Below are 112,726 nucleotides of genomic sequence, written 5' to 3'. Positions count from 1 at the left end.
CGCCATCTCGGCAAGACCGCGCCCTCGCTCTACGACATGCGCAATCTGTTCCAGGTGAACGTCGAGGAAGGCCGCCATCTCTGGGCGATGGTCTATTTGCTGCAGAAGTATTTTGGCCGCGACGGCCGCGAAGAGGCTGACGATCTGTTGCGCCGCCGTTCCGGCGACGCCGACGCGCCGCGCATGCTCGGCGCTTTCAACGAGGCGACGCCGGACTGGCTGTCCTTCTTCATGTTCACCTACTTCACCGACCGCGACGGCAAGATGCAGCTGCACTCGCTGGCGCAATCGGGCTTCGATCCGCTATCGCGCACCTGCCGCTTCATGCTGACGGAAGAAGCTCACCACATGTTCGTCGGCGAGACCGGTATCACTCGCGTCGTGCAGCGCACTTGTGATGCGATGAAGGAAGCCGGCATCACCGATCCCTCTGACATCGCCAAGGTCCGCGCGCTCGGCGTCATCGATCTTCCGACCATCCAGAAGAAGCTGAACCTGCACTACACGCTGTCTCTTGATCTTTTCGGCTCGGAGGTCTCGACCAACGCGGCCAATGCCTTCAACACCGGCATCAAAGGCCGCTATCACGAGACCCAGATCGACGACGATCACCAGCTCAAGAACGCGACCTATCCCGTGCTCAAGTTCGTCGACGGCGAGATCAAGCTGGTCGACGAGCCGGCACTGACCGCGCTCAACATGCGTCTGCGTGATGATTACAGCCAGGATTGCATCAAGGGCATGCTGCGCTGGAACAAAGTGATCTCGACCGCAGGCTACGACTTCCAGCTGACGCTGCCCAACGTCGCCTTCCACCGTCACATTGGCGAATTCAAGAGCATCCATGCCACGCCGGATGGTCTTTTGATCGACGGTGCGACCTGGGCGAAGCGCAAGGATGATTGGTTGCCCTCGACCGCAGACGGCGACTTCATCACCTCGCTGATGCAGCCCGTCACCGAAAGCGGCAAGTTCGCCTCCTGGATCTCGCCGCCGAAAGTCGGCATCGACAACAAGCCGGGTGATTTCGAGTACGTGAAGATCGAGTCGTAAACGTCAGGATCTGACACTTGCGCACCACGAATGCTGTCATCACCCGCGAAGGCGGGTGATCCAGTATTCCAGAGACGGCGGTGATCGAACGAGAGGCCTCGGCGTGCTGGATGCCCCGGTCGAGCCGGGGCATGACAGCGGAGTGTGGGGTGCGGTCTTTACCGAACCGCGCCTCTTAACCCGCAATCTCCAATCCCGCATTCGCGTACACCACGCCACCATCGACCGCGATGGTGTTGCCGACCACATAGTCGCCCGCGCGCGAGGCGAGGTAGATCGCAACGCCTGCCATGTCCTCGTCGGTGCCGATGCGACGCGCCGGAATGCGCTTGGCGACGTCGTCCGAATGGTCGCGCGCGGCGCGGTTCATGTCGGACTTGAAGGCGCCCGGCGCGATCGCGGTGACGTTGATGTTGTCCTTGATCAGCTTCGTCGCCATGCGCCGCGTCAGGTGGATCACCGCAGCCTTGCTCGCAGCGTAGGAATAGGTCTCGCTCGGATTGACGAAGATGCCGTCGACGGAGGCGATGTTGATGACCTTGGCGGGCCGCTCGTGCGAGGCCGCCGCGCGCAGCGGCTTTGCCAGCGCCTTGGTCAGGAAGAACAGCGATTTGACGTTGAGGTCCATCACCTTGTCCCAGCCGCTTTCGGGGAATTCGTCGAACTCCGCGCCCCAGGCCGCACCTGCGTTGTTGACGAGGATGTCGAGCTTCGGCTCGAGCTTGATGATTTCGGAAGCCAGCTTATCGCAGCCTTCGACGGTCGAGATGTCGATCGGCAGCGCGATGCATTCGCCGTCATATTGCGCCGAGAGTTCTTTGGCGGTTGCTTCGCAGGGACCTGCCTTGCGCGCGGTGATGTAGACCTTCGCAGCTCCTGCACCGAGATAACCGGCGGCGATCATCTTGCCGATGCCGCGCGAGCCGCCGGTCACGAGTGCGATGCGGCCTTTGAGCGAAAACAGATCGTTGGACATGATGCCTCCCTTGGGTTGGCGTCGTTTTGAGCGCCGCGGGGAGGGGAGTCAACTCAGTGTTGTTCCGGCGAAGGCCGGGACAACACTCAAGCCGCAGCCAACCGGCGAAAGCCGTTCCACATCGCGGTCGCGGCGCCCGATGTCAGCACCGGCAGAATGCGCGCGTCCTGGTAGTTGCCGTTGAGCGAGACGCGCGGCAGCGCGGTCATGTGGCCGGCGTTTACGGCGAACAGCATGCCGGGCCGTGTCGTTACCGCGGTCTTGAAGCCGGCGGAAGCGGCGAGCGCGAATTCGCGATCGCCCGCCGCTTCGCGATCGCCATAAGGATAGGCGAGATGTAGTGCCGGGCGTTCCAGCGCGTTCTCGATCCGCGCCCGGCTTACGGCCAGCTCCTGCGCGGCGATCTCCTCGCTCTGCTTGGCGAGATTGCAATGGCTGATGGTGTGAGCGCCGATCGTGACCAGTGGATCGGCCGCGAGCCGTTTCACCTCGTCCCAGGACAGGCAGAGGCTGCGGCACAACGCTTCCATGTCGACACCATGCGCCGTGCAGAGCGCTTCGATCTCGCGCTTCAAATCGTGCTCGCCCGGCAATGCGCGCAGCCAATCGTGTACGCGATCGAACGCCGCCTGTTTTGCGGCTGGCGTGCTCGCATCGAGCCGAATCGCGGAATGGCCGATCTGCACGTCGATCTGCTCGGCCTTGGCGATGACGGCCTCCAGCGCGGCCCACCACAGCCGTCCCGTGCCATCGGCGAAGTCGCTGGCGACATAGATGGTCGCGGGCGCGTCAAATTCGCGCAGCACCGGCAGGGCATGGTCCTGGTTGTCGCGGTAACCGTCGTCGAGGGTGAAGGCGGCAAAGCGGCGGTCGAACCGGCCCTGGACCAGCCGTTCGTGCAGTTCGTCCATGCTGACGATGTCGATCTCGCGCGAGCGCAGATGGCACAGGGTCGCGCGCAGGAAATCGGGGGTGACCTCGAGATGCCGGTTCGGCTGGAACGCACCCTTATGGGCCGGCCGCACATGATGCAGCATGAAAATGGCGCCGACGCCCGACAGCAGCGGGCGCAGTAGATGGTGCGCCCCGCTGAAATAGAGTGCTCCCAGCCCGGCGCGAATGACACTATTACGGAGTTGTTTCATGACCGGCTGGCCGCCCCCTGGGCATTCCGCCTTCAACTTAGGGCGTGACCCTTGAAGAAAAAGTTATTTCAATTGTCCACGTGCGGCCCCTGAAAGAGCCCCATTTCCGGTTTGACAGCCTGCCAAGGGTTTGTTTTGTCTCCGGTTCCAGAGTTCGGGTCGTCGAATGCAGATGCTTTTCAGGTGGGCCAGCAAATGGTGGCCGGGGCTGATTCCCCTGGCCGTCATGTGGGGATTTGCGGCCTGGAATAACACTTTGCCGGTCGAGGCCGACCTGTCGGCCCGCAGCACGGCCGCGCTCAAGGATACCGTCCTGGACAAGACCCGGATCGCGGTCGACGGCCGTGACGTCAGCCTGGCCGCGGATGCCTTCTCCGAGGAGGGGCGCCGCGACGCCGTGGCGACGGTCGAGACGGTTCCCGGCGTCCGGCTGGTCGATGACCAGACCCGCTTGGCTCCCGAAGCCAAACCCTTCGTCTGGAACGCCGAACGTGACGTGGTGCGGGTGACCCTGTCGGGCTCCGCGCCGCTACCGTCGATGAAGGCGCGCCTGACGGAAGCCGCGCGCAAGGAGGCCAGCGGGACCGAGGTCGCCGATCAGATGGGGCTGGCCCGCGGCGCGCCGGCGCGGTTCGAAGCGGCCGCGATGCTGCTGCTCGACCAGATCGGCAAGCTGAAGGACGGCAAGATCACGATAACAGACACCAAGGTCAATCTGTCGGGCATGGCGCGCGACCTCGGCGGCCGCGAGGCGATCGCGGCTGCGTTGAAAAACCTGCCCGAAGGTTTCTCGATCGCCGCCAACGAGATCAAGGCACCGCCTTACATTTTCCAGGCCTACAAGGATCCGGTCGCCGCTACCGTGACGCTGACCGGCTACGTGCCCGACAACAACGTTCACGCCGCGATCGCGACCAGCGCGTCGCGAAAATTCTTCACCGAGAAGGTCGTCGACAATCTCAAGGCCAGCGTCGGTGCGCCCAGCTCCTTCAACACCGCGGTGGTCGCTGCGCTCGGTGCGCTGTCGCGGCTGTCGACCGGCACGCTGGTCGTGTCCGACCGCGAGGTGAAGCTGTCGGGTGATGCGCTGTACGAAGGTGCGGCCAACGACATCCGCGCCGGCCTCGGCAAGGACTTTCCAAAGAACTGGCAGTACAAGCCCGAAATCACCGTGAAGCCCGCGGCGGGGCCGGTCGACGGCACCGTCTGCCAGCAATTGTTCTCGGAGCTCCTGGCCAAGGGCAAGATCCGTTTCGAGTCCAAGCGCGCCGACATCGATCCTGATTCCGCCGGCATTCTTGATCATCTGATCGAGACGGCGCTGCGCTGCCCGACCACCAATATCGAGGTCGCCGGCCACACCGATGCCGACGGCGAGGATGGTTTCAACCAGGCGCTCTCTGAGAAGCGAGCGCGGGCGGTGATCGACTATCTGGTCAAGGCTGGCCTGCCCGCCGACCGCTTCACCGCGGTCGGTTACGGCAGCTCGCAGCCGGTCGCCGGCAACGACACCGACGACGGCAAGGCGCAAAACCGCCGCATCGAATTTCTGGTGAGGTGACGATGCCCTATCTCGTCTCGTTCCATATGGGCTGGCTGATTGGCTCGCTGCTGCTGGGCTTCTGCATGGGCTGGATCTCGGTGGTCCAGCGCGGCAACGGCACCTCGAAAGTCACGGCGCGCTGGCTCGCGGCGCTGGTCACCGGCCTGGTCGCGGCCTCGTTCGCGCATGTGGTCCCGGGTCGCTTCGGCTACTGGCTCGACCTCGGCCTGCTCATGTTCGCCTGCTACCTCGTCGGCTGCACCATCGGTGCATGGCTGCGCTATTGGGTGGTCTCGCGCAGCCAGCCTGCGGCCTGATCTGTCGTCAAAAGGTTCGGTAACCGGCTGACCGGCAAGGAGATTGCCGAGGCAACAAACTGACGCTTGATAATAATACGTACGTACGTATTATTATCGTATGCCAAAGCCCTCACTCAAAGATGCCATCCTCGATGCCGGCCTGAAGGTCATGTTCAGGACCGGCTATCACGGCACCAGTGTGCGCGACGTCACCGCTGCGGCGGGCGCGCCGCAGGGGTCCTTCACCAATCATTTCCGCTCCAAGGAGGCGTTCGCCTCCGAGGTGCTCGACCGCTATTTCGAGGTCACCAGAGGACTGGTCGCCGAGGCCCTCGACGACGCCTCGCTGACGCCGCGGGCGCGACTCAGGCGCTATCTCGACATCATCACCGGCCGACTCGAGGCCGACGGCTACGGCCGCGGCTGCCTGATCGGCGATCTCAGCCTGGAGGCGAGCGGAAGCAGCGAGCTGCTGCGCGCGCGTCTCGCGCAGATCTTTGCCGAATGGCGCACACCGTTCGCCGCCTGCATCAGGGATGCCCAGACGAGCGGCGAGATCGCATCCGACTTCGCGCCAGAGGAGCTTGCCGACTTCCTCCTCGCGTCCTGGCAGGGCGCGATCCTGCGCATGAAGGTCGATCGCAATCCCAAGGCACTCGAGCGTTTCAAGACCATCGCATTCCAAACCGTGTTCAAGGAGCTGACATGACCAAGCAGATTGAGATCCGCAAAGCGTCCGTCCTCGGAAGCAGCATGGCCTATCGCGAGACAGGCGCGGAGGACGCGCCCGTCGCGCTCTTCCTGCACGGCAATCCCACCTCGTCGCACATCTGGCGCAACATATTGCCGCTGGTGTCGCCGGTCGCGCATTGCATCGCGCCCGACCTCATCGGCTTCGGTCAGTCCGACAAGCCCGACATCGCCTATCGCTTTGTCGATCACGTCCGCTATCTCGATGCCTTCATCGAACAGCGCGGCATTACGAGCGCCTATCTCGTCGCGCAAGATTGGGGCACGGCGCTCGCGTTTCATCTTGCCGCGCGGCGGCCGAACCTCGTGCGCGGTCTGGCCTTCATGGAATTCATCCGTCCGATGCCGACCTGGCAGGATTTCCATCACACCGAACGCGCGGAGGAGCAGGACCATGCCGAGGCGGCGCGGGCGGTGTTTCGCAAGTTCAGGACGCCGGGTGAGGGCGAAGCCATGATCCTCGATGCCAATGCGTTCGTTGAACGCGTGCTGCCGGGCGGCATCGTCCGCAAGCTCAGCGACGAGGAGATGGCGCCCTATCGCGCGCCGTTCCCGACACCGGAGAGCCGCCGTCCCGTTCTCATCTTTCCGCGCGAACTGCCGATCGCGAACGAACCCGCTGATGTCTGTGAGGCGCTTCAATTCGCTCAGGCCGCATTGGCCGCATCGTCCTATCCAAAGCTGCTGTTCTCGGGCGAGCCCGGTGCGCTCGTCGCACCGGAGTTTGCAGAGACGTTCGCGGCTTCGTTGAAGCATTGCGCGCACGTTCGGCTTGGGGCGGGATTGCACTTTCTCCAGGAGGATCACCCCGAGGCGATCGGCCGCTCTGTCGCCGGCTGGATCGCCGGCATCGAGGCGATGCGTCCGCAGCTTGCGGCCTGAGCCGGTCGCCCCTCTGACCAGCACGGCCGCCGCCGGCCCAGCGCCGGCGGACGGCCGCGACAGCACCTCTCTGTGATGTCGCGTTGCAACCAACTGTCAAGGCAAATGCCTCAGCCGCGCGATTGCCGCGCGGCTATTTGTGCTGCAGCCCGCCGGCGCGGATCACCCCCCTCTTTCAACAGGCGGGCGCGGCCCATAGATTGATTTCGACTTAAGGCGTGGCGGAACATTGTCCGGTCGAAATCATCAAAACTTCACGGCCCCTGCGCAGGATTGCCATGGAGATTCGCCTCTAGCTTGCCGCCGAAAGCGCCAAACCGTGCATCCTGAACCCGCAAACCTGCCTAAAATATTGAAGGCACGTGATTTTGTTTACATTGGCGAATTCCACTCCGCCCCGAAACGCGCTAGTGGAGGAGTGGGGGGCATGCGCGAGGCCGGAGCCGGCGGTGAGGGTTCGTTGAGTGCCTGTGCGTCGTCCGCCTGTTCGTCGGCCACCCTGGCCGCTGAAGCGTTGTTCGAGGTCTAGATGCTGGAAGCCATACGCAGGGCGATGACGTTGCTGCGCCAGAAGCAAATCCTGCATAAGCTTGGAGTTGTGATCAGCGTCGCGGTCATCGGCATCGCTTGCTATGTGCTCTACCACATGCTGCGCGGCATCGACATGAACGAGGTGATCGAGGCGATCAAGAGCACCGAGCCGCGCCAGATTGCGATGGCAGGGCTGTTCGTCGCCGCGGGCTATTTCACCCTGACCTTCTACGACCTGTTCGCCGTGCGCGCGATCGGCCATTCCCACGTGCCCTATCGCATCAACGCGCTCGCAGCCTTCACCAGCTATTCGATCGGCCACAATGTCGGCGCCAGCGTCTTCACCGGTGGCGCAGTGCGTTACCGCATCTATTCGGCACATGGCCTGAACGCGATCGACGTCGCCAAGATATGCTTCCTCGCCGGCCTTACCTTCTGGCTCGGCAATGCCGCCGTTCTGGGTCTCGGCATCTCCTATCATCCGGAGGCGGCCGCCGCGATCGACCAGCTTCCGCCCTGGCTGAACCGGACGCTGGCGATGATGATCCTCGCGGCTCTCGTCGGTTACGTGGTCTGGGTCTGGACCCAGCCACGGGTGGTCGGACGCGGCCCCTGGACCGTGGTGCTGCCGGGCGGCCCGCTGACCTTGCTCCAGATCGCGATCGGCATCATCGATCTCGGCTTCTGCGCGCTGGCGATGTATGTGCTGGTCCCCGACGAGCCCAATCTCGGCTTCGTCGTCGTTGCGGTCATCTTCGTCTCGGCGACGCTGCTCGGCTTCGCCAGCCATTCGCCCGGCGGGCTCGGGGTGTTCGATGCCGCCATGCTGGTCGGCCTCTGGCAGATGGACCGCGAGGAACTTTTGGGCGGCATGCTGCTGTTCCGGGTCCTCTATTATCTGTCGCCCTTCGTGATCTCTGTAATCTTGCTGACGTTTCGCGAAGTTATCATCGGCGCGCGATCGAAGCGACTGCAGCAGGCGGCGCTCAAGCTCGACCCCGGACCCGCGCCCAAGGCCGCCTATGTGAGAGAGCGCCGCGATAGCAGCGGCGCCTGACTGGCGTAAAACGGCAATAAGGAGAAGCCCGCCCCGATGGCGATCGACGCTCCCTCGTCTCCCACGGTGCAGCCCTGGTCCGACCGGCTGCGGCACTCGACCGTCATCTTGATCGCCGCCGCATTGGCGCTGTCGGTCGTGGTCTCGCTCGGCGAATTGTCGGTGGTGCGGGCGGTGACGGTGTTCCTCTGCATCGCCGCGGCCGCACTGATCCCCTGGCGGCTGCATGATACCGCTGCCTCGCGCGAGGACACTCGCCGCGTCAATCCGGTCGAGAGCGCGGCGGTGGCCGCGGTCGTCGCCGGCATGCCGGATCCGGCTGTGCTGCTCGATCGCGCGGGCCGCGTCATCCATCTCAATGCCGCCGCCGCCCAGCTCGCACCGGCGCTGCGCAAGAACGAGCTCGCCCAGTTCGCGCTGCGCTCGCCGGAGATCATCACGGCGCTGCGCGAGTCCATCGCGACCACCGAGCCGCGGCGCGCGACCTATCTCGACCATGTCCCGGTCGACCGCTGGATGGAGCTGATCATCACCCCGGTGCCGGTGCCGACCAATTTCGGCGGCGCCGACAAATGCATGCTGATGACCTTCCACGACCAGACGCCGCTGCGCCGGGTCGAGGAGATGCGCGCCGACTTCGTCGCCAATGCCAGCCATGAATTGCGCACGCCGCTGGCCGCGCTCTCCGGCTTCATCGACACGCTGCAGGGCCAGGCCAAGGACGATCCCAAGGCGCGCGAGCGCTTCCTCGGCATCATGCACAACCAGGCGACCCGCATGGCGCGCCTGATCGACGATCTCTTGTCGCTGTCGCGGGTGGAACTGTCGGCCCATGTGCGGCCGGACACCCTGGTCGACCTGCTGCCGATCATCCTCCAGGTCGCCGACGGGCTCGAGCCACTGGCGCGCGAGCGCCAGGTCGAGGTCGAGACCCATCTGCCGGAAACGCCGGTCATGATCGCCGGCGATCGCGAGGAACTGCTCCGTCTGTTCGAAAACCTGATCGAGAACGCGCTCAAATATGGCGCCTCCGGCGGGCGCGTCATCGTGTCGCTGACCGCGGCGACGGCCACTGATGGAACTCAGGAAATCCGGGTCCTGGTGCGGGATTTCGGGCCCGGCATCGCGCCCGAGCATCTCCCCCGCCTGACCGAGCGGTTCTATCGAGTTGACGTCGGCGACAGTCGCTCGCAGGGCGGGACGGGGCTGGGATTATCGCTGGTGAAACATATTCTTAACCGTCACCGCGGCCGTCTTTTGATCGAAAGCGTGCCCAAGCAGGGCGCCACTTTCACCGCCTGTTTTCCCCAGGCCAAGACTTTAGTTTAAGCAGGAAAATCGAGCGATTTCAATCGCTTGATTGTGTCATCCGACTGTCACTAAACCTTCGTAAAAGCACAGCCGATCGCTCCTAAAGGGGCGGCGCGGGGAGCGCGATCGGGCGCTGATGGCGCTTCGTTCCCCTGTATGGAGACCAGCATGAATTTCATCAAAATGATCGTCGCTGCCGGCTTGGTCGCCGCATCGACGACGGCGGCATTCGCTGCCGACATCACGGGCGCAGGCGCGACGTTCCCCTTCCCGATCTATTCGAAGTGGGCTGACGCCTACAAGAAGGAGACGGGCAACGGCCTGAACTACCAGTCGATCGGTTCCGGCGGCGGCATCAAGCAGATCCAGGCCAAGACCGTGACCTTCGGCGCCAGCGACGCGCCGCTCAAGGCCGAGCAGCTCGAGAAGGACGGCCTTGCCCAGTGGCCGATGGTGATGGGCGCCATCGTTCCCGTCGTCAACATCGAGGGCGTCAAGGCCGGTGAGATGGTGTTCGACGGCGAGACCCTCGCCAGCATCTATCTCGGCAAGATCACAAAGTGGGACGACGCCGCGATCAAGAAGCTCAATCCGAACGTGAAACTGCCGTCGGACGCGATCACCGTGGTTCGCCGTTCGGATGGTTCGGGCACCACCTTCAACTTCACCAACTATCTCTCCAAGGCCAGCGCGGACTGGAAGAGCAAGGTCGGTGAAGGTACCGCCGTCGAGTGGCCGGTTGGCGTTGGCGCCAAGGGCAACGAAGGCGTCTCGGGCAACATCAGCCAGACCAAGAACTCGATCGGATATGTCGAATACGCCTATGCCAAGCAGAACAAGCTGACCTACACTGGCCTCGTCAACAAGGCCGGCAAGACGGTGCAGCCGACGGTCGAGGCTTTCCAGGCGGCCGCTTCCAACGCCGACTGGGCCAAGGCTCCCGGCTACTACGTCATCCTGACCGACCAGCCCGGTGAAAAGTCCTGGCCGATCACGGCAGCGACCTTCATCCTGATGCACAAGGAGCCGACCGATAAGGCGGCGTCGAAGGAAGCCCTCAAGTTCTTCGCCTGGGCATTCAAGAACGGCGACAAGATGGCTGAGGAACTCGACTATATCCCGATGCCCGAGTCCGTCGTGAAGCTGATCGAGAAGACCTGGTCTGCGGACATCAAGAGCTAAGCTCTTTTCGCCCGACGCAGTGCGGCACCGACTGGCCGCATTGCAGGCCACACGATTTCGGCCCCGGATCAGCGCAACGCTGCATCCGGGGCGCGAGACTGGTGACACAGAACAAGTATCGTTTGTATAGGGGATCGGCGTGGCAGAGATGGCAGTCGAGAGCAATGTAGTTGACGCCGCCGGACCGTATGATCGCGCCAAGGCTTTGAGCGCCTTCAAGCTCGGCGATCTCACCTTCTACTGGATCACGCGTCTCAGCGCGATCTCCGTGCTGCTGATCCTCGGCGGCATCATCATTTCGCTGATCGTCGGTGCCTTCCCGGCGATGAAGGAATACGGCTTTGCGTTCCTGTGGACGCAGCGCTGGGCACCGTCGGCCGATCCGCCCGTGCTCGGCGCGCTCGGGCCGATGTACGGCACGCTCGTCACCTCCTTCATCGCGATGCTGATCGCCATTCCGGTCGGTCTCGGTATTGCGATCTTCCTCACCGAGCTCTGCCCGCAATGGCTGCGCCGCCCGATCGGCATGGCGATCGAGCTGCTCGCCGGCATTCCCTCGATCATCTACGGCATGTGGGGCTTCTTCGTGCTGGGCCCGTTCCTGGCCAACACCTTCCAGCCCTTCATGATCAAGATTTTCGACGGCGTCCCCGTGCTGGGCGCGATCTTTGCCGGCCCGCCGTCCTATCTCAGCCTGTTCAACGCGGCGCTGATCCTCGCGATCATGGTGCTGCCCTTCATCACCTCGATCTCGGTCGACGTGTTCAAGACGGTGCCGCCGGTGCTGAAGGAGGCCGCCTATGGCGTCGGCTGCACCACCTGGGAAGTCGTGCGCAGCGTGGTGATCCCCTACACCCGCGTCGGCATCATCGGCGGCGTCATGCTGGCGCTGGGCCGTGCGCTCGGCGAGACCATGGCGGTGACCTTCATCATCGGCAACTCGTTCCGCATCTCGTCATCGATCTTCGCGCCGGGCACCACCATCTCGGCGGCGATCGCCTCCGAATTCGCCGAGAGCGACGGCCTGCATCAGTCCGGCCTGATCCTGCTCGGCCTGTTGCTGTTCGTGCTGACGTTCTTCGTGCTCGCCGGCGCGCGGCTGATGCTGATGCGGCTGGAAAAGAAGGCGGGGAACTGACATGAACCCGATTTACGCACGCCGCCGCCGCAAGGACATCGTGATCCGCGGGCTTTGCTTCGGTGCCGCCGCCTTCGGCGTCACCTGGCTCGCGCTGATCCTGATCACGCTGCTCTACAACGGCATCGCCGGCCTCAACCTCGATCTGTTCGTCGCGGACACGCCGCCTCCGGGCTCGACTGAAGGCGGCCTGCGCAACGCCATCGTCGGCTCGCTGATCATGACCGTGATCGGCGTCGGCATCGGCGCGCCACTCGGCATGTTCGCTGGCACCTATCTCGCCGAGTACGGCCGCAACGACAAGCTGACCTCGGTGATCCGCTTCATCAATGACATCCTGCTGTCGGCGCCCTCGATCATCATCGGCCTGTTCATCTACGGCGCGGTGGTGGTGCCGATGCGCGGCTTCTCGGCAATCGCAGGCGCGCTCGCGCTCGCCGTCATCGTGATCCCGGTGGTGCTGCGCACGACCGAGGACATGCTGCTGCTGGTGCCGAACGCGCTGCGCGAGGCGGCTTCTGCCCTCGGCCTGCCGCGCTCGCTGGTGATCAAGCGGATCGCCTACCGTGCCGCACGCTCCGGTCTCATCACCGGCGTGCTGCTCGCTACCGCCCGCGTCGCCGGCGAAACCGCGCCGCTGCTCTTCACCGCGCTGTCGAACCAGTTCTTCAGCCTCAGCCTGAACAAGACGATGGCGAACCTGCCGGTCACCATTAACAACTTCGTCCAGAGCCCTTACGCCTACTGGAAGCAGCTCGCCTGGAGCGGCGCGCTGCTGATTACCCTGACCGTGCTTGCCCTGAACATTGGCGCGCGCATTCTTGGCGCCGAGAGGACCGCAAAATGAGTGATCTTTCCGTATCGATGAGCGCAGCCGGTGGACTGCCGCAGGCGCCGGTGCTGCCGGAAGCGCCCGCCAAGGTGACGGTGCGCAACCTCAACTTCTATTACGGCGAGCACCACGCGCTGAAGAACATCAATCTGGTGCTCGGCGCCAACCGCGTCACGGCCTTCATCGGCCCGTCGGGCTGCGGCAAGTCGACCCTGCTGCGCATCTTCAACCGGATGTACGACCTCTATCCGGGCCAGCGCGTCACCGGTCAGCTCATGCTCGACCAGACCAACGTCCTCGACCCCAAGCTCGACCTCAACCTGCTGCGTGCCCGCGTCGGCATGGTGTTCCAGAAGCCGACGCCGTTCCCGATGACGATCTACGAGAACATCGCCTTCGGCATCCGTCTCTATGAGAAGATCTCGAAGTCCGAGATGGACGACCGCGTCGAGAAGGCGCTGCGCGGCGGCGCGCTGTGGAACGAGGTCAAGGACAAGCTCAACGCCTCCGGCCTCTCACTCTCCGGCGGCCAGCAGCAGCGCCTCTGCATCGCCCGCACCGTCGCGGTGCGGCCCGAGGTGATCCTGTTCGACGAGCCCTGCTCGGCGCTCGATCCGATCTCGACCGCGAAGGTCGAGGAGCTGATCCAGGAATTGTCCGAGAACTACACGATCGCGATCGTCACCCACAACATGCAGCAGGCGGCGCGCGTCTCCGACAAGACCGCCTTCATGTATCTCGGCGAGCTGATCGAGTTCGACGACACCAGCAAGATCTTCACGTCGCCGACCGACCGGCGTACGCAGGATTACATCACCGGCCGGTTCGGCTGAGGAGACGGGATATGGGTTCTGAACATACTGCAAAGGCCTTCGACGCCGACCTCCAGGAACTCACCCGGTCGGTCGCGGAAATGGGCGGCCTCGCCGAGCGCATGATCGTCGATTCCGTCGACGCCCTGATCCGTCGCGATGTCGCGCTCGGCCAGCGTGTCGTCACCACCGACGCCGAGATCGACGCGCTCCAAAAGAAAATCGAGGAGCGCGCCGTGCTCACCATCGCGCGCCGCCAGCCGATGGCGGTGGACTTGCGCGAAATCGTCGGCGCCATGCGCGTCGCGACAGATCTCGAGCGGATCGGCGACCTCGCCAAGAACATGGGAAAGCGCGTCGCGGCGCTGGAGACGGATTTCCATCCGTTGAAACTGTTCCGCGGCCTCGAGCACATGACCGACCTCGTGCAGCAGCAGGTCAAGTCGGTGCTGGACGCCTATGCCGCGCATGATCTGCCTGCGGCGATGGCGGTGTGGAAGGGCGACGAGGAAGTTGACGCCATCTGCACCTCGCTGTTCCGCGAGCTCCTCACCTACATGATGGAGGATCCGCGCAACATCTCGTTCTGCATCCATCTGATGTTCTGCGCCAAGAACATCGAGCGGATCGGCGACCACGCCACCAACATTGCCGAGACCGTGTTCTACATGATCGAAGGCCAGGCCATCACCGACAAGCGGCCGAAGGGCGACATGACGACCTTCGCCACGACGGTCCCCAATACCTGAAATATTTGAATCCTTAAGGAGCCACGACCCCATGGGCGCACGCATTATGGTGGTTGAAGACGAGGAAGCTCTGACCGAGCTGCTTCGCTACAACCTCGAAGGCGACGGCTATGACGTCGAGACGGTGATGCGCGGCGACGACGCCGACACCCGCCTCAAGGAGCACATCCCCGATCTGATTGTGCTCGACTGGATGCTGCCCGGCCTGTCCGGTATCGAGCTGTGCCGTCGGCTGCGTGCGCGCTCCGACACCAAGCAGCTGCCGATCATCATGCTCACCGCGCGCGGCGAGGAGAGCGAGCGGGTGAGGGGCCTGGCGACCGGCGCCGACGATTACATCGTCAAGCCGTTCTCGGTGCCCGAGCTCCTGGCGCGGGTGAAGGGTCTGCTCCGGCGCGCAAGCCCCGAACGGCTCGCAACCGTGCTGGCCTTCGGCGACATCGAGCTCGACCGGGAAAAGCGCCGCGTGGCGCGCTCGGGCCGGCCGATCGATCTCGGCCCGACCGAATATCGCCTGCTGGAGTTCTTCCTGGAGCATCCCGGCCGCGTGTTCTCGCGCGAGCAGCTGCTCGACAGCGTCTGGGGCCGCGACATCTACATCGACGAACGTACCGTCGACGTGCATATCGGCCGCCTGCGCAAGCTGCTCAATCTCGGCCGCGAGCAGGACCCGATCCGCACCGTCCGCGGCGCGGGTTACGCGCTTGATGACCGGTTCGCGAAGGCCGAGCAGGCGTAGTTGGTTTAGCGAGCTATTGCTGCAACATCGGTGTCGTCCCGGACAAGCGTAAGCGTAGATCCGGGACCCATAACCACAGGACTTGGTTGTTGTGTGAAAAAGGTAACTCCGAGTCCCCGTAACCACATCTTGCGGTGGTTATGGGTCCCGGATCTGCGCGCGCTTTTGGCGCGCTTGTCCGGGACGACATCGGACGTGTTGAGCCGTCATCATGTAACGGCTGCAATCAGCCAGATCAGCTAACTCACCGCGGTCCCGGCTTTGGTGCCGCACGGCGACGATCCGCTGCCGGCTGATACGCCACCCGCGAGTGCTGCGCGCAGTAGGGCAGCCCGGAGAGCGCCTTGCCGCCGCAGAAGAAGAAATCCGGGCTCGAGGGATCGCCGACCGGCCAATGGCAGGTTGCCTCGTTCAATTCGAGCAGCGACAGCCGCTGGCTCATCGGCACCACGTTGTCGTAGGTGACCGGTTCAGCCTCGACCTCGACCTCGAAGGCCTGCGCCAGCGCAGTGTTGCCGCGCGCGATGGGCCTGCTCACCCGCATCATGTGCTGCGCGGGACGTGCCTTGCGCGGCCGCGGAGCTGCCGAAGACGGGCTCTTGGCGCGGCCGGACAGGCCGAGCCTGTGCACCTTGCCGATCACGGCGTTGCGGGTGACATTTCCAAGCTCAGCGGCGATCTGGCTGGCCGACAGTCCGGCCTCCCAGAGCTTTTTCAGCTGCTCGACGCGATCATCCGACCAGGTCAAAACGGTCATTGCACCCTTTCCTTCGTCGCGCGCCTACCATCCTGGGGCCGCACGACGAATGCCTAAGCCTCGAAAAACCCGTGCCGCCAGAATCCCTTAAGGCTCGCCGGGCGCAATGAGACGCCCGAACGTTTACGCCGGTACATGAGGACTCTTGGGATCAGAACCGCTGCACGAGATGTCGTATCTGACAAACCAAACGCTACAATATGGCGTGACTCACGCGCAAGAGTCCGCCGAGTCGCTTCCACATGTTCCGTGGCGGAAAATCTCGCAAATTCGCCACCGCAAGACTACGGATTCAGCATTTCGCGAGGCTTTCGGGCGGCATTGACACCCGTTTCACCAGGCCTAAGATAGTCATGCGTGCCGCCCTTAAAAGGCGGCACGTTTCGTTTTCAGGCCGGTCAATGGTGCGTTGCGCAATGCACGCTCACACCGTCCGCAACATTCAAGTGACCGTCATGACTAACAGCGCAGCGCCGCATTTGCTCCCCGTTTTCGCCAGGGCCGACATCGGTTTTGAGCGCGGTGAAGGCGTCTGGTTGATCGCGACCAATGGCGATCGCTATCTCGATTTCACCTCGGGTGTGGCGGTGAATGCGCTCGGCCATGCCCATCCCGCGCTGGTCAAGGCGCTGCAGGAGCAGGCGACCAAGCTCTGGCACATGTCGAACCTGTTCCAGAGCCCGGATGGCGAGAAGCTTGCGAACCGGCTCTGCAACGAGAGCTTTGCCGACTTCGTCTTCTTCTGCAATTCCGGCGCTGAAGCGCTGGAGGGCGTGATCAAGCTGGTCCGCCATCATCACTTCTCCAAGGGACATCCGGAGCGCTACCGCATCATCACCTTCGAAGGCGCCTTCCACGGCCGCACGCTGGCGACGCTGGCTGCGACGGGGTCTGCAAAATATCTCGAAGGGTTCGGTCCGCCGATGGACGGTTTCGACCAGATTCCGCATGGCGACATCGAGGCCGTGAAGAAGGCGATCGGTCCGCAGACCGCCGGCATCCTGATCGAGCCGATCCAGGGCGAGGGCGGCGTGCGTTCGGCGACGCCGTCTTTTCTCAAGGCGTTGCGCCAGCTCTGCGACGAGAAGGGTCTGCTGCTTGCGTTCGACGAAGTGCAGACCGGCATGGGCCGCACCGGCGATCTCTTCGCTCATCGACGTACCGGCGTCACGCCTGATGTGATGTCGCTGGCCAAGGCGCTCGGCGGCGGCTTCCCGATCGGCGCAGTGCTCGCGACCGCGGATGCGGCCTCCGGCATGGGGCCCGGCTCGCACGGCTCGACCTTCGGCGGCAATCCGCTGGCGATCTCGGCCGCAAACGCCGTGCTCGATGTCATGCTCAAGCCCGGCTTCTTCGACCACGTGCAGAAGATGTCGCTGCTGCTCAAGCAGAAACTTGCTTCCGTGATCGACCGCCATCCCGATGTCGTCAGCGAAGTCCGCGGCGAGGGACTGCTGATCGGCATCAAGGCCGTGGTGCCGTCGGGTGACCTGGTCGCAGCGCTCCGCAACGAAAAATTGCTCACCGTCGGCGCCGGCGACAATGTCGTGCGCTTCCTGCCGCCCTTGATCGTCACCGAAGCCGAGATCGAGGACAGCGTTGGGCGGCTCGAGCGCGCCTGCACTGCGCTGTCCGGCAACAAGCGGGCGGCAAGCTGATGAGCAAGACGCCAAAACACTTCCTGGACATCAACGAGCTGCCGCTGTCGGAGCTCAAGAGCATGCTCGCGGCGTCCTCCGCCATGAAGGCGAAGCAGAAGGCGCATCAGCCGGTCAGGCCGCTCGAGGGCAAGACGCTGGCGATGATCTTTGAGCGCCCGTCGACCCGCACGCGCGTCTCGTTCGACGTTGCCATGCGCCAGCTCGGCGGCGAGCCCATCATGCTCACCGGTGCTGAGATGCAGCTCGGCCGCGGCGAGACCATTGCCGACACCGCGCGCGTGCTGTCGCGCTATGTCGACGCCATCATGATCCGGATCCTCAATCACGAGGCGCTGCTGGAGCTTGCGGCCTACGCCACCGTGCCCGTGATCAACGGCCTGACGCGGCGCTCGCATCCCTGCCAGGTGATGGCCGACCTCATGACTTACGAAGAGCATCGCGGCCCGATCGAGGGCCGGACGGTGGCCTGGACCGGCGACGACAACAACGTGCTGGCGTCCTGGGCTCATGCGGCCGAGCGCTTCAAGTTCAAGCTGAATGTCGCAACCCCGCCGGAGCTCGCCCCGAAGAAGGTGATGCGCGACTGGATCAAGGCGACCAACGCGCCGATCGTGCTCGGCACCGATGCGGAAGCCGCCGTGAAGGGTGCCGATTGCGTCGTCACCGACACCTGGGTGTCGATGGGCGACAAGGAAGGCGAGCACCGCCACAACGTGCTCAAGACCTATCAGGTCAATTCCAAGCTGATGTCATTGGCCAAACCCGATGCGCTGTTCATGCACTGCCTGCCCGCCCATCGCGGCGAGGAGGTCACCGACGAGGTGATCGACGGCCCGCAATCGGTCGTGTTCGACGAGGCCGAGAACCGCCTCCACGCGCAGAAGGGCATTTTGGCCTGGTGTTTTGACGCGGTGAAGTAGCGGGGCGCGGTGTTGGTGTCGTCCTGGCGAAAGCCAGGACCCATTACCACCGGCTTGCGTTTGGTGAAGATTGGCGATTGCCGGCGTGCGCCACAATTCCTCGCTGGGGTTATGGGTCCTGGCTTTCGCCAGGACGACACTGAGTTTGTGCTTCATTCGTGCGGTCTACGCACGTCCGAGGGGCCCTCGTACCCCCTTCCATTTCCACTCTCCGACCCCAGATAAAGCGCCATGGTTTCCCAATCCCCTGACATGAAAACCGGGCCAGAGGGCCCGGTTCGCGCGCCATCCGCGGTTCCCATTGATGACGCCGTGCTGCCCTACGAGGTCGACGCGCTCGATGTGCGTGGGCGGCTGGTGCGGCTTGGCCCCGCGCTCGACGAGATCCTGACCAAGCACGATTATCCGGCGCCGGTCGGCAAGCTGCTCGGCGAGGCCATCGTGCTGACGACGCTGCTCGGCTCGGCGCTGAAATTCGAAGGCCGCTTCATCCTCCAGGCCCAGACCGACGGTCCGGTGTCGTTTCTGGTGGTGGACTACCAGGCGCCGGATCGCCTGCGTGCCTATGCGCGCTTCGATGCCGAGCGGCTCGGTGATGCCAAGGATTCCGGCACGCTGCTCGGCCGCGGTCATCTCGCCATGACCATCGACCAGGGGCCTGACATGAGCCGCTACCAGGGTCTTGTCGCGCTCGATGGCGGCAGCCTGGAAGATGCCGCCCACGAATATTTCCTGCGCTCCGAGCAGATCCCGACGCGCGTGCGGCTCGCGGTCGGCGAGGAGTGGCGGAGTAGCGACGGCGGCAAGCATCGTTGGCGTGCGGGCGGCATGCTGATGCAATTCCTGCCGAAGGCGCCCGAGCGCGCGCGGCAGGCGGATCTCCATCCCGGTGACGCGCCCGATGGCGTCGAGGTACACAGCGTCGCGGAAGACGACGCCTGGGTCGAGGCGCGCTCGCTGATCGAAACCGTCGAGGATGTCGAGCTGATCGATCCCGATCTCTCTGGCGAGCGGTTGCTCTACCGACTCTTCCACGAGCGCGGCGTGCGCGTGTTCAAACCGCTCGTCCTGAAGGCGCAATGCTCCTGCTCGCGCAACGCGGTCGCCTCGATGCTGAAAAGCTTCTCGCCGGACGACCGTTCCGCGATGGTTAAGGACGACAAGGTCGTCGTGACCTGCGAGTTCTGCTCATCGGTGTACGAGTTCACGCCGGATGAGGCGGGCGTCGAGGACGCGTAGCACCGCCACCCGCGCTAATTCAAAACCCGCTTGTTATCCGGGCTGTCCAACGAAAACGTCGGGACGTCGATTTCAAAACGTTCGCCGGTTTCGCTGACCATCTGGTAGCGGCCGGTCATGAAGCCGGAGGCGGTCGATAAGGGTACGCCGGAGGTGTATTCGAAGCGCTCGCCGGGGGCCAGAGTCGGCTGCTCGCCGACCACGCCTTCGCCCTTGACCTCCTGCTGCCGGCCGGAGGCGTCGGTGATGATCCAGTGCCGCGTCTTGAGCTGCACGGTCTCGTCGCCGGAATTGGTGATGACGATGGTATAGGCCCAGAAATAGCGGGAGCGGTCGGCCGACGACTGCTCCGGAACAAAGTTCGGCTCGACGGTCACTTCGATCTGGCGGGTCACGGCGCGGTACATGGCCGTCATCATAACGAAAACCCCGCCGGGAACCAAACGCCGCAGGCGGCCCTGCCGACATCGTCCCGCCAGAATTCACGAAGAAGTAGACCCCAATGTGATCCGGCCGCTTTGCGAGGCGGCGACCGGACCGGTACACTCCTTTGAACGTCGCGATTTGCGGAAGGGTTTTTGGGCCCCGATGACCATTGCCGATCAAGTGACGGGATCGACGATCGCGGGAACCGCGGGGACGGCCAGGCCCGCGGCAGCAAAGCTGCGTGCGCCGGCGATCACACTGCCCGCCATCGGCGAGCGCGAGCTCAGGCTCGACCTGTTCCGGGGCCTGGCGCTGTGGCTGATCTTCATCGACCATCTGCCGCCGAATCTCTTGACCTGGTTCACGATCCGCAATTACGGCTTCAGCGACGCCACCGAGATCTTCATCTTCATCTCCGGCTACACCGCCGCCTTCGTCTACGGCCGCGCGATGCTGGAAAACGGATTCGTCGTCGGCACCGCGCGCATCCTGCGCCGGGTCTGGCAGATCTATGTCGCCCACGTCTTCCTGTTCACGATCTTCCTCGCCGAGATCTCCTACGTCGCGACCAGCTTCGAGAACCCGCTCTACACCGAAGAGATGGGCATCATGGATTTCCTCAAGCAGCCCGACGTCACCATCGTGCAGGCGCTGCTGCTGCGTTTCCGTCCCGTCAACATGGACGTGCTACCGCTCTACATCGTGCTGATGCTGGCGCTGCCGCTGATCCTGTGGTCGATGAAGTGGCGGCCCGACGTCACGCTCGCGCTCTCGTCCGTGCTCTATGCGGTGACCTGGGAATTCGACCTCTACTTCTCCGCCTACCCGAACGGATTCTGGGCGTTCAATCCGCTGGCCTGGCAATTGCTTTTCGTGTTCGGGGCCTGGTGCGCGCTCGGAGGTGCGCGACGCATGTCGCGCATTCTGGCGTCGCCCGTGACGATGTGGATTTCGATCGCCTATATCGTGGCGGCGTTCTACGTGACGCTGACCTGGTACGTGCCGCAGCTCTCGCAATTCATGCCGAAGCGGCTCGAGCAGTGGATGTATCCGATCGACAAGACCGACCTCGACGTATTGCGCTTCACGCATTTCCTGGCGCTGGCCGCGCTCACCGTGCGCTTCCTGCCGCGGGAATGGCCGGGCCTGAAATCGCCATGGTTGCGGCCGCTGATCCTGTGCGGCCAGCATTCCCTGGAGATCTTCTGCCTCGGCATCTTCCTGGCCTTTGCCGGCCATTTCATCCTGGCCGAGGTCTCCGGTGGACCGGCCATGCATGCGCTGATTAGTCTCTCCGGAATCCTGATCATGTGGGCGGTGGCCTGGGTGATTTCGTGGTACAAGCGTGTGGCCGACAAGAGCGGTACGAAAACCAAAGCCGCCGCCGGCAACGCCGATCTGGCGGGAGGGGGCTGATGAAGGCGAGGGTTCTCCTGAGCCTGATCCTGCTGTGCGGTGGTCTCGCCGCGCCCTTGGCGCGCGCGGGCGATGCCGTGCCTGCTGCGCCCGCAGCCTGCGAATTGCCGCCTTATCTGCTTGCCACCGACAGCCAGCTCCACAAGGTCGCTGAGACCGTCAAATCGGGCAAGCCGCTCGAGATCCTGGTGATCGGCAGCCGTTCCACCACCATTCCCGCTTCCGAGGACAGCTCCTATCCGGCGCGGATGCAGACCATTTTGAAGGACAAGCTGCCGCCCACGGAGACCGTGCACGTATCCGTAGAAATACAGAGCAAGAAGACGGCGGAGGAAGCTGCCGGCACCTTCGTTAAGCTGATGGAAGCAAAAACACCTACTTTGGTTATCTGGCAGACCGGGACCGTGGATGCTATCCGATCCATCGATCCTGATGATTTCCGCGGCGCCGTGACCGAAGGGGTCGCTGCGTTGCAAAATGCAGGGGCTGACGTCGTCTTGATGAATTTGCAGTACAGCCCGCGTACCGAAACCATGATCTCGGCGCCGCCTTATCTCGATAATATGCGGGTGGTGGCGCAGGAGCATGATGTCCCGCTGTTCGACCGTTTCGCGATGATGCGGCAGTGGAATGATCAGGGTCAGTTCGACCTGTTCAGCCCCTCCCGCGGCCCTGAGCTGGCGAAGCAGGTCCATGATTGCATTGGCCGGGCGTTGGCGCAGTTCGTGATCGACGCTGCCCATCTGGGGCCGGGCCAGCAGCAAAATTGAGGTCTAGCGTTAATGAGTTCTTTCCGCCCTTTTGGTCTGTCGACATGGCTGGCCGCGCCCGCAGCGGCGGCGCTGCTGACGTTGACGCCTATGGTGCAGGCACCTGCTTACGCTCAGGCTGCCCAGGCGACGCCCGCGCCGCAGCAGGCCGCTAATCCCGCACCGGCATCACCGTCCCAAACGACCGTCGCCGTGACCAGCCAGCCGGGCGCCGAGCAGCGCGGCCTTACCTCGCGCGCCATCGACAAGGTGAAGCAGGTCGCGAAATCCGCCGGCGATATTTTCAGCCGCGTGCCATGTCTGTCGCCGAAGGGCGGCTCAAAGGCGATGGGCTCGCTGCCGCATGTCGCGAACAAGCTCGTCGCCGGCAAGCCCGTCGTGATCGTGGCGTTCGGCTCGTCGTCGACTGCCGGCTATGGTGCGAGCTCGCCCGATTTCAATTATCCGAACCGTCTCGCCGCGCAGTTGCGCCGCAAATATCCGACGGCTGACATCACCGTCATTAATGCCGGCGTCGGCGGCGAGGACGCGCCCGAGATGATGAAGCGCCTCCAGACGGAGGTGATCGACGTGCATCCGGATCTCGTGATCTGGCAGGTCGGCACCAACGCCGTGCTGCGCAATCTCGATCCCGGCGAGACCGCCAAGATAGTCGAGGACGGCATCACCCGCATCCAGGCCGCAGGCGATGCCGACATCGTGCTGGTCGACCCGCAATATTCACCGCGCGTCACCGAGCGTCCCGAAAGCGCAAGCAAGATGGTGAAGCTGCTCGGCAAGGTCGCCGAGCTTCGTCACGTCGGCATCTTCCCGCGCTTCGAGGTGATGCGCGACTGGCACGAGAAGCAGGCGCTTCCGGTCGAGAGCTTTGTCATCGCCGACGGCCTGCACATGAACGATTGGGGCTATGCCTGCTTCGCCCAGCTGCTCGGCGACGACATCATCCACTCCGTCGGCCAGATCAAGCTGGGGGTGAACGTGCCGGCGGACGTGCGGACCTATCGGCCGATGTAGACATCGGTGCCGTAGGGTGGGCAAAGGCGCAAAGCGCCGTGCCCACCAGCTATCGGCACCGAGATCGTGAATGGTGGGCACGCTTTCGCTTTGCCCACCCTACGAAACCGAGCCCTTGGCTCGCCTCACGCCTTCTCCAGCGCCGCCGTCAGATCCTCGATCAGATCATCGGCATGCTCGAGCCCCGCGGAGAAGCGAATGAAGCCCTCGCTGATGCCGAGCGCGGCACGGTCCTCCGGCTTCAGCCGCTGATGCGTCGTCGTGGCCGGATGCGTCACCAGGCTCTTGGCATCGCCGAGATTGTTCGAGATCTTCGCAAGCTTGAGCTCGTTGAGCACGCGGAACGCCGCCTGCTTGCCGCCCTTCACTTCGAAGCCGACCAGCGTCGAGCCGCCGCGCATCTGCTTCTTCACCAGCGCCGCCTGCGGATGATCGGCGCGGCCCGGATAGACCAGCCGCGCAATCTTGGGATGGCTCGCCAGCACGTCGGCGATGCGCGCCGCGGTGTCGGTCTGCGCGCGCACGCGCACGCCGAGCGTCTCCAGGCCCTTGAGCAGGACCCAGGCGTTGAACGGCGAGATCGACGGGCCGGTCTGGCGCATGAAATTGTGGATGTGCTCGGCGATGAAGGCTTCCGAGGACAGGATGATGCCGCCGAGACAGCGGCCCTGGCCGTCGATGTGCTTGGTCGCGGAGTAGACGACAACATCGGCGCCGAGCGCGAGCGGACTCTGCCAGATCGGGGTTGCGAACACGTTGTCGACGACGAGCCGCGCGCCGCCACTATGCGCGATCTCGGCGATTGAGGGAATGTCGAGCACGTCGAGCGTCGGATTGGTCGGGCTCTCCAGGAAGAACGTCTTGGTGTTGGGCTTCAGCGCACGCTGCCACTGGTCGAGATCGAAGCCGTCGACCAGCGTGGTCTCGATGCCGTAGCGCGGCAGCAGGTCCTGAATGACGTAGAGGCACGAGCCGAACAGCGCCTTCGAGGCGACGACGTGATCGCCGGCTTTCAGCGGCGCCAGGATCGCGGTCGTCACCGCCGCCATGCCGGTCGCAGCCGAGCGCGCGGCTTCGGCGCCTTCGAGCTCGATCATGCGGCGCTCGAACATCGCGATGGTCGGATTGGAGTAGCGCGAATAGATGAAGCCGGGGTCCTCGCCCTTGAACCGCGCCTCGCACTCCTCGGCGCTGTTGTAGACATAGCCCTGGGTCAGAAACAGCGCCTCCGACGTCTCGCCATATTGCGAGCGCAGGGTGCCGGAATGGACCAGGCGGGTTTCGGGACGGTAGTGCGTGGCGGACGCCGGGGACTTCGACATAGGATCTCCTCTGCGTGACCATCGGAAATGGTCACAAAAAAACCGGCCTGGATATCTCCACGGGCCGGGATCACAGAGGTCCCCGGCCTGTTTAGCGACTTATTTAACGTGGCTGCAAGCCGGCCGGCTCAAATCACCACGGGATAAGTGATGCTCATATTCCGCAATGGCCTTTCCGTCAAGGCGTCCATCGGATAGCCGTAAAAGGCTAGTATTTCCCGCATGTCCGGATGCATTTGACCCCTGATGAGGACCCCCCGGTTGACGTTCACGGTTGCTGCCGACGCCAATGGTATCCTGCCCGACCGCATGATCGCGGCGATGGCGGAAGCGGGCCTCATCCTGCCCGCATACGATTTCGTCGAAAGCCAGATCCAGCCGGCGAGCCTCGATTTGCGCCTCGGCGATATCGCCTATCGCGTGCGCGCGAGCTTCCTGCCCGGCCCCGGCGCCACCGTCGCCGAGCGCATCGACCAGTTGAAGCTGCACGAATTCAGCCTCGCCGACGGCGCGGTGCTGGAGACCAACTGCGTCTACATCGTGCCGCTGCTGGAAAGCCTCGCGCTGCCGCCGGAGATCGTCGCGGCCGCGAATCCCAAAAGCTCGACTGGCCGGCTCGACGTCTTCACTCGCGTGATCGCCGACGGTACCCGCCGCTTCGACATGATCGGCGCCGGGTATCACGGCCCGCTCTATGCTGAGATCAGCCCGAAGACGTTCCCGGTGCTGGTGCGCGAGGGCTCGCGCCTGTCGCAGGTGCGCTTCCGCACCGGTGATGCCATCCTCAATGCCGACGAACTCGATGCGCTGCATGGCGCCGAGCGTCTCGTCGACATCGACGATGCCGATCTCGCCGGCGGCGTCGCCGTCTCTGTCGATCTCTCCGGCGAGAAGGGCACGGGCTTCGTCGGCTACCGCGCCAAGCGCCACACCGGCGTCGTCGATGTCGATCGTCGCTCGGGCTATTCAGTCGAGGATTTCTGGGAGCCGATCTCGGCCCGTCCCGACGGCAGCCTGATCCTCGATCCCGGCGAGTTCTATATCCTCGCCTCGAAAGAGGCGGTGCAGGTACCGCCCGATTACGCCGCGGAGATGGTGCCGTTCGATCCGCTGGTCGGCGAGTTCCGCGTGCACTATGCCGGATTCTTCGATCCCGGCTTCGGCTATGCCGGTGCCGGCGGCCAAGGCGCGCGCGCCGTGCTGGAAGTGCGTTCGCGCGAAGTGCCGTTCATCCTCGAGCACGGCCAGATCGTCGGCCGTCTCGTCTATGAGAGGATGCTCGCACGCCCCGACGCCATGTACGGCCAGCGCATCGGCTCCAACTACCAGGCGCAGGGCCTGAAGCTGAGCAAGCATTTCCGGGTGTAGGTAACCACACTCTCGCCTGTCGTCCCGGCGAAGACCGGGACCCATAACCACAGGACGTGGTTTGGCGAAGACTCGGAGTTATATCTTCGCGCCACAACTTCTCCTTGGGGGTATGGGTCCCGGCCTTCGCCGGGGCGACGGAGCGAGAATGTGGCGAGACCAACTATAATAACAACGAGGAGACTTAACATGACCGCAGCAGACGCCGCGCAGGACGCGCAATGGAAACGCTGGCGCGCGGTCGCCGACCTCTACCACGCCTATTTCACCGGCCTCATCCTCACCGTGGTCACGCGGCGCGGCACGGCGGATGCCGCCGAATTCGTCTTCCGCGTATTCCGTCGCCAGCAGCAGGAGCGCTTTCTGCCGGGCTTGCAAAAGCTCGGGCTCAGCCATCTGCCGCCGGCAGTCGCGGCTGCGCAATATCACTACCTCTCCAACTGGATCGGCGGCGTGCATGTCGAATACATGTATGAGAGCGACACCAAGGCCTGGATCCGCTATCCGCCGCCGCGCTGGATCTGGAAGGGCACCGCGATCTGCGGCGTGCCGGGCGAGGTCTCGCGCGCGATGCTGCGCGGCTGGCACGCCAACAACGGCGTCGCGCTCGGCGATACCAGACTAGGCTTCGTCTGCACCAAGCAGAGCGTCGACGGCCAGGACGGCCTCGAAGGCTATTACCACCAATACGACCATCCGCTCGAGCTCGACCAGCGCCTGGTGTTCGCGCGGCATCAGGAAGCACCGCTGTTCGACGCGAAGACCGCGCCGGCGTTGCCAGTGTCGAGCTGGCCGAAGCCGCGGTTGGAAAAGGCCTATCGCAACTACGCGATGGAATATGTCCGCACCGCCGCGCCGGTGATGGTGCAATTGTTCGGGCCGGAAGACGCTGGCTATCTGCTGCACCTCACCGGCAAGCTGATCGGCATGCAGTATTTCGATGAGGTCGCGGCCGCGCTGTCGATGACGCGCGGTGGCGCGAGCGAATTTGCATCCTTCCTCAACGCGCTGTTCGCCGCGCAGGACGATACGGCCGAGACCACGCGATCCGAAGGCACGTTCGAAATCCATCAGCAGAGCTGGAAGCTGATGGACGACGTCGCCGACTCTCACCGGGCTTGCGCCAAGGTGCTGGAGGGGCTGTTCGAAGGGCTCGCTGCCGGATGCGGCCGGCATATCGGTGTGCACCTGCGCCCGACCGCAGGTGACCGGTCGCCTCTGGTCTGGACGGTTGGGTAATTCCACCGCTTGAAATGCGCTGCCGCAGGGCACGCCTGCAGCTAGCGCAGGAGGAAACGGCGGCCGCCGTGCTAACAAGGCTCACCGCGCTTTCCGCGCGAGGAAATTGATTGACACACCTATGCATTGCCGCGCCGCAAATGGCGCTTGTGCCCGGGAGAGGAAATGACTGATATCGCCGAGATCCCGGTCGATGAGCAGGAACGACCGCTGCCGCCGCCACCGCGCCCCGTGCGGAGCGCGCTGATCGACGGGCCGATCCTGCGCACGCTGTTGGGACTCGCCTGGCCGAACGTGGTCGCGCTGTCCGCCGGTACCTGCGTGGTGATCGCGGAGACCTCCTATATCGGGCGTCTCGGCGTCGAAGCACTTGCCGCGATGGCGCTGGTATTTCCGACAGTGATCCTGACCATGACCATGTCGGGTGGTGCCATGGGCGGCGCTGTGGCCTCGGCCATCGCACGCGCGCTCGGCGCCGGCGATCGCGAGCGCGCCGGAACGCTCGCCGCGCATGCGCTCCTGATCGGCATCACCTTCGGCCTCGTCTTCATGCTGGGCATGCTGATCTTCGGGCCCCAGGTGCTCACGATGCTCGGCGGCCGTGGCAATGTGCTGACGCATGCGATCGCCTACACGCAGGTGTTTTTCGGCGGTGCCGTGCTGCCCTGGCTGCTCAACACCATGGCCGGCGTGCTGCGCGGTACCGGCAACATGAAGCTGCCATCGCTTCTGATCCTCAACTCGGCGGTCTGGCAGATCGTGCTCGGTGGCACGCTGGGTCTGGGGCTCGGACCCTTCCCGCAGCTTGGCATGCGTGGCGTCGCGGCCGGCGCGCTGATCGCCTACTCCATGAACATCTGCGTGATGGGCTGGTATCTGTTCTCGGGTCGCGCACGCGTCGTTCCAAAACTGCGCGGCCTGCGCATCCGATGGGCGATGTTTTTCGACATCCTGAAGGTCGGGGCGATCGCCTGCTTCTCGCCGCTGCAATCGGTGCTGACGATCTCGATCTTCACCCACATGCTGGCCAAATTTGGCACCGCGATCCTCGCCGGCTATGGCATTGGCGCGCGGCTCGAATTCTTGCTGACCTCGATCGCGTTCTCGTTCGGCATCGCGTCGGTGCCGATGATCGGCATGGCGGTCGGTGCCGGCCGCATCGGGCGGGCGCGGCGCATTGCCTGGATCGCGGGCGCGAGCGCTTTCGTTGCCGTCGGCGCGCCGGCCTGCCTCGTCGCGCTGTTCCCCGACCTCTGGGTCAACATTTTCACCGACAGCGCCACGGTGCGCGCGACCAGCCATCAATATCTGTCGACAGTGGCACCGTTCTACGCCTTCTTCGGTCTTGCCACGACGATGTACTTCTCGTCGCAAGGCGCTGCGATAGTGATTGGGCCGGTGCTGGCCCAGACCGCGCGCCTCATCTACATCGCGACCTGCGGCTGGTGGCTGTCGACCCATGACGCCGCCGCGCAAAACTTCTTCTGGCTCGCCGCGAACTCGATGGTCGTGCTCGGCCTGCTCTCATGCTCCAGCGTGGTGCTGACCCGCTGGGGGCCGCGGGAGACGAAGCCGGCCGTTCGGCCTTTGCTGTCGGTTGTGGACTAGCGATGCTTGTGGCGGCGATGGCCACCGCCGCCGACATTGGCGAGCCGCATCAATTGCGGGATCATCGCCATCATGTCGCCGCCGCCGGCGCCGCCGAGCATGCCCATGATATCGCCGCCGCCCATGCCGCCGATCCCGGTCGGGATGGTGCCACCGCCCATCGGCGCGTAGCCGCCGTAATTGGGCGCACTGAGTCCGCCGCCGAAATTGCCGCCCGCGAACCCGCCCATCATGCCGCCGAGTCCGCCGCCGCCACTTTCCATCATGCGGCTCATCATCGGGCCCATGGTTTGCATCAGCATGGCGAAGCGGCGCTTGCCCATCTTCGCCTTCATCATCTCCAGCATCGGCGCCATCTGGGTCATCATGTCCTCGCCACCGGCACCTCCGAGGCCTGCGAACTGCGCCTTGGCCGGTGCGCTCGAAATCGAAAACAGCAGCAGCACGGCAGCTGCCTGGCAGATCACCTTGTCCGCACCTCTCATGGCATGCTCCTCGCGTGCGTGGCGCCGCCGGGAGAGCGGGGCCAACCGGACGCACGCGGCCATCGTTACGGCCGATGAGGGCAGGGCTCTGTGAGAAGGATCACGTAGAAGGAGGCGGGAAGGCCCTGTGCAGCGCAATCACGGCCGACTTCGTCTGCTCTTGCACATAAGCCGCAAGCTCGTTTGGCAGCATGTCGATGATCCAGACCAGGCGGCATTTCGCTTCGCCGTCGGCGATCACCTGCACCGAGGCGCTGTAATGCTTCAGCCGTTCGTTGTTGATCGCGTAGACCAGCCGTTGCCGCGCATCGTCGCAATCGACCAGCACCTCGCGCGCGACCGAGCCATTGGCGAAGGTGACGATGCGCGCGTCGCCGTCGAGCTGGCACGCGGTGACAAAGCCCGGCACCAGCCGCTGATGCAGCGCGCCGAAATCGCGCACCGCGTCCCAGACGTCGTGGGCCGGGGCGGGGAGGAAGACGCCGTTTTGGATGGAGGCCATGGGAGTTTCCTCAAATGCGATATTGGTAGGGTGGGCAAAGGCGCATCGCGCCGTGCCCACCATTCATCGGCATTGTCGCGCGCAATTGGTGGGCACGCTTCGCTTTGCCCACCCTACGAGATTTCCGACGGCTCACGTACAAACCGCCTCGACATTGTTGCCATCAGGATCGATCAAGAACGCCGCAAAATACGTCGGGCTGTAATCCTTCCGCGGTCCGGCGCCGCCATTGTCATGGCCGCCGCTCTTCAGGCCCTCGCTGTGAAACCCCTTCACCGCGTCATGGTCCTTGGCGCGAAACGCGATATGGGCGCCATCGGCCTTGCGGCCCTTGTTGAGATGCAGCCAGAGCGCTGGCTCGCCCTTCGGGCCGAAGCCGGCATAGCCGTCGCCGCTCGAACACAGGACGTAACCGAGCGGCGCCAGCGCCGCGGTATAGAAACGCGTGGCGGCGTCGAGGTCGGCAACGCGCAGTCCGATATGGTCATACATGGTCGTCTCCATTGCAAAGCGCGCCGCTCGTGGCGCACGCCGGAGAGGACCCTAGTCAGTTGAGGGCAAGCTGCTCTTGGAGAATCTTGCGCTTCCCCTTCGAGGCCTGCCGGAACCTGGTCGGCGACATGCCGGCGGCGCGGTGGAAGGTGCGGACGAAGTTGGAGAGGTCGCCGAAGCCGACGTCATAGGCGATGTCGGTGACCGCGATGTCGTCGTCCGTGAGCAGACGCGCCGCGTGCCGCAGCCGCGACCGCACCAGATATTGATGCGGGCTCACGCCTAGCACGTTGGAAAACAGCCGCAGGAAATGGAACGGGCTCAAATTCGCCAGGCGCGCGGCCTGCTCGAGGTCGATCTCGGCATGCGAATTGTCGTCGATCCACAACGCGGCCTCGACCGCGCGGCGGCGGTCGCGCGCCGTCGGTGTGGCCGGCTTGCGCGGCTTGCCCGAGACCAATTCGACGAAGCGGCTCGCAAAAATCTGGCCGACCTCGTCGAGGCCCAGATCGCTGTTGCCATCTGCCGCTGTCTGGGCGAGCTCGCCCAGCACCATCAGTTCGGGCAGCGGCGGCGTCGCGCCGACCTGCCACGTCTCGCGCCGCCCGCCGAGCGCCTCGACCAGGTCCTCGCTGAAGAAGAACGACAGGCAGACGTCGCCGCAGACGTGTTCATGCGTGCAGGTGTATTCGTCGCCGGGCGCGCCGACCAGCAGCGAGCCCGCCACCAGCTCGAAGAAGCCGGCGCGGCAATGGCAGCCAAAGCTCCCCGAGCGGACATAGGCGATGGAATGACCGGTGCGGCACTCGGCAAACGGCTTGTCGCCCGGTCCCGCGTCGCAGCGAAACTCGGAGACCGTCATCGTCTGTGACGTCAGCAGCGTGGTCGCATCCATCCAGGATATTTAGGAGCTCGAGCGCGGCGGGGCAACGGGCAGCAGCACCTCGAACAGCGTCTTGCTCGCGATCGGATGGGCGCCTTCGAGCGCCAGCAGCCGCCGCTTGGAGATCACCCCGCCGTAAGGCGAGATCCGGTCGGCATAGCCGCCGGCTTCCAGCACCCGGTGGCAGGGCACGATGATCATGTAGGGATTCCTCGCGATCGCCTGCGCCACCGAATGCGCGGCGCCGGACGCGCCCAGCGCCTTGGCGATCTCGTGATAGGTGCGCGTCTCGCCGCGCGGGATGGTGCAGGCATATTCATAGACCCGCCGGTTGAAGGCCGGCACGTCGCCGGCATCGAGGCTGACGTCGGAAAAATCGGCGTCGCTGCCTTGCAGCAGGGTCAAGATGCCCTCGATCGCAAGCTCGGTGTTGAGCGGCACCGCCTGCTCGCGCGCCTCGGGATCGACCTGGAAAATCCGGCGGCGGGTGTCGATCTCCCGCGCCTCTGGCAATTGCACGGCCACTACGCCGGTGCTGCTCCAGATGATGCCGCAGCGCCCTATCGTCGTGTCGAATATCGCGTAGCCACGCCCCACCATGCACACGCCCCACTCAGTGCACGTCTCTCCCCAGACACGGGATCATAACACCGCCACAATTCGGCGCACCTGGAATCTTACCGAGACGTTAATAACCGTCCGGCCTGACGCGCCAAACCGCTTGGCGCCGGACACCGTCTCGGCTAATCAGGACGGGCGCAGGACACGCGCTCCGCGGGCGTAGTTCAATGGTAGAACGGCAGCTTCCCAAGCTGCATACGAGGGTTCGATTCCCTTCGCCCGCTCCAAAACCCTGGGACTGCGAATGGCGGAGAACGACGAGAGCACGCGCTTGGTCGCGATTGCCTGCGATCACGGCGGCTTTGCCCTCAAGGAAGCCCTGAAAGCCGCACTGCCCGGTGTGAATTGGCTGGACCTGGGCACCGATAGCGCCGAGTCCGTCGACTATCCCGATTTCGCGGATAAGCTGGCTGATGCCATCGGGGACGGTAAGGCCGCGCGCGGCATTCTGATCTGCGGATCGGGCATCGGCATTTCGATCGCCGCCAACCGCCATGCGCACATCCGTTGCGCGCTCGTACACGATGTCACCGGCGCGCGGCTGTGCCGCCAGCACAATAATGCGAATGTTCTGGCGATGGGCGGGCGATTGATCGGCGAGGCGGTCGCGAAGGAATGCGTCGAAGCGTTCCTCAGCACGGCATTCGACGGCGGTCGTCATCAAAAGCGCATCGACAAGCTGGGGTCCCGATAGGACTCCAGAGTTCGGGGTGTCAAACTGCTACCCTTTTCACTCGCGAGCTATCTGGGCTAGGCGGAGTCGTTGTTCTTCCGAGGTTGGACAGGCTTTTTTGGCGCTGGTAGGTTTATCCGGATCGGAACAATGAGATCATCTTCGAGGTCGGGACTCTGTGGCGTGGAGAACACCCAATATTTGTATGGGCTCCTCTTTCGTCGGTACATTACCACCAGCTTGTTGATGTTCTCTTGGTATCCATATGCACAAATGAAGTTATGGATAGTTGGTTCGCTTTGAATCTTTGCGATCCATAGCCGACCTCTTCCATATCTGCGACTGCAAAGAGCTTGCGATTGAAGCTACTTGCAACAAGGTTAAACCACGACAGAAACGAATCCATCGAAGTTCTATAGATTTGGACGCGGGGGTCGTCGTCTAGCTCACCAATCTGTAGATCGGGGCGCAAGGCATGTGCAAAAATCAACCGATCGTGCTGAATGCTTTTTTCGCCGTCCGCCAGGTACGGACGTAAACTCTCTGGGACAATTAGCTTGCCACCGCTCCAATCGAGGCAACGGCAAGCGAACATCAGTTCAGGATTGCTATTGAAGTCCTTGAGATAGCTGTTTGCGAGCTCCGCTCGCTTCCATGCTACCGCCATTCGGCTGTTGAAAAGCGCGACGCAGCCGCCGACCAATCCAACGAACGCACCGACGTAAGCTATCGCTGTTGCGGCATCGCTGGGCACCAGCGCCTCCCCCTGGTTGATGCATCATCATAGAGTTCCGGTGTTTGCCGTGCAAAACCGCAAAAGGAAAGGGCTAGCAAAAGAGTGAAGCTTAAGCTGCGCCACAGGTCTAAGATTCCAATATATTAGCCCCTCGCTCCCGGCACGCACCGCTCCTCCGGCCTAAGTTCTTCCCGCCGGGCGGATGCGGTCCATGTGCCGGGCGATGTTCGGATCAGAGGCCATGGACCAGCAAAAACTCGACAGGGCGATCGGTCGCCGCTTGAAGATTCTGAGGACGCAGGCCGGCATGACCTTGAACGAACTCGCTAGCCGCTCCGGTGTCAGCCGGGCCATGATCGGACGGGTCGAGCGGGCGCAGAGCAGTGCCACCGCCGCGCTGCTCAACAAGCTCTGCGCGGCGCTCGATGTGTCGCTGAGCGACGTCGTCGCGCTCTCGGAGAAGCCGCCGGAGCGGCTGACGCGGCTCGCCGACCAGCCGCAATGGCGCGATCCCGACAGCGGCTACCGGCGGCGCCATGCCTCGCCGGCCGATGCGGCGAGCGGCATCGAGATCATCGTCGTCGATTTGCCGGCGGGCGCGCGCGTGTCCTACAGCCCCTGGGGCCGCAACGCCTTCACCCAGCAACTGCTGATGCTGGAGGGAGCGGTCTGCGTGCATATCGACGCCAAGATTGTGCGCCTGCGCGACGGCGACTGCCTCGACTTCGACGTCATGCGCGCGGTGACCTTCGAGAACGAAACCAGACAGGATGCCCGCTACGTCATCATCACGCGGCGCGGCACCTCTTACGGGAAGATGTGATGTCGCTGATCGTACGGGACGCAAGCGGCGTGAGGGCATGACGATGCAGATCCGTACCGGCGACACCTTCGATCCGCGCGTGGTCGCGCTGCTCGATCACCACGTCACCGCGGCGCGGGCGCAGACCGCCCCGGGCAGCGCGCATGCGCTCGATCTCGCAGGCCTTCGCGCCAGCGATGTTGCGTTCTGGACCGGCTGGGACGGCGAGACGCTGGTCGCGACCGGCGCGCTGAAGACGCTCTCGGCCGACCACGGCGAGGTCAAGTCGATGCACACGCTGCAGACCACGCGCCGGCGCGGCTTTGGTGGTCTGATGCTCCGCCACATCATTGCCGAGGCGCGCAAGCGCGGCCTCAAGCGCCTGAGCCTCGAGACCGGATCATGGGATTATTTCAAGCCGGCGCACGCGCTCTATCAGGCGCACGGCTTCGTGCCGTGCGGCCCGTTCGAGGGTTATGTCGAGGACCCCAACAGCCTGTTTCTGGCACTCGATCTGAGCGGCCGCTAAGGCCCGGCGCAACCGGGACTCGAAAATATCGTCTTGCCCCTCAAAATGAGTTGCGTACCTCAAAATACCTCTGCTAGCCTTCAGGCATGGCCGAGGAGACCGTTTCTGCTGCGCTGACGCTGAAGGACATCGCCCGCGAGGCCGGTGTCAGCCTCGCCACGGTCGATCGCGTCCTGCACAACCGCCCCGGCGTGCGGCCGGATACGGTCCGGCGCGTCCAGGAGACGATCGCGCGCAACGCCTTCCAGCCGCATGTGGCCGCCGCCGAGCTCGCCCGCGGCCGCGCCCGCCGCTTCGCCTTCGTGATGCCGTCAGGGCCGAACCCGTTCATGCAGCAGATCGAGGCCTATCTCGGCGAGATGTCGGCGTGGCTCTTGGCCCGGCGTCTCAGCGTGGAGATGGTCGCAACGGATGTGTTCGATCCGTCGGTGCTCGCCGCTTCGCTCGATGCACTGTCGGGCGATTACGACGGCATCGCCGTAGTGGCGCTGGATCATCCCGGCGTTCGCGTTGCGATCAACGATCTCGTCGAGGCCGGCACCAAGGTGGTGACGCTGGTCTCGGACGTACCGTCGTCGCGCCGCCACCACTATGTCGGCATCGATAATATCGCCGCGGGCCGCACTGCGGGTGCGCTGGTCGGGCGCCTGGTCGGCCAAAAGTCCGGCAAGATCGCCATCATCGCGGGATCGCAGGGCCTGCGCGACCACGCCGAGCGCATTTTTGGCTTCAATCAGGTGATGGCGTCGGAATTTTCGCACCTCGACATCCTGCCTCTGCTCGAGGGCCGCGACGAGGACGGCCGCTCCGAGCAGCTGATATCGCGGCTGCTGGGCAAGCATCCGGACATCATCGGCCTCTACAATGTCGGCGCTGGCACGCAAGGCGTGGCCAAGGCCCTGACCGAGGCCGGCCGGGAGAAGCAGATCGTGTTCATCGCCCACGATCTCACGGCGATGACGCGGAAACTGCTGCTGCAGGGCACGCTGGATGTCGCGATCTCGCAGAATCCGGGCCACGAGGCGCGCGCCGCCGTGCGCGTGCTGCTATCGCTTGCGCGTAACGAGCCGATCTTGAGTGAACAGGAGAAGATCCGCATCGACATCTTGATGCGGGACAATCTGCCGTAGCCGAAGGGCGCGGTGCTTTGTGTTTTGAAGTGAGTGATTGCGGAAAGCGCGGCGTCAGTTCGTGCACCGCGGCAGCGTGATCCGGAAAAATGTGCAGCGTTTTCCGAACAGATCATGCTCAAACGAAGAGGGAGGGACGAGTTTGTATCTTGGAATAGACATCGGCACGTCCGGTGTGAAAGCGGTGCTCGTGAGCGAAGCCGGCGCGGTCGTCGCGACGGCGTCGCGCGAGCTTGCGCTGTCACACCCCGCGCCGTTGTGGTCCGAGCAGGATCCCGACACCTGGGTCGATGCGGCGATCGGCGCGGTCGATGACCTCGCGCGCCAGCACCCGCGCGATGTCGCGCAAGTGCGCGGCATCGGGCTCTCCGGCCAGATGCATGGCGCGACGCTGCTTGGTGCGGACGCCCGCCCGCTGCGGCCGGCAATCCTGTGGAACGATGGCCGCTCGCATGCCGAATGCGTCGAGCTCGAGCGCCGCTGCCCCTCGCTGCACGCCATCGCCGGCAATCTGGCGATGCCCGGCTTCACCGCACCGAAGCTGCTCTGGGTCGCGCAGCACGAGCCAGGCGTCTTCGAACGCGTCGCAAAGGTGCTGCTGCCAAAAGCCTATGTGCGCTATCGGCTCACCGGCGAGATGGTCGAGGACATGTCGGACGCCGCGGGCACGCTGTGGCTCGATGTCGGCCGGCGCAGCTGGTCGGCGGAGCTGCTGCATGCGACCGGGCTTGATCTGCATCATATGCCGCGGCTCGTCGAGGGCAGCGAGGTGAGCGCAGTGCTTGCGCCCGAATTCGCGCAGCGCTGGGGCATGGCGAAGGAGGTCGTGGTCGCCGGCGGCGCCGGTGACAACGCCGCGAGCGCGATCGGGCTCGGTGCGATTGCGCCCGGCGATGCGTTTCTGTCATTGGGAACCTCAGGTGTGGTGTTTCGCGTCACCGATCGCTTTGCGCCGGCGCCGGCCTCGGCGGTTCATGCGTTCTGCCACGCGCTGCCCGGTCTCTGGCACCAGATGAGCGTGATGCTGTCGGCGGCCGCCTCGCTCGCCTGGCTTGCCGGCGTGATGGAGGTGCCTGCCGCGGCGCTGCTGGCGCCGCTGGGCGAGCGCGTCGACGGGCCGAGCCCGGTCAAATTCCTGCCCTATCTCGACGGCGAGCGCACACCGCACAACGATGCTTCCGCGAGCGGCGCCTTCGCCGGCCTGCGCGGCGCGACCGGTCGTAGCCAGATCGTTCAGGCCGTGCTCGAAGGCGTCGCCTTCGCCGCGCGCGACAATCTGGCGGCGCTGAGCGCGGCGAGCGGACCGATCGCCGAGCTTGATCTCGTCGGCGGTGGCTCGCGCTCGCCGCTGTGGGCGCAGATCTGCGCCGACGTGCTCGGCATTGCCGTGCACCGTGTCGAAGAGGGCGAGGTCGGTGCGGCGCTCGGCGCCGCGCGGCTCGGCCGGCTTGCGGCCACCGGCGAAGATCCGGCGCAAATCTGCACCCGTCCACGACGGCTCGCCAGTTTCGTGCCCCGCGCCGCCGCGGCATCCGCCTATGACGAGGCCTATCGCCGCTGGCGCAATCTCTATCCCGCATTGAAGGAGACGATTTAAGTGAACGCGTCAGCCAAATTCTTCGAGGCAAACACGCCCGTCGCCTTTGCCGGCAAGAATGCAGGAAATGCACTCGCCTTCCGCTGGTACGACAAGGACCGCATGGTTCACGGCCGCAGGCTGGAGGATCATCTGCGCTTCGCGGTCTGCTACTGGCATTCCCTGTGCTGGCCCGGCGCGGATCCCTTCGGCGGCGAGACGTTTCTGCGGCCCTGGCACCACGGCTCCGATCCGATGGCGATGGCGCGCGCCAAGGCCGATGTCGCCTTCGAGCTGTTCCGCCTGCTGGATGTGCCCTTCTTCACCTTCCACGACGTCGATGCGGCGCCCGAAGGCGCCTCGCTCGGCGAATCGGTCGCCAACCTCAATGCCATCGCCGATCTGTTCGAAGCGAAGATGGCATCAAGCAAGGTCCGCCTGCTCTGGGGTACCGCAAACCTGTTCACGCATCGCCGCTACATGGCGGGTGCCGCGACCAATCCGGACCCCGAGATCTTCACCTATGCCGCCGGCCAGGTCCGCGCCGCGCTGGAGGTGACGCACCGGCTTGGCGGCCAGAACTATGTGCTGTGGGGTGGCCGCGAGGGCTACGAGACGCTGCTTAACACCGATCTCAAGCGCGAGCTCGACCAGCTCGGCCGCTTCGTCTCGCTGGTGGTCGAGCACAAGCACAAGATCGGCTTCAAGGGCCCGATCCTGATCGAGCCGAAGCCGAAGGAGCCGACCAAGCACCAATATGATTTCGACGTCGCCACCTGCTACGGCTTCCTCGCGCGCTACGATCTGCTCAAGGACGTCAAGCTTAACATCGAGCAGAACCACGCCATCCTCGCCGGACACTCCTTCCATCACGAGGTCGCGCTGGCCGAGGCACTCGGCGTGTTCGGCTCGCTCGACATCAACCGCGGCGATGATCTGCTCGGCTGGGACACCGACCAGTTCGCGATGAATGTGGGCGAGCTGACGCTCGTGTTCCACGATATCCTGAACCGCGGCGGCTTCACCTCGGGCGGGCTCAATTTCGATGCCAAGATCCGCCGTCAGTCGATCGACCCTGATGACCTCATCCACGCCCATGTCGGCTCGATGGATGCCTGCGCGCGGGCGTTCCTCGCCGCTGCCGACATGCTCGATGCCGGCACCCTCACGACGCCGCTCGCCGATCGCTACGGTGGATGGGCGGGAGCCGAGGGCCGTGCCATTCTCGGCGGCCAGCGTTCGCTCGCCGATCTCTCCGATCGCGCGCTGGGTGCGGGCTTCGACCCGCAGCCGCGCTCGGGACGGCAGGAATATCTGGAATCTCTCGTCAACCGTTACGTCTGAGGTCGCTGATGGCAAGTGCTGACACAACCCCGGTCCTCGAGCTGACCGGCATCGGCAAGGAGTTCGGCGCCATCCGCGCGCTGCATGATGTCGATATGCATGTCCACCCGGGCGAAGTGGTCGGCCTGATGGGCGACAACGGTGCCGGCAAGTCGACGCTGGTCAAGATCATCGCCGGCAATTTCCGCCCCAGCCATGGCGAGATCTGCTTTGGCGGCAGTGCAGTCCACTTTAGCCGCCCGGTCGATGCCCGCGCGGTCGGGATCGAGGTCGTCTATCAGGACCTCGCGCTCGCCGACAACCTGACTGCTGCCGCCAACGTGTTTCTCGGCCGCGAGCTCAAGCGCAAGTTCGGCCCCATCGCTTTGCTCGACCACAAGGCGATGGCATCGCGTGCGCTGGAGCTGTTCGGCGAGCTGCGCTCGGAGACGCGCCCCGACGATCTCGTCAAGCAGATGTCGGGCGGCCAGCGCCAGGCGGTCGCGATCGCGCGGACGCGGCTCTCCAACGCGCGGCTCGTCATGATGGACGAGCCGACGGCCGCGATCTCGGTCCGCCAGGTCGAGCAGGTGCTGGGCCTGATCCACCGGTTGAAGGAGCAGGGCGTCGCCGTGATGCTGATCTCGCACCGCATGCCCGACGTGTTCGCGGTGTGCGACCGCGTCATTGTCATGCGCCGCGGCGAGAAACGGGCCGACAAGCCGATCCACGAAACCTCCCCCGAGGAAGTCACCGCCCTCATCACCGGCGCGAAGGAGGCGGCGTGATGGCCATGCCCCTGGAATCTCCCGTCACGTTCTCGAACGTCGGCAAGGTCAAATGGTGGCGGCGCGGCATCTTCGCCTCCCAGACCGGCTACGTCATCCTGGCGCTTCTGGCGCTGATGGTCGTGATGCATTTTGCCAGCCCGTATTTCTTCACGGAGGGCAATATGCAGAACGTGGCGAAGAACTTCTCCTTCATCGCCATTGCCACGCTCGGAATCACCTTCGTCATCATCACCGGCGGCATTGATCTCTCCGTCGGCTCGATGATGTGTTTTTCTGCGATGATCACCTCGATGGTCATGGTCGAGCTGTCGGCGCCGGGATCGGCGTTCGTCCATCTGGCCGCCGACGGCAAGACCGTCGTCGCCAATGTGCCCGGGTTGATCTTTCTAATCTCGGTGCTTGCAGGACTGTGCGCCGCGTTGATCGTCGGGCTCATCAACGGCTTCTGCATTGCGGTGCTCGGGCTGTCGCCCTTCGTCACGACGCTCGGCATGCTCTCGATCGTGCGTGGGCTCGCTTATGTCGTCTCCAACGGCCGCGGCAGCTTTCCCGGCGGGCCAGACGCCGATTATTTCTATGCGCTGACATCGGGTGACGTGCTCGGCGTGCCCGCGCCGTTCATCTATCTCGTGATCCTCGCTCTCGCCATGGCCGTGGTCCTGCACCACAGCGCCTTCGGCCGCCACGTCTTCGCGCTCGGCGGCAACGAGAAGGCGGCGGAGCTGACGGGCATCCCTGTCGTGCGGGTGAAGATCGAGGTCTACGTGATCTGCGCGCTCGCCGCGGGGCTCCAGGGCATCATCATCTCCGGTTGGCTGGGCTCGGCGCCGGCCAACATGGCGACCTCCTACGAGCTCAACGTGATTGCGGCCGCCGTGATCGGTGGCGCCAATCTGGCCGGCGGCATCGGCGGTCCGCTCGGGGCCATCGTCGGCTGTGTGTTGCTCGAGGTGATCCGTAACGGCCTCGTGCTCGCGCAGGTCAACTCCTACTGGCAGCAGACGCTGGTGGGTGTGATCATCATCCTTGCCGTGCTGGTCGACCGTATCCGCTCGCGCATGACTTAACCAGTTACTCCGGAAGGACAACAAAAGATCGTCTATCCGCCTGCCGGGGCATCACATTCATAAATGGATAGGCAACAAAGTGTGGAGGGAAGAAATGAAGAAGCTTCTGTTGGCCGGTTTGACCATCGCAATGATGGCAACCCCGGCATTTGCCCAGACCTACAAATTCGCGGTCGTGCCCAAGGCGATGAACAATCCGTTCTTCGACGTGGCCCGCGACGGCTGCATGAAGCGCGCCAAGGAGCTCGGCAATGTCGAGTGCATCTACAAGGGGCCGATCGAGCACGAACCGGCGACGCAGGCGCAGATCATCCAGGACTTCATCACCCAGAAGGTGGATGGGTTGGCAATCTCGGTTGCCGACGTCGCAGCGATGACCAAGTCGATCGACGCAGCGACTGCAGCCGGCATCCCCGTCATCACGTTTGACGCGGATGCGCCGGGTTCCAAGCGGCTTGCCTATATCGGCACCAACAACAAGGACTTCGGCCTCGCGCTCGGCAAGCAATTGCTCCAGCTCCGGCCCAATGGCGGCAAGTATGCCATGGTTTCCGGCGGCCCGGGTGCGAAGAACCTTGCCGAACGTGTCGATGGTGTCCGCGAAGCGCTCAAGGGCTCGAAATGGGTCGAGGTGCAGGGTTCGCCGACCTTCTGCAATGACGATTCTGCGCTTGCGATCCAGCAGATGTCGGACCTGCGTACCGCAACGCCGGATCTCGGCGCCATCGTGCCGGTCGGCGGCTGGCCGATGTTCGCGCCCGAAGGCTACAAGGCCTTCGTCAACAAGAACAAGAAGGATATCGACGCCGGCAAGTTCACGCTCGTCGTCGCCGATACGCTGAAGATGCAGCTCGAACTGCTGCGCGACGGCTATTCCAACGCGCTCACCGGCCAGCGTCCGTTCGAAATGGGCGAGAAATCGATGGACACGTTGCTTGCGATCAAGAAGGGCCAGAAGGTTCCGGAAGTGATCTACACCGGTCTCGATCTGGTGACGAAGGATAACGTCGCTCAACTCTTGAAGTAGGGACGTCAAGCAGGAACGTCTCCCAGCCCCGACGTTCCTGCGCTACACTCCCTCTCCCGTCCGCGGGGGAGGGAGTGCTGCTTTGGAAGGAAATTGCAATGAAGCGTACCCGGCTTGCTGACGGCCTCGACGTCACTTCGATTGGCCTTGGATCGGCGCCGCTCGGCGGATTGTTCTCGGCGGTCAGTGATGCGGATGCGGAGGCGACTCTCGCGGCCGGGTGGTCCGCCGGCATCCGTTTCTACGACACCGCGCCGCTCTACGGCTTTGGCCTGGCCGAGCGCCGTGTCGGCAGCTTCCTGCGACAGCAGAAGCGCGACTCGTTCGCGATCTCGACCAAGGTCGGCCGGTTGCTGCGCCCCGAGGCCAATTCGGCTGAGGACGATCATTACAAGGGCGCGCCTGCACTACGGCCGCAATTCGATTTCAGTTATGACGGCGTGATGCGCTCGGTCGAGGAGAGCCTTGTCCGCCTCGGGCTCGACCGCGTCGACGTCCTGCTCGTGCATGATCCTGACGATCATTATGACGACGCTGTCTCCGGCGCCTTCCGCGCGCTGCAGCGCCTGCGCGCAGACGGCACGGTCAAGGCGATCGGCTCCGGCATGAACCAGTCGGAAATGCTGGTTCGTTTTGCCGAAGCCGTTCCGGTCGACTGCTTCCTGCTCGCTGGCCGCTACACACTGCTCGACCAGGGCGCGCTGGATGCGCTATTTCCGGTCTGCGCTGCCAGGAACATTGGCATCCTGCTCGGTGGCATCTACAACAGCGGCATCCTGGCCAATCCGCACACCGGCGCGAAGTTCAACTATCAGGACGCTGACGCCGCGCTCGTGGCGCGTTCGCTCGCGCTCGACGAGCTCTGCCGCAAGCACGGCACCGAACTGAAGGCCGCCGCGCTTCAGTTCTGCATGGCCCATCCGGCCGTGACGGTCGCCGTGCTGGGCGCACGCAACGCCGCAGAGGTCGCCGACAACATCGCGATGTCGGAGCGCGTGGTGCCGCAAGCCTTCTGGCAGGAGCTGCGCGCTAAAAACCTCGTGGACGCGCGGGCGCCGCTGCCCGGCGGAGTCTGAGGCATGGTCATCGACGCCCACCAGCATTTCTGGGATCCGGCGCGCGCCGATTATCCCTGGATGGACGCGGCTGAGCTGACGCCGATCCGTCGTGCCTTTGGTCCTGCCGATCTCGAGCCGCTGCTGAAGGCGAACGGCATCGACGCAAGCATCGTGGTGCAATGCCGCTCCGCGCTCGCGGAGACCGAGGGATTTTTGCGGATCGCGCATGCCACCCCCTCCGTCATCGGTGTCGTCGGCTGGGCCGATCTGACCGATGCTGCGCTCGGCGACACGCTCGACCGCCTGCGCGCCTTGCCGGGCGGCGCCAGGCTGGTCGGCATCCGCCACCAGGTCCACGACGAGGCCGATCCCGACTGGCTGCTGCGCGCCGACGTCCAGCGCGGACTTACGGCCGTGTTCGCCCGCGATCTCGCCTACGACTTCCTCGTCCGCACCCGCGAGCTCCCCGCCGCGATCGCAACTGCAAAAGCCTTTCCGCAAGCTCACTTCGTGCTCGATCACGCGGCAAAACCTCCGATCGCCGATGGCAACAGCGCCGAATGGTCCGACCGTATCGCGTCGCTCGCGGGCTGCGGCAATGTCTGGTGCAAGGTCTCGGGCCTCGCGACGGAAGCGAAGTGGGATGATTGGGACGCGGAGCGGCTGTTTCCATTCGTCCAGCACGTCGCGCATTGTTTTGGCGAGGACCGCCTGATCTTCGGCTCCGACTGGCCGGTGTGCCTGCTGGCGGGCAGCTACGGCGAGATCAAGAGTGCGCTGGAGGCGTGCCTGGCGAAGCTTGGAGCGAGCGTGCGCGAGAAAGCGTTTGGGGCGAATGCGAAGGCCGCGTATCGGCTGCGCTGATTGGAGAGCGCAAGCCTTTCTTACCCTCCCCCTCCAGGGGAGGGTAAGAGACCTCACGCGCCGGCAGGCACTTGATCCAGAAATCCCGTGATGCTCCTGATCCGCCCGTCCTTCAGCACGGCGAAATCAGTCCCCTTGATCGGGCTGTCGACGCTATCGGGACCGAGGCCCCAGCTGAAGCGGACATGGTCGCCGTAGCCGTTGGGCTCGCCGATCAGCTTGAACCTGAAGTCGGGAAAGCGTTCCTGCACGCCGGCGATCAGCGCGTCGATGCCATCCTGGCCGTCGCCCTTCATCAGGGGATCGACATAGCTCGCATCGGCCGTCCAGTTCTCGCTGAGCAATTCGCGCCGGCGGCTTTGCGTACGCTCGTTCCAGAGGTCGATGTAGCGGCGGGCGATGGTGACATGGTCGGTCATGAGACTCTCCTTCGATAGCGCCGTGTGGTTCGGCTGTCACAACTATCGAAGGTTCGCGCGCGAGGATCGATTACCTCGGAGATCATGCGTCCGCAAAAAAAGAGCGCGATGATGGTCTCATCGCGCTCCTGTCGCATGTTGGTTCCGCGCGAATTACTTCGCAGCGACCACCATGATCTCGACGGTGTACTGGGGCGCGGCCAGCTTGGCTTCGACGGTGGCGCGGGCCGGGGTGTTGCCGGGCGACACCCAGCTGTCCCACACGGCGTTCATTTCCTGGAACGTTTTCATGTCGGTGATGTAGATGGTGGCTGACAGCAGCTTCGACTTGTCGGTGCCGGCCTTGGCGAGATGGCCGTCGATGGTTGCCAGGATGTCCTGGGTCTGCTTCGTCACGCTTTCGCCGGCTGCATTGTTGGCGACGACACCGGCGAGATAGACGGTGTTGCCGTGTGCGACGACCTGGCTCATGCGCGGGCCGGTTTCAAAACGCTGAATGCTCATTTACGGGGGTCTCCTGGTGGGAATGGCGGCCCTGTCTAGCGCAGAGACATGGCTCGTGCCACCCCAGGCACGCATGCGTGCCCGGGCATGCATGCGTTCGTTCAGCGAAACTGGCTGAAAAACGTCCAGCAGCTTGCCGATGAAGGCGATGTCATCGGTGCCTGCAGGTGGACCGCGCAGTTCGGGTCTTGCCTTCGTCCGCGCATCGACCCATGCGGGAGAGAACCGGCAGATCACCGCCAGCCAGAACGGGTAATGCGCGGGTCGTATCATCCAGGCCATGGTCGGCACCATCACCCATGGCCTTTTGCCGCTTCTATGCACGTAACCAAGTTCAAGAACTCGGCGCGACCATGAACGGCATGTACATACCTGCTGGATTGCACATATATTTTGCAGCAATCGGGAATTGAGCTGCGTCAACGAGCGGAACTAAGATAGGCTGCAATTGGGAGTTGAGACTGATTTCACGATGGGGGCTGAATTGCGCCACCTGGAAAAATACCTCGACCCTTCGGACATACTTCGTTTTTTTGAAGAAAAAATTTGGACTGGCGTCTGGCGCTGCGATGCCGAAGGGCAGATGCAGTGGTCGCGTGGCTTCTACAGTCTGCTGGGCCTCGATCCTCATGCCGTCGCGCCCAGCTATGCGGAGATCGAGAAACGAATTCATCCGGAGGATCGCCGGCCGCAGCGCGATCCGCGCGAATTGGCCTTCGACCGATCTTTGCTCGACGGCGAGTTTCGTATCATCCGCCCGAATCGCGCACTGCGCTGGGTCCGTATCCAGTCCGAAACATTTCTGAACTCCGCCGGCGAGCCGGAATACGTGCTCGGCGTCGCGATCGACATCACCGAACAACGCAGATCGCTGCAGCCTCTCAAGATAGAGGCTGGTCGCTACGCGGCGCTGACGCAGGTCGCAGGCGGATTGTTGTGGGTCGGCAGTCAGGACGGCCGGATCACCGCGCTCTTGAATGAAAAGAACAACCCGGACGCGCACCGTTTCTTCGGCAGGGGCTGGGTCGATCTTCTCCCCGAAGAGGAGCGCGAAGCGGCCTTGCGGATCTGGGCGGCTGCGGCCGAAACGGGACAGCCCTACGACGTCGAGCATCGGCTGCGCCAGTCCGACGGCTCTTACCGCTGGTATCATTGCAAGGCTGTGCCGGTCACGGACGCGGATGGCAGCATTAGGGAGTGGTTGGGAATCTCCACGGACGTGCACCAAGAGCGACTCGCGGTCCAACACGCCGCGACCTCGAGATTGACGGGTGCGCAATTGCGCGCGGCCCGCGGCATGCTGAACTGGTCGGTGAAACAGCTCGCCGCGCGAACCGGGATTTCTGCTGCCGTGATTCGCCGGCTTGAGGAGCAGAACGGTTTCTTGCGACTGCCCGACGAAACATTGACGCTTCTTTGCGACACGCTCTCGTCTGCGGGCATCGAGTTCATCTTCGGAGCCGGGAAACCTGGCGTGAGGCCAAGATAATTATCGAGAGGCCAATCGCGGTCGTCATCGATTTTTTGCGCAGATCGAAATCCGGTCGGGTCCGCTTCGCACCAGTTTTGCTGTTGGCGCATCGTTCTGTCGTTTGAGAGAAAAAAATCCCCGCAAGGCCTCGCACTTTGATTCCGGTTGCAAAGGTGGCGAGCAATTCTTGCGCGTTGAGAGAGCCTCGCGGACAAATTTCTCTTAATGTCGCAATAACCAATTTTGGCCATCGTGAGAGCACACGTCAAAGTCTGAATCGCGATGGCGTGAAACTGACGGTAGTAGCTGGGGTAGTGGGACGCTGCATCATCGCGGCGATTGCTGAAGCGGCGCGCGCTTCGATCTATCCGGGATTGTTGCCAGCCGTGCGCGCCAATGCTGCCGCGATCGGAATGGTGGGGTATCGCCTGATTTCGTCATGTCAAAGGATCGCATCCGTCTGCGGCATCGTCCGCGCGGGAATTTCATGCGACGTCTTAGGCCATTGGGGCCATAGCTTCGGGGTGTTTGCCAATGTCGTCCTATTTCAAACTTCGTACCGGTGGTCGGTTGATCGCCGGATTTGCTGCAGTCTGCGCCATCATCGCTCTTTCTGCTGGCTACACCATGCTCGAGGTCGGGCGCATTTCAACGACGGTCAACCGTATGACGAACCTGCGCACGCCGGTCGCGCTGGCGAGCACCGAGCTGGTCGGCAATCTCTATTCCACGCTCGCGACCCTGCGCGGCTATTTGCTGAGCGGGAATCCGCAAGGCAAGCTCGATCGCATGTCGATGTGGAAGGAGATGGATAGGACGGCAGCTGCATTCGACGAGCAGGCGGCGCATTTCACCAATCCCGAGAACAGGCAAAGGTGGGAGCAAGCCAAGCTGCTGCTCGCCGAGTTTCGCGCTGCGCAGGATAAAGCGGAAGCGATCGCTTTCACCCCCGATGCCTATCCCGCGACCAAGCTCATGGTCAGCGAGGCCGGCCCGCGCGCAGACGTGATCTTCTCCGAGATCACGAAGATGATCGATCAGGAGGAGACACAGGAAGCTACGCTGGAACGGAAGAAATTGCTCAAGGCGATGGCCGATACGCGGGGTCATTTTGCCGCTGCCACGGCCCTGCTCCGGATGTACCTGCTCTCGGGCGAAAAGACCGACAAGGAAAAATTCGTCAAGCCGTGGGAGGCCTTTGAGAAAGGCTATGCCGGGGTCAATGCGCGAAAGGACCTGCTCACGGCCACGCAACAGGCCTCCTTCGACAAGATCGCAAAGGCGAAAAGCGAGTTCGCGCCGCTCTATGAAAAGATCTTCGCGCTTCGCGAGTCCCAGGACTGGAACGTGCCGGTTTACCTGCTGGTGACCGAAGCCGCGCCGCGCGCGGCAAGGATTCTCGACTTGCTCGACGGACCCAAGGGCGTCGATGGCACTCGCTCGGGAGGTATCAAGTCCAATCAGAAGAGAATGCTCGTCGAGGAGACCCGCGAGGTGCAGGAGAGCATCTCGCTGCTGAAGCTGGTCCTGTGGACCCTGTTGGCCGCCGGAGTCGGCCTCGGCGGAACAATCGCATTGTTTACGTCCCGCTCTATCGCCGCCCCGATCCGGGGAATGACCTCTGCTATGGGCAGTCTAGCCGGTGGCGACACCTCGACGGCAATCCCCTGCGTGGGCCGTACCGATGAGATCGGCGAGATGGCCAATGCCGTCCAGGTGTTCAAAGAAAGCATGATCGAGGCCGATCGTCTACGCGCCGAGCAGGCACAGATGGAGGTTCGTGCGGCCGCCCAGCGCAAGGCCGACATGAACAGGCTCGCGGGTCAGTTCGAGGACGCGATCGGCGACATCGTGAAGACGCTGTCGTCCTCATCGACCGAGCTTGAAGCTGCGGCTCGGACCCTGAGCAAGACCGCGGAGAACACCCAGGAGCTATCGAGCGTCGTCTCTGCCGCCTCCGAGGAAGCCTCGACCAACGTTCAATCGGTGGCCTCCGCCACCGAAGAGATGAGTTCGTCGGTAACCGAAATCAGCCGCCAGGTGCAGGACGCAGCCAGAATTGCCGCCGCGGCGGTGGAGCAGGCGCAGAGGACCAACGATCGGGTCAACAAGCTGTCGCAGGCGGCCACCCGCATCGGCGACGTCGTCGAACTCATCAGTACGATCGCGGGGCAGACCAATCTGCTGGCTCTGAACGCAACGATCGAAGCGGCGCGAGCCGGCGAAGCGGGGCGCGGCTTTGCCGTGGTCGCGTCCGAGGTCAAGGCGCTGGCCGAGCAAACAGCGAAGGCGACCGGAGAGATTGGTCACCAGATTTCCGACATCCAGGCTGCCACCCAGGAGTCGGTGGTTGCGATCAAGGAGATCAGCGGAACAATCGGCAGGATCTCGGAGATTTCATCCGCGATCGCCTCGGCAGTCGAAGAGCAGGGAGCGGCCACGCAGGAGATTGCCCGCAACATCCAGCAGGCGGCGCAGGGGACCGACCAGGTCGCCGCCAACATCAGCGATGTGAAGCACGGGGCAGCGGAGACTGGTTCCGCTTCAACGCAGGTGCTTGCCTCGGCGCAGATGCTGTCGAACGACAGCGCGCGATTGCACTCCGAGGTCGAGCAGTTCCTGACCACGGTGCGCGCGGCCTGACCCGGACAGATGACTGTCCTGCCACTACCGCATGGGAGAACGCAAATGGCCGATCCAATCACGCAAGAATCGCTCGCGGGCGCGGTCGAGATCGCGTTCCCGCTCAGCCAAACCAGCCTGGTCGCCAGCGCCAGAAGAGACTGCAAGTCGCTGCAACAAAGCATCGCGACGATGCAGCAATGTCTCGAGGCGCTTGACGACTTTCTCCGAAATCTCGATGACAGGCCGCGGGCCGAGACACTTCGAGCACACATGGCCGAGCTGAACGATCTGTTGTCTCTGCGGCTCGATCAGCTCTCCCTGACCGAACGTTTGTTGCAGGAGATGCTTCGCCGCGGCTGAAGCGGGTGCGTCGCCGCGCACCCGCCTGCCTCGCCGGTCACCCTACCGCTTTCGCCGCCGCGCGACCCGCATTGCGCCCCGAGAACAGGCAGCCGCCGAGAAAGGTGCCCTCCAGCGAGCGATAGCCGTGCACGCCGCCGCCGCCGAAGCCGGCGGCTTCGCCGACCGCATAGAGCCCGGGAATGATCTGTCCTTCCTCGCCGAACACGCGTGAGTCGAGATCGGTCTCGAAGCCGCCCAGCGTCTTGCGGGTGAGGATGTTGAGCTTGACCGCGATGAGCGGGCCCTTTTCCGGATCGAGAATCCTGTGCGGTGAGGCCGTGCGGATCAGCTTGTCGCCGATATAGCGCCGTGCGTTGTGAATGTTCATCACCTGCGCATCCTTGACGTAAGGATTGGCGATCTCGCGGTCGCGCGCCTCGATCTGCATCCGGATCTCATCGAGCTTGAGCAGGCCGTTGCCGGCCAGCTTGTTCATGGCAGCAACGAGGTCTTCGATCTTGTCGCGCACGATGAAGTCGACACCGTGGCTTTTGAACGCCTCCACCGGCGCCGGCGCGCCCTTGTTGGTGGCGCGGCGCAAGGTCATGCGCCAGCTCTTGCCCGTGAGATCGGGGTTCTGCTCCGATCCCGACAGCGCAAACTCCCTCTTGATGATGGCCTGCGTCAGGATGAACCAGGAATAATCATAGCCGGTGGACATGATGTATTTGAGCTGGCCGAGCGTATCGGATCCCGGGAATAGCGGCGCCGGCAGCCGTGTGCCCGTGGCGTCGAACCACATCGAGGACGGGCCGGGCAGGATGCGGATACCGTGGCGCGGCCAGATCGGTGACCAGTTCTGGATGCCCTCGACATAGTGCCACATGCGGTCGCGATTGATCAGCCGCGCGCCCGATTTCTCGGTGATGCCGATCATGCGGCCGTCGACGTGTTCGGGCACGCCCGAGATCATGAATTTCGGCGGCTCGCCGAGCCGCTTCGGCCAGTTCGCCCGCACCAGATCATGATTGCCACCGATGCCGCCGGACGCGACGATTACGGCCTGCGCCTTCAGCGCAAATTCGCCGACGACATTGCGCGACGAGCTCTTGCCGCGCTCGATAGTGTCGGGCGCGAGGATCGCGCCGCTGACGCCGTCCACCGTGCCGTTGGTGATCGAGAGCGCATCGACGCGATGGCGGAACCTGAAGATCAGCCGGCCGCTCTTGGCGGCTTCGCGCGCGCGGCGCTCGAACGGCTCGACGATGCCGGGGCCGGTGCCCCAGGTGACGTGAAAGCGCGGTACCGAATTGCCGTGGCCCATCGCATCATAGCCGCCGCGCTCGGCCCAACCGACCACGGGGAAGATGCGATGACCCATCGCGCGCAGCCAGTCGCGCTTCTCGCCGGCGGCGAATGCGACATAGGCCTCGGCCCATTGGCGCGGCCAAAAGTCCTCGTCGCGGTCGAAGCCGGCGGTGCCGAGCCAGTCCTGCATCGCGAGGTCGAAGGAGTCCTTGATGCCGAGCCGGCGCTGCTCCGGCGAATCGACCAGGAACAATCCGCCGAACGACCAGAACGCCTGGCCGCCGAGCGACTGCTCGCCTTCCTGGTCCACCACGATCACGCGCTTGCCGGCATCGGCAATTTCGGTCGCTGCCACCAGTCCCGATAGTCCTGCGCCGACGACGATGACGTCAGCCTGCTCAGTCGAATGCTCGGCCATGAGTTCCCCCCTGTAGTTACCCGGGATTGAAGCCAGCGGTTGCAACTGAGATCAAGGGCTTGTCGCGTAAGACATCGTTAACTTGTTCCACTTTGGGAATTGAGGCGGGCCTTGGTGCAGCGCGGACGCAACACTGGATTTGAATTTGTTTTGAGTGAGCCCGCGTGCCTAGACAAAGCCGCAGAGTCGACAGACGCTAGGGGCGCGCATCACCACCTGACACGCAGATTCGAAAACGACTGGGGCGGGGGCCAATGAAGTTTCTGACGGGATTGGTTGCGGCGGTTCTCCTGGTCGCTTGCATGGGGGCGTCTCACGCGGTGGTTCGGATCGCGGATGATCGCGGCGGCCGGATTGGAACCTACGTCGACAGGTACCAGGACCTGCGCCAGTCCGGCGACACCGTCATCATCGACGGCCTCTGTGCCTCCGCCTGCACCATCGTCCTTGGCGCCATTCCGCACGACCGCATCTGCGTGACCTCCAGCGCGACGCTCGGCTTCCACGCCGCCTGGGATTTCGGCGCCAATGGCCGCGCCGTCACCAATGCGGAAGCGACCCAGATGCTCTATGCGATGTATCCCTCGCAGGTGAAGCGCTGGATCAACCAGCGCGGCGGCCTCACCCCGCATATGCTCTTTCTGAGGGGCAGGCAGCTTCAGGCCATGTACAAACCCTGCTATCTGGACGCGCAGGCCTCGGCCATCAAGCCGTCGCGTCGACCTTTGCCGCAAGCGGACCAGCTCGAATCCGCCCGCGGCCAGTTCCTGCACTGACATCCTCGGCCTGACCGGATCGGCCTGACCGGATCGTCTTGACCGGATCGTCCTGGCCCGTCGGCGGTGCGCCTTGCCCGCAGGCGGGCCAGAGCTTATCTGGAGGCCTAGGAACCGGGCCCTTCGCCCCGATCATTGCCATGGCTGAACCCGTGCACCCGGCACATCCTGTATCGGACAATTCGCCTAATGCCGGCCGGCTGCCATCCGTGCTGCTGTTGGCCGGCGCTGGCGTTGGTGGGCTGGTCGTGCTCGGCGCGCTCGCGCTCTGGTTCCATTACGGCTCCCAGGTGTTCTTCGAAATGATCAGGACCGGCTTTGCCGCCTGCTTCTGATTCGCGACAGGAAGTATTCGCTCATGAGCTCAACTGCCCGTCCGCTGGTGATCGCGACCGCCTTCGCCTCGAGTCTCGTCGTCGGTCTGCTGGTGCTGTTCTGGGCCATGGGCGGGGTCAGCAAGGTGGCGCAGCCGGCCTCGATCGGCGGCCCGTTCCAGCTCACCGACCAGGCCGGCAAGGCCTTCACCGACAAGGACCTCAAGGGCAAGCCGACCCTGATCTTCTTCGGCTATACGCATTGCCCCGATATCTGCCCGACCTCGCTGTTCGAGCTCTCGGAAGTGCTGCGCGCGATGGGCAAGGATGCCGACAAGGTCAACGCCGTCTTCATCTCGGTCGATCCCGAGCGCGACACGCCCGCGACGATGAAGGACTATCTCTCGAGCTTCGATCCGCATCTCGAGGGCCTCAGCGGCGATCCCGCCGAGACCGCCAAGGTGATCACCTCCTACCGGGTCTACGCCAAGAAGATCCCGACCAAGGACGGCGACTACACCATGGACCACACCGCGCTGATCTACCTGATGGACCGCGACGGCCGTTTCGTTTCGCCGTTCAACCTGAAGCGGACCCCGGAAGAGGCCGCGACCGAGCTGAAGCGGTATCTCTGAAAGTTCACCTCTCCCGCTTGCGGGAGAGGTCGCGCCGCAGCCGCGGGTGAGGGCTCTCTCCTCATTGGGGCTCTCGCCCAGCGGAGACACCCAACCCTCTCCCGCAAGCGGGAGAGGGGGCGCACTTTCACTCTAGCCGCAATCGGCGCTCGCGTTCCCGGCCGGATGGTCTATAAGGCCTTCCGATCCCAATGAAATTCGTTCATTTCCGGCCGATGGCTTCATCGCAACAGGCGAAATCGTCCAAATCTGCCCGTGGCTTGCTGACGAGGCTTGCCGTCGCTGCGTGCCTGCTCGCAGGCCTGTCCGGCGCCCGCGCGCAGGCCCCGGCGAAGCAACCTCCGGCGGCGCCGCAGGCCACGCCCCAAGCAGCCCCTCAAGCTGTGCCCGGTTTCTGGGACCCGCGGCGGCGCCCGGAGCGGCCGGACCTGTCGCGCCTGACCGTGATCCGCTTCCTGACCGAGACCGACTATCCGCCGTTCAACTACACCGGTGCCGACGGCAATCCCGCCGGCTTCAACGTCGATCTCGCCCGCGCGCTCTGCGAGGAGATCAAGGTCACCTGCACCGTGCAGATGCGCCGCTTCGAGACGCTGGTCGATGCGCTCACCTCCAACCGGGGCGATGCGATCATTGCTTCCATGGCGGTGAGCCCGCAGCTTCGCGCGCGCGTCGACTTCACCGATCCCTATTACCGTGTGCCGGCGCGCTTCGCCTCGCGCAAGGATGCGGTGATGCCGGAGATCCGTCCCGAATATCTCGAAGGCAAGAAGGTCGGCGTCATCGGGGGCTCCGCGCATGAGGCCTACCTCAAGGCGATGTTCACCGACGCCGAACTGCACGGCTATCCCAACGACGACGCGCTCCGCACCGCGCTCCGCAAGGGCGATGTCGATTTCATCTTTGGTGATGCCATCTCGCTCGCGTTCTGGATCAACGGCACCGATTCCGGCGATTGCTGCGCCTTCTCCGGTGGCCCCTTCGTCGAAAGCCGCTTCTTCGGCGAGGGCATCGGCATCGCCGTGCGCAAGGGCAACGACGTGCTGCGCCAGGCCCTGAACTGGGCCCTGTTCCGCGTCTGGGAAAAAGGCCGCTACACTGATCTGTGGCTGCGGTATTTTTCGGTGAGCCCGTTCTGATCGCTTCACCTCGTTCGCGCTGGCGGCGAGCGACCTGCCGTAGGGTGGGCAAAGGCGCATTAGCGCCGTGCCCACCATTCTCAAAAGCGGTGGGCACGCTTCGCTTTGCCTACCCTACGATTCCGCAATGGTTGCGCACCAACTTTTGCATTCTGCCCGGAAATCGCTATTTTCCGCGGCCCGGAGGCCCTTCTGAATGTCCGTTATCGATCCCAACATGAGCCCGAGCGATCTTCGCGCGCTCGCCGAACAATCCAACGCCTGGCCGTTCGAGCAGGCGAAGGCCATTGTCGCGCGGCTGAAGAAAAGCCCGAAGGACGAGGTGCTGTTCGAGACCGGCTATGGACCGTCCGGCCTGCCGCATATCGGCACGTTCGGCGAAGTCGCGCGCACCTCGATGGTGCGGCATGCCTTCCGCGTGCTGACCGAGGACAAGATCAAGACGCGCCTGCTCGCCTTCTCCGACGACATGGACGGCTTCCGCAAGGTGCCGGATAACGTGCCGAACAAGGATCTCTTGGCGCAATATCTGGGGCGGCCGCTCACCGCGGTGCCTGACCCGTTCTCGAACGAGCATCCGTCGTTTGGTGACGCCAACAACGCGCGCTTGCGTGCATTCCTGGATCATTTCGGTTTCGACTACGAGTTCGCCAGCTCGACCGTCTATTACAAGTCCGGCCGCTTCGACGCGACGCTGCTGAAGATGCTCGCCGCCTACGACCAGGTCATGGCGATCATCCTGCCGACGCTCGGGCCCGATCGCCGCGCCACCTATTCGCCGTTCCTGCCGATCAGCAAGACCACCGGTGTCGTGCTGCAAGTGCCGATGATTCGCCGCGACGTCGCCGCGGGCACCGTGACCTATGTCGATCCCGACACGAATCAGGAAATTGAAACGCCTGTCACCGGTGGAAATGTAAAATGCCAGTGGAAGGCCGACTGGGCGATGCGCTGGGTTGCGCTCGGCGTCGACTACGAGATGGCCGGCAAGGACCTGATCGACTCGGTCAAGCTGTCTGGTGCGATCGCGAAGGCGCTCGGCGGCACGCCGCCCGAAGGCTTCAACTACGAGCTCTTCCTCGACGAGAAGGGCCAGAAGATCTCGAAGTCGAAGGGCAACGGCCTCACCATCGACGAGTGGCTGCGCTATGCCTCGCCGGAATCGCTGACGCTGTTCATGTATCGCGAGCCGAAGGCGGCGAAGCGACTGTATTTCGACGTCATCCCGCGCAATGTCGACGACTACCAGCAATTCAGCGACGGCTTTGCCAGGCAGGATGACAAGCAGCAGCTCGGCAATCCCGTTTGGCACATCCATCAGGGGAATCCTCCGAAGGGCGACATGCCCGTGACGTTCCAGCTTCTGCTGACGCTGGTGTCGTCGTCGAACGCAGAGAACGCCGAGACGCTGTGGGGCTTCATCGGCCGCTACCGTCCCGGCGTGAGCCCGCAGACGCATCCGAAGCTCGACGCGATGGTTGGCTACGCCATCAACTACTACCGCGACTTCGTCGCGCCGACGAAGCAGTTCCGCGTGCCCACGGATACCGAGCGCGCAGCATTGCAGGATCTGCGCGAAGCGCTGTCGCAGCTTCCGGCGGCTGCGTCGGCCGAAGACATCCAGAACGTCGTCTACGAGATCGGCCGCCGCGAGCCGTTCCTCGACCAGGTCAAGAAGGGCAAGGACGGCCGCCCCGGCGTCACGCTCGACTGGTTCAACATGCTCTACCAGGTGCTGCTCGGCCAGGAGAAGGGCCCGCGCTTTGGCTCGTTCGTAGCGGTGTACGGCGTGCAGAACGCGGTCAACATGATCGACGGTGCGCTGGCGCGGAGTGCGTAGCCGCACCCTCACTGTCATCGTCCGCCTTGTGCGCAATTGCGCACTGGGGCGGACGATTCAGTATTCCAGAGGCAGTCGTTATAGAGCCGAGACGCTGCGGCGTACTGGATTCCCCGCTTTCGCGGGGAATGACAGCAGAGCAAGTCTCACTGGCTCGCCCACACGATCCTTGCGATCCACGCGACATCACCCGCCGCCATCGTCCGCTCCGCCTGCGTCGCATCGAGGGGCCGTAATTCCAGCGCCTTCGCCGTGCGGCGCTTGAGCGTCGCGACCATCACTTCGCCAGCCTTCGTCTTCACCACCACGCGATCGCCCTTGCGGATCGGAACGCTGGGTGAGACCAGGATGACGTCGCCGTCGCGATAGGCCGGCATCAGCGCATTGCCGGAAATCTCCAGCGCAAAGGCGCGGTTGTCCTCGGCGCTCGGTAATGCGATCTCCCTCCAGTCCTTGCCGGACGGAAAGCCGGAATCGTCGAAAGCGCCGCTTGCGCCGGCCTGTGCGAAGCCGAGCAGCGGCACGGCGCGACCGTCGCCGGTGCCGTCGCCGATCAGCCCGGCAAAAATGTCGATCGACGCCTCCGCCGCCGCCAGCGCCTTCGCGATCGATTCGGTCGAGGGCCAGCGCTCGCGGCCATCGGAGGTAACGCGCTTGGACTTGTTGAAGGTGGTGGGGTCAAGCCCGGCGCGCTTGGCAAGGCCAGACGACGACAGCCCGGCGCGCGCGGCCAGTCGGTCCAGCGCGGCCCAGATCTGGTCGTGGGTCAGCATCCTCTGCGCTTTGGCCTGTTTGACCATGGAAGGTCCAGCCCGTCGCAACTCAGGAAAACTGTCCTCAAATCAACCGGTTTTCCGTTTTTCGCGCAAGGGGTGGCGAGCAAGGCGTTTTCAAGCGAAGTGGGTACCGGTTCGCGTCAAGAAAACGCGTCGAAACAAGAATCTAGAGCCCCGTTTCGATGAAATCGGAAGGGAATAGGCTCTCACTCTTGAGTTCAGGGAAGGCCGCCTTTACGGTCGCGCCGGGTTTGAAGACCCGTAAGAGACGAAAAAACCCAAAAGGCTCAATGGGCTGGCTCAATGAGCGGCTCGGCGGCAAACAGGGCTCCGGTAAGCGGTGGTCAAGATCTACAAAATCTGTCCGGCCTCGGCCTGGCGCGAGGCGGAACGGCAGGGCGTGTACCGCGGCAGCGCGGATGATTCGCGCGACGGATTCATCCATTTTTCGACGGCCGGCCAGGTTCCGGAGACCCTGCGCAAGCACTATTTCGGCCAGCGCGCGCTGTTCCTGGTCGAGGTCGACGGCGATGCGCTCGGGAGCGAACTGCGCTGGGAGCGCTCGCGCAATGGGGAGTTGTTCCCGCATCTCTATGGCGAGCTCGATCTCGGTGCGGTGCTCTCGGTGATCAATCTCAACATGCGCTCCGATGGTGGCCACGACACCCCGGAGCTTGCCCCGTGATTCGCGCTTTCGACGCCTTCTCGCTGCCGGTATTGCGCTGGCTCGATCCGGAAGACGCGCACCGGCTCGCGATCCAGGGCCTGCGCTTCCTGCCGCCGGTGAAGCCGCGGCCTGATGATCCCAAGCTTGCGGTGCGCGCCTTCGGGCTCAACTTTCCCAACCCGATCGGCATGGCCGCCGGCTTCGACAAGAGCGCGGAAGTGCCGGATGCGCTGCTGCGGCTCGGCTTCGGCTTCGTCGAGATCGGCTCGGTGACGCCGAAGCCGCAAGCAGGCAATCCGCGGCCGCGGCTGTTTCGGCTGGAGCGCGACGAAGCCGTCATCAACCGCATGGGTTTCAACAATGACGGCGCAGAGGTCGCGTTGCGCCGGCTCGCCGCACGTGCGGCGAATGGCGGCATCGTCGGCGTCAATGTCGGTGCCAACAAGGATTCGCCGGACCGCGTCGCCGACTACGTCAAGCTGATCGAGACTTTTGCGCCGGTGGCGAGCTATTTCACCGTCAACGTTTCCTCGCCCAACACGCCGGGCTTGCGCAATCTGCAGGAAGGCGCGTTGCTTGACGATCTGCTCGGGCACGTGATCGATGCGCGCGAGCGGGTGCGCCAAAAGGCCGGCGACACGCCGGTGCTGCTGAAGATCGCGCCGGACCTCAGCCTCGCCCAGCTCGACGACGTCGTGCAGGTCGCGCGCTCGCGCAAAGTCGACGGCATGATCGTGTCGAACACGACGATCGCGCGGCCGAGCACGCTGCGTGAGGAAATGCGGTCGAAGGAGCAGGGCGGCCTGTCCGGCCGGCCGCTGTTCCGGCTGTCGACGCGCATGGTCGCGGAGACCTATGTGCGCGTCGAGGGCGCCTTCCCGCTGATCGGTGTCGGTGGCGTGGACTCTGGCGGTGCGGCGCTGACGAAGATCCGCGCCGGCGCCAGCCTGATCCAGCTTTATTCGTCGCTGGTCTACAAGGGCCTCGGCCTCGTCGACGAGATCAAGCGCGACCTCACCTCGACGCTGCTCCGCACGGGCCGAGACTCGCTCTCCGAGATCGTCGGCGCCGATGCGGCGACGCTCACGGCGGAAGACTGGCCGGGGATGTAAGGCGGTCTCGTGCCCCGGACGCAGCGCAGCGCTTCTTCAGCGGTGCGCTGCAGAGCCGGGGCCCCATGCCTGCGGCGCTCTGGGTCCCGGCTCTGCGCAGCAGCGTTTCACGCTGCAGCGCGTCCGGGACACGAGAACTAGATCTTAGGGAACGTCGCCCTGAACTGCGCCGGATAGCGCGCGCCCTGCAATCCACCGCGCGCGACGTAGGAGGCGATCAGCGCAGTCCACAGTCCGGCGTTGCCGAACGATTGCAACGCCCACCAGGTGCCGAGAAAGATCGCGAGCGAAACCAGCATCAGATTGCGCATCTCGCGCGCCCAGGTCGCGCCGATATAGATGCCGTCGAAACCGAAGGCGAACACACCCGGTATCGGCGCGAGCACGACGAACGGCAGGAATTCGCGCGCGGCGCGGCGGACGTCTTCACTCGCCGTCATGAAATCGATCAGGGCCGGGCCGAACAGCGCGAACAGCACGACGACGACGATGGCAAAGCCGAGGCCCCACAGCAGCACCAGCCGGGTCGAATCCGCAAAGCCCCTGGCGTCGCGCGCGCCAAGGGTGCGGCCGCAGAGCTGTTGCGCCGCGTTGGCGAGGCCGTCGAGGAAGAAGGCGCTGACCAGGAGGAAATTATTGAGCACCGAGTTCGCCGCCAACGTCACGTCGCCGGAGCGCGCGCCCTTGGCGGTGAAGAACAGGAATACCGCGATCAGCGCCGCGGTGCGGATCAGGATGTCGGAGTTCACCGACAGCAGCCGCATCAGCTTGGCATGGTCGAACAGCGCTGCGGATGGCACGGCGAAGCCATCGTCCGCATGTCGGCGGCAGACGATCAGGCCGAGCCCGAACCCGACCGCTTCCGACAGCAGCGCTGCGATCGCGGCACCCGCGATGCCGGTGTCGTACACCAGCACCAGCAGGATCGTCGCCATCATGTTGACGAGGTTGATGACGACCTGGAGCAGCAGCGCCGGATTGGCGCGGCCCTGGCCGATCAGCCAGCCGAGGATGACGTAATTGGCGAGCGCGAATGGCGACGACCAGATCCGGATCATGAAGTAGGTTTTGGCGGCGCGCGTCACGCCCTCGCTGCCGCCCATCAGGTCGAACAGCGCGCCTGCGAGCGGCAATTGCAGCGCAATCAGTGCGCCGCCGATCAGGCCCGCGACGATGAAGCCGCGCACCAGGATTACGGACTGCTCGCGCGTCTCGCCCGCGCCAAGCGCCTGCGCGGTGAAGGCGAGCGTGCTCATGCGCAGGAAGCCGAACAGCCAGAACAGGCAGTCGAAGATCACGGAGGCCATCGCGACGCCGCCGAGCAGCGCGGCGTCGTCGAGCCGGCCGATGGCGATGGTCGAGACCACGCCGATGAGTGGCGTGGTGAGGTTCGCGACCATCGCGGGGCCCGCGATGGCGAACACCTGGCGGGAGCCGACCCTGGGAGGAAGCGGTGCGTTCATGTCAGCCGCGTGTATCCGACGGCCGAACTGAATGCACCGGCGCGGCCGGCATAGCGTGCTTGCGCCGGCTGCGCATTCCCGGAAGCCCTCAGCGGCGCGGCGAGCCGAACACGCGCGACAGCAGCCAGATCGGGATCACGATGACCGCGCCCAGCAGGAAATAGCGCCACAGCCAGTTCACGGCATCAAAGCCGAGATCCCACAGGCGCTGGAACAGCAGGCGAATGCTGATGAGGATGTTCCAGGGATCGAAGCCGATCGCGGCCAGCACGACGCCGACCAGAATCGAGAGCAGCACCAGGCGAAACGCGACCGCCAGCGGCGAGCCGCCGAGAAAGCGGTGCAGGCCATCGCTGTGGCCGGCCGGCAAATCTCTGACGTCATGGGCCATCTCAAACTCCTTGGGCGGATTCGCCCCGATTATAAGTCACGGCGGGGGACATGGGGAACCCGGACTTCATCGTCAATCAGCTTACCGCATTTTAATTCAGGCTGCGCCTGAGAACCTCGGATGGGGCACATCGCGAACCGCAGGCCCGGTCACCTCTCCCGCTTGCGGGAGAGGTCGGCGCGCAGCGCCGGGTGAGGGTTCTCACCTCTGGGGGAATCCCAATGAGGAGACACCCTCTCCCCAACCCTCTCCCGCAAGCGGGAGAGGGAGCGCACCTCGGCCTTGGCGAAAATCGAGGCTGATCACTGCACGCTTCAAGCCTCAATCTCCGCGGCTTCCGCTTTCAGCATTTTTTTCAGCGTTTCCAGCCGGTCGGCCTCCCGAGGCGGCTTGTCCCAGCGCAAGCGGCTGATGCGGGGAAAGCGCATGGCGACGCCGGATTTGTGTCGCGGTGAGCGTTGTAGTCCCTCGAAGGCAACCTCCAGCACGAGCCCCTTGTCGCCCTCGTGCACGACATGGCGCACGGGGCCGAACTTTTCCGTGGTGTTGCGGCGGACGAAGCGGTCGATCTGCAACAGCTCCTCGTCGGTGAAGCCGAAATAGGCTTTTCCGACCGGCACCAGCTCCTCGCCGTTCTCGGTCTCGGTCCAGACACCAAACGTGTAATCGGAATAATAGGACGAGCGCTTGCCGTGGCCGCGCTGCGCATACATCAGCACGGCGTCGATGATGTGCGGATCGCGCTTCCACTTCCACCATTGGCCTTTTGGTCGCCCCGGCAGATAAGGCGCATCGCGCCGCTTCAGCATCACGCCTTCGATGGCGTCCGCATCCTCGCCGGCACCTGCACTTGCTGGATCGGCGCGGGCAGCGGTGAGGGCCTCCCAGCTTGCGAAGGTCACGGTGGGTGAGAGGTCGATGCGGGGATCGCCAAGCTTCGTGATGAAGGTCTCCAGCCGCTCGCGCCGCTCTGCGAACGGCAATTCGCGCAGATCGTTTTCGTGGTCGCCGAGCAGATCGTAGGCGCGCAAATGGATCGGAAACTCCTTGATCAGCTTCGGCGAGACGACCTTGCGGTTGAGCCGCTGCTGCAGGACGTTGAAGCTTTGCACGCGGCCTTCGCGCAGGATCAGCAATTCGCCGTCGATGGCGCCGGGTAGGCGCAGCGACGGCACCAGGTCTGGGAAGCCCCCCGTGATGTCCTCGCCAGTGCGCGAATAAAGCCGCGCAGTGATCTGCCCGTTGTCATCTCGGCCCGCCACCGCCTGCACCCGGATGCCGTCCCATTTCCATTCGGCGACGTAGTCGGCGGGATCGAGGGCGGCGAAATCGTTGTCCTCGATCGCATGCGCCAGCATCACCGGGCGGAACGGTGCGGGATCGCGATTGACCGGTTTTTCGGCGCGGCCTTCCAGCCAGGCGAACAGGTCGAGATAGGGTGGCGCGAGTCCTGGCCAGATCAGCTCAACCTCATGCGGATCCTTGTCGCCGAGCGCCGCGGCAGCGGTCTTCGCCAGCCGCGCGGAGATGCCGATGCGAAGCGCGCCGGTGACAAGTTTTAGCAGTGCCCAGCGGCCGGTCTCGTCGAGCTCGTCGAGCCAGCGCTCGAGCTGTTTTGGCAGCTCGGTCTTGCCGAGCGTGCGCAACGTGGTGACGACTTCGGTGAGGGTGGGGGACGGCGGGTTGTTGTGGTTGCTTGAGTGCAGCGCATTGTTGGCATCTCGCCCGGAGTACCCCCCTCCCTGACCCTCCCCCGCAAGGGGGGAGGGAACGGTGAGAGTTGAGCGTCCATCACTCCCTGAATCACTATCAGTCGTCGGGCCCGTCTGCCGCGGCGCGCGCAACTGCGCTCCCTCCCCCCTTGCGGGGGAGGGCGGGGGAGAGGGGTGGCTCGGAAAAGACTCGTCATCACGAGGCACCGGCCGAGGCCACATCAGCGCCACCGTCTCCGAGAGATCGCCGACGTAATCGTAACTCAACCCGAACAGCACCTCATCGGTGCGCGACGCGATCAAATCGCGGATCAGGGCCGGCTTGGCGTGCTTGAAGCTCAGCGCGCCGGTGAGCGCGGCCAGTACGTAGCCGCGGTCGGGATCGCCGACCTCGCGAAAATAGCCGATGAGCAGCCGCAGCTTGTTGTTGCGGCCGGGCTCGTAGGCGAGACGGTCCAAGAGCTCGGCGAAGCGGTTCATGCTTCGGCCTCGCGCTGAACCGGCAGCTCGCTCTCCTCTTCCTCGCCATAGCCGACGAGATCGAGCGGCTGCGCACGCAAGCCACGCGACTTGCACCAATGCACCAGTGCGTCTTCCTGGCCGTGGGTGACCCAGATCTCGCCGGCGCCGGTCGCAGCGATCGTTGCGGTGAGACCGTCCCAATCGGCGTGATCGGAGATCACCAGCGGCAATTCGATGCCGCGCTGCCGCGCGCGGGCGCGCACGCGCATCCACCCCGATGCGAAAGCCGTCACGGGATCAGGAAAGCGCCGCGTCCAGAGATCGGACGTCGCCGACGGCGGTGCCAGCGTAATAGTGCCGGCGAGCGCCGCCTTCTTCACGCCCATCGCCGGCCTGAGCTCGCCGAGGTCGATGCCCCGGCTCTGGTAGTAATGCGTGATTGCTTCCATCGCGCCGTGCAGGTAGATCGGCGCGTCATAGCCGGCCTGCCGCAATAGCGCGATCACGCGCTGAGCCTTGCCGAGCGAATAGGCGCCGACGAGATGCGCGCGCTCCGGAAACAGCGCGACGGAGGCCAGCAGCTTCTTCACTTCGTCGGCGGCATCGCCATGGCGAAACACCGGCAGGCCGAACGTCGCTTCGGTGATGAAGACATCGCAGGGCACCAGCTCGAACGGGATGCAGGTCGGGTCGGGCGCGTCCTTGTAGTCGCCGGAGGCGACGATGCAGGCGTCCTTGGCTGTGACCGCGATCTGCGCCGAGCCCAGCACGTGGCCGGCAGGGTAAAATTTGACCTTGACGTCGCCGAGCCGGATCTCCTCGCCATAGCGGATGACTTGCGTCGAGCCGGCAAAGTTCTCGCCGTAGCGCAGCCGCATCATGTCCAGCGTTTCCTGCGTCGCCAGCACGGCGCCATGGCCGGCGCGGGCATGGTCGGAATGGCCGTGGGTGATCACGGCACGCTCGACCGGGCGGATCGGATCGATATGGAAGCCACCGGGCCTGCAGCACAGGCCGTCAGCAGTTGGCAACAGGATGTCTTGCGCGCGCATGCCTGTTATATAGGCCGCTTCACCGCATCTTCGAGTCACCACCCGCTTCGCTTCCTGGTTCCCAATGCCGCTCCGCCTGTTTCTGACCTCTGGCGATCTCATGGCCGACCGCCGTTTCGAGTTCGCGCGCGACCTCCAGCTCAAGGGCGATCTGCCCGCCGCCGCCGATCTGATCGAGCAGGCAATCGAGCTTGCGCCGAATTTCACCTCGGCCTGGTTCACGCTCGGCGAAATCCGTCAGCAGCTCGGCGAGCGCGACAAGGCGATCGCGGCGTTTCGAGAAGCGCGGCAATCCGATCCTGATGACCAGCACGGCGCCGGCTTGCATCTGATGCGGCTCGGCGACACCGAGATGGCGGAGATGCCCAAGGCCTATGTGCAGGCGCTGTTCGACCAATATGCGCCGCGCTTCGAGCATGCGCTGATCAACGATCTCGGCTATCGCGCCCCCGCGCTGATCTTCAAGGTAGTGCTGGCCGCGCGCGTCGCGGCGAAGAAGCCGGCCTTCTTCAAGCGCACCATCGATCTCGGCTGCGGCACCGGCCTTGCGGCCGCCGCCTTCGCCAGACAAGTGGACCATTTCATCGGCATCGATCTGTCGCCCGGCATGATCAAGGAGGCGCGCGCCACCGAGCTTTATGCCGAGCTCGAGGTCGCCGACATGATCGAGGGCCTGCGCACCAAGGCTGATGCGAGCGCGAACCTCGTCGTTGCCGCGGATGCGTTCGTCTATCTCTCCGATCTCGCGCCGGTGCTCACCGAAGCCAGGCGGGTGCTGGTGGCCGGTGGTGTGCTCGCCTTCACGCTGGAGACGCATGACGGTAGCGGTATCGTTCTTGGTGAAGGCCTGCGCTATGCCCATTCCGCGGAATATGTGCGCAGCGCGATTGCGAAGGCCGGACTCAAACTGCTGACTCTTGAGCCGGCATCGCCACGCATCGAGAACAATGAGCCGGTGCGCGGTCTCGTCGTCGTTGCCGAGAAAACTTGAGTCTAGGCGCTAGTCGCCCCGTCATTTAAGCGTCATTGCGTCGCAAGGCGACGACTTCCCACTTGCGAGCCGTGCAACGTTCCCAGCACAATGCGCGCACCAGGGAGAGAGACAACGATGACCAAGAATCCATCGCGGCGCGATGTCAGCGCCGCCGCGCTCGCCACCATTGCCGCATCCGTGTTGCCCGCGCCCTATGTCTGGGCCGCGGAGAAGAAATACGATCCGGGTGCGAGCGACACTGAGATCAAGATCGGACAGACCGTGCCGCATTCCGGTCCCGGCTCGCTCTATGGCGTGCTGGGGCGCATTGGTGAAGCCTATTTCCAGATGCTGAACGAGAAGGGCGGCATCAACGGGCGCAAGATCAAGTTTCTCACCATGGACGACGCCTACAGCGCGCCGAAATGCGTCGAGGCGACACGGCGCCTCGTGGAGCAGGAAGAGGTGCTCGCGCTCTACGGCTCGCTCGGCACCGCGCCCCAGACCGCCGTGCACAAATATCTCAATTCCAAGGGCGTGCCGCAACTGCTGCTCAACACCGGCGCGTCGAAATGGAATAACCCGAAAGAGTTCAAATGGACGATGGCGGGCCTGCCGCTGTATCCGACCGAGGCGCGCATCCTGGCGCGTCACGTCGTCAGCGTGAAGCCCAACGCCAAGGTCGGCATCCTCTATCAGAATGACGATTTCGGCCGCGACTTCCTGGGCCCCTTCAAGAAGGTGCTGGCGGATGCCGGCGGCACCGCATCTGTCATCATGGAGCAGACCTACGATCTGACCGATCCCACCGTCGATTCCCAGCTCATCAACCTCTCGAAATCGGGTGCGGACGTCTTCTACAACATCTCGACCGGCAAGGCGTCGTCGCAGTCGATCCGCAAGGTCGCCGAGCTCGGCTGGAAGCCGCTGCAATTGTTGTCGGCCGGCTCGACCGGCCGCTCGATCCTCAATGCCGCAGGGCTTGAGAACGCCGCCGGCATCGTCGCCATCCGCTACAACAAGGAGGTCGGTCTGCCGAAATGGGAGAAAGATCCGGATGTGATGGCGTTCGAGGAGCTGCGCAAGAAGTACATCCCGACCATCGACCCTGACAACACCATCGCCTTTGCCGGTTACGGCCAGGCGGTGACCATGGGCGAGATTTTGCGCCGCTGCGGCGACGAGCTCACCCGCGCCAATGTGCTGAAGCAGGCCTCCACGCTCAAGGGCTTCCACTCGCCCTATTTCCTCGACGGCGTCACCTACGATTACACGCCCGAGGACTACACGCCGATGAAGACGCTCTACATCTCGATCTTCAGCGGCAAGGACTGGGACATCTCCGACAAGCCGATGTCGGAGTAGGCGCTTTCTCCGCGATTGAGCTGCGGTAGGGTGGGCAAAGGCGCTCTTGCGCCGTGCCCACCATCTCTCCGGACATTCGCTGCGGTTGGTGGGCACGCTCCACTTTGCCCACCCTGCGAGACCTCGCCACCCCTCGACGAACCTGCCGCCACGGCTTACCTGTGATGCCGTGCCGCCCCGCATCCTCAAAATCCCGGCTGAGCCAGCCGCACTGTTGCCCGACCGCTTCCAGCAATGGTTCGCGGCCCGCGGCTGGTCGCCGCGCGAGCATCAGCTCGCGCTGCTGGAGAAGGCGCGCGAGGATCGCTCGGCCCTCTTGATCGCGCCGACCGGCGCCGGCAAGACGCTGGCGGGATTTTTGCCGACGCTGGTGGAGCTGAGCTCTGCGCCCGCGACACCTGCGAAATCCGTCGTCTCCACCGGCCGCGCCGTGCAACGAAGCGGCGGCCTGCACACGCTCTACATCTCGCCGCTGAAGGCGCTCGCCGTCGACATCGCCCGCAATCTGGAACGGCCGGTCGCCGAGATGGGGCTGCCCATCAAGATCGAGACCCGCACCGGCGACACGCCGGTGTCGCGGCGCCAGCGGCAACGGCGCTATCCGCCGGACATTCTGCTGACGACGCCGGAGCAGCTCGCGCTGCTGCTCTCCTCCGACGACGCGCCATTCCTGTTCTCGTCGCTCGAACGCATTGTGCTCGACGAGCTGCATGCGCTGGTGACGTCCAAGCGCGGCGATCTGCTGTCGCTTGGCCTGGCGCGGCTATGGCGGCTGGCGCCGCAGATGCGTGCGATCGGATTGTCGGCGACGGTCGCCGAGCCGGAATCGCTCGCCCGCTTCCTGGTGCCGCAGCCGAAGGACAGCGCCGAATCGGCCGACATCGTCGTCGCCGGCGGCGCGGCGCCGCCATTGGTCGAGATGCTCGACACGCGCGAGCGGCTGCCCTGGGCCGGCCACAGCGCACGGCACGCGCTCCCTGAAATCTACCAGCTGATCAAGGCGAACAAGACCACGCTGGTGTTCGTCAACACCCGCAGTCAGGCGGAGATGCTGTTCCAGAATCTCTGGAGCATGAACGATGACAACCTCGCGATCGCGCTGCATCACGGCTCGCTCGACGTCGCACAACGGCGCAAGGTCGAGGACGCGATGTCGGCGGGCAGACTGCGCGGCGTGGTCTGCACCTCCTCGCTCGACCTCGGCGTCGACTGGGGCGACGTCGATCTCGTCGTCAATATCGGCGCGCCCAAAGGATCGTCGCGTCTGATGCAGCGCATCGGCCGTGCCAATCACCGCCTCGACGAGGCCTCGCGCGCCGTGCTGGTGCCGGCCAACCGTTTCGAGGTGCTGGAATGCCGTGTCGCCATCGACGCCATCGCCGAGAATGCGCAGGACACCCCGCCGCTTCGCATCGGCGCGCTCGACGTGCTAGCCCAGCACGTGCTCGGCTGTGCCTGCGGCGAGCCGTTTCTCTCGGATGAACTCTATGCCGAGGTCCGCACTGCCGCGCCCTACGCCGATCTCTCACGGCAGGACTTCGACGACGTCGTCGATTTCGTCGCCTCCGGTGGCTACGCGCTGAAGACCTATGAGCGCTTCGCCCGCATCAAGCAGGACAAGGAGGGCCGCTGGCGCGTTGCCAATCCCAAGGTGCGGCAGAGCTACCGGATGAATGTCGGCACCATTGTCGAGGACGACATGCTGAAAGTGCGGCTGGTGCGCTCGCGCGGCGGCGGTCAAGGAAAAGCAAGCGGCTCGACCGGCGTGATCGCACGCGGTGGCCGGCTGCTCGGCGAGATCGAGGAGGCCTTCATCGAGGGCCTGAGCCCGGGCGACACCTTCGTATTCAGCGGCGAGGTGGTGCGCTACGAAACCCTGGTCGAGGACCAGGTCTATGTCTCGCGTGCGCATGACAAGGACCCGAAGGTGCCGTCCTACATGGGCGGCAAGTTTCCGCTCTCGACCTATCTCGCTGAACGCGTCCGCCGCCTGCTCGATGACGGCCGCGCGTGGAGCGGCTTGCCGGAGCAGGTGCGCGACTGGCTGTCGCTGCAAAGGGACGTGTCGCGCGTGCCGGCGGTGCGCGAGCTGCTGGTGGAAAGTTTTCCGCGCGCCAACAAGCATTACATCGTCTGCTATCCCTTCGAGGGACGCCTCGCGCACCAGACGCTGGGCATGCTGCTGACGCGCCGCCTGGAGCGCGCCCGCGCCCGGCCGCTCGGCTTCGTCGCCAACGAATATGCGGTGGCGATCTGGGCACTCGGCGACATGTCCTTCATGATCCGCGACGGCCGGATCGACCTCAACGCGCTGTTCGACCCCGATATGCTCGGCGACGACCTCGAAGCCTGGCTTGCCGAATCCGCCTTGATGAAGCGCACGTTCCGCAATTGCGCGATCATCTCCGGACTGATCGCGCGCCGCCACACCGGCGAAGAAAAGAGCCGCCGCCAGGTGCTGTTTTCCACCGATCTCGTCTACGACGTGCTGCGCAAGCATCAGGCCGATCACGTGCTGCTGCGCGCCGCGCGTGCCGATGCCGCCACCGGCCTGCTCGATCTGCGTCGTCTCGGCGACATGCTCACGCGTATCCAGGGACGCATCACCCACCGGGAACTCGACCACGTCTCCCCGCTGGCCGTCCCCGTGATGCTGGAAATCGGCCGCGAGTCAGTTTATGGCGAAGCTGGAGACGAGCTGTTGGCCGAAGCCGCCGACGAGCTCGTCAAAGAGGCGATGGGATAGAAGCAGGTTTTGACGTGACGTTGGGCGCGCGGGTTTCAGGGGATGTCGAGGACATGCGCGTTTCGAAAGTCACCATCAGCGATGTGACCTTCACGGCCGATCTCTCCGGCGCTTTGTTCTGGGAAGAGCAGCGCCTGCTCGTCGTTTCCGACCTGCATCTGGAAAAGGGTTCCAGCTTCGCCACGCGCGGCGTGCTGCTGCCGCCCTACGACACGCTGGCGACGCTGAGCCGGCTCGCTGCTGTCATCTCCCGCCATAACCCGAAAATCGTCATCGCGCTCGGCGACAGCTTTCACGATCGCTCCGCGCATGAGCGCCTCTCGGCGGACGATCGCGACGCTGTTGCCGGGCTCCAGAGCGGCCGCGACTGGATCTGGATCTCAGGCAATCACGATCCGATGCTGCCGAGCGATCTCGGCGGCACCGTCGCCGACGAAGTCGCGATCGGCCCGATCACCTTCCGCCACGAGCCGACCGGCGCGCATGGCGAGATCGCCGGCCATCTGCATCCGAAGGCGCGCGTCTCCGCGCGCGGCCGTTCGATGGAAAGGCGTTGTTTCGCCAGCGATGGCATGCGCGCGGTGATGCCGGCGTTTGGCGCCTATGCCGGCGGCCTCAGCATCCGCGATGCGGCCTTCGCAAAAATCTTTCCGAAGAACGGTTTTGTCGCGCATTTGCTCGGCGACCGCCGCGTCCACGCCATCGCCGCGTCGCGGTGTTATTAGGCCGCCTTGGCCTGCACGTTCTCGCAAAACTCCGCGAGCCGATCGGCAAGCCGCAGCGTCGCGGATGTCGCGTTGGGCGCGGCCATCAGCGCGACTTCGGTGCGGTTGATCGGCGCAAATCCGTCCTTTGCCGTCAGCACGCGATGGTCGGCCTGGATCGACATCTCCGACAGAATGCTCAGGCCCATGCCGGCGGCGACCGCGGCCTGGATGCCGGCGAGGCTCGATGACGAGTAGGACATGTGCCAGGCACGGCCGGCGCTTTCCAGCGCATGGATGGCGCCGGCGCGGTAGAGGCAGCCGAGCGGAAATCCGATCAGCGGCACCGACGAGGCGTTGACGTCAATCGGATGGCTCTTGCTGGTGACCCAATGCACCCGCTCCGGCCACACTGCGATCGCGCCCTTCGCGCCGGCCTCGCGCTTGAACAGCGCAAGGTCGAGCTCGCCGCGTTCGAGATCGCGGCTGAGGTTCTTGCTCTGGTCGGCGCGCACGTCGAGCCGCAGGCTCGGATGCGAACGCGAGAAGGCGCCCAGCAATTTTGCCAGACGATAGGCGGCAAAGTCCTCGGGAATGCCAAGGCGGATCGCGCCGTCGCCATCAGGCTCGCGCAGCACGTCGCGCGCCTCTTCCGCCAGCGTGAGCAGCCGCCGCGCATAGGACAGCAGCCGCTCGCCGGCTTCGGTCGGGCGCACGTCCTTGCCGTCACGGTGCAACAGCACCTGGCCGACATCCTCCTCCAGCCGCTTGATCTGCTGGCTGACGGTCGATTGCGTCCGGTGAACGCGCTCGCTGGCGCGGGTGAAGCCGCCGGCCTCGACCACCGAGACGAAACTGCGCAGAAGCTCCAGGTCGAGCATGCCTGCCTCCATTCGAAAATCCACTGATGGGCAGTTAATCATTTAATTTCCAAATGACAAGGCCAGTCCCTAGATCGAGGGCTCAGGAGAATGCCCTCATGTCGCTCGCCCCCTCGATGTCCGTCCCCCGCAGCCGCTTCAACGTGCTGCCTTTTGCCATCGGCCTGTTTTGCCTGCTTTGGAGCTACGCCTTCGTCGCTGGCAAGATCGGCGTCACCCATTGCCCGCCGCTGATCCTGCTCGCCGCGCGCTTCTCGCTTGCCGGCATTCTCATCCTCGGCGCCACGATGGTCCGTGGAGACTGGTCGTTGTCATGGCGCGATGTCTTGATCTTCGCCGTGCTCGGGATTGCCAACAACGCGCTCTATCTCGGGCTCGGTTACACCGGCCTGCAATCGGTCTCCGCCGGCCTCGGCGGCCTGATCGTCTCGGCCAATCCGGTGTTCACGGCCGCGCTTGCGGCGCTGCTGCTTGGCGAGGGCATGACCTGGCGCAAGGCCAGCGGCCTCCTGCTGGGAATCATCGGCGTGATGCTGATCGTCTGGCATCGCCTGTCGGTCGGCACCGATAGCCTGCACGGCATCATCTTCACGCTGGCCTCGCTCGCTTCGATCGTCGCCGGCACCATCTTGTTCAAGCTGCTCGCGCCGAAGGGTTCCCTGTGGATCGGCAACGGCGTGCAGAATCTTGCCGCCGGGATCGTGCTGACGCCGGTTGCGCTGACCTTCGCCGACATCCATGCGATCGATGTCACGCGGAGCCTGATCGGGGCTTTCGCGTTCCTCGTGCTCGGCGGCTCGATCCTGGCCTACTGGCTCTGGTTTCATCTCCTGAAAGTGTGTGGCGCGACGGCCGCCAGTGCCTATCATTTTCTGATGCCGCCGCTCGGCATGCTGTTCGCGTTTCTCGTCCTCGGCGAGCATGTCGAAGCGCGTGACTTGCTGGGGATCATTCCGGTGGCGCTCGGCATTTACCTGGTGACGCGCCCCGCAAAGCCCGTCGTGTAACAGGAGTTCCCCTCATGCCCATCTCCATCACCCTGATCGGCGGCCCCACCGCGTTGATCGAGATCGACGGCTTCCGCCTGCTCACCGACCCCACCTTCGATGCGCCCGGTGCCTATCAATTGCCGCATGTGAAGCTGGAGAAGACCATCGGTCCCGCGGTGAAGGCCGACGCGATCGGCCCGATCGATGCCGTTCTGCTCAGCCACGACCAGCACGCGGACAATCTCGACAATACGGGCCGTGACTATCTGCTCAATGCGCCGCGCGCGCTGACCACGGAAGCCGGCGCAAAACGCCTCGGCGGCCATGTCGAGGGCCTCGCGCCCTGGGCGACCGCGCATCTGAAGGACGACGACGGCAATGCGCTGACCATCACCGCGACGCCGGCGCGTCACGGCCCGGCCGGCATCGAGCCGCTGTCGGGCGATGTCATCGGCTTCGTGGTTCAGTCGAGCCGCAAGGACACGCGCGCGGTCTATATCAGCGGCGACACCACCTGGTTCGACGGCGTCGCCGAGGTCGCGCGCCGCTTCAAATGCGGCGTGGTGCTGCCGTTCGCGGGGGCCGCGCAAACCCGCGGGCCGTTCCATCTCACCATGGACACCAACGACACCATCGAGACCGCGCGCGCCTTCCCCGACGCGATGATCGTGCCGCTACACACCGAAGGCTGGGCGCATTTCCGCCAGAGCGGCGAGGATTTGCGCAAGACGTTTGACGCGCTTGGTTTCGGGACCCGGCTGCGGCTGCTCGAGCCGGGCGTGCCGACGGTGGTGGAGGCGCCGTGAGGTGTCATGCCCCGCGAAGGCGGGGCATCCAGTACGCCGCGGCCCATCGGTTCAATCATAACTGTCTCGGAGTACTGGATCGCCCGGCCAAGCCGGGCGATGACGAGAGCAGAGAGCGTCGCGTCGAACTGCGAACCCTCAATCCTTCCGAAACACAATCGACGCCATCCATCCCGTCATCAGTGCCATCGCTGCCGTGACGAGGCCATAAACCAGCCCGTTCTGCCGCGCGGTCGTCGCGACGAACTGCTCAAACCCGACCTTGACGATCTCGAACGCGGTCTCGGTCTTGCCGATGAACGCGCCATTCGCGAACAACTTGATCTCGACCTCATAGGTGCCGATCGGGACCTCCGCCGGCAGCGGGATGCCGGTGCGGAACAATGTCGGCGTCAGGAACGTCACCGCGCTCGCATCCTCGCGATAGAGGCCGCGCTGGGTCCGCAGGCGGGTGAAGGCGGAGCGGAAGGCATCGTTCGGCACCACGTCGGCGTAATCGCCGCTGACGCGCTGGGTCAGCAGCACGTTGTTGAGGCCGATCTGCTGCCGCCGCGCGATCTCGGGGGAGGTGATGGCCTCGAACGGGCGATTGGCGAACAGCGCCAGATAGCTCGGCACCTGCAGGAACTGCCGGTAATCGGTATTGATCCAGATGCCGAATTTGCGCTCCCTGCGCCGCGTCACCATGTCGGCGCGCGGCCCCATCACGGTGACCACGAGGTCGTAAGCGGTACGGTCGGTGGGCGTGGCGGCATCCTTCTCCACCGAGCCGAACAGCACCAGCTCCTCGCCGGAATAGTTTGGCGTTACCGTGACGCGATGGTTGGAGACCGACACGATCAGCCGCTCGGCGTTTGCGGACGCGCCGAGCAGCAGCAGGAAGAGAGCGGTAACGAACGCACGCATCATCCGCTTACCCCCAGCTCGCGGATGGTGAAGAGGTCTTCTGGCCGGATCACCAGCTCGACCGCGAAGCGAACCCCGACCGAGAGGATCAGCAAGCCGAGCAGCAGCCGCAGCTGCTCGCCACGGATCTTCTGGCCGGCGCGGGCACCGAATTGCGCGCCGGTGACGCCGCCGACCATCAGGATCAGCGCCAGCACGGCGTCGACGAGATGATTGGTCACCGCGTGCAGCATGGTCGCGAACAGCATAGTGACCAACGTCAGCACCATCGAGGTCCCGACCACCGTCGAGGTCGGCACCCGCAACAGATAGATCATGATCGGCACCAGGATGAAGCCGCCGCCGATGCCCATGATGGCTCCGATGAAGCCGATTACGATGCCGATGACCACCACGGGGATGACTGACAGATAGATCTTCGAGCGCTTGAACCGCATTTTCAACGGCAGGCCGTGGATCCAATTATGCGTTCGCCGTGGCGGCACGGCGCCGCGCCGGGTCCGCATCAATGCGCGCAGACCTTCGGAGAACATCAGGCTGCCCACTGTCGAGAGCAGCACGACATAGGAGAGCGCGATCATCAGATCGAGCTGGCCGAGCGCGCGGAGCTGCGTGAAGGTCCACACGCCCAGCGCCGTGCCGGTGACGCCGCCGCACAACAAGACGCTTGCCAGCGCCGGATCGATCGCGCGCCGCCGCCAATAGGTGAGGGCGCCGGAAAACGACGAGGCCGCGATATGGCTCGCGACGGAGGCAACAGCGACCGCCGGCGTAATGCCGATGAAGATCAACAGCGGCGTCATCAGGAAGCCGCCGCCGATCCCGAACATGCCGGAGACGAAGCCGACCGCCGCGCCCATCGCCAGCACCAGGAACACGTTGACCGGAAGATCGGCGATCGGAAGGTAAAGCTGCATCGGACCCACGCTCCGGCGAGACGGATCGATTTCGCGGAATGCTCGCAGGAGGCGCAGAACGATTGCCGCGCCCTTCAATAGCGGAATTTGGTGCGGGGCGGATCAGGAAAATTGGGCGCGGTGAATGAGACGGGGAGGCGGCATGAGATAACGCGGATGTTCGTCGCGCCGGCGGTGCGCTCCCTCTCCCGCTCGCGGGAGAGGGTCGGGGAGAGGGTGCCTCCGCAGTGAGACTCCCCAAGAGGAGAAAGCCCTCACCCGGCGCGCGGGACGATGCTGTCGCATCGCCCGGGACGCGCCGACCTCTCCCGCAAGCGGGAGAGGTGCACCGAGCCCGCGGCCCGTTTGGTTTGATAAAGCTACTCGGCTCTAATGCGCCGCTGACGCCGACTTCTTCACCGCGACCGGCTTCGGTGCGGGCTTGGCGGTCGCCTGCGGTGCGCTGTCCCAGCCGCCGGCGGGCGCCTGGACGTTGACGGCGTCGTCGGGCTGCGGCTCGGCGCTAAAGGTCTGGATCGCGAGCTTGGCGGCGGCGAGCGATTGCGGGTCGAGGCGCTTGGCAACGTCATCGCGCTTGGTCGCTGCGTCCGCATCGCCCTGTCCGGCCGCGAGGGTGAACCATTTGTAGGATTCGGCGAGGTTCTGTTCGACGCCGATGCCGCGGGCGTAGAGGATGCCGAGGTTGAACTGGCTGTCGGCGACGCCGCGATCGGCCGCTTTGCGGAACCACTGCGCTGCGCTCTTGTAGTTGGCGCCACGTCCGCCGCCGTCGGCGTCGAGCACTGCGAGATTGTGCATCGCCTTGGCGTTGCCGCGCTCGGCGGCCTGCGTGTAGTAGCGGCGGGCGATGTCGGCGTCCTTCTTCACGCCGAGGCCCTTTTCATAGAGTGTGCCGAGGCGGAAGGTCGCGGGCACCACGCCGGCCTGCGCCGCGCGGTCGTACCACTTCGCCGCTTCGTCGTAATTCGCGGCCACGCCCTTGCCTTCGGCAAAGCGCACGCCGATCTCGTAGGCCGCGGTCGCATCGCCCTTCATCGCGGCGGTGCGCAGGCCGGGGCCGCCGATGCCGTCGGGCAGCTTCTCGCTCGGCGGCACCTGGACTGTGCCGATCCGTGCGCGGCTCGTGCCCGACAGTGCACCGGTCACGTCGCTGGAGGCCGCGGGCGGGGGCGGCGCTGCGGCAGGGGCGGACGGAATTTCGACCGAAGCCGTGTTGCCGGAATTCTTCGCAGGTGCCGGCGCGGCATTGTTCTGGGACTGCTTGCCGATCGGCGTCGGCGAGGTCATCGACGGCGTGACTTGTTCCGGCGCGGCGGGCTTGCTCTCGACCGGCGGCGGTGCCTGCGGCGCAGGCTGGCTTGTATTCTCCATTGCCTGCGGTGCCGGCGGCGCGCTGCCGCCTTCGAGCAGGTTCATGGCCATCTTGAAGGTGCCGAGCACGATCACGACAACGCTCGCGCCGACCAGCAGCGAGCGGATCTTCGAGGTGATGGTCGAGCCGCCTTCCTGGCTCTGGCCCTTGTCCTTGGTGCGGGCCGCGATCGCAGCCTTGACGCCGCGGGCGGGCTTCTCGGGCGGTTGCGCGGCGGCAGCTTGCGCTGCGCGGCGCGCGGCCGCGATGAAGCTCGACGACGACACCGGCTCCTTCGGTGCGGCGGGGATTTCGCTGATCGCGCTTTCGGACGCGGCAATGCGCTCGGACGGCGTGGTGGGTCGGCCATTCGGACGCGTGCCGGGCTCGAGCGGATGATCCGGCGGCAGTTCGGGCGCGATCGCAGCGCGCGCAGGCGCCGTGTGCGGCTCGAGGATCTCGCTGATCGCGCGCGGCGGGACCGGCGCCGCCATCGGCGCCGGGGGCGGCGCTGCGGGCGCGGCGGCATGGAATTCACGCGGCGCGGCCACGAAGGTAGAATGCGCCGGCTGCTGCGCGGCGGCCGGATTCGGCAGTTCGGGCTTCGGATCGTAATTTGGCTGTTGCGGCTGCGCCGGCCGTTGCTCGCGCGCCATCGGCGCCGGCTCGACCGGAGCGGCCATTGGCAATGGCGCAGCCATCAGCATCGGCGCAGGGGCCGGCGGCGCAGTGCGCACCGCGCGCAGATCACCCTCGATCATGGCGAGGCGATCGACGACATGGCCGAGCGTGTTATGCACGGCCTCCAGCGAATCCTGCGTGCTGCGGTTGGTCTCGGCTTGGCTGTAGCGGATGTCGGACAGCTCGCGCTTGACGAGATCGACCATCCCGGAATCGGGAGACGGCGCCGCGCTTCGGCTCTCCGCGAGCGCGGAATAGGTGGCTTGCTGCCGTTCCAGGTGTCGCAGGATGTCGTGCAGCCCGTCCTCGACGCGGCTCAAATTGCCGCCGCGCGAATCGGAATTGGTCTCGATCCGCTCCAGCAGATAGGAGACCCGCTGCTCGAGATGCGCGAAGGTCGAGGTCGAATCGTTGCCGACCTGCATGCGATCGAAACGGTCGGACAGCGCGCGGATTGCACTTTCCAGATGTTCGGTGCTCTCGATGGCTTGCGGCCGCTCGCGTGTTTCCAGTGCGGAGGTCAGCGCGGCGATGCGTTGCTCCAGCACCGCAAAGCTGTCGCCGCGGTCCGAGGCGCGCGTGACCTGGTCGACCTTGGACGACAGCAGCTGCACGTCGTCGGAGAGGCGCGCCAGCGCTTCGTTGGAGGCGACGTTGGAGACAATGCCGCGCAGGGCCGAGATCGCGCCTTCGAGCTGGCGCACCGTGGAAGGATCGTCATTGGCGCGCAGAATCAAATCGAGCTTGGCGCCGAGATTGCGGATCGCCTCGTCATAGCCGGTGAGCTGCTCGGCGGGCGTCAGCGTGCGCAGCACCTGCTTGATGTCGGCGAGCGCGCGCTCGATGCCGGACAGCACCTGGCCGTCGGTACCGTTGGAGCGGGTCTCGTCGATGCGACGGTGCAGCGAGCGGATTTCGTTCTCGATCGATTCGATCGCGCGGCGCGGCATCGCCTCGGTGATGGCGTGTCGGATCTCGGCGAGCTCGGAGCGGAAGGCGTTGATCGCTTGCTCGGTATTGTCAGGGCGCTGGAGCGACTCGATCTGGCTCGTGATCTTGAGCAGATGGCGTTCGAGCGACGAGAAATCCGGCCCCGGCTGCGGTGGCGGCGGAGCATAGGCAGGCGCGGGTGGCGCTATTGGAGGCGCCATGGGAGGCGCGTAAGGAGCGGCAGAAGGCGCGATCGACGGCGCAGCGCGCGGCGGCATCTGCCGGGGCGCAAAGCCGTCAAGCTCGCTCTGCCGTGCGGTGATCTCGGCGACCGCGACGTCGAACGACGCCGGGCTTAGAGGAGGTGAGCTGCGATAGACCTGCGCGGCTGCACGCTCGACCGCATCGGCCTGGCGGTGACGCGTTTCGACCGGCGCGGCGCGCTGTGCCTGCGGCTGCTGCGCTTGAGGCTGCGGGGGCCGAGAGATCTGCGACAGGCGGGCATCGAGCCGCGAGATCGCGTCATTGAGCTGGCGGGCGACGCCCTGCTCGCGCGAAACGTCTTGCCGTGAAGCGTCCTGTCGTGGCGCTGTGGGTTTTGAAATTCGCTCGATCTGCTGGGTGATCGCGTCGAGCCGCTGATGGATGTCGGCGACGTCGCGGCTCTCCTGGCTCGGCATTGGCGCTGAACGCGGATCGGGACGCAGGTCCTGACGTTGATCCTGACGCTGCTGTTCGTAAGGCCCGCGAAAGTTCGGCGGGGCAGTCTCGCCGAGCGTGGAGTTCAGCCAATCGTTGAGGGACATGCCAGCGCGACGCGCAGCAGCTTCGGCCCGCTCCCTGACGGATGGATCAATACCGTCAACGCTCCACGATACGCGCGAATTCATGACTCTGTCCGGTTCCGACTCCGGCGCCCCACCCGGCGCCTCCAGTCTCCCCACGCGTGCCGGTTGTAAAGACAATCGGATTTGGCGCGGGTCGTCTGCCTCGAAAATCGACTTTTGTCCGTTACGGTAAATAACGGGTTAAGGAACGCGTTGCCGGTGTCTTAAAGTTGGGCGCCGGGAACCGGGGGGCTTGCGATCGGCTTTCGCGTGATGGCCGGTGTGCTCCCTCCCTCGCCTGCGGGGGAGGGCCGGCGAGAGGGTGTCTCGACAACGAAGACTCCCCGAGAGGAGAAAGCCCTCACCCGCGCCTACGGCACGACCTCTCCCGCAAGCGGGAGAAGTGAAAGGCACCGCCGATGCCGATCTAGCCCTTCTCGCGCTTGCCATCCTCCAGCGGCACCACCGTGGCCTTGCCGCTCATCGCTGACAGCGCCTCGAGCGCTTCCTCGCAGAAATCGGCCACCATCTGCTCGTGCCGCGCGCCGAGGCGGAGCAGCAGCAGATTGCCGAGGTCGAGCACGCCCGACGCCGTCCCTTCCGGGAAACGCTTTTTCAGGATCCGCTCGTAGTTCTCGTGCCGGTCGCGGTGATGCTCCAGGCGGTCCATCAGATCGGTGCGGATCGGCTCGATGTCGATGCTGTCGAGCGCATGCAGCCGGACCAGCAGGTCGTCCTTGATCGAGGGCGGGGTGCTCGGTCGCGCAGCCCAGTGCCGCAGCGCTGTTCGCCCTTCCGAAGTGAGCGTATAGATGAGTTTATTGGGCTTGCCTGATTGGACGACCTCACGGCCCTGGATGTAGCCGCGGTCGCGCAGCTTGGAGAGCTCGCGGTAGATCTGCTGGTGGTCGGCCTTCCAGAAGAAGCCGACCGAGGAGTCGAATGTCTTGGCGAGCTCGTAGCCCGTCATCGGACGTTCCGTCAGGCATGCGAGGATCGCGTCGCCCAGTGCCATGTGACCTGCCTCCCTGTGACCTTGACCAACCAGCTTGACTTTATGCGCATCGACGCATATGCGTCAATGTGCATATGATGTGGTCCGGGGTCGGGTCCAAGAACCAACCCAAAACCCAGCGGAAACAACCCTCTCGCTACTGTGCATGGGGTTGTTTTCGCGCTTTTGCCAAGGCGTTCGATTCAAGGGAGGCACCCTGACCATGACCGGTCTCGATTCCTGGTACAGCTTCATGACGTCCCATGACCGCACCGCGCTCTGGGATCTGCTCCATCCTGACGCCGTGTTCGAAAGCCCCGTCGTGCATTCGCCGCAGCGCGGCCGCGACATCACTTTCAAATATCTCGCCAGCGCCGAGAAGGTGCTCGGCGGTCCCGGCTTCACCTATGTCGGCGAATGGACCAGCGCCAACGGAGCCGTGCTCGAATTCAAGAATGTCATCGACGGCATCGAGATCAACGGCGTCGACATCATCACTTTCGATGCCGAGGGACGCATCACAAATTTTAAGGTGATGGTGCGTCCGCTCAAGGCCATCAACATGCTGCACCGCCTGATGGCGGAGCAGCCCGCCGCCCAATCGTAAGAGAATTCCACCACTTCAAGCCCCATATCACTTCAAGATTTGCCGGGAGACCGCCATGCCGATCTATAAAGCCCCCGTCGAAGACGTGAACTTCCTGCTCAACGACGTCTTCCAGATCGACCGCTACGACAATCTCGCCGGCTTCTCCGATGCGTCGAGCGACGTGCGCGAGGCGATCCTGGGCGAAGCCGCCAAGCTCGCCGAAGAGGTGCTGCAGCCGCTCAATCGCGTCGGCGATCTCGAAGGCTGCAAGCGTGCCGACGACGGCAGCGTCACCACGCCGAAGGGTTTCAAGGAGGCGTTCAAGCAGGTCGCCGAGGGCGGCTGGCTCGGTCTGTCGGCACCGACCGAGTTCGGCGGCCAGGGCCTGCCGGTAACGCTCTCGCAAGCCGTCAACGAATTCCAGATCTCCGCCAACATGGCGTTCTCGATGTATGGCGGCCTCACCATGGGCGCGACCGCGGCGCTGATCGTCCACGGCACGCCGGAGCAGAAGCAGACTTACGTGCCGAAGATGGTGGCCGGCGAATGGACCGGCACCATGAACCTGACCGAGCCGCATTGCGGCACCGATCTCGGCATGCTGCGCACCAAGGCGGTGCGCCAGGCCGACGGCAGCTTCAAGATCACGGGCACCAAGATCTTCATCTCGGCCGGTGAGCATGACCTCGCTCCGAACATCATCCACCTCGTGCTCGCCCGCATCGAGGGCGCACCCGCCGGCATCAAGGGCGTCTCGCTGTTCGTGGTGCCGAAATTCCTGGTCAATGCCGACGGTTCGGCCGGCGCTCGCAACGGCGTGGTCTGCGGCTCGATCGAGCACAAGATGGGCATCCATGGCAATTCCACCTGCGTGATGAACTACGACAGCGCCACCGGCTGGCTGATCGGCGAAGAGAACAAGGGCATGCAGGGCATGTTCGTGATGATGAACGAGGCCCGCCTCGGTGTTGCCGTGCAGGGCCTCGCGCAGTCCGAGGTCGCCTATCAGAACGCGGCCGCCTATGCCCGCGAGCGCATCCAGGGCCGCGCGCTCACCGGCGTGAAGGCGCCGGACAAGCAAGCCGACCCGATCATCGTGCATCCCGACGTGCGCCGCACGCTGCTGTCGATCCGCGCCTTCAACGAAGCCGCGCGCGCCTTCGTGATGTGGACCGCACTGAAGAGCGACGTCGCCCATCGCTCCGAGGATCCGAAGGACCGCCAGGCCGCCGACGACCACATGGGCCTGATGACGCCGGTGCTGAAAGGCTTCCTCACCGACTACGGCTTCGCCAATGCGGTGCAGGCGCAGCAGATGTATGGCGGCCACGGCTACATCGCCGAGCAGGGCATGGAGCAGTTCGTGCGCGATGCGCGCATCGCCATGATCTATGAAGGCGCCAACGGCATCCAGGCGCTCGACCTCGTCGGCCGCAAGCTGCCGCGCGACGGCGGCCGCGCCATCATGGCCTTCTTCGGCGAGGTCATGGCCTTCGCCAAGGAGAACGGCGGCGACGAGGCGCTGAAGCCTTTCATCACCCCGCTCTCGGCTTCGCTCGGCCATCTCCAGCAGGCCACCACCTGGCTGATGCAGAACGCGATGGCGAAGCCGGACAATGCCGGCGCCGCTGCAACGGATTACCTTCATCTCTTCGGCTTCGTCGCGCTTGGCTACATGTGGACCAAGATGGCGAAGGTGACGCAGGCCAAGATTGCCGCCAGCGGGGCGACGCCTTATCTCTCGACCAAGCTCGTGACCGGCCGTTTCTTCATGGAGCGGATGCTGCCGGAGACCGCGGCCAATCTCGCGCGCATCCAGTCCGGCTGCGCCACCATCATGGAACTGCCGGCGGAAGCGTTCTGAGGTTGCTTCCGCGCCATCAAAGTTCGAACAACAGATCAGGAGGGCGTCATGCCTGAGGCATTCATCTACGACCACGTTCGCACCCCCCGCGGCCGCGGCAAGGCCGACGGTGCGCTGCACGAAGTCACCGCGCTTGCGCTCGCCACCGTGCCGCTGAAAGCGCTGAAGGACCGCAACGACCTTCCGGAAGATTCCGTCGATGACGTCATTCTCGGCGTGGTCGATCCGGTCGGCGAAGCCGGCTCCGACATCGCGCGCTTTGCCGCGTTGAAGGCGGGTCTCGGTGAAGCCGTTCCCGGCGTGCAGATCAGCCGGTTCTGCGCCTCCGGCCTCGACGCCGTGAACTTTGCCGCAGCCCAAGTGATGAGCGGCCAGCATGAGCTCGTGATCGGCGGCGGCGCCGAATCCATGAGCCGCGTCGGCATCGGCGCCTCCGGCGGTGCCTGGCCGATGGACCCGTCGATGGCAGTGCCCTCATATTTCATGCCGCAGGGCGTCTCGGCCGATTTGATCGCCACCAAGTACGGCTTCTCGCGCGACGACGTCGATGCCTATGCAGTGCAGAGCCAGCAGCGCGCGGCGAAGTCCTGGGAAGAAGGCCGCTTCAACAAGTCCGTGGTGCCGGTGAAGGACATCAACGGCCTCACCATTCTCGCCAAGGACGAGCACATGCGTCCCACGACGACGATGCAGTCGCTGGCGCAGCTGCAGCCGTCGTTCACGATGATGGCGCAGATGGGCGGCTTTGATGGCGTCGCGGTGCAGTCGCACCCCGAGATCGAGCGCGTCAACTACGTGCACCACGCAGGCAACTCGTCGGGCATCGTCGACGGCGCCGGCGCCGTGCTGCTCGGCAGCAAGCAAGCGGGCAGCAAGTACGGCCTCAAGCCGCGCGCAAAAATCCGCGCGTTTGCCAATGTCGGCTCCGAGCCCGCGATGATGCTGACCGGTCCGGTCGACGTCACCGAGAAGCTGTTCGCGCGCTCCGGCATGAAGAAGTCCGATATCGACCTGTTCGAGCTCAACGAGGCCTTTGCCTCGGTCGTGCTGCGCTACATCCAGGCCTTCGACATCGACAACGCCAAGATCAACGTCAATGGCGGCGCGATCGCGCTCGGCCATCCGCTCGGCGCGACCGGAGCGATGATCCTCGGCACCGTGCTTGACGAGCTCGAGCGCACCAACAAGTCCACCGCCCTGGTCACGCTGTGCATTGGCGGCGGCATGGGCACCGCGACCATCATCGAGCGCGTGTAACGAGCTGCCGTAGGGTGGGCAAAGCGAAGCGTGCCCACCACTGCTGTTTCCGCGAATGATGGTGGGCACGGCGCAAGAGCGCCTTTGCCCACCCTACGAGATCTTAAGTCAACCGCCGCGCCTGGGATCGGCTGCGGCACCGAGGAGCAACCAACATGGCTTACAAGAACTTCAAGGTTGAGACCGATTCCGACGGCATCGCGCTCGTCACCTGGGACATCCCCGGCCGTTCGATGAACGTGCTCGACGAGACCTCGACCAGCGAGCTCGACGCGATCGTCAAGGCGACCACGGCCGACGCTGCGGTGAAGGGTGTCGTCATCACCTCGGCGAAAGAGGCGTTCTGCGCCGGCGCTGACCTGTCCATGCTCGAAGGCATGAACCAGGCCTACGCAAAGGTCTTTGGGGAGCAGGGCGAGACTGCCGCGAACCAGATGCTGTTCGAACAGAGCCGCCGCTTTTCGCAGGTGCTGCGTTCGATCGAGACCTCCGGCAAGCCGTGGGCGGCCGCAATCAACGGCCTCGCGCTCGGCGGCGGCTTCGAGATCACGCTGTGCTGCCACTATCGCGTGGCTGCGGAGAATCCCAAGACCCGCCTCGGCCTGCCCGAGGTCAAGGTCGGGCTGTTCCCCGGCGCCGGTGGCACGCAGCGCGTACCGCGTCTGGTGCCGCCGCAGGATGCCATGACCATTCTGCTCAAGGGTGACCCTGTTACGGTCGAGAAGGCCAAGGCGCTGAACCTGATCCACGCCATCGTTCCGGCTGCTGACCTCGTCAAGGCCGCGAAGGATTGGATCAAGGGCGGCGGCAAGGCCGTCGCACCCTGGGATGACAAGGGCTTCAAGCTGCCGGGCGGCCCGGTGTTCTCCAAGGCCGGCATGATGATGTTCCCGGCCGGCAACGCGATCTATCGGCGCGAGACCTACGACAACTATCCGGCCGCGCGCGCGATCATGAGCTGCGTCTATGAAGGCCTGCAGTTGCCGATCGACGCCGCGCTTCGCGTGGAGTCGCGCTACTTCACCTCGGTGCTGCGCTCGAAGGAAGCGGCCGCGATGATCCGCAGCCTGTTCCTGTCGATGCAGGAGCTGAACAAAGGCGCGCGCCGCCCGAAGGACGTGCCCGCGACCAAGGTGAAGAAGATCGCCGTGATCGGTGCCGGCTTCATGGGCGCGAGCGTCGGCTACGTCTCGGCCCGCGCCGGCCTCGACGTCGTGCTGATCGATCGCGACCAGGAGAGCGCCGACAAGGGCAAGGCGCATGCCCAGAAGATGATCGAGGACCAGATCAAGAAGGGCCGCGCCAAGCCGATCGACGCTGAGGCGCTGCTCGCGCGCATCACGCCGACCGCGGACTATGCGGCCCTGAAGGACGTGGACCTCGTCATCGAGGCCGTGTTCGAAGACCGCAAGGTCAAGGCGGACACGTTTGCCAAGGCGCAGGAGCACATGAAGCCCGACGTGATCTTCGCGTCCAATACCTCGACGCTGCCGATCACCTCGCTGGCCGAGAGCTTCAAGGACCAGGGCAAGTTCGTCGGCATCCACTTCTTCTCGCCGGTCGAGAAGATGATGCTGGTCGAGATCATCAAGGGCAAGAACACCGGCGATGTCGCGCTCGCGACCGCGCTCGACTACGTCCGCCAGATCGGCAAGACGCCGATCGTCGTCAACGACAGCCGCGGCTTCTTCGCCAATCGCTGCGTCGGCCGTTACGTCGCCGAGGGCAACGAGATGTTCCTCGAAGGCGTGCCGCCGGCGATGATCGAGAACTGCGCCAAAATGGCCGGCATGCCGGTCGGCCCCCTCTCGCTGTCTGATGAAGTCGCACTCGACCTCGGCCTGAAGATCATGAAGGCGACCGAAGCCGATCTCGGCCCCAACGCCATCAACCCCGATCAGAAGAAGCTGATGGTCGAAATGGTCGAGAATCAGGGCCGTCTCGGTCGCAAGAACAGCAAGGGCTTCTACGACTATCCCGAGAAGGGCAAGGGTCAGAAGAGCCTGTGGCCGGGCCTTTCCGCGTTGCAGCCGAAGCAGCTCGATCCTGACACGCTCGATGTCGAGGAATTGAAGCAGCGCTTCCTGGTGGTGCAGGCGGTGGAGGCCGCGCGCACCGTCGAGGATCACGTCATCACCGATCCGCGCGAGGCGGATGTCGGCTCGATCCTCGGCTTCGGCTTTGCGCCGTTCACCGGTGGCACGCTGTCCTACATCGACTTCATGGGCACGAAGAAGTTCGTCGAGCTCTGCCACAAGCTTGAAGCGAAGTACGGCTCGCGCTTCACGCCGCCGAAGCTTCTCGAGGAGATGGCCGCGAAGAGCGAAACCTTCTACGGCCGCTTTGCGCCAAAGAAGTCGGCTGCTTAAGGCCTCGCCCGAACGTCTCACGTATTCGTGACAACAAGAAAGGCCGGATCAGGTGATCCGGCCTTTTCGCTATGCTGCGGATTGCGCCTCAGGCGGCCTGCGCAAGCCCTTCCTTCTTGAGGGCTTCCTGCACCTTCGGCCGCGCGGCGACGCGGGCCTTGTAGGCGGTCAGGTGGGGCATCGCCGAGAGGTCGAACTTCATCCGGTCGCCCCAGGTCAGCATCGTGAAGAGATAGCCGTCGGCGACCGAGAATTGCTTGCCCATGAGGTAGTCGCGGCCAGCGAGCTCGCTGTCGATGTGCTTCAGCTTGCCCATGACGCGGTCCTTGAAGAACGCCTTGGCTTCGTCGTTCAGCGCCGGCGCGAACAGCGGGCCAAAGCTCTTGTGCACCTCGGAGGTGAGGAAGTTCAGCCATTCGAGCAGCTTGTAGCGCTCGGAACTATCGCGCGCCGGCGCCAGCGCCTTGATCGGGGCCTTGTCGGCGATCATCTGGACAATGACCGGGCCTTCGGTCACGATCTCTCCGCTGTCGAGGGCCAGCGCGCCGGGACCTGACCCTTCGGATTGACCTTCAGATAGTCTTCACCGTTCTCGAGCTTCTTGGCCCGGAGATCGACCTTGACCAGCTCATAGGGCAGATCAGCCTCCAGGAGCGCGATATGGGGGGACAGCGAGCAGGCGCCGGGCGAGTAATACAGTTTCATGGAATTTCCTCCTCTTAACGCTTGGGTGCGGCGAAAGAACGCCTACATGCATCTGCATGCAATAGTCAAGATTGATGCAGGTGCATCGAGTGGGGTAAGAAGCGGACGACGAGTTTGAGCGGGACCATGAAACGCAAACCATCGACTGAGGCAACCAGTGCCTGGATCCGCCTGATGCGGGTGCAGAGCCGTGTGCTCGACTGCGTGGAGCAGGACCTGAAGAAGGCCGGGTTCCCACCACTGGCATGGTACGACGCGCTGCTCGAATTGTCGCGCGCGCCGAGCGGCGAGCTGCGCCCGGTGGAACTCGAGCGGCAGATGCTGATCCCGCAATACTCCACCTCGCGCCTGATCGACCGACTGGTTGACGAGGGGCTCGCCTCCCGGCGCGAATGCAAGATCGACAAGCGCGGCCAGTTCGTCGAGATCACGGAGGCCGGCCGCGAATTGCAAAAGCGGATGTGGGGCGCCTATTCGGCTGCGATCGAGAAATATGTCGGCTCGAAACTGTCCGATGCCGATGCCGTCAAGCTCAGCGGTCTGCTCGACCGCCTGGGTTGCTCGTGCGGTGAGATGAAACTGCCGCCCGTCGTCAACGTCAACGAAACCTCGCCGTCGCGATGACCGCGCGGCAACCCAGCACGTCCGCGCGCCCGGTGGGTTCGCGGACTATCCCCGTCACCCGCGCGCATTCGATCGAAGCGCTTCTGATTAGAGTTTGATATGGCGCGAGACCAGATCGATATGACGCCGCTGCAATCGCGCGACGAGCTCGTTGCGTGGTTCGAGGCCGGCTGCAAGGACCCGTCCGAATTCCGCATGGGCACCGAGCACGAGAAGACGCCGTTCACGCTGGAAGGCCACCGTCCGGTGCCTTACGAGGGCGCGCGCGGCATCGGTGCACTGCTCGAAGGCATGAAACTCCTGCTCGGCTGGGAGCCGATCATGGAGAGGGGCAACATCATCGGCCTCTACGACGTCACCGGTGGCGGTGCGATCTCGCTCGAGCCCGGCGGGCAGTTCGAGCTCTCTGGCGCGCCGGTGGAGAACGTACACCAGACCCAGAGCGAGCTGATGGCGCACTTAGCGCAGGTGCGCGAGATCGCGACCCCGCTCGGCATCGGCTTCCTCGGTCTCGGCATGACGCCGTCCTGGTCGCGCGCCGACATCCCGGTGATGCCCAAGGGGCGCTACAAGATCATGACCAATTACATGCCGAAGGTCGGCCAGTACGGCCTCGACATGATGTACCGGACCTGCACGGTGCAGACCAATCTCGATTTCTCGTCCGAAGCCGACATGGTCAAGAAGCTGCGCGTCTCGCTGGCGCTCCAGCCGGTCGCGACCGCTCTGTTTGCCAATTCGCCCTTCACCGAAGGCAAGCCGAACGGCTTCCTCTCGTTCCGCTCCGAGATCTGGCGCGACACCGACAATGCGCGCGCCGGCATGATGCCGTGGGCATTCGAGGACGGCATGGGTTTTGAGCGCTATGTCGACTATGCGCTCGACGTGCCCATGTATTTCGTCAAGCGCGGCGAGGACTACATCGACGTGTCGGGCTCCTCGTTTCGGGCCTTCTTCGACGGCCGCAACAACAATCTGCCCGGCGAGCGTCCCACCCTGTCGGACTGGGCCAACCATCTCTCGACGATTTTCCCGGAAGTGCGGCTCAAGCGCTACCTCGAGATGCGCGGCTCCGATGGCGGCCCGTGGGGCCGTCTGCCGGCGCTGTCTGCGTTCTGGGCCGGGCTGCTCTATGACGACGTGTCGCTCGATGCCGCCTGGGACCTGGTGAAGCACTGGACCGCGCCTGAGCGTCAGGCCCTGCGCGACGACGTGCCGCGCTTCGGCTTCAAGGCGCGGATCAAGGACCGCTATCTGTTCGAGATCGCCAAGGAGTGCCTCGTTCTGGCACATGCGGGCCTGCGTCGCCGCGGTCGCATCGACGCGATCGGTCGCGACGAAACGCGGCATCTGGAGCCGCTCGATCGCATCATCGATTCCGGCCGGACCCCGGCCGAGGAGATGCTCGAGAAGTTCAATGGCGCCTGGAAGGGCTCGGTGGAACCGGCCTACGCGGAATACGCGTTCTAGAGCGCATTTGAGCATGATTTGCTCGGAAAACCGCGTCACACTTTGCGCGAACGCGGCCCTTCGGGTTCGGGTCATGCTTTAGGCCACCGATCAGGATTTGGGCTGTTCATCGCCCATACAGGTTTGCGGCCATCAAATGACCGGTCGAAAAACCTAAGCGCCGTCAATAACTCGAAAGCTGTTCCGATGGGGAAGGGCCGCCTGCCTGCCGTCATGGCAAAGGTCTTGGCAAGCGTCGTGGCCTGCGTCACGCTGCTGTCGCTCGTGCTTGCGAGCGGGCCTGCGCGCGCCCAGACGGCGTTCGACCGGCCCGGCGGCGATTATTCCAACACACCGATCACGTCCGGTGATCCCGCGGATTGTGCGCTGCTGTGCGAGCGCGATCGCCGCTGCCGCTCGTGGAGCTTCAGCTATCCCGATATCGATGGCGCAGCGGCCGTGTGCTGGCTCAAGAATACCGTGCCGCCGCGACAGCCCGCCAATTGCTGTATCTCAGGCGTGCGCGGCGCCGGCGTGATCGAGCCGCGCGTTGAGGGCGTCGAGACCTCGATCGACCGCCCCGGCGGCGATTTGCGCAATTTCGACCTCAAGGACGGCGAAGGCGAGGACATCTGCAAGGCCGCCTGCACGGCCGACAACAAATGCCGTGCCTTCACCTATGCCCGTCCCGGCTATACCGGCCGCGAAGCGCGCTGCTTCCTGAAAAAGGACATCAAGCCGCCGCGGCGGAAGGCCGGGTTCACGTCGGGCGTGGTGAGATAGGCTCGGATCACTCCGCTGCTATCAGCGTAAGCTCCGGCCATAGTGCTTTCCATCGTGCCGCCTTCGCCGCGTAGTTCGCCGCGGAGAAATTCAGGGCCAGATTGGGCCGCACGATCAATCTCTCGACGTCGTCGAACCCATGCGGTGCGTAGACCTCATGACCATTATCCAAGCGTCTCACGCCGATTTGCGTGTTCTGCGTGAGGAAGCGGTCGATGCCGTCGGTCGCACGCGTCAAGGGCGGATAGGGCAGGCCGTGCTTGCCGGGATACCAAAGATGCACGCGCGCCTGATTGCGGATCTCGATCTTGGCGCCGAGATGCCCGAGCCGTTCGTGCAGCGTGCGGATCACGGCGTCCTCGGCTTCCCACGACGTATCGGGGTCAAAATAGAACGCGTCGTAATCGGAGATGCCGTGATCGATCGCACGGCCCGTCAGCACGTTCCAGACCGTCTGAGCCAGGCAGCCCGCCACCAGCCATGCATCCGGCAGCGCGAGCCGAGGCAGTTCATCGAGGATCGCACCGTTGACTGGATTCTGCAGGGCGAGGGCAAGAAATTCGTCCTTGCCCACCCTACGATCAGCTCAGTGCACAGCGGTGAAGAACCGCGCGAGGCGGAAGCCGGAGAGCCAGGTCCAGACCGGCTGGCCGCGCATGCCGAGATCCCAGGAGCCGAGCACGGCATCGGCGCGGCCGACGAGATTGTCGACCGGCAGCAGGCCGACGCCGCCGGAGCGCAGCGGCACGCGGCTGTCGGCCGAATTGTCGCGGTTGTCGCCGAGCACGAAGAGATGCCCGGCCGGCACCGTCACTTCCTGCGTGTTGTCGAGCGGACCGTTGTCGCGCATCTTGAAGATCAGGTGCTTGACGCCGTTCGGCAGCGTCTCGACATAGCGGTAGGCCGGCTCGCTGCCGCCATTGTCGTCTTCGGCGGCACCGACGCCGTCCGGCTTCAACTCGGCGGGGCGGTCATTGATGAAGAGCTGACCCTGTCGCATCTGGATGCGGTCGCCGGGCAGGCCGACGACGCGCTTGACCCACGCCTGCGAGCGGTCGCCGGGCCAACGGAACACCACGACGTCGCCTGCCTTTGGCGTCTCCGCGAAGACGCGGCCGGTTTCCGGCAGATTGATCTGGATCGGCAGCGACGAGGTGCCGTAGCCATAGGGGAATTTCGAAGCCAGCAGCGCGTCGCCGATCAGCAGCGTCGGCTCCATCGAGCCCGACGGCACATAGAACGGTTCGGCCAGCGCGCCCTTGGCGATGAAGACGGCGGCGACGATGCCGGCAAGCTGTACGAGCTGACCGCCCCAGCCGCTGCTCTTCCGCTTGGTGCTGACAGTCACTTTCTCAACGCTCATGCGCCCGTTCCACCCACCGTAATGCGTTCCATCAGCAGCGACGGCTGGCCGACGCCGACCGGCACGCCCTGGCCGTTCTTGCCGCAGGTGCCGATGCCGGTATCGAGCGCGAGATCGTTGCCGATCATGCGGATGCGATGCAGGTCGGTCGGCCCGTTGCCGATCAGCATGGCGCCCTTCAGCGGCGCGCCGATCTTGCCGTTCTCGATCTTGTAGGCCTCGGTGCACTGGAAGACGTATTTGCCCGAGGTGATGTCGACCTGTCCGCCGCCGAAATTCGCGGCAAACACGCCGTTCTTCACCGACGCGAGAATCTCGGCCGGGTCGCGGTCGCCCGCGAGCATGTAGGTGTTGGTCATGCGCGGCATCGGCACATGGGCATAGCCCTGGCGACGGCCGTTGCCGGTCGGCTTCATGTTCATCAGCCGCGCGTTCTGGCGGTCCTGCATGTAGCCGACCAGGATGCCGTCCTCGATCAGCACGGTGCGATTGGTCGGCGTGCCCTCGTCATCGATCGACAGCGAGCCGCGGCGCGAGGCAATGGTGCCGTCGTCGACCACGGTGACGCCCTTCGCCGCGACCTGCTGGCCCATCAGGCCGGCAAACGCAGACGTCTTCTTGCGGTTGAAGTCGCCTTCGAGGCCATGGCCGACCGCTTCATGCAGCATCACGCCGGGCCAGCCGGCGCCAAGCACGACGTCCATCTCGCCGGCGGGCGCGGGAATCGATTCCAGATTGACCAGCGCCTCGCGCAGCGCGCCGTCGGCGGCGTCGCGCCAGGACTGAGTCTCGATGAATTCGGCATAGCCGGCGCGGCCGCCATAACCCTTGCTGCCGCTCTCCTGGCGGTCGCCCTGGCCGGCGACGACGGAGACGTTGACCCGCACCAGCGGGCGGATGTCGCGGTAGCTCTCGCCGTCAGGCCGCAGGATCTCGACGACCTGCCAGGTCGCACCCAGGCTGACGCTGACCTGCCGCACCCGCGGATCCTTGTCGCGCAGATAGGCGTCGATTTCGGCCAGCAGCTTGACCTTGGTCTCGAAGCCCGGCGCGTCCAGCGGATTGTCGTCGGAATACAGCCGCACATTGGTGCGCGGGGGCGGGGCGGCAAAGCTGCCGGAATAGCCGCCGCGGACGGCGGCCACCGCGTCGGCGGCGCGAATCAGCGCCGGCAGCGACACGTCGGATGAATGGGCATAGCCGACCGCATCGTCCTTCACCGCGCGCAGGCCGAATCCCTGCGAGGTGTCGTAGGTGGCCTGTTTCAACCGCCCATTGTCGAACATCAGCGCTTCGGTCTGGCTATATTCCAGGAACAATTCGCCGTCGTCGGCACCGGCAAGGCCACGCGCGACTTCGTGGCGAACCTGGTCGCGATCGAGATTGGCGCGGTCGAGCAGGGAGGTTGTGGCAGGGTTGGTCATGCGTCCGTCCATTATCGGGGGATGTGCGGCAAGATAATGGTTTCGGAACGCTTCCGCGAGGGGCGGACCGTCACATTACGGAAACGATAGGTACGGCTCGGAATTAAGCCGGCTTTCAAGCTTTGCGGGTATGACAGCGTCACTCTGGACGAGACCGCGGCAAAAGCATGTGGAATTCCCTGCTTGTGTTCTGGGATCAGTATCACGGCCTGATCATCGGCTTCGCCGTCCTGGCGCTGGTCCTGCTCGCCAATCAGCTGATCTATCGCCGGTTCTGGACATCCTATTCCACCCGCGAGGCCTATCTGGCGGCACATCCCGGCTGCGACACCGCTGACGGCATCGTTTGCGCGGCGTGCCGGCAGAAGGCGTTGGAAGGGCCCGTGGCCGGCCGAGGCCGCATCTATCGCTGCGGCTGGTGCGAGACCGAGCTTTATCGCGTCGATGGGGCCTGAGCGCTTCTACGGCAGCTTGTCATAGCCTTCGCCGAGCCCGTTCAGGCTGAGCGGGAAGCCGATGCCTTCCTCGGGCGTCTCGAAGATGATGAAGGTCGCGGTCTTGGCGCTGCGGAGTTGGCCGAGCAGCTTGTCGTCCATGACGACCTCGGCGACGCAGCCATTGGGCAGGCAGCGGACGAAGCCGGCGCGGCCGACGTCCTGATTGTCGAGCTTCAGGCCGAGACCGGAGGGCAGGAGGACGCCCAAGGGGGCGACCACGCGCATCAGGCGGCTTTTCTGGTCGGCGGTCTTGAGCACGATCACGGTCAGGCCGGCGTTGGAGCGGTCTTCCGCCACCACGCTCTGGATCAGGGCGCATTGCTCGGCCTGGGCGCCCGGCGGGGTGTCGCAGCGGATCTGCCAGTCGCCATGGACGGAGCGCACCGCGCCCTGCGCATGGGCGAGGCCGGGCAGGAAAAGGCTCGGCAAGGCAAGGAAAAGGACGGCAGCCAGGAGGCCGATCAACGCTGTGAGGCCATCAGCCGGCCTTGCCATGCATCTCGAAAGCCCCATCGGGGTCGGTCCCTCTGCTCGCTTGGGTCGTTCGCGCTGGTGGACTGATACGGGAATGACGGCGTCTTGAAGGCAATTCACAAGCAAATTCTGCGCCGCCTTGGCCGCCATTGCCGCCACGAATCAGGTTCCTGCACGGCCCTGCGCCAGTGCCTACAGCGGGCAATCCGGCTGTCAAGCCGCGGCATCCCGGGAAGCGGTATTTTTGTCTGAAGTTGCTGGGAAATATCTTGCGGGTGATGGCTGACGGAGGGGCTCAAGACTGCATTGCGATAGATCAAGAATTATGGTTTGAGAGGCTTGATTTCGGCGTTCTAGCGATCTGGCCCCAATTCCTCTTAGAGGTATTCTTGCGCGGCGGTTTGTCAGGCGGGCGGATCGAATAAGCGTTTCCCGGAAATAGGGGAGCGCACTTGGGGTGATTTCGTAAGGGGAGCGCGAACGGCATGAGGATGTCGATGAGTCGGGTGGGCCGGCACTTGCTGGGATTGGCCACCATCGCCTTGGTGGCGGCTGGCATCACGCTGGTGACGGGCGGCGCGGCATTTGCCGAGCTCGGGCAGCCGGCGCCGTGGGAATGGCACCTCCAGGCCTCCGGGTCTCCGGTGATGGACAATATCGTCTGGTTCCATGACTTTTTGTCCGTACTGATCATCGTCATCACGCTATTTGTGCTGGCGCTGCTTGTGATCGTGGTGATGAAGTTCAACGCGAAGGCCAATCCGGTGCCGTCGCGGACCACCCACAACACGCTGATCGAGGTGGTGTGGACCCTGGTGCCGGTGCTGATCCTGGTCGGCATCGCGGTGCCGTCGTTCCGCCTGCTGTTCCTCGAGCTCGACGTGCCGAAGGCGGACCTGACGATCAAGGCGACCGGCAAGCAGTGGTACTGGTCCTATGCCTATCCGGACAACGGCAAGTTCGAGTTCGACTCGTTGATGGCCCAGGACAAGCAGCCCCGGCTGCTCGGCGTCGACAACGAGATGGTGGTGCCGGTCAACAAGGTGATTCGTGTTCAGGTCACCGGCGCCGATGTCATCCACGCGTTCGCGTTGCCGGCCTTCGGCGTCAAGATCGACGCCATTCCGGGGCGGCTGAACGAGACCTGGTTCAAGGCCACCAAGACCGGCATGTTCTACGGCCAGTGCTCGGAGCTCTGCGGCAAGGACCACGCCTTCATGCCGATCGCGATCCGCGTCGTGAACGATCAGGAGTTCGCCTCCTGGGTTGAATCGGCGAAGAAGAAATTTGCGAGCGGCGGCACCAGCACTTTCGCCTCCGCAGCCGGCCCGACGCAATAAGCGCCGGACGACGGCTTGAGGGATTGAAAGCGACATAAAGGGCGGGACCTTCCAAAGGTCCGAATGGGACGCAAGGCAGGATTTGAAAATGGCAACCAGCGCAGCGGCACACGGCGATCACGCGCATGACCACGAGCACGCCCATCCAACCGGATGGCGGCGCTACGTCTATTCGACCAATCACAAGGACATCGGCACGATGTACCTGATCTTCGCGGTCATCGCGGGCATCATCGGTGCCGCGATGTCGATCGCGATCCGTGCCGAGTTGATGTATCCGGGCGTGCAGATATTCCACGAGACGCACACCTATAACGTGTTCGTGACCTCGCACGGCCTGATCATGATCTTCTTCATGGTCATGCCCGCGATGATCGGCGGCTTCGGCAACTGGTTCGTGCCGCTGATGATCGGTGCGCCTGACATGGCGTTCCCGCGCATGAACAACATCTCGTTCTGGCTGCTGCCGGCCTCGTTCGCCTTGCTCTTGATGTCGACCTTCGTCGAGGGCGAGCCCGGCGCCAACGGCGTCGGCGCCGGCTGGACCATGTACGCGCCGCTGTCGACCACGGGCCATCCGGGCCCGGCCGTCGACTTCGCGATCCTCTCGCTCCATCTGGCGGGCGCCTCGTCGATCCTCGGTGCCATCAACTTCATCACCACGATCTTCAACATGCGCGCGCCGGGCATGACCCTGCACAAGATGCCGCTGTTCGTGTGGTCGATCCTGGTGACGGTGTTCCTGCTGCTGCTGTCGCTGCCGGTGCTCGCCGGCGCGATCACCATGCTGCTCACTGACCGCAACTTCGGCACGTCATTCTTCGCGCCCGACGGCGGCGGTGACCCCGTGCTGTTCCAGCATTTGTTCTGGTTCTTCGGTCACCCCGAGGTGTACATTCTCATCTTGCCCGGCTTCGGCATGATCAGCCAGATCGTCTCGACCTTCTCGCGCAAGCCCGTGTTCGGCTATCTCGGCATGGCCTACGCCATGGTCGCGATCGGCGGCATCGGCTTCGTGGTGTGGGCGCACCACATGTACACGGTGGGCATGTCGTCGGCGACGCAGGCCTATTTCGTCGCCGCCACCATGGTGATCGCGGTTCCGACCGGCGTGAAGATCTTCTCCTGGATCGCCACGATGTGGGGCGGCTCGATCGATTTCCGCGCCCCGATGATCTGGGCGGTGGGATTCATCTTCCTGTTCACGGTCGGCGGCGTCACCGGCGTCGTGCTGGCGAATGCGGGCGTCGACCGCGTGCTCCAGGAGACCTACTACGTCGTCGCGCACTTCCACTACGTGCTGTCGCTCGGTGCGGTGTTCGCGATCTTCGCCGGCTGGTACTACTGGTTCCCGAAGATGACGGGCTACATGTACAACGAGACGCTGGCGAAGGCGCACTTCTGGGTCACCTTCATCGGCGTCAATCTGGTGTTCTTCCCGCAGCACTTCCTCGGCCTGTCGGGCATGCCGCGCCGCTATGTCGACTATCCGGACGCATTCGCCGGCTGGAACCTGATCTCGTCGGTCGGCTCCTACATCTCCGGCTTCGGCGTGCTGATCTTCCTCTACTGCGTGCTCGACGCTTTCATGAAGAAGGTCCCGGCGGGCGACAATCCCTGGGGTGCAGGCGCCACCACGCTGGAGTGGACGCTGTCCTCGCCGCCGCCCTTCCATCAGTTCGAAGTGCTGCCCCGCGTGCAGTAACTAAAACTCCCGCGGCGCCAGAGACGAGCGCCGCGGCTCCCAAACGAAGCGAGTTTAAATTAGTGTCCGTCCTCGACCACAACGCCATCGACATCAATCCCCGCATCTCCGAGGCGGAGGTTGGCGACTACCTCGCGCTGCTGAAGCCGCGAGTGATGTCGCTCGTGATCTTCACCGCGCTGGTCGGGATGGCGATGGCGCCGGGACACTTCCACTGGGTGCTCGCGATCACCTCGCTGCTCTGCATCGCCGTCGGCGCCGGCGCTTCCGGCGCGCTCAACATGGCGCTCGAGGGCGATATCGACGCCAAGATGTCGCGCACTGCGAACCGCCCGATTCCGCGCGGCCGCATCACCCGGCCCGAGGCGATGACGTTCGGCATGACGCTCGCCTTCTTCTCGGTGATGACGCTCGGCATCCTCGTCAACTGGATCGCGGGCGCGCTGCTCGCCTTCACTATCTTCTTCTACGTCGTGATCTACACGATCTGCCTGAAACGCTGGACCGCGCAGAACATCGTGATCGGCGGCGCCGCCGGCGCACTGCCGCCGGTGGTGGCCTGGGCTTCCGTGACCGGGACGGTCGACGTCGAGCCGCTGCTGCTGTTCGCCATCATCTTCTTCTGGACGCCGCCGCACTTCTGGGCGCTGGCGCTGTTCCGCTCCGACGACTATGCGCGCGCCGGCATTCCGATGCTGCCCAACGTCGCCGGCCCCGATGCGACCCGTCTGCAGATCCTGCTCTACACCATCGTGCTGATCGCAGTGGCTGCCGCGCCCTGGGCGCTCGGCTATTTCGACGCCATCTATGGCGTCACCTCGCTGGTGCTCGGCGCCGGCATGCTGGTGCTCGCCATCAACGTCTATGTGCGCCGCGAACGCAGCCAATCGCTGCGCGCGACCCGCAAGCTGTTTGCCTTCTCGATCCTGTATCTGTTCGCGCTGTTCGCGACCCTGCTGGCCGAGGTCGTGTTTCGGGCGCTTGCGCCGATGGTTGGGGGCGCATGAGGCAGGAATGGCTGACAAACCCGAGCCAGATGGAATCGTCCTCACCGAGGCGCAGAAGAAGAGCCGTCGTCAGCGCTCGATTGCAATCGCGCTCGCGCTCGGTGTGCTCGTCGTGCTGTTTTTCGCCGTCACCATGGTCAAGGGACCGGCGGTTCTAGTTCGCCCAATGTGAGACAGATGGATCGAGAGCCGACCATATCGCGCGATCAGAGCCGAACGGCCAGGAAAGGTCTCGGTCGTGACGTGCTGGTCGCCTCGATCTGCGGCGGCGTGGTTGCGCTGATGGTCGGCGCGTCCTACGCGGCGGTGCCGTTCTACAACTGGTTCTGCCGCGCCACCGGCTTCAACGGCACGACCCAGGTCGCGACCTCGGCGCCTGCCACCGGCCCGATCGCGCGGAAGATCACGGTGCGCTTCGATTCCAACGTCGCGCCGGGTCTGCCCTGGAAGTTCGAGCCTGAGCAGACCGAGGTCGAGGTCAATATCGGCCAGGTCACCACCATCTATTACACCGTGACCAACCAGGCCGCGCGTACCACCTCAGGGCAAGCCGCCTACAACGTCGCGCCGCTGACGGTCGGCTCCTATTTCCAGAAGATCAACTGCTTCTGCTTCACCGAGCAGACCATGGCGCCCGGCGAGAAGCGCGAGATGCCCGTGGTGTTTTACGTCGATCCGTCGATCGTCAATGATCACGACAATGACGGGCTCGGCACGATCACGCTGTCCTACACGTTCTATCCGGTGCGCGATCCGGTGGTGAAGCCGGTCGCATCCGGCGAGGACGACAAACGCAAGGGAAATCTCCAACCGCCGGGTTGACGCTCAGGGGTTGGAATAAGGGGATAAGTGCCGGACAGGCACGGGATTGAGGAGACAGACCGAAATGGCCACCGCGCAAGGCAAGCATCACGACTACCACCTGGTCGATCCCTCTCCGTGGCCGGCGGTCGGCTCCGTCTCGGCCTTCGTCATGGCGGTCGGCGCGATCACCTGGATGCATCACATGCTCTCGGCCGCACCGATCATCTTCGGTGTCGGCACCATCGGCGTGCTCTACACCATGGCGAGCTGGTGGGGCGACGTGATCAAGGAAGCCCAGTACAAGGGCGACCATACCCGCGTGGTGCAGATCAGCCATCGCTATGGCATGATCCTGTTCATCGCCTCCGAGGTGATGTTCTTCGTCGCCTGGTTCTGGGCCTATTTCAACGCGGCGCTGTTCCCGGCTGATCCCGTTCACGCAACCCGCGAAGCCCTGTTCGGCGGCGTCTGGCCGCCGAAGGGTATCGAGACCTTCGATCCCTGGCATCTCCCGCTTTTGAACACGCTGATCCTGCTGACCTCCGGCACCACCGTGACCTGGGCGCATCACGCGCTGCTCGAGAACGATCGCCAGGGTCTGAAATACGGCCTGATCCTCACCGTGCTGCTGGGCGCGACCTTCACCTTCGTGCAGGCGTATGAGTACAGCCACGCAGCGTTCTCGTTCGCCGGCAACGTCTACGGCGGGACCTTCTTCATGGCGACCGGCTTCCACGGCTTCCACGTACTGGTCGGCACCATCTTCCTGATCGTCTGCCTGGCGCGCGCCTATGCCGGCCATTTCACGCCGACCCAGCATCTCGGCTTCGAGTTCGCCGCCTGGTACTGGCACTTCGTCGACGTGGTCTGGCTGTTCCTGTTCCTCTGCATATATGTCTGGGGACATGGCGCCGAGACCATGGCCCACGGCGCGCACTGAGCCGCGACAGATCGATTGGGAAAGGGCGGCTGCAGGGCCGCCCTTTCGCTTTCCGGCGGTCGAGGCCGCGACTGAAACTGTGATAGACTTGCTCATCATGAACGAACCCGCCGGCACTCCTGAGGCCCAGCCCACCGTCCTGCAAAGCGCGTTGCGCGGGCTCGCCTGCAAATGCCCACGCTGCGGTGAGGGCAAGCTCTATGCGGGCTTCCTGACGCTCGCGCCGTCCTGTGACCGCTGCGGTCTCGACTACGCCTTCATCGACGCCGGCGACGGTCCGGCGATCTTCATCATCATGCTCGCCGGCGCGATCGTGGTCGGCTGCGCGCTCGTCGTCGAAGTCAAGTATCAGCCGCCGTACTGGCTGCATGCGGTGCTGTGGCTGCCGCTGATCCTCGCCACCACGCTTCTGCCGCTCCGCGCCATGAAGTCGCTGCTGATCGCGCTGCAATTCCACCACAAGGCGGCGCCGGGCCGGTTGGTCGACCGCGCGAAATGAGCGAGACTGCGCGCACGCCCCGCGTGGCCGGCTTCGCGCTGTTCACGCTTCTGCTGACCGCGGCTTTCGTCGCGCTCGGTATCTGGCAATTGCAGCGTCGCGCCGCCAAGCACGAACTGATCGCTGCACTCACCGAGCGTCTCGCGGCAGCACCCGTCGCGCTGCCGCCACCTGCGCAATGGGCCGCGCTCACGCCTGCGCGCGACGAATTTCGCCGCGTCAGCTTCACGGCGACCTACGCAGCCTCGCCGGATGCGATGGTCTATTCATCCGGCTCCGCCGTGCGCAAGGATGCCTCCGGTCCCGGCACCTGGGCCTTCTTGCCGTCGCGGCTGCCGAGCGGCGAGATCGTCGTGATCGATGCCGGCTTCGTCGAGAATACGATGCAGGATCGCAGCGTCGAGGATCGCGCGGTGAAAAAGCTCGTCACCGGCGCGCCGGTCGCGCTCACCGGCTATCTGCGCTTTTCGGAAGCTCCGGGATGGCTCACGCCGGCCGAAAACCGGGACAAGCGGCTGTGGTTCGTGCGCTCTCATCGAGAGATCGCGAGCGCGCTCGGCTGGGGTGCGGTTGCCCCGTTCTATGTCGATCTCGAGCAGCCGGTGCCCGAGAACGGCATTCCGCGCCCGGGACCGCTCGACCTGCATCTGAAGGACGACCATCTGCAATACGCTGTTACGTGGTTCGCGCTTGCCGGCGCCGTGCTGATCGCATTCGGCGTCTGGGTGAGGGCACGGCGTTAGAGAATCGTTAGTCCGTAGGTTCCCGGTGGGAACCCGGAATCGCCCGGGCTTTATTATTCAGCGCATATTCACGAGGGTGATCCTAAGCCGCACTGAAATTTTCCCGCGGCAAACAGGATTCTTGGCGTGCGCGATTTCGATCAGATGGGACTTGTTGTCGATTGGGTGGATGCCTGCCGCAAGGGTGACCTGGCGACGCTGCTCGACCTCTATGCCGACGATGGCGAGGTGGAATGCAGCTGCAACGGCACGCATCTCTATCGCGGCCGGCACGAACTCCAAACCTATTGGGGACCGAAGCTCAGCGCGTTCTCCTCGGCGGGCTTTGGCCTGGAGGAAATCCATCCCGCGCAGAACGGCATCGATCTCGAATATTCCGTCGCGGGCGCGCTGCGCGTACGCGCCTCGTTTCGCTTCAGCGCGGACGGCAAGATCCACAGCACGCTATGCGAGCCGGCGCAGCAGGGCTCGCACGATTGCGGCGCCTGCTAGATTGACGCCAGCCCGTCTCGTGTCGTTTCAACCGGCAGACGACAGCGCACATAGGTCCGCTCATCCGCTCGCAAAAGCGACAGCGACCCGGTGAGCGCCCGCACGCGCTCATGCATGCCGGTGAGACCCCGGCCGAAGACATTATCGGCGGGAAATCCGGCGCCGTCATCCGAGATGTCGATGGCGAGCGTCTCGCCGGCTATGCTCGCCTGCACATGGGCATTGCGGGCGGCGGCATGACGCAGCACGTTGGTCAGTGCCTCCTGAATCAGGCGATAGACAGTCTGGGCTAATGGTCCGTCGATCTCGTTCAGATCAGGATCGAGAGCAGCCGTCAGGCTGATATGCGGCGCTTGCCTTCGAAAGTTCTGGAGCAGCGTCTGCACGCTGGCCTCGAGCCCCAATTCCTCGATGTAGAGCGGCCGCAGCCGGTCGAGGATGCGGCGGTTGGTTTGCTGAAGCGCCTCGACCGATCGCATCACCTCCTGCATGGAGTTGCCGAGATTTCCCGTCTGCGGCGCGGCCGCGCTCAGCGCGATCGCGCCGGCGCGGATGCTGAACAGCAGCGGGCCAAGCTCGTCATGCAGCTCGCGGGCGAGATCGCGCCGCTCGTTGTCCTGGAGTGACACCAGCCGGTGCAACAGGTCGCGGTTGTCCTGGCTCAATTGCGCGAGCGTCGCGGCGAGCGCATTGGCCTCCTCGCAGCTGCGCCGGATCTCCGGCGGTCCAGTGATCGGAATCGGCGTCGCGTAATCGCCGCGCCGCATTCGCGTGAGGCCGTCGCCGAGATTTTGCAAAGGCCGCAGCGACGATCTTGCGAAGAGGTAGGCAATCGCTCCAGTCAACACCATCAGAATGGCGATGAGGCCCGTGAGCGCCAGAAAGCCGATCCATTTCTCGAACAGATCGGCCGACAGGTTGGGCATGAACACGATGTCGCCGACGCGCCTGCCGTCGATGATGACAGGCGATGCCGCGTCCATGTCCGGGATGGCGATCAGGTCCACGAACCATTGCGGTACGCCATGCACCTCCCGCAGGCTGTCCTTCACGGACGGGGAGGGACCTGCTTCCAGTGGACGGAACTGGATATCAGAGGAGGTGCCCAAAGAATTGACAAATGCATCGAGCATCTTCCTCGGATTGTCAGCCGCGCTGAGGGTGCCGTTGAGTGCGACGGCGACGGCCTGGGTCGAGCGTCGACCGGGCTCATTCTCGTCAGCCAGCTGGCCGGCCGCGAAGGTCTGGAGCAGCAAACCACCCATTGCCAGCGCGGCGAGAAAGCTCAAGCCGAGCGGAAGAAACAGCTGGGTCCTGAACGAGAGCCGGTGCCACATTAGGTCAATTCTAACGCGCATTGGCGGGATTTTCTCTTTCCATTTGTTCCCGCCGGTCTATGAGTCCAGAAAACAAGAGAGCGCGCGATGCAAGATACCGCCAAGCCGGCGACCCGAGTCCTGATCGTCGACGACCATCCTGTGGTGCTGTCAGGATGTCGCACCCTGTTTTCGTCCGACCATTCGATCCGGATCGACGAGGCGAGCGACGCCAAATCTGGGCATCGGGCCTATATCAGCAAGCGTCCTGACGTGACGGTGATCGACATCAGCTTGCCCGATGTCTCCGGCTTCGAGCTGATGCGGCGAATCCGCAGGGACGATCCGGATGCCAAGATCATCATGTTCAGCATGAATGACGATCCGGCCTTTGTGGTGCGCGCGGTGGAGCTCGGGGCGCAGGGCTATGTCTCCAAGGGCGACGATCCCCGGATTCTGCTCAAGGCCGTGCGCAAGGTGGTCGCGGGCGACAATTTCATTTCGCCGCAGCTTGCGGAAGCCGTGACGTTCTCCGGTGCTGCGATCAAGGCCAATCCGGCCTCGCAGATGACGCCGCGGGAACTCGAGATTCTCCGCCTGCTCGGGCGCGGCAACAAGATCGTGGAGGTCGCCGAGGCGCTCGGCATTTCCTACAAGACCGTCGCCAACACCACGTCCCTGCTCAAGCAGAAGCTAGGGGCCAAGAACCACTCCGACCTGATCCGGATTGCAGTGGAAATCGGGATGAACTGACATCGTCAGAGACCGAACCGGCTGCTCCAGGATGCAGCCGGCTCAGTCGACGGATCGGCGCCGCCGCGCGTCCGGGCAATGTGTGGACGACGGCTGATGCGATCCGCCGACACAATGGGCCGGCGAGGCGTTCGTTCCCGTCTGGCGCGTCGATCCGGGAAAACATGGCAATGATGCCAAGCGGTGCCGGGCAATCTCATCGTCGGCCCGCCGGGGCATGCCGGGAAAAACAGGAACATTCGGCCTCGCGCGCCGTTTTTCTCCTTGACGATCCCGTGACAGGTGACGATAGCTCGAACGAACGATTTTCGGGGCAGGCGCCCCAACACGGAAAACCGGGTCTGCACACATCAACGACAGACCTTCCAAGAGAAGGGCTGCGGCATCGCCGCAGCCCTTTTTCGTTGGGCATGGTGCGGCCCCGCAAAACACTCTATGGTGCCGGAAGCCGCTGGCTGTGAACTAGGAATATCGTAAAATCAAAGGCTTAAGGCCCGGATTCAGGCCGGGCCAGCCTTTGGAGGGCAGTTTGACTCGTTATATCTCGACCCGGGGCGAGGCCCCTGAGCTTGGCTTCTGCGACGTGATGCTGACCGGGCTTGCCCGCGACGGCGGCCTCTATGTGCCGGTGACCTGGCCGCAGCTTTCAGCCGAGACCATCGCCGGCTTCTTTGGTCGCCCCTATTGGGAGGTCGCGGTCGAAATCATCCGTCCGTTCGTCGGTGGTGAGATTTCGGACGCCGAGCTCGGCCGCATGGCGAACGAGGCCTATGCCACCTTCCGTCATCCGGCCGTGGTGCCGCTGCGGCAGATGTCGCCGCATCAATTCGTGCTGGAACTGTTCCACGGTCCGACGCTCGCCTTCAAGGACGTGGCGATGCAGCTGATCTCGCGGCTGATGGACCATGTGCTGGCCAAGCGCGGCCAGCGCACCACCATCGTGGTCGCGACCTCCGGCGACACCGGCGGCGCCGCGGTCGAAGCCTTTGCGGGTCTGGAGAATGTCGACCTCATCGTGTTGTTCCCGCACAAGCGCATCTCCGAGGTGCAGCAGCGCATGATGACGACGACGGGCGCCGCCAATGTCCACGCGCTCGCCATTGAGGGCAATTTCGACGATTGCCAGGCGCTGGTGAAGGGGATGTTCAACAACCATCGCTTCCGCGATGCGACCTCGCTGTCCGGCGTCAATTCCATCAATTGGGCGCGCATCGTCGCGCAGGTGGTCTATTATTTCACCTCCGCAGTCGCTGCCGGCGCACCGGCGCGCGCGGTGGATTTCATCGTGCCGACCGGCAATTTCGGCGATATTTTTGCAGGCTACGTCGCCAAGCGCATGGGTCTTCCCGTGCGGACCCTGCGCATTGCCGCCAACGTCAATGACATTCTTGCCCGCACGCTCAAGACCGGCATCTACGAGGTGCGCGAGGTGCACGCCACTGCCTCGCCCTCGATGGACATCCAGATCTCCTCGAATTTCGAGCGGCTGCTGTTCGAAGCCGGCAAGCGCGATGCGGCCGGCGTGCGCCGGCTGATGGATTCGCTGAAACAGTCGGGCCGCTTCGTCCTGCCTGACGCCACGCTCGCTGCGATCCGCGAAGAATTCGACGCCGGCCGCGCCGACGAGACCGAAACTGCGGCCGCGATCCGCGCCGCCTGGCGCGAGGCCGGCGAGCTGGTCGACCCCCACACCGCCGTGGCGCTCGCGGTCGCCGATCGCGACACCACCGACACGACCGTGCCGAATATCGTGCTTTCGACCGCGCATCCGGCCAAATTCCCTGATGCCGTGGATGCGGCCTGTGGCCAGCGGCCGCAACTGCCGGCATGGCTCGACGGTCTCATGACCAAATCCGAACACATGCAGGTGGTGAAGAACGATCAGAGCGAGGTGGAGCGGTTCGTGCTGTCGGTCAGCCGCGCCGCGAAACAGGGAGTTGCCGGATGAGCGTCGAGATATCCAAGCTTGCCTCCGGCCTGACCGTCGTCACCGACAACATGCCTCACCTCGAGACCGCCGCGCTCGGCGTCTGGGCCGGCGTCGGCGGCCGCGACGAGAAGCCGAACGAGCACGGCATCTCGCATCTGCTCGAGCACATGGCGTTCAAGGGCACGACCGGGCGCTCCTCGCGCGAGATCGTCGAGGAGATCGAGGCGGTCGGCGGCGACCTCAATGCCGGCACCTCGACCGAGACGACGTCCTATTATGCCCGGGTGATGAAGGCCGATGTGCCGCTGGCGCTCGACGTGCTTGCCGACATCCTGGCCAACCCCGCCTTCGAGCCCGACGAGCTCGAGCGCGAGAAGAACGTCATCGTGCAGGAAATCGGCGCGGCCCAGGACACGCCCGACGACGTCGTGTTCGAGCACCTCAACGAGCTCTGCTATCCCGACCAGCCGATGGGGCGCTCGCTTCTCGGCACCGCCAAGACCTTGCGCGCCTTCAACCGCGACTCGCTGCGCGATTATCTCTCGACGCATTACCGCGGGCCCGACATGGTGGTGGCGGCGGCCGGCGCCGTCGATCACAAGCAGGTCGTCGCCGAGGTCGAGAAGCGCTTTGCGAGCTTCGAGGCGACGCCTGGGCCGAAGCCGCAGGCAGCCATGTTTGGCAAGGGCGGCGCCAAGGTCGTGCATCGCGAGCTCGAGCAGGCGCATCTGACGCTGGCGCTGGAAGGCGTGCCGCAGACCGACCTGTCGCTGTTCTCGCTCCAGGTCTTCACCAACATCCTCGGCGGCGGAATGTCGTCGCGGCTGTTCCAGGAGGTGCGCGAGAAGCGCGGCCTCTGCTACTCGATCTACTCCTTTCACGCGCCCTATACCGACACCGGATTCTTCGGCCTCTACACCGGCACCGATCCCGGCGACGCGCCGGAGATGATGGAGGTCGTGGTCGACATCATGAATGATTCGGTCGAGACCCTGACCGAGGCTGAGATCGCCCGCGCCAAGGCGCAGATGAAGGCGGGCCTGCTGATGGCGCTGGAGAGCTGCTCGTCGCGCGCCGAGCAGCTCGCCCGCCACGTTCTGGCTTATGGCCGGCCGCAGACGGTGCAGGAGCTGGTGGCCCGGATCGACGCCGTCAGCGTCGAATCGACCCGCGATGCGGCGCGTGCACTGCTTTCGCGGAGCCGCCCCGCGGTTGTCGCATTAGGCAGTGGCAGGGGTCTGGACACGGCGGTGTCTTTTGCGGAAGGATTGACCCGGGCGCGTGCCAAGGCGCGGCTGCATTAGGAGCCGCGCAAGGCGCCCCGCCCCCTGGAAGCATCACCATGGCCCTCTTTCGCCTGCCATCGAGTGGACCTGCTGCTCTCGCCCCCCGCGGCAACGGGCTGTTGCTGCGCGCGCCGCAGATGTCGGATTTCTTGCAATGGGCGCATCTGCGCGAGACCAGCCGCGATTACCTGACGCCGTGGGAGCCGATCTGGCCGTCAGACGATCTGACCAGGTCCGGCTTTCGCCGTCGCCTGCGCCGCTATTCCGAGGATATCGCCGCGGACCGCTCCTATCCCTTTCTGATCTTCCGCGAGCTCGACGGCGCCATGGTCGGCGGCATTACGCTTGCCAATGTCCGGCGCGGCATCGTCCAGGCCGGCACTATCGGCTATTGGGTCGGCCGGCCCCATACCCATCGCGGCTACATGACGGCGGCGCTCAGGGTGCTGCTGCCGACATTGTTCGGTGAGCTCAATCTGCACCGGGTCGAGGCCGCCTGCATCCCCACCAATGCGCCGTCGATCCGGGTGCTGGAGAAGTGCGGCTTCTCCCGCGAGGGCTTGGCGCGCCGCTATCTCTGCATCAACGGGGTCTGGCAGGACCATCTGCTGTTCGGCCTGCTGCACGAGGATTTCCGCGGCTGAGCCGGGTCTCCACCCGCACGGAATTCAGCATTTTTCCTGCCTTGTTTTCCCGCCTTGGGATCGCCGATTTTGGCGATATAACCCGCTGACTGGCCGATCGGCCGGAATGTTGTCATGGAGTACAGCCGTTCATGAAGGAGCTTCGATCATTGCGGAAGGCGCTGCGGCGGGGTCCCGTGATCGCGCTGGCGCTGTCGGTGTCATTCGCGGCGGTCTCGCCGGTTGCGGCGCAGTCGCTGACTGACCGCTTCAAGAGCCTGTTCGGCGGCAAATCCGACGAGCCCGCTGAGCCCAAGCCGGCGCCTGCGCCGGGTCAGCCGGCGGCCGATGATGACGTCGATTGTCCCCAGGTCACGGTGCGCGCCGGAGCGTCCACTTACGGCGTCGGAGCGACGGGTAAGCCGGCCGTCGGCAACGACGTGCGTTTCCAGGCCTCGATCACCAAGATGGCGCGCGAATGCGTCCGCAACGGCGGCCAGATCACCGCGCGCATCGGCATCCAGGGCCGCGTCATCGCAGGCCCTGCCGGTGCGCCTTCCACAGTCGAGGTCCCGCTCCGCATCGCCGTGGTGCAGGGCGGCGTCGGCGAGAAGGTGATCGCCTCCAAGGCCTACCGGACCACGGTCGAGATGTCCGAGGGCGGCAGCGTGCCCTTCACCTTCGTCGCCGAGGACCTGGCTTACCCGGTGCCGTCAGTCGCGACCGCCGATTCCTATATCTTCTATGTCGGCTTCGACCCGCAGGCGCTGGCGCCCGAGCCGAAGGCGCGGAAGAAGAAGTAGATTAGCCGCAGTTTCAACTGGATCACCCGCCTTGTGCGCAATTGCGCACTGGGGCGGGTGATCCAGTATTCCAGAGACGTCAGTCGTCTATCGAGAGGCCGCGGCGTACTGGATGCCCCGCCTTCGCGGGGCATGACACCGGAATTTGCAGCTATCGCTCTGACAAAACAAAACAAAAAAAGCCGGCGCTCATCGCGCCGGCTTTTTGATTGGTGAGGCGTCCGCCCTCAGTTCAGCTTCTGGCGAACCTCGGTGATGCCCTTGGCGAGCAGATCGTCGGCGACCTGGCCCTTGACCGACTGCGACAGGATCGTGGAAGCGGCCTGGACCGCGGCTTCCGCGGCTGCGGCGCGAACATCGGCGACGGCCTGGGCCTCGGCGAGCGTGATCTTGCTCTCCGCGGTCTTGGTGCGGCGGGCGACGAAGTCTTCCATCTTCGCCTTGGCCTCGGTCGCGATGCGCTCGGCTTCGGACTTGGCGTTGGCGATGATGTCGGCAGCCTCGCGTTCGGCCGTGGCACTGCGCGCCTTGTAGTCGGCGAGCACCTTGGCCGCTTCCTGCTTGAGGCGCGTCGCGTCGTCGAGTTCGGCCTTGATGCGCTCGGCGCGATGGTCGAGCGCATCCATCGCCTTCTTGAAGACCCCGAGATAGCCGAACACGACCATCAGAATCACGAAGGCGACGGCGACCCAGGTTTCAGGATCGAAGAACATATCGACTAACCCTTCAAGGACGCGTCAACGGCGGCATTGACCGCTGCACTGTCCGGAACGACGCCGGTGAGCTGCTGCACGATGGTGCCTGCTGCACCGGCCGCGATGCCGCGGACGTTGCTCATGGCGGTCGTACGCGTCGAGGCGATGGTCTTCTCCGCCTCGGCGAGCTTGGCCGCCAGCTGCTCTTCCAGCGCCTTGCGCTCGGCTTCCGCCTGCGCATTCGCCTTGTCGCGGGATTCGTTGCCGATCGCCTGCGCCCGCGAGCGCGCCGAAGCGAGCTCGCCTTCATAGGCCTTCAGCGCCGCGTCGGACTGGTCCTTCAGCTTCTGCGCCTCGGCGAGGTCACCCTCGATCTTGTTCTGGCGCGCTTCGATCGCACCGCCGACTTTCGGCAGAGCGAGCTTGGACACGATCACGTAAAGAACGACGAAGAAGATCGCGAGCGACACCAGCTGTGAAGCAAAGGTGCTGCTCTCGAACGGCGGAAAGCCGCCACCGTGACCACCTTCGGTCTCGGTATGGGCGCCCGCCGCGGGACCTTTTGCGCCGCCATGACTCTCAGCCATGGAGATCTCCTGTTGCTGTCATGCGCGCCGCTTCGGTTGAAGCGGCGCGAAAATTCGTCCTCAGAGCGGAACGAACAGCAGCAGCAGCGCGATCAGCAGCGAGAAAATGCCGAGCGCTTCGGTCACGGCGAAGCCGAAGATCAGGTTGCCGAACTGGCCCTGAGCAGCCGACGGGTTGCGGACCGCTGCGGCGAGGTAGTTGCCGAAGATCACGCCCACGCCGACGCCCGCGCCGCCCATGCCGATGCATGCGATGCCCGCGCCGATAAGTTTTGCTGCTGCCGGATCCATTTTAGACTCCTTGGAGGAAAGATTGGGTTTTGGGTGGAAATTCCCCGGACCGCTTAGTGTCCCGGATGAATGGCGTCGTTGAGGTAGATGCAGGTCAGGATCGCAAACACATAGGCTTGCAGGAACGCGACCAGGATCTCGAGGGCGTACAGCGCGATCGTGAGCGCCAGCGGCAGCACGCCGCCGACCCAGCCGAGGGCGCCGAGCGAGAAGCCGAGCATGGCGACGAAGCCCGCGAACACCTTCAGCGCGATGTGGCCGGCCAGCATGTTGGCGAACAGACGGACGCTGTGGGAGACCGGCCGCAGGAAGAACGACAGGATCTCGATGAACATCACCAGCGGCAGGATGTAGCCGGGGACGCCGTGGGGCACGAAGATCGAGAAGAATTTCAGGCCGTTCTTGGCGACGCCGTAGATCAGGACGGTGAAGAAGACCAGGAGCGCAAGCGCTGCCGTCACGATCAGATGGCTCGAGATCGTGAAGGTGTAGGGGATGATGCCGACCAGGTTCGAGACGCACAGGAACATGAACAGCGAGAAGATCAGCGGGAAGAACTTCATGCCTTCCGAGCCGGCCGTCGAACGGATGGTCGAGGCGACGAATTCGTAGGAGATTTCGGCGACTGACTGGAGGCGCCCGGGAACCAGCTGCGTGCCGCTGGCAAGCATCAGGATCGAGATGATCGCCACCGCCACCAGCATGTAGAGCGATGAATTGGTGAAGGCGATCGTGTGATTGCCGATATGGCCGATCGTGAAGAGAGGCTCGATGTTGAACTGGTGGATCGGATCGATTTTCATCGGCGCGGCATCTCTTGGTCTGCCGGGCGATGCCGGCTGGTCTCGGTCTGCCGGCCGGGCCGGCCCGCACCGGCGAAGCTGGTGCGAAAATTCCTCTCCTCGTGTCGGATCAGCTTACGAACCACCGCGCCTTTGACCCGCGCCCGCCGTTCTCACCACATTCACCACGCCGGCCACGAAGCCGAGCAGCATGAACACGATAAATCCGAAAGGCGACGTCGACAGCAAGCGGTCGAAACCCCAGCCAATCCCCGCTCCGACAACGACACCGGCGACCAACTCGGAGGATAGTCGGAAACCAAGCGCCATCGCCGAGGCTCTGGCCGCTCTGTCTTCTCCGTCACCTGCGGGTTGCTCGGTCTTGACGTGGCGGCCGCGAAACTCGGACAACCGCTGATCAAGATTTCCGAGCCGTTCGGAAAGCGCAGCTTCCTCGGGCGATCTATCGCGATCTCCATTCTCGCCGTGTCCCGTGTCCTGAGCCATGCCACGAAGACCCGAAACGCTGCGGTTGAATGGAAACTACGCCCGCCACCCTCAAAAGCCGCGCGGACCATACTGACCGCACATAATCAAGTCAAGCCAAGTCACGATCGCGTCGTGTTCGGTTATCTGTCTGATTTTATTGTAGATATTGCCTTGCACGCCAGTGCTGCACACGGCGTGACGCCGCACCGCAGCAGCTCGCCACGCGATCTGCCGATGTGGCCGACATTTCGCCGCGGTTGCCGGGATCAAACGAGCCGCCGCCATCGTTGATTTCGCAGACGCAATTTTTGGCGGCGGATTCGAGCGGGCAAGCGGTGCGCCGTCGCCCGCCCGGGTGTAGAATTCTGCGATGTGCCAGCTTTCGCGGCGTGGCGGAGAGCGCGATGAGACCGGCGAAATCATTCACAACATCATGGTGTGCTGCGGCGATCGTTGCGGTGACGACGGTCAGCGGCACGTTGGTTGCCGCGCAATCGGCGCCCGACGGTGAAAACGGCCGCTACAGCATGACGCCAATCCCCGACGGCGTGCTGCGGCTCGATACCCGCACCGGCACGGTGTCGACCTGCACCAGGAATGGCATCGGCTGGGCCTGCTACGCCCTGCCCGACGAGCGCTCCGCGCTCGATGCCGAAATCGGCCGGCTCCAGGCCGAGCTCGAGACGCTGAAAGGGCAGCTTGCCGCCGGTCCGACCGTCTCCGGCAAGATCGACGAGGCGCTGCCGAAATCCGATTCCCTGAAGAAGGGTGAGCCAAAGGCCGCCGAGGGCGACCGCAAGCTCGAGATCCCGCTGCCCAGCGACCAGGACATGGATCGCATGATGTCGTTCCTGGAGAAGGCCTGGCGGCGGCTGATCGACATGGCCAATCGCGTGCAAAAGGACGTGTCGGGGAAGATTTGAGGACCCGTTCGGGCCAGCCATGCGTTGAGCTGTCGTCGGGCGGGCAAAAGGCGCGAAGCGCCGTGCCCACCATGTCTCCGCAACGACCAGAGGAGCGGTAGGCACGGCGCGTGCGCGCGGCCTTTACCACCCCTACGGCAGTGTTCGAATTGAGAGACCTGTGATGACATCAGCCAAGTCCGTCACGCGCTCCACACCATCGACGGCGCGCGCCACGAGCGTCAGCACCGCGACGCTGACTGTGCAGACCTCAGGCTGCGGCTTCATCGACCTCACGGCCGAGGCCGCGCAGTTCATCGCCGACGTTGATGCGCGGGACGGCGCGCTAACGCTGTTCATCCGTCACACCTCGGCGTCCCTGACAATCCAGGAGAACGCCGACCCTTCCGTCCTGGCCGATCTCACCACGGTGCTGGCGCGGCTCGCGCCGGACGATGACGATGCAGGCTGGACTCACGACACCGAAGGGCCCGACGACATGCCCGCGCACGTCAAGACCATGCTGACGCAGACGTCGCTGCATGTGCCGGTGCTCAACGGCAAGCTCGCGCTCGGCACCTGGCAGGGGATCTATCTGATCGAGCACCGTACGCGCCCGCACCGGCGCGAGGTCGTGCTGCAATTCATCGGCAACAACCAGTAGGCCGCAAAAGCAAACCGGCCGCGGATCGCTCCGCGGCCGGCTGTTTTGTCAGCGTCCTGCGACGCGACTTACATCTTGGTGATGTCGACGTCCTTCGTCTCGGGGACGAAGAAGAAGCCGACCACGGCCGTGATCGCCGCGAAGCCGACCGGATACCAGAGACCCGAGTAGATATCGCCGGTTGACGCGGTAATCGCGAAGGCGGTCGCGGGCAAGAGGCCGCCGAACCAGCCGTTGCCGATGTGATAAGGCAGCGACATCGAGGTGTAGCGGATGCGGGTCGGGAACAATTCGACCAGCATCGCCGCGATCGGGCCGTACACCATGGTGACGTAGATCACGAGGATGAACAGCAGCCCGATGAGGGCAGCCACCTGCGGGCGGAAGATGTCGAACGGGTTCGACATCTTGACGATGCCGGCGTCACCCGCCTTCGGATAGCCCGCCGCCTGCGTCGCCGCGGTGATCGCGGGGTTCGACGTCTTCGCGTCCGTGTAGGGCACTTCCTTGTCGTTGACGAGGATCTTCACCGCGCCCGCCGGTCCTGGAACCGTCGTGTACTTCACCGAAGACTGGGCAAGGAAGGCGCGTGCCGTGTCGCAAGGCGCCGTGAAGACTCGGGTGCCGACCGGGTTGAAGAGGTCGCCGCAGCTGGCGGGATCTGCCACCACCTGCACCTTGACCGTCTCATAAGCCTTTTCCAGCGCCGGGTTGGCGTTGGACGAGATCATCTTGAAGATCGGGAACAGCGTCAGTGCGCCGATCAGGCAGCCCAACAGGATGATCGGCTTGCGACCGATCCGGTCCGACAGCGCTCCGAACACCAGGAAGAAACCGGTGCCGAGCAGCAGCGACCAGGCGATCAGGAGGTTGGCGGTGTAGCCATCGACCTTCAGGATCGATTGCAGGAAGAACAGCGCGTAGAACTGGCCCGTGTACCAGATCACTGCCTGGCCCATGGTCAGGCCGAGCAGCGCCAGGATCACGATCTTGGCGTTGCTCCAGGTGCCGAAGGCTTCGGTCAGCGGCGCCTTGGAGCCCTTGCCCTCGTCCTTCATGCGCTGGAACACCGGCGATTCGTTCAGGCGCAGACGGATCCAGACCGAGATGCCGAGCAAAGCGACCGACACCAGGAACGGAATACGCCAGCCGCCCCAATAGGAGCCGGGTGCGCCGGCGAAGGCAGCCTCGCCCGTCGCGGAACGGGTGAACAGGATCACCAGCAGCGACAGGAACAGGCCGAGCGTTGCAGTCGTCTGGATGAATGAGGTGTAGTAGCCGCGCTTGCCCTGTGGTGCATGCTCGGCGACGTAGGTTGCCGCACCGCCATACTCACCGCCGAGCGCGAGCCCCTGCAGCAGGCGCAGGCCGATCAGGATGATCGGCGCGGCGATGCCGATCTGCGCGGCACCCGGCAACAGGCCGACGATGAAGGTCGACAGACCCATGATCAGGATGGTGACGAGGAAGGTGTATTTGCGGCCGACGATGTCGCCGACGCGGCCAAACACGATCGCGCCGAACGGGCGGACCAGGAAGCCTGCCGCAAAGGCCAGCAGCGCGAAGATGTCGCGTGTGGCCTGGTCGAACATCGGCTTGCCGTCGGCGCCTGCGATGGTGAAGAACTGCGTGCCGATGATGCTGGCCAGCGACCCGTAGAGATAGAAATCGTACCACTCGAAGACAGTGCCAAGCGACGATGCGAGGATGACGAACCGCTCATCCTTCGTCATGCCGGTCGACCGTGCCGACGTTGCAGCTATTGTGGACATCGTAAATGCGCTCCCCGAATTTCGTTTCCTCGCGTCCCGGCTGTCCGGGCATGCCGGATCGACCTGGGTCTTGCCCCCAAGGTAACATCGGCGTGAAACTGGCCCCAATACGACTTTCGGCCTTGCGCACTGACACGCAACTGACGGTGTGGATCTATAGTGCCGCGGCGCAGCAGACGGCTTGTGGATTAACCCCTTTTCCGCAAAGGAATAATGTGCCCTTGCATGCCACGGCCGGCCGGGGAAGAATTGACCATTGCGCCGGTCCGGACTACTGGCCGGGTGACGAACGACAGCAAGAGATCGATGAGCGCTCCTTCTACCCATCTCGTCATCGCCGATGACCATCCGCTGTTCCGCGATGCGCTGCGGCAAGCGGTGACGGGTGTCCTGAGCACGGCGAAGATCGACGAGGCCGGGTCGTTCGAGGATCTGACGAAACTCCTGGAACAGACCTCGGACGTCGATCTGGTCCTGCTCGACCTCTCGATGCCCGGCATCTCCGGCTTCTCCGGCCTGATCTATCTCCGCGCGCAATACCCGGCCATCCCGGTGGTGATCGTCTCGGCCTCAGACGACAGCGCCACGATCCGGCGCTCGCTCGATTTCGGCGCCTCCGGCTTCATTCCGAAGCGATTCGGCGTCGAGACACTGCGCGACGCCATCCTCAAGGTGATGGAGGGAGATGTCTGGGTTCCCGCCGACACCGACCTGTCGGCCGCCGCCGACCCCGACATGACGCGGCTGCGCGACCGTCTGGTGACGCTGACCCCGCAGCAGGTGCGGGTGCTGATGATGCTGTCGGAGGGGTTGCTCAACAAGCAGATCGCCTACGAGCTCGGCGTCTCCGAGGCGACCATCAAGGCGCACGTCTCGGCGATCCTGCAAAAGCTCGGCGTCGAAAGCCGCACGCAGGCGGTGATCGCGGCCGCCAAGATCGCGGGCGGGCAGTGGCGGCAGGGCACGCCGACGGGGTAAGCCTCCACAAGCCCTTGCGCTGCCCGTCGGGCAAAACGCGCCATCGATGGGTCAACCGGCTCTTGTAAAAATATTCCACTTTACCGAAATTCGGATTTGTCGTATGTATCGCCCATCCTGATCCGGCGAAAAG

The 112,726-nt window shown here is 64.4% G+C and carries 110 protein-coding genes, 1 tRNA gene, 2 pseudogenes and 1 riboswitch (1 of these 114 cut by a window edge); of the genes and pseudogenes, 76 read left to right on the top strand and 37 right to left on the bottom strand.

Features of this window, described 5'->3' with window-relative positions; translation table 11 throughout:
- On the top strand, window positions 1-1,053 hold the 3' portion of the coding sequence (gene boxB / locus YUA_RS0125005) for a benzoyl-CoA 2,3-epoxidase subunit BoxB (RefSeq protein ID WP_027533146.1). 399 nt of this gene lie to the left of the window's left edge; only the last 1,053 of its 1,452 coding nucleotides appear in the window; the start codon falls outside the window, past its left edge; the stop codon is at window positions 1,051-1,053.
- A gap of 175 nt (window positions 1,054-1,228) precedes the next feature.
- Here the strand turns inward: boxB and YUA_RS0125000 are convergent, their stop codons facing one another.
- Window positions 1,229-2,029, bottom strand: a complete 801-nt coding sequence (locus tag YUA_RS0125000; protein ID WP_027533145.1) for an SDR family oxidoreductase — start codon at window positions 2,027-2,029, stop codon at window positions 1,229-1,231.
- A gap of 86 nt (window positions 2,030-2,115) precedes the next feature.
- Window positions 2,116-3,174, bottom strand: coding sequence for a polysaccharide deacetylase family protein (locus YUA_RS0124995; protein WP_027533144.1), 1,059 nt, complete (start codon window positions 3,172-3,174; stop codon window positions 2,116-2,118).
- A gap of 166 nt (window positions 3,175-3,340) precedes the next feature.
- Here YUA_RS0124995 and YUA_RS0124990 point away from each other — a divergent pair, with 166 nt between their 5' ends.
- The 12 genes from YUA_RS0124990 to phoB all read left to right on the top strand — a co-directional run bounded on the left by YUA_RS0124990 (window position 3,341) and on the right by phoB (window position 14,999).
- Window positions 3,341-4,735: an OmpA family protein gene (locus YUA_RS0124990; protein ID WP_027533143.1), complete on the top strand. Its 1,395-nt coding sequence runs from the start codon at window positions 3,341-3,343 to the stop codon at window positions 4,733-4,735.
- Window positions 4,736-4,737: 2 nt separating this feature from the next.
- A complete protein-coding gene (locus tag YUA_RS0124985; RefSeq protein WP_027533142.1) occupies window positions 4,738-5,034 on the top strand; it encodes a hypothetical protein in 297 nt (98 codons plus the stop codon).
- Window positions 5,035-5,134: 100 nt separating this feature from the next.
- On the top strand, window positions 5,135-5,725 hold the full coding sequence (locus tag YUA_RS0124980) for a TetR/AcrR family transcriptional regulator (RefSeq protein WP_027533141.1): 591 nt from the start codon (window positions 5,135-5,137) through the stop codon (window positions 5,723-5,725).
- Window positions 5,722-6,648 (top strand): haloalkane dehalogenase, encoded by a 927-nt coding sequence (locus tag YUA_RS0124975; protein ID WP_027533140.1) that lies wholly within the window; start codon window positions 5,722-5,724, stop codon window positions 6,646-6,648. Before YUA_RS0124980 ends, YUA_RS0124975 begins: the two co-directional genes overlap by 4 nt.
- Before the next feature lie 529 nt (window positions 6,649-7,177).
- Complete coding sequence (locus tag YUA_RS0124970; protein WP_027533139.1) at window positions 7,178-8,236, top strand: lysylphosphatidylglycerol synthase domain-containing protein; 1,059 nt, start codon at window positions 7,178-7,180, stop codon at window positions 8,234-8,236.
- Between the two features lie 36 nt (window positions 8,237-8,272).
- Complete coding sequence (locus YUA_RS0124965; protein ID WP_027533138.1) at window positions 8,273-9,565, top strand: ATP-binding protein; 1,293 nt, start codon at window positions 8,273-8,275, stop codon at window positions 9,563-9,565.
- Window positions 9,566-9,715: 150 nt separating this feature from the next.
- On the top strand, window positions 9,716-10,729 hold the full coding sequence (gene pstS, locus YUA_RS0124960) for a phosphate ABC transporter substrate-binding protein PstS (RefSeq protein WP_027533137.1): 1,014 nt from the start codon (window positions 9,716-9,718) through the stop codon (window positions 10,727-10,729).
- Between the two features lie 148 nt (window positions 10,730-10,877).
- Window positions 10,878-11,867 carry a phosphate ABC transporter permease subunit PstC gene (gene pstC / locus YUA_RS0124955; RefSeq protein WP_027533136.1) on the top strand — a complete coding sequence of 330 codons (990 nt, stop codon included), beginning with the start codon at window positions 10,878-10,880 and terminating at the stop codon, window positions 11,865-11,867.
- Between the two features lies 1 nt (window position 11,868).
- Window positions 11,869-12,714: a phosphate ABC transporter permease PstA gene (pstA, locus tag YUA_RS44980; protein WP_035971850.1), complete on the top strand. Its 846-nt coding sequence runs from the start codon at window positions 11,869-11,871 to the stop codon at window positions 12,712-12,714.
- Window positions 12,711-13,532, top strand: coding sequence for a phosphate ABC transporter ATP-binding protein PstB (gene pstB, locus YUA_RS0124945; RefSeq protein ID WP_027533135.1), 822 nt, complete (start codon window positions 12,711-12,713; stop codon window positions 13,530-13,532). The genes pstA and pstB overlap by 4 nt, the downstream gene beginning before the upstream one ends.
- 11 nt (window positions 13,533-13,543) lie before the next feature.
- On the top strand, window positions 13,544-14,260 hold the full coding sequence (phoU, locus tag YUA_RS0124940; protein WP_027533134.1) for a phosphate signaling complex protein PhoU: 717 nt from the start codon (window positions 13,544-13,546) through the stop codon (window positions 14,258-14,260).
- 31 nt (window positions 14,261-14,291) lie between these two features.
- Window positions 14,292-14,999 (top strand): phosphate regulon transcriptional regulator PhoB, encoded by a 708-nt coding sequence (gene phoB / locus YUA_RS0124935; protein ID WP_027533133.1) that lies wholly within the window; start codon window positions 14,292-14,294, stop codon window positions 14,997-14,999.
- Between the two features lie 244 nt (window positions 15,000-15,243).
- On the opposite strand, the gene YUA_RS0124930 is transcribed toward phoB, so the two are convergent.
- Window positions 15,244-15,756 carry a GcrA family cell cycle regulator gene (locus tag YUA_RS0124930; RefSeq protein ID WP_027533132.1) on the bottom strand — a complete coding sequence of 171 codons (513 nt, stop codon included), beginning with the start codon at window positions 15,754-15,756 and terminating at the stop codon, window positions 15,244-15,246.
- 455 nt (window positions 15,757-16,211) lie between these two features.
- Between YUA_RS0124930 and YUA_RS0124925 the strand changes: the two genes are divergently transcribed.
- From YUA_RS0124925 to YUA_RS0124915, 3 genes are all read left to right on the top strand, one after another.
- Complete coding sequence (locus tag YUA_RS0124925) at window positions 16,212-17,414, top strand: aspartate aminotransferase family protein (protein WP_027533131.1); 1,203 nt, start codon at window positions 16,212-16,214, stop codon at window positions 17,412-17,414.
- Complete coding sequence (argF, locus tag YUA_RS0124920) at window positions 17,414-18,337, top strand: ornithine carbamoyltransferase (protein ID WP_027533130.1); 924 nt, start codon at window positions 17,414-17,416, stop codon at window positions 18,335-18,337. The genes YUA_RS0124925 and argF overlap by 1 nt, the downstream gene beginning before the upstream one ends.
- 231 nt (window positions 18,338-18,568) lie before the next feature.
- A complete protein-coding gene (locus YUA_RS0124915; protein WP_027533129.1) occupies window positions 18,569-19,576 on the top strand; it encodes an Hsp33 family molecular chaperone in 1,008 nt (335 codons plus the stop codon).
- Between the two features lie 14 nt (window positions 19,577-19,590).
- On the opposite strand, the gene apaG is transcribed toward YUA_RS0124915, so the two are convergent.
- A complete protein-coding gene (gene apaG / locus YUA_RS0124910) occupies window positions 19,591-19,983 on the bottom strand; it encodes a Co2+/Mg2+ efflux protein ApaG (RefSeq protein WP_027533128.1) in 393 nt (130 codons plus the stop codon).
- A 181-nt stretch (window positions 19,984-20,164) separates the two neighbouring features.
- Between apaG and YUA_RS0124905 the strand changes: the two genes are divergently transcribed.
- The 3 genes from YUA_RS0124905 to YUA_RS0124895 are packed head-to-tail and all read left to right on the top strand — an operon-like array spanning window position 20,165 to window position 23,202.
- On the top strand, window positions 20,165-21,418 hold the full coding sequence (locus YUA_RS0124905; RefSeq protein WP_027533127.1) for an OpgC domain-containing protein: 1,254 nt from the start codon (window positions 20,165-20,167) through the stop codon (window positions 21,416-21,418).
- Window positions 21,418-22,188: an SGNH/GDSL hydrolase family protein gene (locus YUA_RS0124900; protein ID WP_027533126.1), complete on the top strand. Its 771-nt coding sequence runs from the start codon at window positions 21,418-21,420 to the stop codon at window positions 22,186-22,188. Before YUA_RS0124905 ends, YUA_RS0124900 begins: the two co-directional genes overlap by 1 nt.
- Window positions 22,189-22,200: 12 nt before the next feature.
- Entirely contained in the window at window positions 22,201-23,202 is a 1,002-nt protein-coding gene (locus tag YUA_RS0124895) for an SGNH/GDSL hydrolase family protein (protein ID WP_027533125.1), read from the top strand.
- A 125-nt stretch (window positions 23,203-23,327) separates the two neighbouring features.
- Here YUA_RS0124895 and YUA_RS0124890 read toward each other — a convergent pair whose 3' ends face one another.
- Window positions 23,328-24,524 carry an O-succinylhomoserine sulfhydrylase gene (locus YUA_RS0124890; RefSeq protein WP_027533124.1) on the bottom strand — a complete coding sequence of 399 codons (1,197 nt, stop codon included), beginning with the start codon at window positions 24,522-24,524 and terminating at the stop codon, window positions 23,328-23,330.
- A 70-nt stretch (window positions 24,525-24,594) separates the two neighbouring features.
- Window positions 24,595-24,674, bottom strand: a riboswitch (SAM riboswitch).
- 111 nt (window positions 24,675-24,785) lie between these two features.
- Here YUA_RS0124890 and YUA_RS0124880 point away from each other — a divergent pair.
- From YUA_RS0124880 to YUA_RS0124870, 3 genes are all read left to right on the top strand, one after another.
- Window positions 24,786-25,892 (top strand): 2'-deoxycytidine 5'-triphosphate deaminase, encoded by a 1,107-nt coding sequence (locus YUA_RS0124880; RefSeq protein WP_027533123.1) that lies wholly within the window; start codon window positions 24,786-24,788, stop codon window positions 25,890-25,892.
- A gap of 189 nt (window positions 25,893-26,081) precedes the next feature.
- Window positions 26,082-27,131 (top strand): hypothetical protein, encoded by a 1,050-nt coding sequence (locus tag YUA_RS0124875; protein ID WP_027533122.1) that lies wholly within the window; start codon window positions 26,082-26,084, stop codon window positions 27,129-27,131.
- Window positions 27,132-27,296: 165 nt separating this feature from the next.
- Window positions 27,297-28,739, top strand: a complete 1,443-nt coding sequence (locus tag YUA_RS0124870) for an MATE family efflux transporter (protein ID WP_027533121.1) — start codon at window positions 27,297-27,299, stop codon at window positions 28,737-28,739.
- Here the strand turns inward: YUA_RS0124870 and YUA_RS0124865 are convergent.
- The 5 genes from YUA_RS0124865 to YUA_RS0124845 form a co-directional block, all read right to left on the bottom strand.
- Window positions 28,736-29,224: a hypothetical protein gene (locus YUA_RS0124865; RefSeq protein ID WP_027533120.1), complete on the bottom strand. Its 489-nt coding sequence runs from the start codon at window positions 29,222-29,224 to the stop codon at window positions 28,736-28,738. The two genes, YUA_RS0124870 and YUA_RS0124865, sit on opposite strands and share 4 nt — an antisense overlap.
- Before the next feature lie 100 nt (window positions 29,225-29,324).
- Complete coding sequence (locus YUA_RS0124860) at window positions 29,325-29,726, bottom strand: SRPBCC family protein (protein WP_027533119.1); 402 nt, start codon at window positions 29,724-29,726, stop codon at window positions 29,325-29,327.
- A 132-nt stretch (window positions 29,727-29,858) separates the two neighbouring features.
- Window positions 29,859-30,218 (bottom strand): VOC family protein, encoded by a 360-nt coding sequence (locus YUA_RS0124855; RefSeq protein WP_027533118.1) that lies wholly within the window; start codon window positions 30,216-30,218, stop codon window positions 29,859-29,861.
- A 55-nt stretch (window positions 30,219-30,273) separates the two neighbouring features.
- A complete protein-coding gene (locus YUA_RS0124850) occupies window positions 30,274-31,113 on the bottom strand; it encodes a helix-turn-helix transcriptional regulator (RefSeq protein ID WP_027533117.1) in 840 nt (279 codons plus the stop codon).
- 9 nt (window positions 31,114-31,122) lie between these two features.
- Window positions 31,123-31,701 carry a methylated-DNA--[protein]-cysteine S-methyltransferase gene (locus YUA_RS0124845; RefSeq protein WP_027533116.1) on the bottom strand — a complete coding sequence of 193 codons (579 nt, stop codon included), beginning with the start codon at window positions 31,699-31,701 and terminating at the stop codon, window positions 31,123-31,125.
- 174 nt (window positions 31,702-31,875) lie between these two features.
- On the opposite strand from YUA_RS0124845, the gene YUA_RS0124840 reads away from it, so the two are divergent.
- Window positions 31,876-31,949, top strand: a tRNA-Gly gene (locus YUA_RS0124840).
- A gap of 17 nt (window positions 31,950-31,966) precedes the next feature.
- On the top strand, window positions 31,967-32,416 hold the full coding sequence (gene rpiB / locus YUA_RS0124835; RefSeq protein WP_027533115.1) for a ribose 5-phosphate isomerase B: 450 nt from the start codon (window positions 31,967-31,969) through the stop codon (window positions 32,414-32,416).
- Window positions 32,417-32,624: 208 nt separating this feature from the next.
- On the opposite strand, the gene YUA_RS0124830 is transcribed toward rpiB, so the two are convergent.
- Window positions 32,625-33,149, bottom strand: coding sequence for a hypothetical protein (locus YUA_RS0124830; RefSeq protein WP_156947223.1), 525 nt, complete (start codon window positions 33,147-33,149; stop codon window positions 32,625-32,627).
- A 223-nt stretch (window positions 33,150-33,372) separates the two neighbouring features.
- Here YUA_RS0124830 and YUA_RS0124825 point away from each other — a divergent pair, with 223 nt between their 5' ends.
- The 10 genes from YUA_RS0124825 to YUA_RS0124780 all read left to right on the top strand — a co-directional run bounded on the left by YUA_RS0124825 (window position 33,373) and on the right by YUA_RS0124780 (window position 43,298).
- Window positions 33,373-33,954, top strand: a complete 582-nt coding sequence (locus tag YUA_RS0124825) for a helix-turn-helix domain-containing protein (protein ID WP_027533113.1) — start codon at window positions 33,373-33,375, stop codon at window positions 33,952-33,954.
- A gap of 43 nt (window positions 33,955-33,997) precedes the next feature.
- Entirely contained in the window at window positions 33,998-34,462 is a 465-nt protein-coding gene (locus YUA_RS0124820; RefSeq protein ID WP_027533112.1) for a GNAT family N-acetyltransferase, read from the top strand.
- An 86-nt stretch (window positions 34,463-34,548) separates the two neighbouring features.
- Window positions 34,549-35,592 (top strand): LacI family DNA-binding transcriptional regulator, encoded by a 1,044-nt coding sequence (locus tag YUA_RS0124815; protein ID WP_027533111.1) that lies wholly within the window; start codon window positions 34,549-34,551, stop codon window positions 35,590-35,592.
- A gap of 142 nt (window positions 35,593-35,734) precedes the next feature.
- On the top strand, window positions 35,735-37,189 hold the full coding sequence (gene xylB, locus YUA_RS0124810; RefSeq protein ID WP_027533110.1) for a xylulokinase: 1,455 nt from the start codon (window positions 35,735-35,737) through the stop codon (window positions 37,187-37,189).
- The gene (xylA, locus tag YUA_RS0124805; protein ID WP_027533109.1) at window positions 37,190-38,512 is read left to right on the top strand and encodes a xylose isomerase; all 1,323 of its coding nucleotides are present in this window, start codon (window positions 37,190-37,192) and stop codon (window positions 38,510-38,512) included.
- 8 nt (window positions 38,513-38,520) lie between these two features.
- On the top strand, window positions 38,521-39,279 hold the full coding sequence (locus tag YUA_RS0124800; RefSeq protein ID WP_027533108.1) for an ATP-binding cassette domain-containing protein: 759 nt from the start codon (window positions 38,521-38,523) through the stop codon (window positions 39,277-39,279).
- Window positions 39,279-40,349: an ABC transporter permease gene (locus tag YUA_RS0124795; RefSeq protein WP_027533107.1), complete on the top strand. Its 1,071-nt coding sequence runs from the start codon at window positions 39,279-39,281 to the stop codon at window positions 40,347-40,349. The genes YUA_RS0124800 and YUA_RS0124795 overlap by 1 nt, the downstream gene beginning before the upstream one ends.
- A gap of 94 nt (window positions 40,350-40,443) precedes the next feature.
- Window positions 40,444-41,376 carry a sugar-binding protein gene (locus YUA_RS0124790; protein WP_027533106.1) on the top strand — a complete coding sequence of 311 codons (933 nt, stop codon included), beginning with the start codon at window positions 40,444-40,446 and terminating at the stop codon, window positions 41,374-41,376.
- A gap of 98 nt (window positions 41,377-41,474) precedes the next feature.
- On the top strand, window positions 41,475-42,452 hold the full coding sequence (locus YUA_RS0124785) for an aldo/keto reductase (RefSeq protein WP_027533105.1): 978 nt from the start codon (window positions 41,475-41,477) through the stop codon (window positions 42,450-42,452).
- Window positions 42,453-42,455: 3 nt separating this feature from the next.
- On the top strand, window positions 42,456-43,298 hold the full coding sequence (locus YUA_RS0124780; protein WP_027533104.1) for an amidohydrolase: 843 nt from the start codon (window positions 42,456-42,458) through the stop codon (window positions 43,296-43,298).
- Window positions 43,299-43,351: 53 nt separating this feature from the next.
- Here the strand turns inward: YUA_RS0124780 and YUA_RS0124775 are convergent, their stop codons facing one another.
- The 3 genes and pseudogenes from YUA_RS0124775 to YUA_RS52710 all read right to left on the bottom strand — a co-directional run.
- Window positions 43,352-43,717 (bottom strand): nuclear transport factor 2 family protein, encoded by a 366-nt coding sequence (locus YUA_RS0124775; RefSeq protein ID WP_027533103.1) that lies wholly within the window; start codon window positions 43,715-43,717, stop codon window positions 43,352-43,354.
- Between the two features lie 153 nt (window positions 43,718-43,870).
- Window positions 43,871-44,221, bottom strand: coding sequence for a RidA family protein (locus tag YUA_RS0124770; protein WP_027533102.1), 351 nt, complete (start codon window positions 44,219-44,221; stop codon window positions 43,871-43,873).
- Between the two features lie 123 nt (window positions 44,222-44,344).
- A pseudogene (locus YUA_RS52710) lies at window positions 44,345-44,437 on the bottom strand (polyhydroxybutyrate depolymerase); the annotation flags it as partial.
- 256 nt (window positions 44,438-44,693) lie between these two features.
- Between YUA_RS52710 and YUA_RS44975 the strand changes: the two are divergent.
- The 3 genes from YUA_RS44975 to YUA_RS0124750 all read left to right on the top strand — a co-directional run bounded on the left by YUA_RS44975 (window position 44,694) and on the right by YUA_RS0124750 (window position 48,677).
- A complete protein-coding gene (locus YUA_RS44975; protein WP_027533100.1) occupies window positions 44,694-45,710 on the top strand; it encodes a PAS domain-containing protein in 1,017 nt (338 codons plus the stop codon).
- A 516-nt stretch (window positions 45,711-46,226) separates the two neighbouring features.
- Window positions 46,227-48,335 carry a methyl-accepting chemotaxis protein gene (locus YUA_RS0124755; protein WP_027533099.1) on the top strand — a complete coding sequence of 703 codons (2,109 nt, stop codon included), beginning with the start codon at window positions 46,227-46,229 and terminating at the stop codon, window positions 48,333-48,335.
- A gap of 45 nt (window positions 48,336-48,380) precedes the next feature.
- Complete coding sequence (locus YUA_RS0124750; RefSeq protein WP_027533098.1) at window positions 48,381-48,677, top strand: hypothetical protein; 297 nt, start codon at window positions 48,381-48,383, stop codon at window positions 48,675-48,677.
- A gap of 37 nt (window positions 48,678-48,714) precedes the next feature.
- Here YUA_RS0124750 and YUA_RS0124745 read toward each other — a convergent pair whose 3' ends face one another.
- Entirely contained in the window at window positions 48,715-50,385 is a 1,671-nt protein-coding gene (locus YUA_RS0124745) for an FAD-binding dehydrogenase (protein WP_027533097.1), read from the bottom strand.
- 254 nt (window positions 50,386-50,639) lie between these two features.
- Between YUA_RS0124745 and YUA_RS0124740 the strand changes: the two genes are divergently transcribed.
- The 5 genes from YUA_RS0124740 to YUA_RS0124720 all read left to right on the top strand — a co-directional run bounded on the left by YUA_RS0124740 (window position 50,640) and on the right by YUA_RS0124720 (window position 55,089).
- A complete protein-coding gene (locus YUA_RS0124740; protein WP_027533096.1) occupies window positions 50,640-51,161 on the top strand; it encodes a hypothetical protein in 522 nt (173 codons plus the stop codon).
- Between the two features lie 140 nt (window positions 51,162-51,301).
- Window positions 51,302-51,496 carry a hypothetical protein gene (locus YUA_RS0124735; protein ID WP_027533095.1) on the top strand — a complete coding sequence of 65 codons (195 nt, stop codon included), beginning with the start codon at window positions 51,302-51,304 and terminating at the stop codon, window positions 51,494-51,496.
- Between the two features lie 23 nt (window positions 51,497-51,519).
- Window positions 51,520-52,110, top strand: coding sequence for an SCO family protein (locus YUA_RS0124730; protein ID WP_027533094.1), 591 nt, complete (start codon window positions 51,520-51,522; stop codon window positions 52,108-52,110).
- 215 nt (window positions 52,111-52,325) lie between these two features.
- Window positions 52,326-53,249: a transporter substrate-binding domain-containing protein gene (locus YUA_RS0124725; protein WP_027533093.1), complete on the top strand. Its 924-nt coding sequence runs from the start codon at window positions 52,326-52,328 to the stop codon at window positions 53,247-53,249.
- 196 nt (window positions 53,250-53,445) lie between these two features.
- The gene (locus YUA_RS0124720) at window positions 53,446-55,089 is read left to right on the top strand and encodes a lysine--tRNA ligase (RefSeq protein ID WP_027533092.1); all 1,644 of its coding nucleotides are present in this window, start codon (window positions 53,446-53,448) and stop codon (window positions 55,087-55,089) included.
- Between the two features lie 146 nt (window positions 55,090-55,235).
- Here the strand turns inward: YUA_RS0124720 and YUA_RS0124715 are convergent, their stop codons facing one another.
- A complete protein-coding gene (locus YUA_RS0124715; RefSeq protein ID WP_027533091.1) occupies window positions 55,236-55,889 on the bottom strand; it encodes a helix-turn-helix transcriptional regulator in 654 nt (217 codons plus the stop codon).
- A gap of 316 nt (window positions 55,890-56,205) precedes the next feature.
- Here YUA_RS0124715 and YUA_RS0124710 point away from each other — a divergent pair, with 316 nt between their 5' ends.
- Together YUA_RS0124710 and YUA_RS0124705 are read left to right on the top strand one after the other, a co-directional pair.
- A complete protein-coding gene (locus tag YUA_RS0124710; RefSeq protein ID WP_027533090.1) occupies window positions 56,206-56,550 on the top strand; it encodes a DUF952 domain-containing protein in 345 nt (114 codons plus the stop codon).
- A complete protein-coding gene (locus YUA_RS0124705) occupies window positions 56,547-57,644 on the top strand; it encodes a quinone-dependent dihydroorotate dehydrogenase (RefSeq protein ID WP_027533089.1) in 1,098 nt (365 codons plus the stop codon). Before YUA_RS0124710 ends, YUA_RS0124705 begins: the two co-directional genes overlap by 4 nt.
- A 137-nt stretch (window positions 57,645-57,781) precedes the next feature.
- Here the strand turns inward: YUA_RS0124705 and YUA_RS0124700 are convergent, their stop codons facing one another.
- The 4 genes from YUA_RS0124700 to YUA_RS0124685 form a co-directional block, all read right to left on the bottom strand.
- On the bottom strand, window positions 57,782-59,107 hold the full coding sequence (locus YUA_RS0124700; RefSeq protein ID WP_027533088.1) for an MATE family efflux transporter: 1,326 nt from the start codon (window positions 59,105-59,107) through the stop codon (window positions 57,782-57,784).
- 88 nt (window positions 59,108-59,195) lie between these two features.
- Window positions 59,196-59,498 carry a DUF6460 domain-containing protein gene (locus YUA_RS0124695; protein WP_027533087.1) on the bottom strand — a complete coding sequence of 101 codons (303 nt, stop codon included), beginning with the start codon at window positions 59,496-59,498 and terminating at the stop codon, window positions 59,196-59,198.
- A 314-nt stretch (window positions 59,499-59,812) separates the two neighbouring features.
- On the bottom strand, window positions 59,813-61,690 hold the full coding sequence (locus tag YUA_RS0124690; protein WP_027533086.1) for an ATP-dependent DNA ligase: 1,878 nt from the start codon (window positions 61,688-61,690) through the stop codon (window positions 59,813-59,815).
- Entirely contained in the window at window positions 61,687-62,724 is a 1,038-nt protein-coding gene (locus YUA_RS0124685; RefSeq protein ID WP_027533085.1) for a ligase-associated DNA damage response exonuclease, read from the bottom strand. The genes YUA_RS0124690 and YUA_RS0124685 overlap by 4 nt, the downstream gene beginning before the upstream one ends.
- Before the next feature lie 64 nt (window positions 62,725-62,788).
- Here YUA_RS0124685 and YUA_RS0124680 point away from each other — a divergent pair, with 64 nt between their 5' ends.
- The 4 genes from YUA_RS0124680 (at window position 62,789) to pdeM (ending at window position 68,533) form a co-directional block, all read left to right on the top strand.
- Window positions 62,789-63,715, top strand: a complete 927-nt coding sequence (locus YUA_RS0124680) for a class I SAM-dependent methyltransferase (protein ID WP_027533084.1) — start codon at window positions 62,789-62,791, stop codon at window positions 63,713-63,715.
- 117 nt (window positions 63,716-63,832) lie between these two features.
- Window positions 63,833-65,062: an ABC transporter substrate-binding protein gene (locus YUA_RS0124675; protein WP_027533083.1), complete on the top strand. Its 1,230-nt coding sequence runs from the start codon at window positions 63,833-63,835 to the stop codon at window positions 65,060-65,062.
- 169 nt (window positions 65,063-65,231) lie between these two features.
- Window positions 65,232-67,808, top strand: a complete 2,577-nt coding sequence (locus YUA_RS0124670; RefSeq protein WP_027533082.1) for a ligase-associated DNA damage response DEXH box helicase — start codon at window positions 65,232-65,234, stop codon at window positions 67,806-67,808.
- Between the two features lie 53 nt (window positions 67,809-67,861).
- The gene (gene pdeM, locus YUA_RS0124665) at window positions 67,862-68,533 is read left to right on the top strand and encodes a ligase-associated DNA damage response endonuclease PdeM (RefSeq protein ID WP_051383367.1); all 672 of its coding nucleotides are present in this window, start codon (window positions 67,862-67,864) and stop codon (window positions 68,531-68,533) included.
- On the opposite strand, the gene YUA_RS0124660 is transcribed toward pdeM, so the two are convergent.
- Window positions 68,530-69,393, bottom strand: coding sequence for a LysR family transcriptional regulator (locus YUA_RS0124660; protein WP_027533080.1), 864 nt, complete (start codon window positions 69,391-69,393; stop codon window positions 68,530-68,532). The genes pdeM and YUA_RS0124660 overlap by 4 nt on opposite strands.
- Before the next feature lie 98 nt (window positions 69,394-69,491).
- On the opposite strand from YUA_RS0124660, the gene YUA_RS0124655 reads away from it, so the two are divergent.
- Complete coding sequence (locus YUA_RS0124655) at window positions 69,492-70,400, top strand: DMT family transporter (protein WP_027533079.1); 909 nt, start codon at window positions 69,492-69,494, stop codon at window positions 70,398-70,400.
- A 14-nt stretch (window positions 70,401-70,414) separates the two neighbouring features.
- On the top strand, window positions 70,415-71,188 hold the full coding sequence (locus YUA_RS0124650; protein WP_027533078.1) for an MBL fold metallo-hydrolase: 774 nt from the start codon (window positions 70,415-70,417) through the stop codon (window positions 71,186-71,188).
- A 138-nt stretch (window positions 71,189-71,326) separates the two neighbouring features.
- On the opposite strand, the gene YUA_RS0124645 is transcribed toward YUA_RS0124650, so the two are convergent.
- From YUA_RS0124645 to YUA_RS0124630, 4 genes are all read right to left on the bottom strand, one after another.
- Window positions 71,327-72,097 (bottom strand): TIGR02186 family protein, encoded by a 771-nt coding sequence (locus YUA_RS0124645; protein ID WP_027533077.1) that lies wholly within the window; start codon window positions 72,095-72,097, stop codon window positions 71,327-71,329.
- Entirely contained in the window at window positions 72,094-73,011 is a 918-nt protein-coding gene (locus YUA_RS0124640; protein WP_027533076.1) for a sulfite exporter TauE/SafE family protein, read from the bottom strand. The genes YUA_RS0124645 and YUA_RS0124640 overlap by 4 nt, the downstream gene beginning before the upstream one ends.
- Window positions 73,012-73,380: 369 nt before the next feature.
- Window positions 73,381-76,863: a tetratricopeptide repeat protein gene (locus tag YUA_RS0124635; RefSeq protein ID WP_027533075.1), complete on the bottom strand. Its 3,483-nt coding sequence runs from the start codon at window positions 76,861-76,863 to the stop codon at window positions 73,381-73,383.
- A gap of 364 nt (window positions 76,864-77,227) precedes the next feature.
- Complete coding sequence (locus YUA_RS0124630; protein ID WP_027533074.1) at window positions 77,228-77,815, bottom strand: PadR family transcriptional regulator; 588 nt, start codon at window positions 77,813-77,815, stop codon at window positions 77,228-77,230.
- Window positions 77,816-78,017: 202 nt separating this feature from the next.
- Between YUA_RS0124630 and YUA_RS0124625 the strand changes: the two genes are divergently transcribed.
- The 4 genes from YUA_RS0124625 (at window position 78,018) to YUA_RS0124610 (ending at window position 83,873) form a co-directional block, all read left to right on the top strand.
- Window positions 78,018-78,401 (top strand): nuclear transport factor 2 family protein, encoded by a 384-nt coding sequence (locus YUA_RS0124625; protein ID WP_035971844.1) that lies wholly within the window; start codon window positions 78,018-78,020, stop codon window positions 78,399-78,401.
- Between the two features lie 55 nt (window positions 78,402-78,456).
- Window positions 78,457-80,247 (top strand): acyl-CoA dehydrogenase C-terminal domain-containing protein, encoded by a 1,791-nt coding sequence (locus YUA_RS0124620; RefSeq protein WP_027533072.1) that lies wholly within the window; start codon window positions 78,457-78,459, stop codon window positions 80,245-80,247.
- Between the two features lie 48 nt (window positions 80,248-80,295).
- On the top strand, window positions 80,296-81,504 hold the full coding sequence (locus tag YUA_RS0124615) for an acetyl-CoA C-acetyltransferase (protein ID WP_027533071.1): 1,209 nt from the start codon (window positions 80,296-80,298) through the stop codon (window positions 81,502-81,504).
- Between the two features lie 155 nt (window positions 81,505-81,659).
- Entirely contained in the window at window positions 81,660-83,873 is a 2,214-nt protein-coding gene (locus YUA_RS0124610) for an FAD-dependent oxidoreductase (protein WP_027533070.1), read from the top strand.
- Between the two features lie 88 nt (window positions 83,874-83,961).
- Here the strand turns inward: YUA_RS0124610 and gstA are convergent.
- Window positions 83,962-84,578, bottom strand: a pseudogene (gene gstA, locus YUA_RS44970) (glutathione transferase GstA).
- A 126-nt stretch (window positions 84,579-84,704) separates the two neighbouring features.
- Between gstA and YUA_RS0124600 the strand changes: the two are divergent.
- The 3 genes from YUA_RS0124600 (at window position 84,705) to YUA_RS0124590 (ending at window position 87,434) form a co-directional block, all read left to right on the top strand.
- Window positions 84,705-85,202: a MarR family winged helix-turn-helix transcriptional regulator gene (locus tag YUA_RS0124600; protein ID WP_027533069.1), complete on the top strand. Its 498-nt coding sequence runs from the start codon at window positions 84,705-84,707 to the stop codon at window positions 85,200-85,202.
- Between the two features lie 99 nt (window positions 85,203-85,301).
- A complete protein-coding gene (locus YUA_RS0124595) occupies window positions 85,302-86,672 on the top strand; it encodes a glutamate--cysteine ligase (RefSeq protein ID WP_027533068.1) in 1,371 nt (456 codons plus the stop codon).
- 186 nt (window positions 86,673-86,858) lie between these two features.
- Complete coding sequence (locus tag YUA_RS0124590) at window positions 86,859-87,434, top strand: PAN domain-containing protein (protein WP_027533067.1); 576 nt, start codon at window positions 86,859-86,861, stop codon at window positions 87,432-87,434.
- Between the two features lie 7 nt (window positions 87,435-87,441).
- On the opposite strand, the gene YUA_RS0124585 is transcribed toward YUA_RS0124590, so the two are convergent.
- The 3 genes from YUA_RS0124585 to tldD are packed head-to-tail and all read right to left on the bottom strand — an operon-like array spanning window position 87,442 to window position 90,221.
- Window positions 87,442-88,008, bottom strand: coding sequence for a nucleotidyltransferase family protein (locus YUA_RS0124585; RefSeq protein ID WP_027533066.1), 567 nt, complete (start codon window positions 88,006-88,008; stop codon window positions 87,442-87,444).
- A gap of 12 nt (window positions 88,009-88,020) precedes the next feature.
- Window positions 88,021-88,797 carry a signal peptidase I gene (gene lepB, locus YUA_RS0124580; protein WP_027533065.1) on the bottom strand — a complete coding sequence of 259 codons (777 nt, stop codon included), beginning with the start codon at window positions 88,795-88,797 and terminating at the stop codon, window positions 88,021-88,023.
- Window positions 88,794-90,221 carry a metalloprotease TldD gene (tldD, locus tag YUA_RS0124575; protein WP_027533064.1) on the bottom strand — a complete coding sequence of 476 codons (1,428 nt, stop codon included), beginning with the start codon at window positions 90,219-90,221 and terminating at the stop codon, window positions 88,794-88,796. Before tldD ends, lepB begins: the two co-directional genes overlap by 4 nt.
- Before the next feature lie 167 nt (window positions 90,222-90,388).
- Here tldD and YUA_RS0124570 point away from each other — a divergent pair, with 167 nt between their 5' ends.
- Window positions 90,389-90,676, top strand: coding sequence for a hypothetical protein (locus tag YUA_RS0124570; RefSeq protein WP_035971842.1), 288 nt, complete (start codon window positions 90,389-90,391; stop codon window positions 90,674-90,676).
- A 6-nt stretch (window positions 90,677-90,682) separates the two neighbouring features.
- Here YUA_RS0124570 and YUA_RS0124565 read toward each other — a convergent pair whose 3' ends face one another.
- Window positions 90,683-91,231, bottom strand: coding sequence for an invasion associated locus B family protein (locus YUA_RS0124565; RefSeq protein WP_027533062.1), 549 nt, complete (start codon window positions 91,229-91,231; stop codon window positions 90,683-90,685).
- 446 nt (window positions 91,232-91,677) lie between these two features.
- Here YUA_RS0124565 and coxB point away from each other — a divergent pair, with 446 nt between their 5' ends.
- From coxB to YUA_RS0124515, 9 genes are all read left to right on the top strand, one after another.
- Entirely contained in the window at window positions 91,678-92,532 is an 855-nt protein-coding gene (gene coxB, locus YUA_RS0124555; protein WP_027533061.1) for a cytochrome c oxidase subunit II, read from the top strand.
- An 88-nt stretch (window positions 92,533-92,620) separates the two neighbouring features.
- Window positions 92,621-94,237: a cytochrome c oxidase subunit I gene (gene ctaD / locus YUA_RS0124550; RefSeq protein ID WP_027533060.1), complete on the top strand. Its 1,617-nt coding sequence runs from the start codon at window positions 92,621-92,623 to the stop codon at window positions 94,235-94,237.
- 62 nt (window positions 94,238-94,299) lie between these two features.
- A complete protein-coding gene (locus tag YUA_RS0124545; RefSeq protein ID WP_027533059.1) occupies window positions 94,300-95,244 on the top strand; it encodes a heme o synthase in 945 nt (314 codons plus the stop codon).
- Between the two features lie 7 nt (window positions 95,245-95,251).
- Window positions 95,252-95,416 carry a hypothetical protein gene (locus YUA_RS0124540; protein ID WP_018644977.1) on the top strand — a complete coding sequence of 55 codons (165 nt, stop codon included), beginning with the start codon at window positions 95,252-95,254 and terminating at the stop codon, window positions 95,414-95,416.
- 5 nt (window positions 95,417-95,421) lie between these two features.
- Complete coding sequence (locus tag YUA_RS0124535) at window positions 95,422-96,066, top strand: cytochrome c oxidase assembly protein (RefSeq protein WP_027533058.1); 645 nt, start codon at window positions 95,422-95,424, stop codon at window positions 96,064-96,066.
- A 64-nt stretch (window positions 96,067-96,130) separates the two neighbouring features.
- Window positions 96,131-96,988, top strand: coding sequence for a cytochrome c oxidase subunit 3 (locus YUA_RS0124530; RefSeq protein WP_027533057.1), 858 nt, complete (start codon window positions 96,131-96,133; stop codon window positions 96,986-96,988).
- A 97-nt stretch (window positions 96,989-97,085) separates the two neighbouring features.
- Window positions 97,086-97,487: a DUF983 domain-containing protein gene (locus YUA_RS0124525; protein ID WP_027533056.1), complete on the top strand. Its 402-nt coding sequence runs from the start codon at window positions 97,086-97,088 to the stop codon at window positions 97,485-97,487.
- Window positions 97,484-98,230: an SURF1 family protein gene (locus YUA_RS0124520; protein ID WP_027533055.1), complete on the top strand. Its 747-nt coding sequence runs from the start codon at window positions 97,484-97,486 to the stop codon at window positions 98,228-98,230. Before YUA_RS0124525 ends, YUA_RS0124520 begins: the two co-directional genes overlap by 4 nt.
- A 126-nt stretch (window positions 98,231-98,356) precedes the next feature.
- Window positions 98,357-98,722 carry a nuclear transport factor 2 family protein gene (locus YUA_RS0124515; protein WP_027533054.1) on the top strand — a complete coding sequence of 122 codons (366 nt, stop codon included), beginning with the start codon at window positions 98,357-98,359 and terminating at the stop codon, window positions 98,720-98,722.
- On the opposite strand, the gene YUA_RS0124510 is transcribed toward YUA_RS0124515, so the two are convergent.
- Complete coding sequence (locus YUA_RS0124510; protein ID WP_035971840.1) at window positions 98,719-100,059, bottom strand: histidine kinase; 1,341 nt, start codon at window positions 100,057-100,059, stop codon at window positions 98,719-98,721. The genes YUA_RS0124515 and YUA_RS0124510 overlap by 4 nt on opposite strands.
- An 87-nt stretch (window positions 100,060-100,146) precedes the next feature.
- Here YUA_RS0124510 and YUA_RS0124505 point away from each other — a divergent pair, with 87 nt between their 5' ends.
- The 5 genes from YUA_RS0124505 to YUA_RS0124485 all read left to right on the top strand — a co-directional run bounded on the left by YUA_RS0124505 (window position 100,147) and on the right by YUA_RS0124485 (window position 105,433).
- Window positions 100,147-100,791, top strand: a complete 645-nt coding sequence (locus YUA_RS0124505; RefSeq protein WP_027533052.1) for a response regulator transcription factor — start codon at window positions 100,147-100,149, stop codon at window positions 100,789-100,791.
- A 529-nt stretch (window positions 100,792-101,320) separates the two neighbouring features.
- Window positions 101,321-102,739, top strand: coding sequence for a threonine synthase (gene thrC, locus YUA_RS0124500; protein WP_027533051.1), 1,419 nt, complete (start codon window positions 101,321-101,323; stop codon window positions 102,737-102,739).
- Window positions 102,736-104,025, top strand: coding sequence for a pitrilysin family protein (locus YUA_RS0124495; protein WP_027533050.1), 1,290 nt, complete (start codon window positions 102,736-102,738; stop codon window positions 104,023-104,025). Before thrC ends, YUA_RS0124495 begins: the two co-directional genes overlap by 4 nt.
- 38 nt (window positions 104,026-104,063) lie before the next feature.
- A complete protein-coding gene (locus YUA_RS0124490; protein ID WP_027533049.1) occupies window positions 104,064-104,651 on the top strand; it encodes a GNAT family N-acetyltransferase in 588 nt (195 codons plus the stop codon).
- Window positions 104,652-104,782: 131 nt separating this feature from the next.
- Window positions 104,783-105,433 (top strand): hypothetical protein, encoded by a 651-nt coding sequence (locus YUA_RS0124485; protein WP_035971838.1) that lies wholly within the window; start codon window positions 104,783-104,785, stop codon window positions 105,431-105,433.
- Window positions 105,434-105,660: 227 nt separating this feature from the next.
- Here YUA_RS0124485 and YUA_RS0124480 read toward each other — a convergent pair whose 3' ends face one another.
- The 5 genes from YUA_RS0124480 to YUA_RS50205 form a co-directional block, all read right to left on the bottom strand.
- Complete coding sequence (locus YUA_RS0124480; RefSeq protein WP_027533047.1) at window positions 105,661-106,146, bottom strand: ATP F0F1 synthase subunit B; 486 nt, start codon at window positions 106,144-106,146, stop codon at window positions 105,661-105,663.
- A gap of 5 nt (window positions 106,147-106,151) precedes the next feature.
- Entirely contained in the window at window positions 106,152-106,715 is a 564-nt protein-coding gene (locus YUA_RS0124475; protein ID WP_027533046.1) for an ATP synthase subunit B, read from the bottom strand.
- A gap of 60 nt (window positions 106,716-106,775) precedes the next feature.
- Window positions 106,776-107,006 (bottom strand): F0F1 ATP synthase subunit C, encoded by a 231-nt coding sequence (locus tag YUA_RS0124470; protein ID WP_007599451.1) that lies wholly within the window; start codon window positions 107,004-107,006, stop codon window positions 106,776-106,778.
- Window positions 107,007-107,059: 53 nt separating this feature from the next.
- A complete protein-coding gene (locus YUA_RS0124465) occupies window positions 107,060-107,809 on the bottom strand; it encodes a F0F1 ATP synthase subunit A (RefSeq protein ID WP_027533045.1) in 750 nt (249 codons plus the stop codon).
- 114 nt (window positions 107,810-107,923) lie between these two features.
- Window positions 107,924-108,295, bottom strand: a complete 372-nt coding sequence (locus YUA_RS50205) for an AtpZ/AtpI family protein (RefSeq protein WP_027533044.1) — start codon at window positions 108,293-108,295, stop codon at window positions 107,924-107,926.
- Between YUA_RS50205 and YUA_RS48650 the strand changes: the two genes are divergently transcribed.
- From YUA_RS48650 to YUA_RS0124450, 3 genes are all read left to right on the top strand, one after another.
- Window positions 108,176-108,568, top strand: coding sequence for a hypothetical protein (locus YUA_RS48650; protein ID WP_198029505.1), 393 nt, complete (start codon window positions 108,176-108,178; stop codon window positions 108,566-108,568). The two genes, YUA_RS50205 and YUA_RS48650, sit on opposite strands and share 120 nt — an antisense overlap.
- 113 nt (window positions 108,569-108,681) lie before the next feature.
- Complete coding sequence (locus YUA_RS0124455; RefSeq protein WP_027533043.1) at window positions 108,682-109,200, top strand: hypothetical protein; 519 nt, start codon at window positions 108,682-108,684, stop codon at window positions 109,198-109,200.
- A 163-nt stretch (window positions 109,201-109,363) separates the two neighbouring features.
- Window positions 109,364-109,843 (top strand): secondary thiamine-phosphate synthase enzyme YjbQ, encoded by a 480-nt coding sequence (locus YUA_RS0124450; RefSeq protein WP_027533042.1) that lies wholly within the window; start codon window positions 109,364-109,366, stop codon window positions 109,841-109,843.
- 68 nt (window positions 109,844-109,911) lie between these two features.
- On the opposite strand, the gene YUA_RS0124445 is transcribed toward YUA_RS0124450, so the two are convergent.
- On the bottom strand, window positions 109,912-111,615 hold the full coding sequence (locus tag YUA_RS0124445; protein WP_035971836.1) for an MFS transporter: 1,704 nt from the start codon (window positions 111,613-111,615) through the stop codon (window positions 109,912-109,914).
- Window positions 111,616-111,921: 306 nt separating this feature from the next.
- Here YUA_RS0124445 and YUA_RS0124440 point away from each other — a divergent pair, with 306 nt between their 5' ends.
- Complete coding sequence (locus YUA_RS0124440) at window positions 111,922-112,593, top strand: response regulator transcription factor (RefSeq protein WP_027533040.1); 672 nt, start codon at window positions 111,922-111,924, stop codon at window positions 112,591-112,593.
- Window positions 112,594-112,726: the final 133 nt, after the last annotated feature.

It is taken from the genome of Bradyrhizobium sp. WSM3983, assembly GCF_000473045.1.
Lineage (GTDB): Bacteria > Pseudomonadota > Alphaproteobacteria > Rhizobiales > Xanthobacteraceae > Bradyrhizobium.
The sequence above is the reverse complement of the archived record's forward strand: the minus strand, read 5'-3'. Positions and strand labels throughout refer to the sequence as shown.

Coding starts and splice junctions, on each gene's coding strand:
- YUA_RS0125000 (WP_027533145.1), bottom strand. CDS start 2,029: ATGTCCAACGATCTGTTTTCGCTCAAAGGCCGCATCGCACTCGTGACC.
- YUA_RS0124995 (WP_027533144.1), bottom strand. CDS start 3,174: ATGAAACAACTCCGTAATAGTGTCATTCGCGCCGGGCTGGGAGCACTC.
- YUA_RS0124990 (WP_027533143.1), top strand. CDS start 3,341: ATGCAGATGCTTTTCAGGTGGGCCAGCAAATGGTGGCCGGGGCTGATT.
- YUA_RS0124985 (WP_027533142.1), top strand. CDS start 4,738: ATGCCCTATCTCGTCTCGTTCCATATGGGCTGGCTGATTGGCTCGCTG.
- YUA_RS0124980 (WP_027533141.1), top strand. CDS start 5,135: ATGCCAAAGCCCTCACTCAAAGATGCCATCCTCGATGCCGGCCTGAAG.
- YUA_RS0124975 (WP_027533140.1), top strand. CDS start 5,722: ATGACCAAGCAGATTGAGATCCGCAAAGCGTCCGTCCTCGGAAGCAGC.
- YUA_RS0124970 (WP_027533139.1), top strand. CDS start 7,178: ATGCTGGAAGCCATACGCAGGGCGATGACGTTGCTGCGCCAGAAGCAA.
- YUA_RS0124965 (WP_027533138.1), top strand. CDS start 8,273: ATGGCGATCGACGCTCCCTCGTCTCCCACGGTGCAGCCCTGGTCCGAC.
- pstS (WP_027533137.1), top strand. CDS start 9,716: ATGAATTTCATCAAAATGATCGTCGCTGCCGGCTTGGTCGCCGCATCG.
- pstC (WP_027533136.1), top strand. CDS start 10,878: ATGGCAGTCGAGAGCAATGTAGTTGACGCCGCCGGACCGTATGATCGC.
- pstA (WP_035971850.1), top strand. CDS start 11,869: ATGAACCCGATTTACGCACGCCGCCGCCGCAAGGACATCGTGATCCGC.
- pstB (WP_027533135.1), top strand. CDS start 12,711: ATGAGTGATCTTTCCGTATCGATGAGCGCAGCCGGTGGACTGCCGCAG.
- phoU (WP_027533134.1), top strand. CDS start 13,544: ATGGGTTCTGAACATACTGCAAAGGCCTTCGACGCCGACCTCCAGGAA.
- phoB (WP_027533133.1), top strand. CDS start 14,292: ATGGGCGCACGCATTATGGTGGTTGAAGACGAGGAAGCTCTGACCGAG.
- YUA_RS0124930 (WP_027533132.1), bottom strand. CDS start 15,756: ATGACCGTTTTGACCTGGTCGGATGATCGCGTCGAGCAGCTGAAAAAG.
- YUA_RS0124925 (WP_027533131.1), top strand. CDS start 16,212: ATGACTAACAGCGCAGCGCCGCATTTGCTCCCCGTTTTCGCCAGGGCC.
- argF (WP_027533130.1), top strand. CDS start 17,414: ATGAGCAAGACGCCAAAACACTTCCTGGACATCAACGAGCTGCCGCTG.
- YUA_RS0124915 (WP_027533129.1), top strand. CDS start 18,569: ATGGTTTCCCAATCCCCTGACATGAAAACCGGGCCAGAGGGCCCGGTT.
- apaG (WP_027533128.1), bottom strand. CDS start 19,983: ATGTACCGCGCCGTGACCCGCCAGATCGAAGTGACCGTCGAGCCGAAC.
- YUA_RS0124905 (WP_027533127.1), top strand. CDS start 20,165: ATGACCATTGCCGATCAAGTGACGGGATCGACGATCGCGGGAACCGCG.
- YUA_RS0124900 (WP_027533126.1), top strand. CDS start 21,418: ATGAAGGCGAGGGTTCTCCTGAGCCTGATCCTGCTGTGCGGTGGTCTC.
- YUA_RS0124895 (WP_027533125.1), top strand. CDS start 22,201: ATGAGTTCTTTCCGCCCTTTTGGTCTGTCGACATGGCTGGCCGCGCCC.
- YUA_RS0124890 (WP_027533124.1), bottom strand. CDS start 24,524: ATGTCGAAGTCCCCGGCGTCCGCCACGCACTACCGTCCCGAAACCCGC.
- YUA_RS0124875 (WP_027533122.1), top strand. CDS start 26,082: ATGACCGCAGCAGACGCCGCGCAGGACGCGCAATGGAAACGCTGGCGC.
- YUA_RS0124870 (WP_027533121.1), top strand. CDS start 27,297: ATGACTGATATCGCCGAGATCCCGGTCGATGAGCAGGAACGACCGCTG.
- YUA_RS0124865 (WP_027533120.1), bottom strand. CDS start 29,224: ATGAGAGGTGCGGACAAGGTGATCTGCCAGGCAGCTGCCGTGCTGCTG.
- YUA_RS0124860 (WP_027533119.1), bottom strand. CDS start 29,726: ATGGCCTCCATCCAAAACGGCGTCTTCCTCCCCGCCCCGGCCCACGAC.
- YUA_RS0124855 (WP_027533118.1), bottom strand. CDS start 30,218: ATGTATGACCATATCGGACTGCGCGTTGCCGACCTCGACGCCGCCACG.
- YUA_RS0124850 (WP_027533117.1), bottom strand. CDS start 31,113: ATGGATGCGACCACGCTGCTGACGTCACAGACGATGACGGTCTCCGAG.
- YUA_RS0124845 (WP_027533116.1), bottom strand. CDS start 31,701: ATGGTGGGGCGTGGCTACGCGATATTCGACACGACGATAGGGCGCTGC.
- rpiB (WP_027533115.1), top strand. CDS start 31,967: ATGGCGGAGAACGACGAGAGCACGCGCTTGGTCGCGATTGCCTGCGAT.
- YUA_RS0124825 (WP_027533113.1), top strand. CDS start 33,373: ATGGACCAGCAAAAACTCGACAGGGCGATCGGTCGCCGCTTGAAGATT.
- YUA_RS0124820 (WP_027533112.1), top strand. CDS start 33,998: ATGCAGATCCGTACCGGCGACACCTTCGATCCGCGCGTGGTCGCGCTG.
- YUA_RS0124815 (WP_027533111.1), top strand. CDS start 34,549: ATGGCCGAGGAGACCGTTTCTGCTGCGCTGACGCTGAAGGACATCGCC.
- YUA_RS0124800 (WP_027533108.1), top strand. CDS start 38,521: ATGGCAAGTGCTGACACAACCCCGGTCCTCGAGCTGACCGGCATCGGC.
- YUA_RS0124795 (WP_027533107.1), top strand. CDS start 39,279: ATGGCCATGCCCCTGGAATCTCCCGTCACGTTCTCGAACGTCGGCAAG.
- YUA_RS0124790 (WP_027533106.1), top strand. CDS start 40,444: ATGAAGAAGCTTCTGTTGGCCGGTTTGACCATCGCAATGATGGCAACC.
- YUA_RS0124785 (WP_027533105.1), top strand. CDS start 41,475: ATGAAGCGTACCCGGCTTGCTGACGGCCTCGACGTCACTTCGATTGGC.
- YUA_RS0124780 (WP_027533104.1), top strand. CDS start 42,456: ATGGTCATCGACGCCCACCAGCATTTCTGGGATCCGGCGCGCGCCGAT.
- YUA_RS0124775 (WP_027533103.1), bottom strand. CDS start 43,717: ATGACCGACCATGTCACCATCGCCCGCCGCTACATCGACCTCTGGAAC.
- YUA_RS0124770 (WP_027533102.1), bottom strand. CDS start 44,221: ATGAGCATTCAGCGTTTTGAAACCGGCCCGCGCATGAGCCAGGTCGTC.
- YUA_RS44975 (WP_027533100.1), top strand. CDS start 44,694: ATGGGGGCTGAATTGCGCCACCTGGAAAAATACCTCGACCCTTCGGAC.
- YUA_RS0124755 (WP_027533099.1), top strand. CDS start 46,227: ATGTCGTCCTATTTCAAACTTCGTACCGGTGGTCGGTTGATCGCCGGA.
- YUA_RS0124750 (WP_027533098.1), top strand. CDS start 48,381: ATGGCCGATCCAATCACGCAAGAATCGCTCGCGGGCGCGGTCGAGATC.
- YUA_RS0124745 (WP_027533097.1), bottom strand. CDS start 50,385: ATGGCCGAGCATTCGACTGAGCAGGCTGACGTCATCGTCGTCGGCGCA.
- YUA_RS0124740 (WP_027533096.1), top strand. CDS start 50,640: ATGAAGTTTCTGACGGGATTGGTTGCGGCGGTTCTCCTGGTCGCTTGC.
- YUA_RS0124735 (WP_027533095.1), top strand. CDS start 51,302: ATGGCTGAACCCGTGCACCCGGCACATCCTGTATCGGACAATTCGCCT.
- YUA_RS0124730 (WP_027533094.1), top strand. CDS start 51,520: ATGAGCTCAACTGCCCGTCCGCTGGTGATCGCGACCGCCTTCGCCTCG.
- YUA_RS0124725 (WP_027533093.1), top strand. CDS start 52,326: ATGGCTTCATCGCAACAGGCGAAATCGTCCAAATCTGCCCGTGGCTTG.
- YUA_RS0124720 (WP_027533092.1), top strand. CDS start 53,446: ATGTCCGTTATCGATCCCAACATGAGCCCGAGCGATCTTCGCGCGCTC.
- YUA_RS0124715 (WP_027533091.1), bottom strand. CDS start 55,889: ATGGTCAAACAGGCCAAAGCGCAGAGGATGCTGACCCACGACCAGATC.
- YUA_RS0124700 (WP_027533088.1), bottom strand. CDS start 59,107: ATGAACGCACCGCTTCCTCCCAGGGTCGGCTCCCGCCAGGTGTTCGCC.
- YUA_RS0124695 (WP_027533087.1), bottom strand. CDS start 59,498: ATGGCCCATGACGTCAGAGATTTGCCGGCCGGCCACAGCGATGGCCTG.
- YUA_RS0124690 (WP_027533086.1), bottom strand. CDS start 61,690: ATGAACCGCTTCGCCGAGCTCTTGGACCGTCTCGCCTACGAGCCCGGC.
- YUA_RS0124685 (WP_027533085.1), bottom strand. CDS start 62,724: ATGCGCGCGCAAGACATCCTGTTGCCAACTGCTGACGGCCTGTGCTGC.
- YUA_RS0124680 (WP_027533084.1), top strand. CDS start 62,789: ATGCCGCTCCGCCTGTTTCTGACCTCTGGCGATCTCATGGCCGACCGC.
- YUA_RS0124675 (WP_027533083.1), top strand. CDS start 63,833: ATGACCAAGAATCCATCGCGGCGCGATGTCAGCGCCGCCGCGCTCGCC.
- pdeM (WP_051383367.1), top strand. CDS start 67,862: ATGCGCGTTTCGAAAGTCACCATCAGCGATGTGACCTTCACGGCCGAT.
- YUA_RS0124660 (WP_027533080.1), bottom strand. CDS start 69,393: ATGCTCGACCTGGAGCTTCTGCGCAGTTTCGTCTCGGTGGTCGAGGCC.
- YUA_RS0124655 (WP_027533079.1), top strand. CDS start 69,492: ATGTCGCTCGCCCCCTCGATGTCCGTCCCCCGCAGCCGCTTCAACGTG.
- YUA_RS0124650 (WP_027533078.1), top strand. CDS start 70,415: ATGCCCATCTCCATCACCCTGATCGGCGGCCCCACCGCGTTGATCGAG.
- YUA_RS0124645 (WP_027533077.1), bottom strand. CDS start 72,097: ATGATGCGTGCGTTCGTTACCGCTCTCTTCCTGCTGCTGCTCGGCGCG.
- YUA_RS0124640 (WP_027533076.1), bottom strand. CDS start 73,011: ATGCAGCTTTACCTTCCGATCGCCGATCTTCCGGTCAACGTGTTCCTG.
- YUA_RS0124635 (WP_027533075.1), bottom strand. CDS start 76,863: ATGAATTCGCGCGTATCGTGGAGCGTTGACGGTATTGATCCATCCGTC.
- YUA_RS0124630 (WP_027533074.1), bottom strand. CDS start 77,815: ATGGCACTGGGCGACGCGATCCTCGCATGCCTGACGGAACGTCCGATG.
- YUA_RS0124625 (WP_035971844.1), top strand. CDS start 78,018: ATGACCGGTCTCGATTCCTGGTACAGCTTCATGACGTCCCATGACCGC.
- YUA_RS0124620 (WP_027533072.1), top strand. CDS start 78,457: ATGCCGATCTATAAAGCCCCCGTCGAAGACGTGAACTTCCTGCTCAAC.
- YUA_RS0124615 (WP_027533071.1), top strand. CDS start 80,296: ATGCCTGAGGCATTCATCTACGACCACGTTCGCACCCCCCGCGGCCGC.
- YUA_RS0124610 (WP_027533070.1), top strand. CDS start 81,660: ATGGCTTACAAGAACTTCAAGGTTGAGACCGATTCCGACGGCATCGCG.
- YUA_RS0124600 (WP_027533069.1), top strand. CDS start 84,705: ATGAAACGCAAACCATCGACTGAGGCAACCAGTGCCTGGATCCGCCTG.
- YUA_RS0124595 (WP_027533068.1), top strand. CDS start 85,302: ATGGCGCGAGACCAGATCGATATGACGCCGCTGCAATCGCGCGACGAG.
- YUA_RS0124590 (WP_027533067.1), top strand. CDS start 86,859: ATGGGGAAGGGCCGCCTGCCTGCCGTCATGGCAAAGGTCTTGGCAAGC.
- lepB (WP_027533065.1), bottom strand. CDS start 88,797: ATGAGCGTTGAGAAAGTGACTGTCAGCACCAAGCGGAAGAGCAGCGGC.
- tldD (WP_027533064.1), bottom strand. CDS start 90,221: ATGACCAACCCTGCCACAACCTCCCTGCTCGACCGCGCCAATCTCGAT.
- YUA_RS0124570 (WP_035971842.1), top strand. CDS start 90,389: ATGTGGAATTCCCTGCTTGTGTTCTGGGATCAGTATCACGGCCTGATC.
- YUA_RS0124565 (WP_027533062.1), bottom strand. CDS start 91,231: ATGGGGCTTTCGAGATGCATGGCAAGGCCGGCTGATGGCCTCACAGCG.
- coxB (WP_027533061.1), top strand. CDS start 91,678: ATGAGGATGTCGATGAGTCGGGTGGGCCGGCACTTGCTGGGATTGGCC.
- ctaD (WP_027533060.1), top strand. CDS start 92,621: ATGGCAACCAGCGCAGCGGCACACGGCGATCACGCGCATGACCACGAG.
- YUA_RS0124540 (WP_018644977.1), top strand. CDS start 95,252: ATGGCTGACAAACCCGAGCCAGATGGAATCGTCCTCACCGAGGCGCAG.
- YUA_RS0124535 (WP_027533058.1), top strand. CDS start 95,422: ATGGATCGAGAGCCGACCATATCGCGCGATCAGAGCCGAACGGCCAGG.
- YUA_RS0124530 (WP_027533057.1), top strand. CDS start 96,131: ATGGCCACCGCGCAAGGCAAGCATCACGACTACCACCTGGTCGATCCC.
- YUA_RS0124525 (WP_027533056.1), top strand. CDS start 97,086: ATGAACGAACCCGCCGGCACTCCTGAGGCCCAGCCCACCGTCCTGCAA.
- YUA_RS0124520 (WP_027533055.1), top strand. CDS start 97,484: ATGAGCGAGACTGCGCGCACGCCCCGCGTGGCCGGCTTCGCGCTGTTC.
- YUA_RS0124510 (WP_035971840.1), bottom strand. CDS start 100,059: ATGTGGCACCGGCTCTCGTTCAGGACCCAGCTGTTTCTTCCGCTCGGC.
- YUA_RS0124505 (WP_027533052.1), top strand. CDS start 100,147: ATGCAAGATACCGCCAAGCCGGCGACCCGAGTCCTGATCGTCGACGAC.
- YUA_RS0124495 (WP_027533050.1), top strand. CDS start 102,736: ATGAGCGTCGAGATATCCAAGCTTGCCTCCGGCCTGACCGTCGTCACC.
- YUA_RS0124490 (WP_027533049.1), top strand. CDS start 104,064: ATGGCCCTCTTTCGCCTGCCATCGAGTGGACCTGCTGCTCTCGCCCCC.
- YUA_RS0124485 (WP_035971838.1), top strand. CDS start 104,783: ATGAAGGAGCTTCGATCATTGCGGAAGGCGCTGCGGCGGGGTCCCGTG.
- YUA_RS0124480 (WP_027533047.1), bottom strand. CDS start 106,146: ATGTTCTTCGATCCTGAAACCTGGGTCGCCGTCGCCTTCGTGATTCTG.
- YUA_RS0124475 (WP_027533046.1), bottom strand. CDS start 106,715: ATGGCTGAGAGTCATGGCGGCGCAAAAGGTCCCGCGGCGGGCGCCCAT.
- YUA_RS0124470 (WP_007599451.1), bottom strand. CDS start 107,006: ATGGATCCGGCAGCAGCAAAACTTATCGGCGCGGGCATCGCATGCATC.
- YUA_RS0124465 (WP_027533045.1), bottom strand. CDS start 107,809: ATGAAAATCGATCCGATCCACCAGTTCAACATCGAGCCTCTCTTCACG.
- YUA_RS50205 (WP_027533044.1), bottom strand. CDS start 108,295: ATGGCTCAGGACACGGGACACGGCGAGAATGGAGATCGCGATAGATCG.
- YUA_RS0124455 (WP_027533043.1), top strand. CDS start 108,682: ATGAGACCGGCGAAATCATTCACAACATCATGGTGTGCTGCGGCGATC.
- YUA_RS0124450 (WP_027533042.1), top strand. CDS start 109,364: ATGACATCAGCCAAGTCCGTCACGCGCTCCACACCATCGACGGCGCGC.
- YUA_RS0124445 (WP_035971836.1), bottom strand. CDS start 111,615: ATGTCCACAATAGCTGCAACGTCGGCACGGTCGACCGGCATGACGAAG.
- YUA_RS0124440 (WP_027533040.1), top strand. CDS start 111,922: ATGAGCGCTCCTTCTACCCATCTCGTCATCGCCGATGACCATCCGCTG.